This window comes from Candidatus Lernaella stagnicola (assembly GCA_030765525.1).
Classification (GTDB): Bacteria; Lernaellota; Lernaellaia; order Lernaellales; family Lernaellaceae; genus Lernaella; species Lernaella stagnicola.
On sequence record JAVCCK010000010.1, the window covers coordinates 1 to 115,343 of the forward strand.

General features: G+C 61.0%; 94 protein-coding genes (1 of these 94 running past the window's edge). 53 read left to right on the forward strand and 41 right to left on the reverse strand.

Going from position 1 to position 115,343, the window contains the following annotated elements; genetic code table 11:
• A partial coding sequence (locus tag P9L99_04400; GenBank protein MDP8222577.1) for a phosphoenolpyruvate carboxykinase (ATP) occupies positions 1–357 on the forward strand: 357 nt, incomplete at its 5' end.
• 511 nt (positions 358–868) lie between these two features.
• The gene (locus P9L99_04405) at positions 869–1,579 is read left to right on the forward strand and encodes an HNH endonuclease (protein MDP8222578.1); all 711 of its coding nucleotides are present in this window, start codon (positions 869–871) and stop codon (positions 1,577–1,579) included.
• Positions 1,580–1,729: 150 nt separating this feature from the next.
• Here the strand turns inward: P9L99_04405 and P9L99_04410 are convergent, their stop codons facing one another.
• Positions 1,730–2,638, reverse strand: coding sequence for an SDR family oxidoreductase (locus P9L99_04410; GenBank protein MDP8222579.1), 909 nt, complete (start codon positions 2,636–2,638; stop codon positions 1,730–1,732).
• 416 nt (positions 2,639–3,054) lie between these two features.
• Here P9L99_04410 and fusA point away from each other — a divergent pair, with 416 nt between their 5' ends.
• Positions 3,055–5,115 (forward strand): elongation factor G, encoded by a 2,061-nt coding sequence (gene fusA / locus P9L99_04415; protein ID MDP8222580.1) that lies wholly within the window; start codon positions 3,055–3,057, stop codon positions 5,113–5,115.
• Between the two features lie 79 nt (positions 5,116–5,194).
• On the opposite strand, the gene P9L99_04420 is transcribed toward fusA, so the two are convergent.
• The 4 genes from P9L99_04420 to P9L99_04435 form a co-directional block, all read right to left on the reverse strand.
• The gene (locus P9L99_04420) at positions 5,195–7,021 is read right to left on the reverse strand and encodes a formylglycine-generating enzyme family protein (GenBank protein ID MDP8222581.1); all 1,827 of its coding nucleotides are present in this window, start codon (positions 7,019–7,021) and stop codon (positions 5,195–5,197) included.
• 76 nt (positions 7,022–7,097) lie between these two features.
• The gene (locus tag P9L99_04425) at positions 7,098–7,520 is read right to left on the reverse strand and encodes a gamma-glutamylcyclotransferase family protein (protein ID MDP8222582.1); all 423 of its coding nucleotides are present in this window, start codon (positions 7,518–7,520) and stop codon (positions 7,098–7,100) included.
• Positions 7,521–7,522: 2 nt separating this feature from the next.
• Complete coding sequence (locus P9L99_04430) at positions 7,523–8,830, reverse strand: hypothetical protein (GenBank protein ID MDP8222583.1); 1,308 nt, start codon at positions 8,828–8,830, stop codon at positions 7,523–7,525.
• Positions 8,817–9,914 carry a Gfo/Idh/MocA family oxidoreductase gene (locus P9L99_04435; protein MDP8222584.1) on the reverse strand — a complete coding sequence of 366 codons (1,098 nt, stop codon included), beginning with the start codon at positions 9,912–9,914 and terminating at the stop codon, positions 8,817–8,819. The genes P9L99_04430 and P9L99_04435 overlap by 14 nt, the downstream gene beginning before the upstream one ends.
• 32 nt (positions 9,915–9,946) lie before the next feature.
• On the opposite strand from P9L99_04435, the gene P9L99_04440 reads away from it, so the two are divergent.
• Positions 9,947–10,141, forward strand: coding sequence for a hypothetical protein (locus P9L99_04440; GenBank protein ID MDP8222585.1), 195 nt, complete (start codon positions 9,947–9,949; stop codon positions 10,139–10,141).
• On the opposite strand, the gene P9L99_04445 is transcribed toward P9L99_04440, so the two are convergent.
• On the reverse strand, positions 10,138–11,457 hold the full coding sequence (locus P9L99_04445; protein MDP8222586.1) for a HAMP domain-containing sensor histidine kinase: 1,320 nt from the start codon (positions 11,455–11,457) through the stop codon (positions 10,138–10,140). The two genes, P9L99_04440 and P9L99_04445, sit on opposite strands and share 4 nt — an antisense overlap.
• Before the next feature lie 270 nt (positions 11,458–11,727).
• Between P9L99_04445 and P9L99_04450 the strand changes: the two genes are divergently transcribed.
• The 6 genes from P9L99_04450 to P9L99_04475 all read left to right on the forward strand — a co-directional run bounded on the left by P9L99_04450 (position 11,728) and on the right by P9L99_04475 (position 18,492).
• Complete coding sequence (locus P9L99_04450; protein MDP8222587.1) at positions 11,728–12,141, forward strand: response regulator; 414 nt, start codon at positions 11,728–11,730, stop codon at positions 12,139–12,141.
• Positions 12,142–12,156: 15 nt separating this feature from the next.
• The gene (gltA, locus tag P9L99_04455) at positions 12,157–14,481 is read left to right on the forward strand and encodes an NADPH-dependent glutamate synthase (GenBank protein ID MDP8222588.1); all 2,325 of its coding nucleotides are present in this window, start codon (positions 12,157–12,159) and stop codon (positions 14,479–14,481) included.
• A gap of 4 nt (positions 14,482–14,485) precedes the next feature.
• Positions 14,486–15,319, forward strand: coding sequence for an N-acetylmuramoyl-L-alanine amidase (locus P9L99_04460; GenBank protein ID MDP8222589.1), 834 nt, complete (start codon positions 14,486–14,488; stop codon positions 15,317–15,319).
• 146 nt (positions 15,320–15,465) lie between these two features.
• Positions 15,466–16,356 (forward strand): CxxxxCH/CxxCH domain-containing protein, encoded by an 891-nt coding sequence (locus P9L99_04465; protein ID MDP8222590.1) that lies wholly within the window; start codon positions 15,466–15,468, stop codon positions 16,354–16,356.
• Positions 16,353–16,967, forward strand: a complete 615-nt coding sequence (locus P9L99_04470) for a hypothetical protein (GenBank protein ID MDP8222591.1) — start codon at positions 16,353–16,355, stop codon at positions 16,965–16,967. Before P9L99_04465 ends, P9L99_04470 begins: the two co-directional genes overlap by 4 nt.
• Positions 16,960–18,492, forward strand: coding sequence for a GMC family oxidoreductase (locus P9L99_04475; protein ID MDP8222592.1), 1,533 nt, complete (start codon positions 16,960–16,962; stop codon positions 18,490–18,492). Before P9L99_04470 ends, P9L99_04475 begins: the two co-directional genes overlap by 8 nt.
• 638 nt (positions 18,493–19,130) lie before the next feature.
• Here the strand turns inward: P9L99_04475 and P9L99_04480 are convergent.
• On the reverse strand, positions 19,131–19,625 hold the full coding sequence (locus P9L99_04480) for a hypothetical protein (protein ID MDP8222593.1): 495 nt from the start codon (positions 19,623–19,625) through the stop codon (positions 19,131–19,133).
• 351 nt (positions 19,626–19,976) lie between these two features.
• On the opposite strand from P9L99_04480, the gene P9L99_04485 reads away from it, so the two are divergent.
• The 3 genes from P9L99_04485 to P9L99_04495 all read left to right on the forward strand — a co-directional run bounded on the left by P9L99_04485 (position 19,977) and on the right by P9L99_04495 (position 26,177).
• Positions 19,977–22,295 (forward strand): TonB-dependent receptor plug domain-containing protein, encoded by a 2,319-nt coding sequence (locus P9L99_04485; protein MDP8222594.1) that lies wholly within the window; start codon positions 19,977–19,979, stop codon positions 22,293–22,295.
• Positions 22,296–22,307: 12 nt separating this feature from the next.
• Positions 22,308–23,123: a hypothetical protein gene (locus tag P9L99_04490; GenBank protein MDP8222595.1), complete on the forward strand. Its 816-nt coding sequence runs from the start codon at positions 22,308–22,310 to the stop codon at positions 23,121–23,123.
• A 129-nt stretch (positions 23,124–23,252) separates the two neighbouring features.
• The gene (locus P9L99_04495) at positions 23,253–26,177 is read left to right on the forward strand and encodes a hypothetical protein (protein MDP8222596.1); all 2,925 of its coding nucleotides are present in this window, start codon (positions 23,253–23,255) and stop codon (positions 26,175–26,177) included.
• A 274-nt stretch (positions 26,178–26,451) separates the two neighbouring features.
• Here the strand turns inward: P9L99_04495 and P9L99_04500 are convergent, their stop codons facing one another.
• Genes P9L99_04500 through P9L99_04510 form a run of 3 tightly spaced genes read right to left on the reverse strand, consistent with a single transcriptional unit; the run spans position 26,452 to position 28,791 of the window.
• The gene (locus P9L99_04500; protein ID MDP8222597.1) at positions 26,452–26,574 is read right to left on the reverse strand and encodes a hypothetical protein; all 123 of its coding nucleotides are present in this window, start codon (positions 26,572–26,574) and stop codon (positions 26,452–26,454) included.
• 1 nt (position 26,575) lies between these two features.
• Positions 26,576–27,691: an MBOAT family O-acyltransferase gene (locus P9L99_04505; protein ID MDP8222598.1), complete on the reverse strand. Its 1,116-nt coding sequence runs from the start codon at positions 27,689–27,691 to the stop codon at positions 26,576–26,578.
• Complete coding sequence (locus P9L99_04510) at positions 27,688–28,791, reverse strand: hypothetical protein (GenBank protein ID MDP8222599.1); 1,104 nt, start codon at positions 28,789–28,791, stop codon at positions 27,688–27,690. Before P9L99_04510 ends, P9L99_04505 begins: the two co-directional genes overlap by 4 nt.
• A 72-nt stretch (positions 28,792–28,863) precedes the next feature.
• On the opposite strand from P9L99_04510, the gene P9L99_04515 reads away from it, so the two are divergent.
• The 4 genes from P9L99_04515 to P9L99_04530 all read left to right on the forward strand — a co-directional run bounded on the left by P9L99_04515 (position 28,864) and on the right by P9L99_04530 (position 33,232).
• Positions 28,864–31,620, forward strand: a complete 2,757-nt coding sequence (locus tag P9L99_04515; protein ID MDP8222600.1) for a PKD domain-containing protein — start codon at positions 28,864–28,866, stop codon at positions 31,618–31,620.
• A 14-nt stretch (positions 31,621–31,634) separates the two neighbouring features.
• The gene (locus P9L99_04520; protein ID MDP8222601.1) at positions 31,635–31,973 is read left to right on the forward strand and encodes a hypothetical protein; all 339 of its coding nucleotides are present in this window, start codon (positions 31,635–31,637) and stop codon (positions 31,971–31,973) included.
• Between the two features lie 95 nt (positions 31,974–32,068).
• A complete protein-coding gene (locus P9L99_04525; protein MDP8222602.1) occupies positions 32,069–32,329 on the forward strand; it encodes a hypothetical protein in 261 nt (86 codons plus the stop codon).
• Between the two features lie 156 nt (positions 32,330–32,485).
• Entirely contained in the window at positions 32,486–33,232 is a 747-nt protein-coding gene (locus tag P9L99_04530) for a PilZ domain-containing protein (protein MDP8222603.1), read from the forward strand.
• A 21-nt stretch (positions 33,233–33,253) separates the two neighbouring features.
• Here P9L99_04530 and P9L99_04535 read toward each other — a convergent pair whose 3' ends face one another.
• Entirely contained in the window at positions 33,254–33,907 is a 654-nt protein-coding gene (locus tag P9L99_04535) for an HAD-IA family hydrolase (GenBank protein ID MDP8222604.1), read from the reverse strand.
• 165 nt (positions 33,908–34,072) lie between these two features.
• Between P9L99_04535 and P9L99_04540 the strand changes: the two genes are divergently transcribed.
• From P9L99_04540 to P9L99_04550, 3 genes are all read left to right on the forward strand, one after another.
• Complete coding sequence (locus tag P9L99_04540) at positions 34,073–35,461, forward strand: sigma-54 dependent transcriptional regulator (GenBank protein ID MDP8222605.1); 1,389 nt, start codon at positions 34,073–34,075, stop codon at positions 35,459–35,461.
• Between the two features lie 17 nt (positions 35,462–35,478).
• A complete protein-coding gene (locus tag P9L99_04545; protein MDP8222606.1) occupies positions 35,479–35,802 on the forward strand; it encodes a histidine kinase dimerization/phospho-acceptor domain-containing protein in 324 nt (107 codons plus the stop codon).
• A 94-nt stretch (positions 35,803–35,896) separates the two neighbouring features.
• Positions 35,897–37,492: an aryl-sulfate sulfotransferase gene (locus tag P9L99_04550; protein MDP8222607.1), complete on the forward strand. Its 1,596-nt coding sequence runs from the start codon at positions 35,897–35,899 to the stop codon at positions 37,490–37,492.
• Here P9L99_04550 and P9L99_04555 read toward each other — a convergent pair.
• Together P9L99_04555 and P9L99_04560 are read right to left on the reverse strand one after the other, a co-directional pair.
• Positions 37,449–39,083, reverse strand: a complete 1,635-nt coding sequence (locus P9L99_04555) for a DUF2723 domain-containing protein (protein MDP8222608.1) — start codon at positions 39,081–39,083, stop codon at positions 37,449–37,451. The genes P9L99_04550 and P9L99_04555 overlap by 44 nt on opposite strands.
• Complete coding sequence (locus P9L99_04560) at positions 39,080–40,570, reverse strand: hypothetical protein (protein MDP8222609.1); 1,491 nt, start codon at positions 40,568–40,570, stop codon at positions 39,080–39,082. The genes P9L99_04555 and P9L99_04560 overlap by 4 nt, the downstream gene beginning before the upstream one ends.
• Before the next feature lie 91 nt (positions 40,571–40,661).
• Between P9L99_04560 and P9L99_04565 the strand changes: the two genes are divergently transcribed.
• The 7 genes from P9L99_04565 (at position 40,662) to P9L99_04595 (ending at position 47,673) form a co-directional block, all read left to right on the forward strand.
• Entirely contained in the window at positions 40,662–41,324 is a 663-nt protein-coding gene (locus P9L99_04565) for a hypothetical protein (GenBank protein MDP8222610.1), read from the forward strand.
• The gene (locus tag P9L99_04570; protein MDP8222611.1) at positions 41,314–41,967 is read left to right on the forward strand and encodes a hypothetical protein; all 654 of its coding nucleotides are present in this window, start codon (positions 41,314–41,316) and stop codon (positions 41,965–41,967) included. The genes P9L99_04565 and P9L99_04570 overlap by 11 nt, the downstream gene beginning before the upstream one ends.
• Before the next feature lie 51 nt (positions 41,968–42,018).
• Positions 42,019–43,038 (forward strand): zinc-binding dehydrogenase, encoded by a 1,020-nt coding sequence (locus P9L99_04575; protein MDP8222612.1) that lies wholly within the window; start codon positions 42,019–42,021, stop codon positions 43,036–43,038.
• Positions 43,035–44,069 (forward strand): alcohol dehydrogenase catalytic domain-containing protein, encoded by a 1,035-nt coding sequence (locus P9L99_04580; protein MDP8222613.1) that lies wholly within the window; start codon positions 43,035–43,037, stop codon positions 44,067–44,069. Before P9L99_04575 ends, P9L99_04580 begins: the two co-directional genes overlap by 4 nt.
• Positions 44,070–44,154: 85 nt before the next feature.
• On the forward strand, positions 44,155–45,081 hold the full coding sequence (locus tag P9L99_04585; protein ID MDP8222614.1) for a radical SAM protein: 927 nt from the start codon (positions 44,155–44,157) through the stop codon (positions 45,079–45,081).
• A 69-nt stretch (positions 45,082–45,150) separates the two neighbouring features.
• The gene (locus P9L99_04590) at positions 45,151–46,977 is read left to right on the forward strand and encodes a response regulator (protein MDP8222615.1); all 1,827 of its coding nucleotides are present in this window, start codon (positions 45,151–45,153) and stop codon (positions 46,975–46,977) included.
• Positions 46,978–46,980: 3 nt separating this feature from the next.
• The gene (locus tag P9L99_04595) at positions 46,981–47,673 is read left to right on the forward strand and encodes a hypothetical protein (GenBank protein ID MDP8222616.1); all 693 of its coding nucleotides are present in this window, start codon (positions 46,981–46,983) and stop codon (positions 47,671–47,673) included.
• Positions 47,674–47,693: 20 nt separating this feature from the next.
• Here the strand turns inward: P9L99_04595 and P9L99_04600 are convergent, their stop codons facing one another.
• The 3 genes from P9L99_04600 to P9L99_04610 all read right to left on the reverse strand — a co-directional run bounded on the left by P9L99_04600 (position 47,694) and on the right by P9L99_04610 (position 51,356).
• Positions 47,694–49,847 (reverse strand): TonB-dependent receptor, encoded by a 2,154-nt coding sequence (locus tag P9L99_04600; protein ID MDP8222617.1) that lies wholly within the window; start codon positions 49,845–49,847, stop codon positions 47,694–47,696.
• An 86-nt stretch (positions 49,848–49,933) separates the two neighbouring features.
• On the reverse strand, positions 49,934–50,809 hold the full coding sequence (locus tag P9L99_04605; GenBank protein MDP8222618.1) for a hypothetical protein: 876 nt from the start codon (positions 50,807–50,809) through the stop codon (positions 49,934–49,936).
• Between the two features lie 31 nt (positions 50,810–50,840).
• Complete coding sequence (locus P9L99_04610) at positions 50,841–51,356, reverse strand: hypothetical protein (protein MDP8222619.1); 516 nt, start codon at positions 51,354–51,356, stop codon at positions 50,841–50,843.
• A 150-nt stretch (positions 51,357–51,506) separates the two neighbouring features.
• Between P9L99_04610 and P9L99_04615 the strand changes: the two genes are divergently transcribed.
• Positions 51,507–52,397, forward strand: coding sequence for a class I SAM-dependent methyltransferase (locus P9L99_04615; protein ID MDP8222620.1), 891 nt, complete (start codon positions 51,507–51,509; stop codon positions 52,395–52,397).
• Positions 52,398–52,439: 42 nt separating this feature from the next.
• Positions 52,440–53,774, forward strand: a complete 1,335-nt coding sequence (locus tag P9L99_04620; GenBank protein ID MDP8222621.1) for a hypothetical protein — start codon at positions 52,440–52,442, stop codon at positions 53,772–53,774.
• A gap of 227 nt (positions 53,775–54,001) precedes the next feature.
• On the opposite strand, the gene P9L99_04625 is transcribed toward P9L99_04620, so the two are convergent.
• From P9L99_04625 to rsxA, 6 genes are read right to left on the reverse strand one after another with little or no spacing between them, the layout of a single operon-like run.
• Positions 54,002–54,634 (reverse strand): electron transport complex subunit E, encoded by a 633-nt coding sequence (locus P9L99_04625; GenBank protein MDP8222622.1) that lies wholly within the window; start codon positions 54,632–54,634, stop codon positions 54,002–54,004.
• Between the two features lie 4 nt (positions 54,635–54,638).
• Positions 54,639–55,394, reverse strand: coding sequence for an RnfABCDGE type electron transport complex subunit G (locus tag P9L99_04630; protein ID MDP8222623.1), 756 nt, complete (start codon positions 55,392–55,394; stop codon positions 54,639–54,641).
• On the reverse strand, positions 55,391–56,413 hold the full coding sequence (locus P9L99_04635) for an RnfABCDGE type electron transport complex subunit D (protein MDP8222624.1): 1,023 nt from the start codon (positions 56,411–56,413) through the stop codon (positions 55,391–55,393). Before P9L99_04635 ends, P9L99_04630 begins: the two co-directional genes overlap by 4 nt.
• Positions 56,410–57,729, reverse strand: a complete 1,320-nt coding sequence (rsxC, locus tag P9L99_04640; GenBank protein MDP8222625.1) for an electron transport complex subunit RsxC — start codon at positions 57,727–57,729, stop codon at positions 56,410–56,412. Before rsxC ends, P9L99_04635 begins: the two co-directional genes overlap by 4 nt.
• Positions 57,726–58,754, reverse strand: coding sequence for an RnfABCDGE type electron transport complex subunit B (locus tag P9L99_04645; protein MDP8222626.1), 1,029 nt, complete (start codon positions 58,752–58,754; stop codon positions 57,726–57,728). Before P9L99_04645 ends, rsxC begins: the two co-directional genes overlap by 4 nt.
• Positions 58,755–58,763: 9 nt before the next feature.
• Complete coding sequence (rsxA, locus tag P9L99_04650) at positions 58,764–59,339, reverse strand: electron transport complex subunit RsxA (protein MDP8222627.1); 576 nt, start codon at positions 59,337–59,339, stop codon at positions 58,764–58,766.
• Positions 59,340–59,788: 449 nt separating this feature from the next.
• Here rsxA and P9L99_04655 point away from each other — a divergent pair, with 449 nt between their 5' ends.
• Complete coding sequence (locus P9L99_04655; GenBank protein ID MDP8222628.1) at positions 59,789–60,889, forward strand: BamA/TamA family outer membrane protein; 1,101 nt, start codon at positions 59,789–59,791, stop codon at positions 60,887–60,889.
• On the opposite strand, the gene P9L99_04660 is transcribed toward P9L99_04655, so the two are convergent.
• Positions 60,886–62,307 (reverse strand): radical SAM protein, encoded by a 1,422-nt coding sequence (locus tag P9L99_04660; protein ID MDP8222629.1) that lies wholly within the window; start codon positions 62,305–62,307, stop codon positions 60,886–60,888. The genes P9L99_04655 and P9L99_04660 overlap by 4 nt on opposite strands.
• Entirely contained in the window at positions 62,304–63,317 is a 1,014-nt protein-coding gene (locus P9L99_04665) for a BtrH N-terminal domain-containing protein (GenBank protein MDP8222630.1), read from the reverse strand. The genes P9L99_04660 and P9L99_04665 overlap by 4 nt, the downstream gene beginning before the upstream one ends.
• Positions 63,318–63,433: 116 nt before the next feature.
• On the opposite strand from P9L99_04665, the gene P9L99_04670 reads away from it, so the two are divergent.
• Positions 63,434–64,888, forward strand: coding sequence for a radical SAM protein (locus tag P9L99_04670; protein ID MDP8222631.1), 1,455 nt, complete (start codon positions 63,434–63,436; stop codon positions 64,886–64,888).
• Positions 64,889–65,290: 402 nt separating this feature from the next.
• Positions 65,291–66,121, forward strand: a complete 831-nt coding sequence (locus tag P9L99_04675) for a DNA-processing protein DprA (GenBank protein MDP8222632.1) — start codon at positions 65,291–65,293, stop codon at positions 66,119–66,121.
• Position 66,122: 1 nt separating this feature from the next.
• Here the strand turns inward: P9L99_04675 and P9L99_04680 are convergent, their stop codons facing one another.
• Positions 66,123–66,335, reverse strand: coding sequence for a hypothetical protein (locus tag P9L99_04680; protein MDP8222633.1), 213 nt, complete (start codon positions 66,333–66,335; stop codon positions 66,123–66,125).
• Positions 66,336–66,538: 203 nt separating this feature from the next.
• Here P9L99_04680 and P9L99_04685 point away from each other — a divergent pair, with 203 nt between their 5' ends.
• The 12 genes from P9L99_04685 (at position 66,539) to P9L99_04740 (ending at position 82,532) form a co-directional block, all read left to right on the forward strand.
• Complete coding sequence (locus P9L99_04685) at positions 66,539–69,970, forward strand: lamin tail domain-containing protein (GenBank protein MDP8222634.1); 3,432 nt, start codon at positions 66,539–66,541, stop codon at positions 69,968–69,970.
• Between the two features lie 251 nt (positions 69,971–70,221).
• A complete protein-coding gene (locus P9L99_04690; protein ID MDP8222635.1) occupies positions 70,222–70,932 on the forward strand; it encodes an HAD family hydrolase in 711 nt (236 codons plus the stop codon).
• Between the two features lie 45 nt (positions 70,933–70,977).
• Positions 70,978–72,798, forward strand: coding sequence for a 5'-nucleotidase C-terminal domain-containing protein (locus tag P9L99_04695; GenBank protein ID MDP8222636.1), 1,821 nt, complete (start codon positions 70,978–70,980; stop codon positions 72,796–72,798).
• A 2-nt stretch (positions 72,799–72,800) separates the two neighbouring features.
• Entirely contained in the window at positions 72,801–73,874 is a 1,074-nt protein-coding gene (locus tag P9L99_04700; GenBank protein ID MDP8222637.1) for a hypothetical protein, read from the forward strand.
• Between the two features lie 11 nt (positions 73,875–73,885).
• A complete protein-coding gene (locus P9L99_04705) occupies positions 73,886–75,241 on the forward strand; it encodes a hypothetical protein (GenBank protein ID MDP8222638.1) in 1,356 nt (451 codons plus the stop codon).
• 11 nt (positions 75,242–75,252) lie between these two features.
• A complete protein-coding gene (locus P9L99_04710) occupies positions 75,253–76,002 on the forward strand; it encodes a hypothetical protein (protein MDP8222639.1) in 750 nt (249 codons plus the stop codon).
• A gap of 11 nt (positions 76,003–76,013) precedes the next feature.
• On the forward strand, positions 76,014–77,363 hold the full coding sequence (locus P9L99_04715) for a lamin tail domain-containing protein (GenBank protein MDP8222640.1): 1,350 nt from the start codon (positions 76,014–76,016) through the stop codon (positions 77,361–77,363).
• Between the two features lie 70 nt (positions 77,364–77,433).
• Positions 77,434–78,969, forward strand: coding sequence for a hypothetical protein (locus P9L99_04720; GenBank protein ID MDP8222641.1), 1,536 nt, complete (start codon positions 77,434–77,436; stop codon positions 78,967–78,969).
• A gap of 147 nt (positions 78,970–79,116) precedes the next feature.
• Positions 79,117–79,827 (forward strand): hypothetical protein, encoded by a 711-nt coding sequence (locus P9L99_04725; protein ID MDP8222642.1) that lies wholly within the window; start codon positions 79,117–79,119, stop codon positions 79,825–79,827.
• Between the two features lie 86 nt (positions 79,828–79,913).
• Positions 79,914–81,362 carry an aminotransferase class V-fold PLP-dependent enzyme gene (locus tag P9L99_04730; protein MDP8222643.1) on the forward strand — a complete coding sequence of 483 codons (1,449 nt, stop codon included), beginning with the start codon at positions 79,914–79,916 and terminating at the stop codon, positions 81,360–81,362.
• Between the two features lie 120 nt (positions 81,363–81,482).
• Entirely contained in the window at positions 81,483–81,947 is a 465-nt protein-coding gene (locus P9L99_04735) for a PaaI family thioesterase (protein MDP8222644.1), read from the forward strand.
• A 102-nt stretch (positions 81,948–82,049) separates the two neighbouring features.
• A complete protein-coding gene (locus tag P9L99_04740) occupies positions 82,050–82,532 on the forward strand; it encodes a hypothetical protein (GenBank protein ID MDP8222645.1) in 483 nt (160 codons plus the stop codon).
• Between the two features lie 57 nt (positions 82,533–82,589).
• On the opposite strand, the gene P9L99_04745 is transcribed toward P9L99_04740, so the two are convergent.
• The 5 genes from P9L99_04745 to tig all read right to left on the reverse strand — a co-directional run bounded on the left by P9L99_04745 (position 82,590) and on the right by tig (position 89,933).
• Positions 82,590–84,056, reverse strand: a complete 1,467-nt coding sequence (locus tag P9L99_04745; GenBank protein MDP8222646.1) for a VCBS repeat-containing protein — start codon at positions 84,054–84,056, stop codon at positions 82,590–82,592.
• 59 nt (positions 84,057–84,115) lie between these two features.
• Entirely contained in the window at positions 84,116–86,578 is a 2,463-nt protein-coding gene (gene lon, locus P9L99_04750) for an endopeptidase La (protein ID MDP8222647.1), read from the reverse strand.
• Positions 86,579–86,609: 31 nt separating this feature from the next.
• Positions 86,610–87,866, reverse strand: coding sequence for an ATP-dependent Clp protease ATP-binding subunit ClpX (clpX, locus tag P9L99_04755; GenBank protein MDP8222648.1), 1,257 nt, complete (start codon positions 87,864–87,866; stop codon positions 86,610–86,612).
• Positions 87,867–87,870: 4 nt separating this feature from the next.
• Positions 87,871–88,479 (reverse strand): ATP-dependent Clp protease proteolytic subunit, encoded by a 609-nt coding sequence (locus tag P9L99_04760; GenBank protein ID MDP8222649.1) that lies wholly within the window; start codon positions 88,477–88,479, stop codon positions 87,871–87,873.
• A 77-nt stretch (positions 88,480–88,556) separates the two neighbouring features.
• A complete protein-coding gene (tig, locus tag P9L99_04765) occupies positions 88,557–89,933 on the reverse strand; it encodes a trigger factor (GenBank protein MDP8222650.1) in 1,377 nt (458 codons plus the stop codon).
• Between the two features lie 191 nt (positions 89,934–90,124).
• On the opposite strand from tig, the gene P9L99_04770 reads away from it, so the two are divergent.
• Positions 90,125–91,033 (forward strand): glycosyltransferase family 2 protein, encoded by a 909-nt coding sequence (locus P9L99_04770; GenBank protein ID MDP8222651.1) that lies wholly within the window; start codon positions 90,125–90,127, stop codon positions 91,031–91,033.
• 177 nt (positions 91,034–91,210) lie between these two features.
• Positions 91,211–91,765 (forward strand): hypothetical protein, encoded by a 555-nt coding sequence (locus P9L99_04775; GenBank protein ID MDP8222652.1) that lies wholly within the window; start codon positions 91,211–91,213, stop codon positions 91,763–91,765.
• On the opposite strand, the gene P9L99_04780 is transcribed toward P9L99_04775, so the two are convergent.
• The 3 genes from P9L99_04780 to P9L99_04790 all read right to left on the reverse strand — a co-directional run bounded on the left by P9L99_04780 (position 91,762) and on the right by P9L99_04790 (position 95,029).
• A complete protein-coding gene (locus P9L99_04780) occupies positions 91,762–92,724 on the reverse strand; it encodes an SGNH/GDSL hydrolase family protein (GenBank protein MDP8222653.1) in 963 nt (320 codons plus the stop codon). The genes P9L99_04775 and P9L99_04780 overlap by 4 nt on opposite strands.
• A gap of 43 nt (positions 92,725–92,767) precedes the next feature.
• Positions 92,768–94,105 (reverse strand): hypothetical protein, encoded by a 1,338-nt coding sequence (locus P9L99_04785; GenBank protein ID MDP8222654.1) that lies wholly within the window; start codon positions 94,103–94,105, stop codon positions 92,768–92,770.
• Between the two features lie 102 nt (positions 94,106–94,207).
• On the reverse strand, positions 94,208–95,029 hold the full coding sequence (locus P9L99_04790) for a hypothetical protein (protein MDP8222655.1): 822 nt from the start codon (positions 95,027–95,029) through the stop codon (positions 94,208–94,210).
• Positions 95,030–95,138: 109 nt separating this feature from the next.
• Here P9L99_04790 and P9L99_04795 point away from each other — a divergent pair, with 109 nt between their 5' ends.
• Positions 95,139–95,993: a pirin family protein gene (locus tag P9L99_04795; GenBank protein ID MDP8222656.1), complete on the forward strand. Its 855-nt coding sequence runs from the start codon at positions 95,139–95,141 to the stop codon at positions 95,991–95,993.
• A gap of 12 nt (positions 95,994–96,005) precedes the next feature.
• Here P9L99_04795 and trxC read toward each other — a convergent pair whose 3' ends face one another.
• From trxC to P9L99_04810, 3 genes are all read right to left on the reverse strand, one after another.
• Complete coding sequence (gene trxC, locus P9L99_04800) at positions 96,006–96,440, reverse strand: thioredoxin TrxC (GenBank protein ID MDP8222657.1); 435 nt, start codon at positions 96,438–96,440, stop codon at positions 96,006–96,008.
• A 25-nt stretch (positions 96,441–96,465) separates the two neighbouring features.
• The gene (gene glgA / locus P9L99_04805; protein ID MDP8222658.1) at positions 96,466–97,986 is read right to left on the reverse strand and encodes a glycogen synthase GlgA; all 1,521 of its coding nucleotides are present in this window, start codon (positions 97,984–97,986) and stop codon (positions 96,466–96,468) included.
• A 110-nt stretch (positions 97,987–98,096) separates the two neighbouring features.
• The gene (locus P9L99_04810; protein ID MDP8222659.1) at positions 98,097–99,752 is read right to left on the reverse strand and encodes an acetyl-CoA hydrolase/transferase C-terminal domain-containing protein; all 1,656 of its coding nucleotides are present in this window, start codon (positions 99,750–99,752) and stop codon (positions 98,097–98,099) included.
• A gap of 401 nt (positions 99,753–100,153) precedes the next feature.
• Between P9L99_04810 and P9L99_04815 the strand changes: the two genes are divergently transcribed.
• Positions 100,154–101,479, forward strand: coding sequence for a sorbosone dehydrogenase family protein (locus P9L99_04815; protein ID MDP8222660.1), 1,326 nt, complete (start codon positions 100,154–100,156; stop codon positions 101,477–101,479).
• Between the two features lie 17 nt (positions 101,480–101,496).
• Here P9L99_04815 and P9L99_04820 read toward each other — a convergent pair whose 3' ends face one another.
• The 5 genes from P9L99_04820 to P9L99_04840 form a co-directional block, all read right to left on the reverse strand.
• Positions 101,497–103,572: a DUF4388 domain-containing protein gene (locus P9L99_04820; GenBank protein MDP8222661.1), complete on the reverse strand. Its 2,076-nt coding sequence runs from the start codon at positions 103,570–103,572 to the stop codon at positions 101,497–101,499.
• On the reverse strand, positions 103,569–105,647 hold the full coding sequence (locus P9L99_04825) for a response regulator (protein MDP8222662.1): 2,079 nt from the start codon (positions 105,645–105,647) through the stop codon (positions 103,569–103,571). The genes P9L99_04820 and P9L99_04825 overlap by 4 nt, the downstream gene beginning before the upstream one ends.
• On the reverse strand, positions 105,647–107,962 hold the full coding sequence (locus P9L99_04830; protein ID MDP8222663.1) for a DnaJ domain-containing protein: 2,316 nt from the start codon (positions 107,960–107,962) through the stop codon (positions 105,647–105,649). Before P9L99_04830 ends, P9L99_04825 begins: the two co-directional genes overlap by 1 nt.
• Positions 107,959–108,924 (reverse strand): hypothetical protein, encoded by a 966-nt coding sequence (locus tag P9L99_04835; protein ID MDP8222664.1) that lies wholly within the window; start codon positions 108,922–108,924, stop codon positions 107,959–107,961. The genes P9L99_04830 and P9L99_04835 overlap by 4 nt, the downstream gene beginning before the upstream one ends.
• Positions 108,925–109,081: 157 nt before the next feature.
• Complete coding sequence (locus P9L99_04840) at positions 109,082–109,822, reverse strand: hypothetical protein (GenBank protein ID MDP8222665.1); 741 nt, start codon at positions 109,820–109,822, stop codon at positions 109,082–109,084.
• A gap of 210 nt (positions 109,823–110,032) precedes the next feature.
• On the opposite strand from P9L99_04840, the gene P9L99_04845 reads away from it, so the two are divergent.
• From P9L99_04845 to P9L99_04865, 5 genes are all read left to right on the forward strand, one after another.
• Positions 110,033–110,839, forward strand: a complete 807-nt coding sequence (locus P9L99_04845; protein ID MDP8222666.1) for a uracil-DNA glycosylase — start codon at positions 110,033–110,035, stop codon at positions 110,837–110,839.
• Position 110,840: 1 nt separating this feature from the next.
• Positions 110,841–112,187, forward strand: coding sequence for a nodulation protein NfeD (locus P9L99_04850; GenBank protein MDP8222667.1), 1,347 nt, complete (start codon positions 110,841–110,843; stop codon positions 112,185–112,187).
• Between the two features lies 1 nt (position 112,188).
• Positions 112,189–112,962 carry a slipin family protein gene (locus P9L99_04855; protein MDP8222668.1) on the forward strand — a complete coding sequence of 258 codons (774 nt, stop codon included), beginning with the start codon at positions 112,189–112,191 and terminating at the stop codon, positions 112,960–112,962.
• 11 nt (positions 112,963–112,973) lie between these two features.
• Entirely contained in the window at positions 112,974–114,167 is a 1,194-nt protein-coding gene (locus P9L99_04860; protein MDP8222669.1) for a sensor domain-containing diguanylate cyclase, read from the forward strand.
• 251 nt (positions 114,168–114,418) lie between these two features.
• A protein-coding gene (locus P9L99_04865) for an FAD-dependent oxidoreductase (protein ID MDP8222670.1) crosses the window boundary here: on the forward strand, positions 114,419–115,343 show its 5' portion. It continues 425 nt past the right edge of the window; 925 of the gene's 1,350 nt are visible here — the first part of the coding sequence; it begins with the start codon at positions 114,419–114,421; its stop codon lies off the right edge, out of view.

Consider the following 115,343-nt stretch of genomic DNA (forward strand, 5'->3'; position numbering starts at 1 on the left):
CGACGCATCGCCAAACACAAAGTCGACTGCTGGCTGATCAACACCGGCTGGACCGGGGGCCCCTTCGGCACCGGTCACCGCATCCCGATCCAACACACCCGCGCCATGATCCACGCCGCACTGGAAGGCAAACTGGACGACGCCACCTTCACACCCGACCCCGTCTTCGGCGTGCTCGTACCAGAAAACGTGCCCGGCGTACCCAGCGACGTGCTGCAACCACGCAACACCTGGAAAGACAAACGCGCCTACGACCGCCAAGCACGCAAACTGGCCCAACTGTTCGCAGATAACTTCACCCAATTCGCCGACGAAGCACGCGACGCCGTCAACGCCGCCGCGCCGCGCGTGAAGTAATCACCGAACAGGTAGGGGGTTTTCCACCCCCTAGAACCCCCGACCAGGAGGCAGCGCCCCCTGGACCCGCGGGGTTATGCGCCGATTTCGCGAACTTCGTTCCGACGAAACCGGCGCGGGCGGGAGCATGACTGCAGCGCCCGAATTCGACGGGGCACCGGTCAACACGAGGTACGTGTTGCTACTTAAGAACGGAATCGCGAGCCGAGCGTTTTGTATTTGCCGGTCCAGGGGATGCTATCCCCTGGCGGGGGATTGTAAGGGGGTAGAACCCCCTTACACCCGCAAGATACCGCGCCGAACAGGTAGGGGGTTTTCCACCCCCTAGAACCCCCCGACCAGGAGGCAGCGCCCCCTGGACCCGCGGGGTTATGCGCCGATTTCGCGAACTTCGTTCCGACGAAACCGGCGCTGGCGGGTAACAGATTCAGCTTTCAAGTCGGTTCGCTTTTGTTCGCTCATCCGTTTCGTGATAAAGAGAATATTTCTTACCAGAATCGGGGAGAATCTCATGCAGGAAGGCGACATTATTTCTCACACCGAAATGTGTTCGGCGGAAAGCCGTAACTTGCAGCAGGGGATGAATTTTCATGTGAGTGATCGACCATACAGCGTCGTTCTGATGAGCATTCGCCGGGGTTCTCCCTATGAAGACGAAGTGACGGATGCCGGTCGAGTTCTTGTCTATGAGGGTCACGACGTCAAGAAGTCCGACACTGTTCCGGTTCCCAAAATGGTTGATCAACCGTTGCGGAATCAATCGGGTTCGTTAACTCAAAACGGTCGCTTCTACGAAGCAGCGAAGTCACATTCTCAAGACAATACGACGCCGCGTCTGGTCAAGGTATATGAGAAAATTAAATCGGGTATCTGGGTCTATAACGGCTTTTTTGCCCTTGTAGACGCTTGGCAAGAAACACAAAACGGAAGAAAAGTGTTCAAGTTTCGGCTCGAAAAAGTCAAAACTGGTCCGGCCGGTTCTTCCGAGTACGAAAATAGTTCTTTGGTTAGCGAGTCAACGGTAAACCGCATGATTCCCTCCCCGGTTAAGCGTGAAGTATGGAAGCGCGATAAGGGCCGTTGCGTAAAGTGCGGTAGCAATCAGAACATCCATTTCGACCATATCATCCCGTTTTCAAAAGGCGGCTCTTCAACTACGGCGAAGAATATTCAAATATTGTGCGCACGCTGCAACCTGGCGAAACACGACAAGATTGAATGAAAGACTTCTATTGTTGAAAACAAAACGCTCGGCAACGGTGCGAAGCAGCGAGCCGAGCGTTTTATATTTGCCGGTCCAGGGGATGCTATCCCCTGGCGGGGGATCGTAAGGGGGCAGCGCCCCCTTACACCCTATCCATTCACCTGCGGTTTACTCTGCCGAAGCGAGGTTTTGCATGGTCATCATGGATGACTCTTGCAGGCTGCTGACGAATTTGCCGTCTGTCATATCGTTGATTTTGTCCCAGTGCGCGGCGACGTCTTCGATGGACACGCCGTCTTTGAGGGGGATGGCTGCACCGGGGGCGCGCATCCATTTGACGCGGCCGATGACGCCGGCACCGACTTCATAGATGCCGCCGGTGCTTTGGTTTTGTTCGCTGCACAGGAAGGCGACCAGTGGCGAGACGTATTCGGGTTTGAGTTTTTCGACCAATTCGGGCGGCAGGACGGTTTCGGTCATGCGGCTGCCGGCGATGGGTGCGATGATGTTGACCAGCACGTTTCGTTTTTGGCCTTCGTGGGCCAGTGTGAGGCCGAGGCCGACGAGGCCCATTTTGGCCATGGAGTAGTTGGCTTGGCCGAAGTTGCCGTAGAGGCCGGCGGCGGAGGTCGTCATGATGATGCGGCCGTATTGTTGGTCGCGCAGGTGCGGCCAGGCGGCTTTGGTGACCATGTAGGAGCCTCTGACGTGCACCTCGTAGACGAGGTTCCAGTCGTCGTCGGTCATTTTGTGGAAGGAAACGTCGCGCAGGATGCCGGCGTTGTTGACGACGATATCGATGCGCCCGAAGGCGTCCATGGCGGTTTCGACGATCTTCGCGCCGTCCAGGACGTTGTCGTAATTGGCGACGGCTTCGCCGCCGGCGGCTTTGATTTCGGCCACGACGTCGTCGGCTGGGGCGCTGGAGCCGTCTTTTTCGCCGCGCCAGCCACCGCCCAGGTCGTTGACGACGACTTTGGCGCCGCGGGATCCCAGCAGCAGGGCGTGCGAGCGACCGAGGCCGCGCCCGGCGCCGGTGATGATGGCAACTTTGCTGTCTAGACGAATTTTACTCATGATTCCCCCTCCCCCTTGGGTGGTTTTGGTTCCGCTTAGTGAGAACCCGCATCATCTCACCGTGCCGCGCGTTCGTCCAGACCCGGCACGGCCGGCTGGGGCCGTTTGGGAAGTTCAAATCGTGATGGGGATCCGGTCGTTCCCAGGATCGACGGCTTCGATCGGAAGTCGCTGTTTTTGTTGCCACAATCCAACGGGCGGTTTGTGATTCCTCTTCTCCTTATCGCCGCGGACGCGTCGCGAATCCACCTGCGCTTTGAGTGTCAACAACGCTCACTATATACGCGCCGCAACGTCTCCCCCCTTGCACTTTCGCGCGATCTGCTTATGTTAGGGTCGCTGAATCCGGGAATCCTTGCCCCCAACGTGAGCTTTTCCCGCAAATGGATATCTTAAGAATGAACCGGAGGGCTCTTATGCCTTTGTCAAAAATTCGCAATATCGGCATCGTGGCGCACATCGATGCCGGCAAAACGACGGTCACCGAACGTGCGCTGTTCTACACCGGCACCACGCGGCGCATGGGTGAAGTGCACGACGGCAAGGCCACCATGGACTTCATGAAGCAGGAGCAGGAGCGGGGCATCACCATCGCCTCGGCTGCGATCACCTGCAAGTGGAACGGCCACACGGTCAACATCATCGACACGCCCGGGCACGTCGACTTCACCCTCGAGGTGGAGCGCAGCCTGCGGGTGCTCGACGGCATCGTAGCGGTGTTTTGCGCCGTGGCGGGTGTCGAGCCGCAGTCGGAAACCGTTTGGAATCAGGCTGAGCACCACCGCGTGCCGCGCATCGCCTTCGTCAACAAGATGGACCGCGAGGGCGCCGATTTCCCCGCCGCGGTGGCCAGCATGGATGAGATTCTCGACGCCAAAGCGTTGCCGTTTCAGATACCGGTCGGCAGCGGCGCAAGCTTCGAAGGGCTGATCGATCTAGTGGCCATGAAGGCGGTGATGTACGAAGAGGAAAAGAAGCTCGTGACCGACATTCCCGAATCCATGTTGGACGAGGCGAACGCGGCGCGGACGAAGCTCATCGAAACCTTGGCCGACTTCGACGACGAACTGGCCGAGATCTACCTCGAAGATCAACCGATCCCCGAGGATTCGATTTGGAACGTGGCGCGCCGCGCCCTGATCGCCGATATGTTCACGCCGGCTTTCTGTGGCTCGGCGTACAAAAACAAGGGCATTACGCCGCTGCTGGACGCGGTGGTCAAGCTGCTGCCCTCCCCGTTGGACGCGGGGGCGGTGATGGGCGACGACGTCGAGGATCCCTCTCGCTCCCACAAGCGCAACCCGACGGTGAATGACCCGTTTTCGGCCCTGGCGTTCAAAATCATCCACGACCCCTACGTGGGCCAGCAAACCTTTATTCGGGTGTATTCCGGCAGCCTGGAAACGGGCGACAAGGTGTTCAACCCGCGGCGTCGCAAGACCGAGCGCGTCGGGCGCATCATGCGCATCCGCGCTCGCGAACGTGAGGACATCAGCCGCGCCGAAGCGGGCGACATCGTGGCGCTGGTCGGCATGAAAAGCACCGTTACGGGCGATACGCTTTGCGACCCGAACAACCCGCTGATGTACGAATCGATTCGCCAGCCGCGGCCGGTGATTTCGATCAGCATCTCGGCGCCGTCCACCAAGGAAGTGGAAAAGCTCGGGGTCGCGCTGAACAAGCTGGCGCTCGAGGACCCCTCGTTCACGGTGACTTTCGATAGCGAGACGAAGGAAACGGTCGTGGCCGGCATGGGCGAACTGCACCTGCAGATCATCGTCGACCGGTTGAAGACCGAATTCAGCGTCGAAGCCGTGGTCGGCGAGCCGAAAGTGGCTTTCCGGCAGACGATCGCTCGCGAGACGCGCCTCAATTACCGCCTGGCCAAGCAATCGGGCGGGCGCGGGCAGTTTGCGCAAATTCTGTTCCGGCTCGAGCCCAACCCCGGCGGTGGATTCGCGTTCGAAGACCACACGAAGGGCGGCGTGATCCCGGTCGAATTCATGCCCGCCATCGAACGCGGTTTCCGCGAAGTGATGGAAAGCGGCCTCGACTTCCCGGTGATCGACATCAAGTGCGTGGTTGTGGACGGCAAGGCGCATGCGGTCGACTCGTCGGATATGGCCTTCAAGATCGCCGCCATGCAGGGCTTCAAGGAAGCGTTCCCGAAAGCGGGGCCGGTGCTGCTCGAGCCGATCATGAAGATCGAGATCGCCACGCCGGACGATCACATCGGCGACGTAACCGGCGATTTATCGCAGCGGCGCGGACAAATCAGCAATATGCGTCGTTTTCGCAAGGGCTCGCAGAAGCTCGTGGGCCGCGTGCCGTTGGCGGCGATGTTCGGTTACGCGACGGACTTGCGTTCGATGTCCAGCGGCCGCGCCAACTACTCGATGGAATTCCTCGAGTACGCCGCGGTGCCCGCCGAAGTGGAAGCCAAAATCCGCAAAGCGGAAGCCGAATCCAAGAAGTAACGGTCGTCTTATCCGAAAAAAAAGCCGGGCTGATCAGCCCGGCTTTTCTCATTTTCTTCGCAGGTAGGACGCTGCTCGACTACTTCACGCACCGGAAGCCGAGGTTGGCGTAGCGGCCTTCCAGGTCACCGGCGAAGCGGTTGGAGACGCGGTTGTTGTCGAAGCCCGAGTACCAACTGCCGCCGCGCTTAACGTTGTAGGTCCCCGAGGCGGGACCGGTCGGGTCGGCGGCCGGGCTGCTCGCGTAGTAGCCGTCATCGTACCAGTCGTTCGTGAGTTCCCACACGTTGCCGTGCATGTCCCGCAAGCCGAAGGCGTTGACGCCCTTTTGCCCCGCCGGGCGCGTGCGGCTGCCCGCGTTGTAGATGTCCCACGCCACGCCATTGAGACAGGCTGCGTCGTCGCCGCAATGGTATTTGGTGGCGGTGCCGGCCCGGGCGGCGTATTCCCACTCGGCTTCGGTCGGCAAGCGCCCGCCCAGTGCGGCGCAGGCGTCTTTGGCTTCCTGCCAAGTGACGAACTCGACGGGGCACTCGAGGCAATCGTTGTACCACGCGGGGTTGTCAGCGGTCAGCTTGTAGTACTGCCGCTGCGTGATTTCGGTGGCGGTCATTTGAAAAGCGCCAATCGAAACCGTGTGGTTCGGCAGTTCGTCGGCGTCGCACAGCGTGTCGCCCGCCGAACAACCCATGCCGAAACTACCGGCCGGGATGTTAACCCACGTGGGGTCTTCCGCGCCCGCGGCGACCGGGCTGAGGGAGATGGCGAACTCGTTGACAACCTCGGTGGATAGGTCGGTCAACTCGAATTGCACCGGGTAAAACTGCGGCCGCGAGGCGCGCAGGTAGTAGAGCGACACGGTCTGTCCCTCGCACAGCACGAGTTCGTCGAAGATGTGCACGCCGTCGAGGTCGGTGAAGCCCACGGCGCCGATGGGCGCGAGTGTCAGCTTGACGCCGGGTACCGGCGCGTCGCCCACGACGTTGGTCACGGTCACGCGCAAGGTCAGCGTTTCCGAGGGCCCGGGCTCATTCAGCGGCGTGGCGAGCAAGAAGGAATAGCTGCTCGGCGCGTTGTCGGCCAGCGGTTCGTCGCGTTGATACAAGGTGAAGCTGTCGCCTTGGTCGTAGCAGCGCGCGGTGTACACGTCGGCGAAGAACTCCGTGAAACCGGGATGGCTGCGGTCGTACACCGCGAGTGAAACGGATACGAGCCCGGTAGCCGTGTCCAGGTCGTCGAGCACGGCAAATTCGACCACCTTTCCGCCGCCGGTCGCGGGCACGAGGGCCCCTACCGTCGCGCTGAGTTGCCCGAGGGTCGCGTCGCCGTACTCTTCAAAGAAGAAGACGAGCATGACGCGCAGTAGGTCGGCGGGGATTTGCGCGCCGATCACCAGCGGGCTGTTGGGGCTGGCCGCATGGGCGCCGGCGAGCGTGACGATATAGGACTGCCCGAACACGCCTTCGCCTTTGGCGGCGGCGCCGTTTGATTCGAGCACGGCCGCGTCGGCCAGTACGGGCAGATAGCGCCCGTCGTCGTCGAGCGCAAAGACCGCGGCCTCACCGTCTTTGGTGATGAGATAGGTTTGCACGCCGGGCAGCGCGGCGTCGGTAAGTTCGTCGCGCAGGAAAAACCCGATGGTGCCGCTGATGTCGACGGTAAAGGAAACGAAACCGTTTTCGTCGGTGGGTTTCCCGCGGATCAGCACGCCGTCCTGTTCATATTCATCGGTGGGCGCGGTGTCGTCATCGTCGTTGTCGTCGTCATCGACATCGGTGTCGTCGTCATCATCGACATCGGTATCGTCGTCGGCTTCTTCTTCGCTATCGTCGGTGGAACAGGCGAATGCCACTACGAACAGCACGGCAAACAGGATGGCTAGGGAGAGCAGCCAATTCGATTTCATTGCGATCCTCCGGTCCTATTATTTTGTCTATTCGGACCGCATGCTCCCCCACGTCGGATCAGTATAGCACAAACAATTATTTTTTTATAAAAGTTGTCGCTTCCAACGAGTGTGAACCGACACGGACCTGCACTTCGACCCGTTTGCGATGACCGTCGCCGAGTTCGACGTCCATGATTTTCCTCAACTCTTTTTCGGTCAAACCGAGATACAAAACCCCCGGCAGCGTGTGTTGGCGGTCGTTTGGTGTCGCCAGCATGAAGGGCACTAAGCGGTCGCCGACGCTCAAGGTGCGATGGGCGAAGCCGGTCACGAAGCACGTTGCGAACGACAGCGGTCGACCGACCACTTCGGCCATGCGCGATGGATTCTGCAGCGAGCCGCATACGAATACGCGGCGTGCCGTACGCAGCATGTCGCGGTCCTCGTCGTTTCGCGTCAAGAACACCAGGGCATTCAAGCGGGCATCGTAGTGCGGTTGATAAAGCGTGCGTTCCATGATCAGAGATTAACCACTTCCGCCGCCGTCGCCGCTTCCGCCGTTTTGGCCAACAGCCCCTGCGCCGAGAGCAGCGCGTCGTTATCGATCAGTTGCCGCGTGCGACCGGAAATCATCTCCCGCAAATGCGCCGCGGCGTTCTGGTAGACCGCTTCCCACTGCTCGTTCATGCCGCTTCCCACGCCGATCGTATAGGCTTGCGCGCCCACGCGCACGGCGACGGCCGCTTGCGGCGTGCGGGCGGCCATTCCCCGCCGCAACCAAATCACGCCGTCGGTGCCGCAAAGTTCGGCTTCGAGGTCGTGGGGGTAGAACGCCGAGCGCAAGTGCATGTGCGGCGCGTACGTACATTCCAGCAACCCCAGGCGTCCGGCGGCGGCGAACTCCACGGCCACGACCGCCTGCCCCCCGCTTTCGCCGTCCATGGGCCGCAAGTACGCGGTGAGGTTGCGACCCGCGCCGCCCCAGAGCGTCAGCAACGCGAAGTGATTGAACGCCGGGTGCAAAAGCGGTTGGTCCCCGAAAGGAGGATCGAGTTGGCGAACGCCGCCCTTCCCGCCCAACGTGGCGCGCACGCGTAGGTTTCCGAGTTCGCCGATCGCGCCCTCGACGATCAATGCCTTCACCCGCTGCACCGGCGGATAAAACAGATACGGATAGAAGACGCGCAGCGGCGTCCCATACCGCTTGGCCTTGGCCATCGCGCCGGCAAGCCATTGCGGCGACGCATCCGCCGCGTGCAACGAAACCGCCACGCCCTTGGCCAGCGCGGCGTCAACCCACTCGAGGGTCTCGGGACCGGCCACGGCGATCTCCACCGCGTCGACGATGCTCAACAACGCCAGCGGACGCGCGTCTTTTTCCACCACCGTCAAGTCGCCGCGCGCCGCGTAGGCCGCCCGCAGAAACGGATACTCGTAGTGCTCGCCCAAAAAGGCGACGCGCGCCTTGTCCGGCGCCAAGTGGCGTTCCTCGACGTTCAGGCCCGCGTAGGCATCCACGGGATCGGACGGCGGTTTGCCGAAATGCTTGATAATGCCGTGGACCATCGAAACGATCTGCGTGTCCCGGCCTTCACAAATCATGCGCCGTAGGGCTTCGCGCCCCTTCGGATCGTCGCGGTAGATTTCCTTGATTTCGACAATCGGCGCGAGGTCCGCCTCGCTCTCCACGGTAAGGCGCATCAATCGTTCGATCACGCTCAAGGCCGCCAAGCCGCAAGGTTTGGGCAGGCGCAGCAGAACGCGCACCAGCCTCAACGTGAAACGAATCCACCACTTGTTCCACGGGTCCTTTTTAGGCGCGGCCATGAACCACCTCCCGGAACCACTCGTCGCTTACCTCTTCGGGCTTCACTTCGCGGCCGATCCGCCCGGCAATAATGATGGCGTACGCGAATTTGAGGATGTTGAGGGCGCGCTCGCCGGTCAGCAGGCATTCACGATTTTCACGGATGGCCGCGGGGAAATCACGGATGCCGTTGATGAAGCTGTACTTCCAATCCAGGTCGAGGTCGTCGAAGCAATAGCGCACGCCGTCGCGGTAAAGGATCAGCCCCGCCTCGTCCATGATCTGGCCGGTGCAGCACGTAAGTTCAATCATCCCTTTGGTGCCGATGATGTTGATGCGTTCGTCGGCCGGGAAATACTTCGACCGGTTGTAGATGTTCGGTTGGAAGGCGATGTCGAAACTGCCCAGCAGCTTCTTGTCGCGGTAGCACCAAATCACCTGCGCGGGCTCATCGATGTAGGCCATCGAGCAATGCGTAAATCCCTTGACCGCCTCGATCGCTCCGCCCAAGAAGATGGCCATCGACAGCTTGTGGTAGCCGTCGTCGAAAATCGCCTGACCGCGGCCGTGTTCGTACTCGAGCAAATGCCACAGTTCGGCGCGGAGCGGCACCCAGCGCGAACCGAATAGGCACGTGCCGAGTTTGAAGCGAATGGTAAGCACCTCGCCGATTTCCCCGGCGTCGATCAATTCCTTCGCCTTTACGTAGGGCGGGTAGAACACGAAGTTCTCGAACACGCGAAAGCGCCCGCTTGCTTTTTCCGCCGCGGCAAGCATGGCCTCGGCGTCGGCAATGGAGATCGAAATCGGCTTCTGGCATGCCACGTGCTTACCGGCCGCCAAGGCGTCGATCACTAGATCTTTGTGCAGGTGATGAGGCGTGTTGACCTCGACCAGATCAATCTCGGGGTCGGCCAACAGTTCCTTGTAATCGGTCGTGATGCGCTCGACGCCCCATTCGGCCCGCCGCGCGGCGAGCATGTCTTCGTCGACGTCGCAAAGCGCCGTGAGATCCGCGAGCGCGAAATCCTGGTAGGCCGGTTGATGCAGCATGGTGATGTCGCCCACGCCGATCATCGCCGCCCGCAAAGGTTGGTGAACCATCCGCCGGTCCTTTCTTCGTAAGGATTGCGCCGATGTTAACCGTGCGCTTTACGCGGGGTCAATCGGGTGGCAGCGCAGTCGGTCGCGGCCTGGGCATCGACTTATGGGATCCATGGGAAAAAGTCTACGAACTTCGCGGACAATCGCAGGACCGAATCTACACCGTGCAAGCCGGGCACGGCATCCCCGACCCGTCGATGATCCTGGCCGCCGATAAGATCGACTAGCCGCCCTGCCCGTCGGGGGGTTGCGGCAGGATGAACGTGAACGTCGTGCCCTTACCGACCTCGCTTTGCATGTGGATGACACCGTGGTTCTGCTCCACGAGCTTTTTCACGATCGCCAGCCCGAGGCCCGTGCCGTGCACAGTGTGCCGCTTGGCGTTCGCGGCACGATAGAATTCGCGAAATAGTTTTTCCTGATCTTCCGGCGAAATGCCGATGCCGGTATCGGCGACTTCCACCGACGTAACCCCTTCGCCCCGCGCCACCACGACGCGCACGCGGCCGCCGTCGCGGCTGTATTTCACGGCGTTGGAAACCAGGTTGTTGATCACCGTCTCGACGTCATCCCGATCGGCCCAGGCCACGGCTTCGGCATCCAACTGCGCATCCAAGTGGATATCGCGGGCGTCCATTTCTTCCCGATAACCGGCCAGGACACGCGCGGCGTAGGAGGCCAGCGGAATCGCTTCCAGCACAAACTCGGCCCGGCTGGAGCGTTCGATCGTCAACATGTCCTGGATCATTTGCTGCATTTGTTCGAGACGTCCCCCGGCCCGCCGCAGCGATTCCCGCTGAGGGTCGTTAAGTTGCCCCATCGCCCCGGACAGCAGCACGTTGAGGAGCGACTGCGCCGCGGCGATCGGACTGCGCATGTCGTGGGTCATCGAGCGGCGATAGAGATCGCGTTGGCGCTGGGCGGCGTTGAGTTCGTCGAGGGTTTGCCGGAAACGCTGTTGCAGGGCGCGCTCGTCGTGTTCGGCCACGCGCACGCGGTCGATGATCATCGTCACGACTCCGATTATTGCGGCCCAGAGGGCCGCGGTGCCGGAGAGCACGGCGAACAGGAGGCCGCGCGAGTGGGCGAGCGACTCGCCGACGGGCCATACGTTGCCGTACACCGGCTGGTGCGGCAACACGCCGAAATGCTCCAGCAACAGCAGCGTCGCCAAGACGACCCACAACGCGAAGGTGGTCCACACGACTTTTCGCATTTTGAAAAAGATGCACGCGAGAATGATGTGAAGGGAATAGAACCACACGAGCGGCGACAGAACCCCACCGGTGAAATACACCAACAACGTGATGCTGAAAAAGTCGAAGAACATGTGCAGATTCGCGGAGCGCAAAAGCTCGGACACCGTGTGGGGGCGCATCTGCCGTTGTCGCCACATTAAGTAGCCGTTGTAGGCGACGATCCACAGCGCGATCTGCGTCAAGGCGATCATCGAAAGTTGAAACCCGAACAGGTGCTTCAACACATAGCCGCCGGAGACGATCACCAGCGGCGGCACCCAACGCACGAGGGTGAATAAACGCACGGCTACCCAGAGCTGCTTTTCGATGGGTAAGTGAGCGGTAAAGGCGTGCATTGTTTAATGAATAACCAGACTCCAGCTGCTTTGCACCGCCAAATTGCGATCCTTCCGCCGGTTGACATATATCTTCTAATATCGTTATATATATACAATGATATTTAGCCCGGCGGAAAATTGCCGCGGCGGCCCGATCCGCCCTTTTTCGATCCACCACTTTGTGGTGAAATGGCGCCCGCCATATTGACGCGACTTGGAATGTCTCGGAAGGAAACAATGAGCGAAAGCCAAGCTGATACAATCTTGATCGTCGACGACGATCCCGATGTCGTCTTCGCCGTAACGGCGATGTTGGAAAGCTCCGGCTTTCAGGTGATCGCCGCGAACACGGGATTGGAAGCCCTCGAAAAAGTTCGCCTGGATAAGCCCGATTTGATTTTGCTCGACTTGATGATCGAAGGCCATGACACGGGCTTTCAGGTCGCCAAGGCCCTCAAGGGCGACCCGGCGACGCGCCACATTCCGATCATCATGGTTTCGGCAGTGCAGCAGAGAACCGGCTTTGGTTTCCAGCAGGACCGCGACGGTCATTGGATGAAAACCGACGCCTTTATGGAAAAGCCTTACGAGCCTAAAACCGTCTTGGCCAAAATTAAAGAATTGCTCTCCTCGACGCCGGCCGAAAGGTAATCCGAGGAACCGACCATGACACACGCGCCCCACGAACGGCCCGCCGGGTCTCAATGCCGGAATGACGGCTTTCGCGATACCCGCATCCTTGAGCGCCGCGACCTGACGCCCTCGACGATTCAGTTTCGGCTGGAAGCGCCGCGGTTGGCCCAGGCCGCACAGCCGGGTCAGTTCATCGTTTTGCGCATGGACGAACGCGCCGAGCGCTTGCCACTGACGATTGTCGATTTCTCGCCCGCCGAGGGTTGGATCACCATCATCTTTCAACCGGTCGGGGCCTCAACACGTCGCCTGGCCGAGTTGGAGGCGGGTGACGTGTTGCTCGATCTGGTCGGTCCGCTCGGCACGCCCTCGCAACTGGCCGACTACGGCACCGTGGTGTGCGTGGGCGGCGGCGTGGGTGTGGCGCCGGTCTATCCGATCGCCCGCGCGCTCAAGGCGCACGGCAACAAGGTGATTTCCATCATCGGCGCGCGCAGCAAGGATTTGGTCATTCTGGAAGACGAGATGGCCGCGTTCAGCGACGAGGTCATCGTCTGTACCGACGACGGTTCCTACGGCCGACCCGGCTTTGTCACCGACGCCTTGCAGGAAGTGATCGACCGCGGCGAAACCATCGATCGCGCTTGGGCCATCGGGCCGGTGGTGATGATGGCCGCCGTCAGCCGCGTCACCGAACCGCACGGCATTCACACCGAGGTCAGCCTCAATTCCATCATGCTCGACGGCTCGGGCATGTGCGGCGCGTGCCGCGTGGAAGTGGGCGGCGGCACGAAATTCGTGTGCGTCGACGGCCCCGAATTCGACGGCCACCAAGTCAACTTCAAGGAACTGATGGCGCGCCAGCAAATGTACGTCTCCGAGGAGCACCGCGCGTTGTGGGACTACATGATGGTCTCGACGGGCAAGGCCGAAACCATGGAGCGGATGAAGCGGCGCATCGAAATGCCGCGGCAGGATCCGCGGGCGCGCGTCGCGAATTTCGACGAGGTCGCGCTGGGCTATTCGCCCAAAATGGCCCGCACCGAGGCGCAACGATGTCTGCAGTGTAAATCGCAACCGTGCACGAAAGGCTGCCCGGTGGACGTGCCGATTCCGGAGTTCATTCACTTGATCACCGAGGGGCGTTTTCGGGAATCGGCCGAGTTGATTTTGAGCGTGAATAGCCTGCCCGCCGTGTGCGGCCGCGTCTGCCCGCAGGAATCGCAGTGCGAGCAATACTGCGTGCTGGCGAAAAAAGGCAACGCCATCGCCATCGGACGACTCGAGCGCTTTGTCGCCGACTACCACGCCGAGCACCAAAGCGATGCCTCGCCGCCACGCGCCGCGTTGACCGGCAAGAAAATCGCCGTCGTAGGCAGCGGCCCGGCGGGCCTGACCGCCGCGGCCGACCTGGCCCGCCTGGGACACGACGTGGAAATCTTCGAAGCCTTCCACAAAGGCGGCGGCGTGCTCGTCTACGGCATCCCGGAGTTTCGCCTGCCGAAGGACGCGGTCGTGCGCCGCGAAATTGAGTACGTCAAATCGTTGGGCGTGCGACTTCACACCAGTTACATCATCGGCCGCGCCGCCACGTTGCAGGACCTGATGGAGAAACAAGGATTCGACGCCGTGTTCCTCGGCACCGGCGCGGGCTTGCCCTACTTCTTGAACATCCCGGGCGAAAACCTGAACGGCGTGTATTCCGCCAACGAGTTTCTGACTCGCGTCAATCTGATGAAGGCGTACAAGTTCCCCGAGTACGACACGCCGGTGCGCATCGGTGAAACGATGGCGGTCGTCGGCGGCGGCAACGTGGCGATGGACTCCGCGCGCGTGGCGTTGCGTCTGGGCGCGAAAAAAGTCTACTGCATCTATCGCCGCACGAAAGACGAGTTGCCGGCGCGTGCCGAGGAAGTGGAAAACGCGATCGAAGAGGGCGTCGATTTTCGCATGCTGACCAATCCGCTGCGTTTTCTCGACAACGGCGACGGTTGGCTCTCGGGCGTGGAATGCATCAAGATGGAATTGGGCGAGCCCGACGATTCGGGCCGGCGGCGTCCAATTCCGATTCCGAACAGCGAACATGTCATTTCCATCGACATCGTCATCATCGCGATCGGCCAGGGCCCGAACCCGCTTCTCACCCGCGCCACGCCGGAACTGAAAACGAACAAGTGGGGCAACATCACTGCCGATCCCGAAACGGGCCTCACGAACATCCCCGGCGTGTACGCCGGCGGCGACATCGTCACCGGCGCAGCCACGGTGATCTTGGCCATGGGCGCAGGTAAAAAAGCCGCCAAGGCGATCGACGCCTTCCTGAGCGGCGAGCCGACGCCGAACCAAGCGACGGAATAGCCGGGTGCGCGGCGCAACGCGACAAGCGTGGTGTTTCGCCGCCGGTCTGCTGGTTCTTACCTTTGTCCTGGCGGGCGGGCTCGCGGGACTGCGGATCCTGCTGCCGCCGCCGACCGTGCGCTTGGCCGACCGCCCCCCACCCCTGCTTATCCCCGCCGCGTACCCTGCGAAATTCAAGCCGCGGCACATCTTGATCGACGTCGGCCATGGTGGGAAAGACACCGGCGCGAAGTCGCGCTGGTCGGCTCCGGAGAAGGACGTCAACCTGCGCGTCGCCAAGGCTCTCGGGCGACACCTGCGGGCGACCGGCAAATACCGCGTGAGCTTCACCCGCCAAACCGACGCGGCCGTTTCCATCAGCGCGCGGCGGCGCATGTCGAACGCCCGCCGGCCGGATGCGTTTTTGTCGATTCACTCGGACTGGGCGTACGAGTTCTACAAGCACGGCACGTGGATGATTTGGTCGTCGCGTCAGCAAAAAGGCGTAGGCGAGAAATCGGCCCGGCTCGCGGCGTACCTCGGCGCCGGGCTGAAGACCGAGCGCCTGCCGCTCTACAACTGGGGTCCGGAACGACGCCACCTGCATGCCATGGGCGGCACGAGCAATTACTTGTGCGCCTGGCCGGAATACAGTTCGTACGTGACCGACGCGCGCCGCCTTGGCGTGTTGGACAAAAACCAACGCCCCGCCGTGTTGATCGAAACGCACTTCCTTTCCAATCCGCTTTCGGTGGCGTTTTTCCAGACCGACGAAACCATCGGGCGCTTCTGCGAGGGCGTCGAGGCCGGGCTTCGCGGGTTTTTCCTGGCGAAAGAACCCTCCGCGGGCGGCAAATAGGCCGCCATCTCGATAATATTCCTGAATTGTCTTCCGCTAAATTATGTGTTAATCGAGAAAGCTATGTATTCAACGGTCCCGGACCTTTGTCTTATCGCCGGCCGGCATCAGAGATGTGCGTCGGTAAGGAGTTAGGAAACACCATCATGAAACACGATTTTACGTTCACCTCCCGCGCCGGCGTGTGTCTCGTTGCGTGCCTGCTTGCCGCGTTGTTCGCGTGGGTTGTCGCGTGCGACAACGGTTCGGGTTCGTCCGGCGACGGCGGCACTCCGGCTGACGACGACGACGGCGGTCTGACGGGTTCGGTGGCCATGCAGGATGTGGACGACTGCGGTTTTCCCGTCGTGCCGATTCCCGAAGGGTGCAGCGACTGTCACAAAGCGCCGCCGCAAACCGCGCGCCACCCGCAAAACCGCCGCTGCTATCGCTGCCACGGTAACGTCGTGGGGCAGGACATGAAGTTCGTGCAGGTCGCGCTGCACAACAACGGCGAAGTAAACGTCGCGGTGGGTTGTTCCTCCTGTCACGGGTGGGACAAAGGCGTATCACCGCCGCAAAACCTTAACGGTAACTGCAGCGACGACCGCAAGGGCGTGGGTTCCCACCAGGCCATGCGGCGCGACGCGATTCCCGCCCATCGCACCAATTGCATCAACTGCCACGACGTACCGCTCGGCGTGTGGGCGGCGGGTCATATCGACGGCGACAACAAAGCCGAGATTCACTTCCAGAAGCTGGCCACGATAGGTGGTGCGACGCCTACTTGGGACGGCACGACATGCTCCAACGTGTATTGCCACGGCGCGACGCTGGAAGGCGGCACGGCCAAGGAGCCGGTCTGGGGCGACAATAGCGGCAAGTACGGCGCGTGCGGCGCCTGCCATCGCCTCACCGACCCGCAGGGCAACGCCGCCGCTGATTGCTATGCGTGCCACGCCGATTCGGTCAATCCCGATCGCACGATCAAGCGACGGGGGACGCACATCAACGGCACGATCGATATGGTGACGCCGACGAAAGGAGGCAGCCAATGAATCGCCGTGACTTTTTAGGTAAGTCCACCGCGATGTTTTTCACGACGCTGCTGACCGGTACCTTCGGCCTGCCGCGCTTCGCCATCCCCGAATACCTCGAGGACTGGCGGCCGCATAGCCCGCTTGGCAAAGACGGCCCGGCGCCGGTTCCGGAAATCACGGCGGTGGTGGACATCATCGTCCCCCCCGACCCTGAAATCCCCAATGACTTCAAGGGTAGCGATTACGGCGGCGACTGGGTGCTGGCGGCAACGTTGGGCGAACTGGGCCAGTACATGGCGGCGATGATGCTCAACAGCTACGCCCGCGGTTTGTACGGCCGGCGCTTCATGAACTGCACGGCCGTCGAACAAATGGAAGCGGTCAAGGAGTGGATCCGCGAACGCGAAGATATCAACCCGCTGCTCAGCGACATGCTCAGCGGCATCCTGACGATCTCGATGATCGGCACCTACGAAGAAAACGATCCCGAGGCCGAGCGCGAATTGTTTGAATCCATGAACTGGTACGACCCCGAGGATCCCACCGGCACCTTCCGGCTTCCCTGCGAAGGCTATCCGGATACCCGACAGTTCCCGGTCACACTGAAGAAAGGTCTGCGCGATGATTGAACATGCTGACGTCGTGATTATCGGCTCCGGAGCGGGCGGCGGTACGGTAGGCGCCGAATTGGCCGAGGCCGGATACAAGGTCGTGTTTTTGGAAGCGGGTAAGGACCTGAATATCGAGTACGGCTCGCCCGACCACTTCGCCAATCGCCAGCGTTTTCTCGACACCGTGAACGACGGATTGTTCTGGCACGAGGAATACACCGGTCGTAACTGGCGGACCGACATGGGCGAATGCGCCGGCGGCGGTACGACCTGCTACGCGGGCGTGTTGGAAGAGTCGACACCCGAAGATTTCAACGCCGGTCTCTGGCCCTTTAGCTGGGAAGAGTTTCAGCCCTACTTCGAGCTGACGAAAAAGCGCTACCACGTGTATCGTTGGCCGCTGGAAGAACTCAGCCACTACGCGCAGGTCGTCAACGAAGCGGCCGGCGACATCTTGGGGCCGATCCAATCGGGCTTTAACCGCGAGCCGTATTTCGAATACGGCGTGTACCACGATCGCTGCCGGCAGTGTCGTTGCTGCCTGCTGGGTTGTCGCTACAACGCCAAGGCGAACGCCACGACGATCGCGCTGCCCAAAGCGAAGTGGTACGGCGCCGAAGTGCGGGAGAACTGTTGGGTCACCCGCCTGAACACCAACCCCGCCGGCACGAAAGTAACCAGCGTCACGTACCTGAAACGCACGACGACGGGCGTAACGTCCGAGCACGTCGAAGAGCACGAAATCATCGCCGACCGCTACATCCTGGCCGCCGGTTCGATGATGACGCCGATGCTGTTGCACTGGTCGGGCCGCAAAGGCGAGACACTGGCCAATTCTTCGGGACAAGTGGGACGCAATTTGCGCGGCCACTTCTTCCGCGCAACCTACGCCGTGATGAAGCGCGACGACGTGCGCACCTACCAAGGCAACCTCGTCGAACTCAACGACCTGTACCAGAATTGGGACAAGGGTTACTTGCTCGAGTTCAACATGGCCGCGCCGCCGACGTACCTGGGCGGCATGGTCGAGGTGATGGAAAAGGAAGACCTGCTCGACATGATCGGGCTCAAGTTCAAACGCATCATGCGCAACTACAGCAAGATGATCGTCTCCGCGCCGCTGACCCGCAGCTTCGACGACGGCTTCACCGAAAACTCGATCATGCCGCACCCGACGCGGGAAAATCGTTACGGCGATCCGCTGCCGGTTGTTGACTTCGAACCGAACGCCCAAGAACTCGCGTGGGTCGACACAGCCACTGCGGCCGCCGATGACATCATCCTGGCGGCGGGCGGCGACCCCGAACAAATGTTCCATGGCGGTATCGACGTCGTCCACAAAGTCGGCACGTGCCGCATGGGCACCGATCCGAAAGACTCGGTCGCCGACGTCAACGGCCAAGTGTGGGATATGGACAACCTCTGGATCGCCGATGGTAGTTTGTTCCCCGCGCCGCTGCTGGCCAACTGCGCGTTCATCATTTACTGCCTGGGTTACAAGGTCGCTGACGGCATTCTCGGCCGCAGCACCCCGACGGTGTAATCCGCACAACACAACGCAAATCAGAACGAAGCGGCCTGGAGACGGGTCGCTTTTTTTTGGACTCGCGGCGCTGTATCCAGCACTTCCGCCGCCAACCGCCGACCGGTGGAATTCCAGCGGTTACCGCAGGTTTTTGAGTGCGCACGGTGCAGGCGCTTCGAGCGTCGCCCGTGAGTTTGTGTGATGCATCAGGCTGCTTCGGCTCGTTTTTCCAAGGTTTTTCGGTGAACGCCGACTCATCTTCCGCGCCGATGATTTCTGGCACATTCCTTGCTCATTTATGTCCATAGCGGATGGGCTGAGAAAGGATGCGGACATGACGCAGATCACAGAAAATACTTCTTCAGCGTTGGCTAATTCGATCATGTTGACGGTGTGCGCACATTGCGGGCGCGCGAAAAACAAACGCGGTCAGTGGGTGCGGATTCCGTCGTTTTGGAGAATCAGAGACATGGTGCATACGACGCACGGCATTTGCCCGCGCTGTGCCGATCGCTATTTCCGTCAATTCCTAAATCGCGGAGATCGATAGATGACCATCGCATGGCGTGGACCGCCACGATGATAAAATAAGGGACAAACGACCATGCGGTTGTTTGTCCCTCAAAATGCAAAAGGCGTCGATTCGAAATCGGCGCCTATTTCTTTTTGGCAGCTTTCTTTTTGGCCGGCTTTTTCGCCGCAGCCTTCTTCGGAGCCGCTTTCTTCGGGGCGGCTTTCTTCGGGGCAGCCTTTTTCTTCGGAGCTGCTTTCTTCGGGGCAGCCTTTTTCTTCGGAGCCGCTTTCTTCGGGGCAGCCTTTTTCTTCGCGGCTGCTTTCTTCGGAGCCGCTTTCTTCGGGGCAGCCTTTTTCTTCGGGGCGGCTTTCTTCGGGGCCGCTTTCTTCTTAGGAGCGGCTTTCTTCGGGGCAGCCTTTTTCTTCGGAGCGGCTTTCTTTTTCGCCGCCAACGCCTTCTGTTCTTCTTTGTAGGCTTTCTTCAGGACGCGGAGATCGGTCATCGTGTAATACTTGCAGTTACGCTCCGTCTTAAAGGGTTTCAAGCCTGCCGCAGCGATCAGTTTCCGCATCTTCCCCGCGGAAACACCCACCTCTTTTGCTAAGGCGGTATTTGAGTACTGCTTTTTAGTCGCCATCTAGCATCCTCCTGTTATTGGATTCGAATAACACCATATCAATTAACAATCACGTCTTTCAAGACGAGAATTTTAAAAACGCCGATTTTTTTGTCGGCGAATGCGACGTCACGCGCTCATCTTTGTTGCGCTGCGTCTTCGTTGCGCGGCACGATTTCAGTTTGCGATCCACGTTACGCATTCCGATTCGCACAACGCGCGGCGCGAATTCATCGCCCACATCGGCAACCTCTCGTTTCGGCGAACCGTCATTACCCGCCCGCGCCGGTTGCGTGAAATGCAGATCCCACCTTGCGCAAGACGCGCCTTTGCCCTACCAAAGAATCTCGACCCTGCAAGGGAGGTCCGTTGATGAATCCGGCTCCGCCAATCGCGCCGTTGACAGCCGCGCCCCGACGAACGCTCCGCGCCCTGCTCACTTTCTGCGCCGCGATCCTGGTGACATGCCTTTTCGCATGGCCGCAATTCGCGCGTGCACAAACCGACGCCGCCGTAGGCCGCGTCACCGGTCGCGTGCTCGTTAAAGGTGTGCGCACCCCGCTGGCGTACGCCGAAGTCTTGTTGGTCGATACCTCCCTAACAGCGTTGACCGACGAAGACGGCGCGTTCGCGATCGACGACGTCCCCGCCGGGACTTACACGATTCGCATCACCGAAGACACGATCGAAGAGATCAACGAAGAGATCGAAGTTCGCACCGGCGAGGAAACCGCGCTGGTCTACTACGTGCATCAAATCGGTTACGCCCTCGACGAGATCGTCGTTGTCGCCAAAAAAGAACCCGAAGCCATGGCCCGGCAAGAATTGCAGCGAGAAGAAATCACCGGCGTGCCCGGCGCCAACAACGACGTGATTCGCGTCGTGGAAACATTGCCCGGCGTCGCCTACACGAGCGTCGCCGGCTTCGGCGGCAACGGTTTGGTGATTCGCGGCACGAGCGCCGAAGACAGCCAGTACTACCTCAACGGTTTCGAGATTCCGCAGTTGTTTCACTTCGGCGGTTTCATCTCCATCATCAACGCCGAACTCGTTGAAGACGTCGCCTACTACCCCGGCGCGTACAAAAGCCAATACGGCAACGCCCTGGGCGGCGTGATCGAAGTCACCACGCGCGACCCGCGCCGCGATCGTTTCGGCGGCGTGGTGGATTTGGCGAGCTACTCATCGTTTCTGCTTTTTGAAGGACCGGCGGGAGACAAGTTCGCGTGGGCCGCGTCGGGGCGGCGCAGCCTGATCGATTTCATCCTGCCCGCCGTCGTCCCGGAAGATCAGGCCGAGTTCACGCTCGCGCCGCGTTTCTACGATTTCACCGGCCTGTTCAATTACGCGCCGAACCTGAGCAATGAATTCGAGTTCCTGCTGCTGGGTTCGGACGACGCGATGAACGTGATCGGCGAGGACGACGTGAGCGATCCCTTTTCCGGCAACTCCTTCGACATGCGCATTGCGTGGCAGCGACTCGACGCCCGTTGGAATTTCCTGCCCAACGAACGGTTTACCAATTCGCTCGCCGGCAGCCTGCTGCGCGTCGAGGCCGACTTCGCGTTCGGGCCGGAATTCAGTTGGACCAGCGTCCTCTACCAGCCGCACGTCCGCGACGACGCCTCGCTAAGCCTTGGCAAGTGGAACGAGTTGCGTTTCGGGGCCGAATCACGCGTGTACGCTTACAACTACGAAGCGGAAATCATCCGGCCGCCCAAGGAAGGCGAACCTTCGCTGAACATCACGTCGGAAGATACCATCACCACCAAGACCGACATCACTGCGTGGCAGTACGGCGCCTACGTGGAAGATTTCATGCACCCGGTGCGCTGGCTGCAATTGGTGCCCGGCGCGCGCGCCGAATTGCTGCCGTACATCGAGCAGTACTTTCTCGAGCCGCGCCTGACGATTAACTTCCTGGCCACCGACGCCGCCAAAATCAAACTGGCCGGCGGGCTGTATCACCAGTGGCCTTCGCCGGACGAAGTGGTCGACGATTTCGGCACGCGCGAATTGGAGCCGGAAGTCGCGTACCTCGCCTCGGGCGGCTTCGAATACGATTTCGGCGAAGGAATTCACATCGACACGCAAGGCTACTACAAGTGGCTGGACAACCTGGTCTCGCCCACCGCCGCCGGCGACGCTGAGCCATATGAAAACAGTGGCGAGGGTTTCGTGTACGGCGCCGAACTGATCGCGCGCAAAAAACTGCTCGACCGTTTGATGGGGTGGGTAAGCTACACCTACACGGTGTCCAAACGGAAGGATGATCCCGACGCCGACTGGCGTTACTTCGACGAAGACCAGCGGCACAATTTCATCATTCTGGCCAGCTACATGCTCGGCCAAAACAAGCAGTGGCGTATCGGCGCGAAATGGCAGTACTCGACGGGCCTGCCCTACACCAAGGTTGATACGGCGGTGTACAACGCCGACGCCGATTCCTACCTGCCCATTTATTCCGATCAAATCAACGGCCGGCGGCGCGGCGATTTCCACAAGCTCGACCTGCGCGCCGACAAGTTCTGGTACTTCAACCGCTGGACGCTCGCCGCGTACGTCGACATCCAGAACGTGTACTGGCAGGACCAACCCGTCGGCTATGCCTATAACTTCGATTACACCGAAGAGAAACCCGTCCAGTTCCCGACCTTCATGCCGTCGCTCGGCGTGCAGGCCCGGTTCTAAAGGAGGGTGAGGATGAAACCGCGTATCGTGTCGCTCCTTGTGCTCCTGGCCGTCGCGCTCGCCGCGCCCGGTTGCGATCTCGAATTCGACCCGGCGAGCGAAATCAAAACGCAACGCTTTCTCGGCATCATCGCCGACCCCATCGAAGCCGCGCCCGGCGAACCGATTACCTTCCGCGCCATCGTGGCCAACGGCGACGGCTCGCTCTACGAAGGGCCGATTGCGTGGGCGATCATCGGCGGCGACGCCGCGCGTCTGACCGGCGACACCGAGAACGTGGACATCAACGACTTCTACCTGCAACCCTCGCCGGATCTGCCCTTTGAGTGGATGGTGCCGGAAATTGACGAATTCGAAACCGCCTTCGGTCCGCTGCAAAGCAACGGGCAGATTCTCACCGTCGGCGCTACCGCCTTCAAAAACGGGGACCTGGAAAGCGAACCGGTCTTCGCCTACAAGCTCTTCATCGTTTCCGAGCGGGCCGAAGACGACCGCCTGCGCAACCCTGAACTCCTTGATGTCGAAGTGAAGGCCGCCGGCAACGTGCTCTCACCGAACGAAGAAGGCAGGTTTGTCACCGGCGCCAAGGAAGTGAAGCTCACGGCGCAGGTCGATCAAAAAGACGCCGACCAAACCTTCCACTGGTTCGCCACGACCGACAAGTTCGAACCCGACTTGGAAGACGAACAAACCTTCGACCCCGACGGCACCGGGCGTTTCAGCGTCTATTGCGTGGTGAGGGAAAGCTTCTTTTTCGTGCACGACGACGGCCGCCGCACGCGGGTGACCGGTCAGGATTTCTGGCGCGGCGACATTCGCTTCCAGTAGCCCGCCGCGTTACAGCGCCTCCAACTTTTTCCGGATCACGATAGGCTGGAAGCCCAGCGTGTTCTCCGGCGTCGTCGCGCGGCTGATCTCTTGTCATGCACCACGCCTTGGTTTTATGGTGATCTTCCGATGAGACACTTTTTGCCCGTTGCTTTGCTGTCCTTGGTTGTGGCGCTTGCCGCCGCGGCGGCGGGCCCGTCCGCCGAATTCGTGGTGCTGCGCGGCGCGCGAGGGCCGGTCGCCGTATCCGCGCCTGCCTCGGTCGAAACCGCTCTCGCCCTGCTCGTCGAAGGCTCGCCTCAACACGCGTCGTATTTTCCGCACGGCACGCAAATCGACGGCGTGATCGCCGCGCCCGGTGGTTACACATTGCGCGTCACCTTTCCGCCCGGCGCATTGGACGACAACGCCGACCCGATGATGCATGCCCTTGGCGTGACGATGCACTCACTGGCTCCCGGCAAGCGATGCGAGGTGATGGCCCGCTTCGCCGGGCAATCCTCATACGTGCCGATCGGGCGCCTGCTGCCGCCGCCCGCGCCGGTGCCCGATAAGCCGTACGAAGACGCCGGCAAATTCGTCGGCCCGCCCGGTTTCGGCCAGCCGCAGCCGACCGGCTTTCTCGCCGGGCGAAGTGTCTTTCTGGCGCCGGGGCACGGCTGGTACTGGAGCGACACGCTCGCCCGCTGGACGACCCAACGCGGCAACACCAACGGCCTCGTCGAAGATTTTTCCAACCCCGAACCCGTGCTGCAATATTTGCAGCCGTATCTTTGGAACGCGGGGGCGCTGGTCTACACCGTGCGCGAACGCGACATGAACACGGCGATGGACATCCTCGACAACGACGACCCGCGCGTCGAAACGACCGGTTCGTGGTTCGCATCCACCTCCGTCGGTAACTACTACGGCGACGACTACCTGGCCGCGCCCGTCGCCGCTGTGCCCGACGCCTTCGCCGCCTTTTCCGCCGACATCCCGGCCGACGGCTTCTACCATGTGTACGTGTGGTACACGGCGGCGGAAAACCGCGCCACGGATTGCCACATCACCGTGCAACACGCCGACGGCGATACGCTGATCGTCCAAAATCTGCGTCGCGATGCCTTCACGTGGAAAGACCTCGGCCGTTACTACTTCCGCACCGCCGACCGGCCCGAACGCCGCCGCGTCGTGATCTCGAACGAGGGCGACGATCCCGCAACCTACGTCGTGGCCGATGCCGTGCGCTTTGGCGGCGGCACCCACGAGGGCTCCGGCAAGCCGCGCTGGGAAATGTCCGGCATGTACTACGCGCCCTTCATGGGCTGCCCCGAGTGCGCGACGAATACCGTGACGACCATGCCGCGGCTCACCAAGTGGGAACACGAGGCGGGCTGGGAAGACGGCATCTACTTAAGCTGGCACACCAACGCCCCGAATCCCGGCACCGGCACCAGTAGTTTCGCCTACGCTTCCGGCGGCTGGGACGCGCCCTTCGACGGCGTGCCGGGCAGCCTGGATTTGCGCGCGGCGATTCACGCGGAAATCGTCGGCGACGTTCGCGCCGGGTGGGACGCGGCGTGGGTCGACCGCGGCGAACACACGAACTGGTACGGCGAGATCAACCCCAACTACAATGACGAAACGCCGGGCATCATTTTCGAGGTCGCTTTCCACGACACGCCCGGCGATGCCGAAGATCTCAAAGAACCCGCGTTTCGCAAACTGGTGGCGCGGGCGGTGTACCAGGGTGTCGTGCGGTACTACGCGGCGCGCGACGGTCTCACGCCGCACTTTTTGCCCGAATCGCCCCAAGCGCCCGCACTCCGTTGGCGCGACGGCGAGGCGTTCGTGTCCTGGAATCCATCGCCCTTCGATTTCGGCGGCCTGGCCGGCGACCCGGCCGACTCGTACCGCATCTACGTCAGCCGCACGGGAAAGGGTGTTTCCTTCGGCGTGACCAGCAATGAAACGCAAGCCGCGTTGGCGCTCGATGCGAAAGCCACGGGGGTCGTTCGTTACGGACGCATCACGGCGGTTAACGAGGGCGGCGAAAGTTTCCCGACCCAAACCCTCGCGCTGTCCACCGGCGACGGCCCGCGGGTGTTGATCGTCGACGCCTACGAGCGCCTGGATCGCCACGCGAACGTGCCCGAGGCCTTCGAAAGCGGCACCATCGAGCGCGGCTATCTCGACCGCATGAACAGCTACGATTACGTCATCGCCCACGCGCAGGCGTTGTGGAAAGCGGGTTTCGATTTCGATTCCGCCGACAGTGACGCCCTAGTCGAGGGTTTCGTCGATCTGGCCGAGTATCCGGCGGTGGTGTGGATTTGCGGGGAGGATTCCATTGCCGACATGGCGCTCTCGCCCGCCGAGCAGGATTTGATTGCCGACTACCTGGACGGCGGCGGGGCGCTGTTTATCTCGGGCTCGGAAATCGGTTGGGACCTGTGGGAATACGGGTCGGCGGCCGATCGCTTGTTCTACACCGACTACCTGCGCGCCACGTATGTCGCCGACTCCAGCGGCGTCGGCGTGGTTGATACCACAGGCATCTTCGCGGGCATCGGGCCGTTCGATTTCGATTACCTCGACTATGAAATCTACGCCGCGAACTACCCCGACGCGCTGGCCGCCTTGCCCGGCGGCTCGACAGCGATGGGTTACGTGGGCACCGATTTCGGCGCCGCCGTCACGGCCAACACCGAGACGTTTCGCGTGGTGTACCTGGGTTTTCCTTTTGAGACGATTTACCACCGGGGCGCGCGCGAACTGATCATGACCGCCGCGATGGATTTCCTGGTGCCCGGCGACGATGATGATGACGATGACGACGATGATAACGATGACGACAATGACGATGACAACGATGATAACAATGACGACACGCCGCCGGTTGATGACGACACGACGCCAATCGATGACGACACAACCGCAATCGATGACGACAACAATGACGATCAAGACACATTGGATGACGATGACACTGCGGATGACACCGATGACGAGGACACAACGGCCGCCGACGACGACGATGACGACAACAATCGCGGGGTCTGCGGCTGCTAGGAATTAAAGTATCTTTAGATTAAATATCAATAGGCTGACCACGCCGAAGAGCAAGAAAATTCTCCCGACGAATTTAAAGCCATACTGGTAGAAACGCCCAGCGTTCTCGCCATAACGCACGCCCCACAATTGATTTAGCGACTCCACCACCCACTTGGCCAACGCCTTGCTCAGCAGCAATAAAACTCAAACCGAAAACGATGATCATGATCGAGACGAAAAGGGGTATCTCCAACAAAAACCTCCCGCCCGAACGCCTGCGTAAAGCGCCCGTTTAGAAACCGCGATAAATCACGCTCGCCCCGCCTTGCCCCCACGCGAGCAGCGCCAAAAGCACGGCAAAAATACCGGTGGCGACCAAGAAGCCGAATAGCGCGTCCTGCAACCAGCTTCGCATCTCACCCTCCCCAACCGACGAGCGCCGCGGCAATACGCATCACGCCGGAGGTGTCGACGAAAAAGAACAGCCAACCGAAGGCCACGTAATGAAAGGTGAACAGCACGGCCAGCGTCCGCCGCAGCGGCCGCGGGTTGTCGTTCGGTTTGCCGCGCGCGCGTCGCCACAAGGTAAAGACCACGAGGCCGACGACGTGATAGATGCCGAACAGCGCGAAGCGCGGCGCGAGGCCGTGCCACAAGGCGATCAGCATCATCGTCGCCGACAGGTTCAACAGTTCGCGCGCAAATCCGCGCCGGTTGCCGCCCAGCGGAATGTAAATGTAGTCGCGCAGAAAACCCGTCAGGGTCATGTGCCAGTGCCGCCAGAAATCGCGGATGTTGGTTCGCAAATACGGCCAGTCGAAATTCTCCGGCACGCGGTAACCAAGCAGCCGCGCGAGCCCGATCGCGATATCCGAATAGCCTGCGAAATCGAAGTACAGCCAAAACGCCCCGGCGTACAAAAGCAGCCACGCATCGAGGGTGCGCAGCTCCGGCTGCCCGGCGAAAATCGTGACGAATTCCTGGCACGGCCACGCCAGCACGAGTACTTTCAGCAGACCCGCACCGATGCGCGGCAAGCCCGCGCGCCACCGCGTGGCGGTGCTTTCGTCGAGGCGGCGAAAATCGCCGTAGCGCTTGATCGGCCCGGCCATGACCGTCGGAAAAAACAGCAGGAAGTGAAAAAAATCAGCCAGGCCGCGCGGTTTGATTGTCCCGCGTCGCGCTTCCACGGCGAAGGAAATCGCCGAGAAGGCCAAGTACGACAGGCCCAGCGGCACCAGTGGATTCGCGATAGCTTCCAACGGCGAGGTGCCTGCCGATGCGGCGTAGGCTTTGAACCCGACCAGCAGGCCCACCGCCAACGCAACTGCCGCGCCGGTCCACCCGCGGCGCACCAAAATGTAGACGCCCAATCCTAGAACGCCAATCGGTATCAGCGCGGTCGGCTGCACCAATAAAAACAACTCGATGCCGAAGAAGAACAGCACCCAACGCCGCGCCTTTTCATAACGCATCATCGACGCGGCTAGAACCGCGGCCCCGGCGAAAGCGGCGAACCACCAGCCGATCATGGTCCGGTCTCCGGCGAAGTGAGGTGCCACGCCGCGAGCTTTTCGCCGAACAGGCGATTACCCTCGGCGCACAGGTGATGCGAATCGACGAAAACCTCGCTGCCGACCCAATCGCGACCATCAAGGAAGACGCCGCCGCTTGCTTCTATTCGGCGGCGCACGAAACGAACGTTGTCCGCGTAGCCCGCCGCATCCCACAGCGCGTAACGATCCAGCATGGCCCGATTGACCGGCGCGTTGATCACGATGAACTCGGCGCCGGCGGCCCGCGCCGTCCGGCCAAGCGCGTCGAGCGTGCGCACCGCCTCGCGCTGCGGCCCCATCTTCGGCAGATTGAACGCCGCGCGTACCCGCCTCAGGGCGTCTTCATTCCACGCGGTATCCGACCACCGGCGGGGTGGTCCGATGCCCAAATCCCGCGCGGCGGCGTCGCGCCATCCCACCAACGAAGCGACGTAGAAAAACCGTGCCACGCCGCGATCGGGCGGGGTGCCCCACAGCGATCCGACGAGCCAGCCGCGGTTGCGAATCAGGCTGACGTGTTGGTCCAAGAAGCCCTGCAGGCGTGCTTCCACGCGCTGGGCGGCGGTTTTGTTTTCGGGGATCGCCAAGCCGAGCCGGCCCGCGTAGGCCTTGTTCCACAAGGGCCGCTGCAACGCAACGTAATTGAGCAGCAGAAACACGGTCTGCAATTTCGCGGCGGAAAGGTCCTCCACGACGCGCCGGTTCAAGTCGAGCGACGAGCCGGCGAGCCCGGCGTTGACGACGCGCACCTGGTCGCGCGTGGCCGCCGGCAGCGCCAGGTGGTAGCCATAGGGAATCGTGCCGCGGTCGCCTTCGGTCGCCCCACCCTGCAGCGCCGAATCGCCGACAAACAACACTTTGGGCCGCGTATCGCGCACGAGGTTTGCTTTCAATTCGGGGTAACCGGCCAGGCTGTGGACGAGAAAACGGAAATCCTGTCGCCCCACGCGCTCGCGCAGCGAATGGTCCAGCCACGCCTGCGCCAACGCCAAGAGGGCGACCAAGCTCACGACGGCGAAAATCGCCCGCCGCATAAATCGGGATTCGGATTGATTCACGGCCTCGAATTGTAACACGATTCCGCTTCCGGATTTGACGGGATCGACCCCGCCTTCTAAGCTGGCGTGTCTTGTTTTTGGGAGTAAATGATGAACCGTTTCTTTCTCGGATGTCTTCTGGTCGCGGCCGTGATCGCCGTCGCCGGTCCTGTTTGGGCCGAGCCGGTGAAAACCGTCGCCGAAATTTACGCGCCCGATTTCGCCACGATCGACCGCCTCGCCACGTTCGATGTCGGTTTTGAAGATCACGACCGTCCCGACTGGGTGCGCATCGTGACCTACCGCGACGAGTTGGCCGAGATCGAAAAGGCCGGCTTCGAGGTCGAAATCCTCATCGACGATTTGGACGCCTGGGTGCAGGCGCGCAACGAATCTCTGCGTTCGCGGCCCGCCGAAGCGCCGCCGGTCGACGTCGTGCTGGACCACTATGTCACCCACGCCGAGATGACAACCTTCCTCACGGAACTGGCGTCGGCACACCCGGATATCATGTCCGTGCGCGTGCTCGGCACGAGCGTCGAGGGGCGCGAACTATTCGAAATCAAGATATCCGACAACGTCGGCACCAACGAGCCGGAGCCCGCGGTTCACTTTGAGTACAACATTCACGGTGACGAAATCGCCGCTTACATGTTCGCTTTGTTCACCATCGAATGGCTCGTTACCGACTACGCCACCGATCCGGATGTGCAGGCCCTCGTGGACGGCCGGGAAATTTTCATCGAGCCGTTGACCAACCCGGACGGCAACGCCGACGATCCGGTTTGGGGCCGCAGTCGTTACAATGCCAACGGTGTAGACATGAATCGTAACTTCGGCTTCATGTGGGATCCTTACGAATGGAATTCGGGCCCGGCCCCACACAGCGAGCCGGAAACCCAAGCCTTGACCGGCTCGTGGGCGGGCGCGCAGCCCTACATGGCGGCGCTTTCCGCGCACAGCGGCACGGTGGTTTTCCTTTACCCGTGGGGATATCGCGGCGGTAACCCGGCCGACGGCGCTGAGTTCGCCTACCTGGCCGGCCAGTACATCTACCCGAATTACTGCACCGACCTCAACATGGACACGGCCGGCACGTGCTTCGGTGTGTTGTATCAAGCGGTAGGGGTGTCCAACGACGAGCAATACGGCGCCCATGGCATGTTGGGTTTTACCCCCGAGGTTAGCTACACGAAGGAATGCTCCTTCGCCACCAGCCAGCAGGTGTTCGTCGATCACCAACCCGCGATTCAGTGGTTGATCGAGCAAATGGACGAAGGCCTGCACGGCTTCGTCAAAGACGCGGGCACGAGCGACCCGATCGGCGCGTTGATCGAAGTCGAAGGCAAGTGGATGACGTTCAGCGACTATGAGGTCGGCGATTACCACAAGTACCTGCGGGCGGGAACCTACGACGTGCGGGTCTCGGCCAACGGTTATGAACCGCAAACCGCGACGATCACCATTACCGACGGCACGCCCTCCCAACGTGACTTCCTGTTGACTGCCGCCGCCGAACCCGAGACCTTTGCCTGGCGGTGGTTGATCAGTGACATGCCGAATTATTACGAATCGACCCACACGGCCAGTGATGCCTTCGGCCCGCCGGACAGCGACTACATCTCCATCGGCTTCGGCGGCGAGGTCGTGCTCGACCTGGGCCCCGACGGCATCAGCGACAGCGCCGGCACCGACCTGATGGTCTACGAAGCGGGTAGCGACGGCGACGAATCTTTCACCCTGGCGGGTTGCATCGACTCGCCGCACGGACCGTGGACCGCGCTCGGTCCGGGCTCCGGCACGACGGCCTTCGACCTTAACGGCACGGGCTTGGCAACGGTGCGCTACGTGAAGATCACCGACGCCGCCGAGTTCGCCGACGGCGCAAAAGCCAGCGACGACGGCTACGATCTCGACGCCATCGGTTCACCCGCTTTCGTCGCTTCGTTCACGGCCACGCCCACGACCGGCGAGCCGCCGTTGACGGTAACTTTCGGCGATCGCTCCACCGGCACCCCCACCGTATGGGAGTGGGATTTCGGCGACGGCGAATCGTCCACGGTGCAAAATCCGGTGCATGAGTACGACGAAATCGGCACCTATGACGTAACGTTGACCGTCACCGGAGCCGAAGGCACGCGCACGTTGACGAAGATGAATTACATCGAAGTCACCTACGCGCCGCCGGTCGCTTCGTTCACGGCCGCGCCGACTGTTGGTCAAGTGCCGTTGACCGTGAACTTCACCAACAGTTCCACCGGCACGATCGCCGAATACGCCTGGACATTCGGGGATGGCGGCACGTCCGCCGAAGAAAACCCGAGCCACGTTTATGAGGCACCCGGACGCTACTCGGTCGAATTGACCATCACCGGTCCGGGCGGGGAAGATTCCCAGTACCGCTGGCGGCTCGTACGGACCACATGCGGCCCGCCGGTCGCCGACTTCGAGGCCGACGTAACAACCGGCCCGACCCCGCTCGACGTGCAGTTCGGCAACCTCACGCAAGCCGCCGACGCCTGCCCCGCCACGTACGCCTGGCAGTTCGGCGATGGCGCCACGTCCACCGAGGAGGAGCCCGCGCATTCATACACGACGCCGGGCAGCTATACGGTGACGCTCACCGCGACCAGCGAAGGCGGCAACGACACCGAGGCCAAAAACGCTTACATCGTGGTGACCGAGCCGGGCGATGATGACGACGATGACGACACCACCCCCGGCGATGACGACACCACGCCCGCCGATGACGACGATGACGACGACAATGACGACAACGATGACGACAACGGCGATGATGACGACGACACCGGGCCCGTCGAAGGTGACGATGATGACGACGACAACGATAGCGGCTGTGGTTGCTGAGAAGGAGAACTCACATGCGCTACGCCGTCTTGTGTAGTGTTTTGTTGCTGATGGCGGTCGTCGCGCTCGTGGCGGCCTGTGCGGACGACGATGACGACGACGTGGTCGCCGATGACGATAGCGATGACAACACGCCCGACGAAGCCGACGCGACCTGCGTTGCGGCCTACGAGCAGATTTATCTTACGTGCGGGATGAGCTTCCCCGACCACACGATGGAAGAGATGATCGACGGCAACTGTTACGGAAGCCTCGACCCGATTTTCGGTGTCGACGGCCTGATCATCCAGTGCTATCAGGCGGATCCGACCTGCGAGGCGCTCATCGCCTGCGTGGCGTCGCTGTTTGACTGACGCCTCCCTCGGCCGATCGGGAGTGTTTACCGGGTGTGTCGGCGTGGCGATCGCCGCTCCGCAAACGGCGCAAACCGGGAAAAAGCGAGGGGACCATGGAAAAGAAGGCGCGCACGGCGTCACCGGACGACGCCGCTCGACTATCTCGAGATTTGGAAACCGCGCTGCAGACCGCCCATTCGGTTGCTCACGATCTCAATTCGCTGTTGGCGGTGATCGAGGGATACGCCGAGATGACGCGAGACGATGTGCCGTCCGATTCGCCTGCCGGGCCGCACATTGAACAAGTGTTGCGCGCCGTTAAGCGGGCCAAAAGCCTGGTGGCTAAGCTTCAGAAAACAGACCAAGACCTGTAGAAAACTGCGGCGAGATGAAAATATTATTATACCTTTTCGATAGGTTGGTCCTCGCCACGCCGTCGAATCACTGAAAAAGACCCTTGTTTCAACTTGCATAAAAATGGTATTTTTTATACATTACCGATGCATCTTTTGGTGGACGACGCAGGTATTATGAATACATCTTTGAAGAAAGAAATTCGCGGCGAGAAATATCGCCAAGTGTTGGCGTTGGCTTGTCGGCAGAAATCGCGTTTGCGCCTCGCGACAATCGAAGACAGTTTTCCCTATTACAGCCACATCTTGGAAACCCGCGAATCCCTCATTCTGATCGACCGTCTCGAACCGCCGCTTTCGAATGAAAACTTGCTCGTCGACATCCCGATCAGCATCGTTTTTCCGCTTACTTCGCGCGGTTACTTTGTCGGGGAGTCGGTTTTCGCGGGCGCCCGCAACGAGCCCGGCTCGCCGGTTCGGTATGCCATCACCCGGCCTTCACATTTGATGTATGTCACCGAACGCCGGGTCAAACGCGTCATTCCGCCCAAGAAGCTACCGGTCGTATGCCTATCGATTGCCGGGCGTAAAACCGCCGGGCTCATCGTGGTGCGCGATCTAAGCACCGAGGGCATTTGTCTATTGTTTCCCCAACAGGAAAACATAAAAGAAGGCGAACTGCTGCGAGATATCAAACTGAAATTGCGCGGCAGCAGCTATTTCCACGGCGACGCCATCGTGCGGCACTCGTTTGCGATGCGGGACGGCGGTTTCGCGCTGGGCATGATGTGGGTGCCGCTTTCCAAGGCCCAGTTTCAGATGATTCGCAGTTACCTGGATTTGGCCGACAAATATCAACTGCCTGAACCGGAGGCGCGGTCGAGCGAATCCCTCGCCTTGGATTTCCGTGAAGACAAAACATAGTTCCACGCCCGACGCTTTCGATCAGGTCACCCGAAAAAAATCCGCCACTTCGACGAAGTCGTCGATGATTCGCGTGGCGCCCACCGCCTTGAGATCCGCGACGGTGTCGATGCCGTAGCTTACCGCCACCGCGACGCCGCCGGCAGCCGAGGCAGCCCGCACGTCCATGGTTGTATCCCCCACGATCAGCGCCGCTTCCGGCGGCACTTCCAGAGCCAGACAAGCGCGGCGGATCACCGTGGGGTCGGGTTTGGCGGGGAAGTTGTCGGTGCCCTGAATGTGGTCGAACCATTCGGCCAGGTCCAACACTTGGCAAACACGGCGCGCCATGAAGGTCATTTTGGTGGTGGCCACGGCGGTGCGCACGCCTCCCCGGCGCAGGCGCGTCAAGGTCTCACGCACGCCGGGAAACACGACCGTGTAGTCGGCGCAATGACGAAAAAAGATGTCCTTGTACGTCGCCACGGCCCGAGCCAGCGCGGCCTCGTCGCTACCGGGGGCCAATTGCCGCATCATGCTGATCAACGGACGGCCGATGAGTGCCGCGGCGTCGCGTTCGGTTGCCGCCACGCCCAATTCAACCTGCATGGCGCGTACGAGGGCCGCAGCGATGTCGCGACGCGAGTCGATCAACGTCATATCCAGGTCACAGATCAGTGCTTGTAGGCCGGCCATTGCGTATTTATCCTTTCGCGGTAACATGCCGAATCTACAGGTGAGCCGCAAGTTGTCGTCTTCGATTTTCTTCACGACTACCAAATGATCTTCCACGCGGTTTCTGTGGTACGGCCGCGAAGGCAAATATGTGATGGGGCTGCGGCACCCCACTCAGGCGGGTGGATGGACAGGACAGGCGACATACTCATCGCGGAAGACGACCGCTCCCTGCGGCGATTGATCAGCTACACTCTCGAGCGGTTGGGGTACAGCGTCACCGGCGTGGACAACGGCGCTCTGGCCGCCGACGCGATGAAAGATCGCCCCTTCGACGTGGTGCTCACCGACGTGCGCATGCCGGAAATGGACGGCATCGAGTTGCTGCGCTTCATCAAGGAATTCGACCCGGCCATCGACGTGCTCGTGCTCACCGGTCATTCCTCGATCACCGACGCTGTCGAAGCCATCAAGCTCGGCGCGTACGACTACCTCGAGAAACCCGTGCACGCGGAAAAGCTCGCCGCCGTCATCGACCGCATATTCGAACGCAAATCGTTACGCCAAAAGGCCGACGCGCTCGAACGCCGGGAACGACGCGACTTCGAATATTTCGGCATGCTCGGCCGCAGCGCCGCGATGAACCGACTCTTTCAAAACATCGGCCGCATCGCTCGCTACAACAACCCGGTGCTGATCAGCGGTGAATCCGGAACGGGCAAGGAATTGGTGGCCGTGGCGCTGCATCACGCAGGCCCGCGCGCCGACCGTCCCTTCGTGGCTTTCAACGGCGCGGGCATCGTGGACAGCCTTTTCGAAAGCCAACTATTCGGCCACCAGCGCGGCGCTTTCACCGGCGCGGTGCGGGACCAAACCGGTCTCATGGAGCAAGCCGACGGCGGCACGTTATTCATCGATGAAGTGGGGGAAATTTCCTCGCCCAACCAAGCCAAGCTGTTACGCGCCTTGGAAACGATGGAGGTTCGGCCGGTCGGGGCCGGCCGCGCGAAGCGTGTCGACATCCGCATCGTGGCGGCGACGAACAAGGACCTAAAACGCGCCATGGAGGAGGGACGCTTCCGCGAAGACCTTTACTACCGTCTACGCGGTTTCACGCTGAACCTTGTGCCGCTCCGCGAGCGACCGGACGACATCGAACTGCTCGCCGATTTCTTCCTGCGGGAAGCGCGTCGCGAAAACAACCTCCAAGTGGAGGGCTTCGCGCCAAAGACCCGTGAATTTTTCGACCGATACCCGTGGCCGGGCAATGTCCGCGAATTGCGCCACGTTGTCGCGACCGCCGCCGCGTTGACCAACGACTCGCTGATCTCTATGAACGACCTGCCGTCGGATATGGTTTCGCGCACTGTCGAAAGCGGTGATGACAGGGCGCCGTCGCCCCTGGACGCGGCGCCGCTCGCCCACAACGCCCAGCCTCCGGCGCTCGAGGAAATGACCCGGCGACATGTGAGGCTCGTGATGGAATTCGCTCACGAAAACAAAAGCGAAGCGGCGCGCATTCTGGGCGTATCGCGCCACGTTCTGTACCGCATGCTGAAAAAGTATTCCCTCTGATCGATGAGGTTGAATCCATGCATACGCTCTTAGAAAAACAGCTCGCCCAATTGCGGATTGCCGCCCAAACACCCCCCGATGCGGAGCAATGGGCCGCGTTGCTCAACGAAATCAGTCGCGCCTACGAGGCGCTGTTGGGCGAAAACCCCCAGCCGCCCGCCGAAGGGTCCGCCGAGCACCTGCGGCACGAACTGAAAACCCCGCTCGCGTCGGTGCGCGGTTTCGCGGACGTCATTCTCAACGATACGGATCTCGACGACGCCACGCGTCGTGAATTCCTGCAGTTGATCGTCAAGGAAACCGACCGCGTGATTACCCTCGTCGATCGCCACATCCGCTAGTTTCCGCCCATCAAAAATTTCATGAAATTCGCGACACGGGTCGCATCGGGCCGCCCGCCGACTTATAATATTTGGCTCAACATGGAGAATGGTGATGCACCAACGATGTCTCATCACGTTGTTGCTCGTCGCGACATTGATTGTCGGCGCATGTTCCGACGCCCAAGACGGCAACCATCTAAATGGTACCACCTTTGGCGATGCGGTCGATGATCATGACAGCGACGATGGCAACAACGACAACAACCTTGACGGCGACACGACGATCGACGACCAGTATGCCCTCCCGGCCGCCACTTGCGCCGTGGAAGTGCAACCGGCTTCCGATCTCAACCCCCTGTATCGGGAATTGAAGATCTCGTGCCCGGGTGACGTGGCCGTCACAGGCTTCGTCACCGCGGGGGGCGAACCCGGCCGTGGCTGGTCCACACCTCGCCGCAGCGAAGCGGCGCGCGAACACCGCCTTCGTTTCTACGGCCTGCTCGGCAACAAGACGTTCCAATACGCTCTTTTCGACGCCGATAGCGGCGACGCAGTTGCGCGGGGCGAATTCACCGTGCCGCCACTGCCGCTATGGATGCCGTGGCTCAACGTCAGCCAATTTGACCCGCGTACGCGCCGAGGCTTGTGGTTCGCCGCCACGATCACTTCGCCCCGCGTCAGCGAACTGGGCGTTTATTTCTTGCGGGCGGTGGCCGTCTTCGACCGTCGCGGTCGCGTTCGCTTCTTCCACGAGGTCGAACACGCACTCGGCGAAGTTTACGAGCCCTTGCAAGGCGTCATTCCGTTCAGCAACGGCGAGATGGTCGTTTCCGACGTACACGATTTGCTGGCCATTCGGCCCGACGGCACCGAATACATCATGTTCGACCTTGAGGTGCTCGACGGCGCATTTCAGGAGGCGCATCACCAATCGTTCGTGGCCGACTGGGATGCCGAAGTCGCCGTCGTTCTGTTCGACGAACTCGGGCCCGGCCTGCTGTGCGATCTCGACACTCCCACTGAAAAAGCGCTTGGCGACGGAATTGCGGTCATCAACCGCAACGGCAACGAACTGTGGCGGTGGTCTGTGTTCGACCATCAGCAAGCGGTCGCGCCCTATCAGATGAATCAATGCATGTGTCGCTCTTCCCACTACGGGAAAGACGTCATCGACTGGACTCACGGCAATGCCGTCTGGCCGATCCCGGAGGAAGACGCGATTTTGCTATCGCTCCGCAACGCCATGCAAATCGTCAAGATCGACGTCAGCACCGGGAACGTGATGTGGCAAATGGGGCCGGGCCTCGACTTCACCTGGATTGGCGAAGACGAGGACGAAGACGTCTGGTTCCGGCTGCAACACGGTCCCATCCGCCTGCCCAACGGCAACCTGTTGTTGTTTGATAACGGCAACGGCCGCTACGGCATGGATTGCCGCCTCGGGTCCTGGAGCCGGGCGCTGGAGCTAGAGGTCGACGAAGACGCTATGACCGTCGAGCCCGTCTGGGAGCATCGGGTCCCCTTCTCGCAGGCGATGGGCAACGTCGAGCGCCTGCCGACCGGCGAAACATTCATCTACAACGGCTGGATGGGCGACGCTGTTGAAGTAACGCCGGATCACGACGAGATTTGGGCCGCGAAATTTCCGCGGATGGTGAAGGCCTTCACGTTGCGCTACATGAAGAGCAACTGGAGCTACGAACTCTAAGCGCCGCGACGGGCGCAACGGACTGGCGGCGGGTCATGATCAGCGCTTTGGCCCCCGTTGTAGGGTCGGCCTTGTACAGCGACAAGTCACTGCCCACCCCCTTGCCGACCCGCTCGAAATCCGCCTGCGACGACCATGGATGGAAGGGGTTGAGTACAAGGTACACTTCATGGCTCGATTCGTGTTCGGCGATGACACTGCGCAGGTAGTCAGCGTCGGTAGAATCCAGGAAACCCAACCAGATCGTGTGACCCACGTTTTCGCTTTGCTGAAAATATCGCAACACCGAATACGACGCCGCGTCGCACAACAACACCGAATTGCGGGGCACCTCGTCGAACACCCGCCGCGCGAACTCGTAGGCCGCGCGATCGCCGCGCCGGCTCGGATTGAACAGCATGCGATAGTACGCCTCGGCGTTTGCCCGCTTGGCCGGTAGTACGTTGGTGTCGGCCAAGATGCGCGGCGTCACGGCATAAGTGAGAATCGGCGTGGCCGCGAGGACGACCAACATCACCGGCACGGCCCAGCGCCGGAAGGGCTTTTCACGAGCCTGCAATCGGCGCAACCACGCGTCGGCCCCCTGCGCCACCCAAACGACGAACACCGCGTAGACCGGCAGGAAGAAAACCCATTGATCCTCGACGTTGTAATCCAGTCCAAACGCCATGTTTACCGCGGCCAAGGAAACAAACAACCACGTCTCGGGCGTGCGTCGCCGCCAGGCCGACACGAAGCCCGCCGCCCCGAAGATCAACGCCGCGCCGACGAAGTTGTAGACAAAAAACAACGCGAACAGCAGCGCGCTCTTGCCGAATTTGGTCGGCGAAACGTCCTGCATCACGGTGCGCCAATTGGGGATTCCGGAAAAAAAGTACGCGTTGAAAAACTCGCCCACCGTGTGGCCGCTCCAGAGGTAGTACGCCGCCCACGACGCGAGCGGCAGCAGGCCGACAAGAAATACCCCGAAGCTCCGCCGCCGCACTCCCGGGGTCAACTCGGCGCGCCGCAGCCACACGTACAAACCCAGCGGCGCCAGAGCGAGCCACATCAAACGATGATGCCCCATACCCAAACCGAGCAAAAACGCCGCGCCGTACAGTGACTGCGGGCGTTCGCGCGACCAGCGCACGACCGCCGCCAGCATACCGAACAACAACAGGGCGAACAGCGTGTACACTTCGGTGATGACGCTTACGTACCACACCGTGTGGGCCACCGTGTATGCCACGCAACCGGCCAGCGCCGCCGGTGCCGATATGCGCAAGCGCGTCAGCAGCTCGAACAACCAGTACACCGCCAGGCAACCGAACGCCGCCGTCAGGGCGTTGAGCCCCCAAGCAGCGTTGACCGGCGAAAGCGCCAGCGTCAACAAGCGCGCCATGAAGATATACAGTGGGTACTGCCGGGCGTCCGGCGACCACTGAAACGCCTCCAAGGCGCGTACCTGCAACTGAGCGCTGTCGAGCCAGAAAGTCGTGGGCGCCAGCGACCAGGAATACAACACCAACGCAAACGCGACCGCCGACCACTGCCACCGGCGCACCCGCTGTATCTGAAAAGGATCTTGCATGTACGCTTCGTCGTTCATGGTCCCACGCCTTCGCGCCGACGATAGAGTTTGAACGCGCCGGCTTCCCGTACCGGCTCGTAACGATCCATCCCTGCATTAGGCGGCGGCACGCCGCGCACGAGCAACCATTCGATATCGGTGTAGCGGCCGTCGTAATTCAGCTCTTCAAGAAAATCCACGTATGCGGGCAACAGCTTTGCGTCACCGCGACGTCTCACCGCGCCGAAGCGGTAATCAACCACGCGGCTCAACGCCAACCCGCGGCGCCATACGGTGAAGTAGCTGGGGAAGTGGTTGTATACCGGGCGTCCTCGATAACGCGCGTCGGTGATAAAGCCCGCCAGGCGCCCCGCATCGGCCGCCGGAAAAAACTCCGGACCGAAATCCGCATTTTCGCGGTCGAAGGCCACGTGATAGTGGGCCCATAACGCGGCGTGTGCCGCAGCCAGCACAACCAATACGGCAACCAGGCTGCGCGGCGCGCGAGAGGCAAAACAACGAGCCGCCGCCAGCAGCAGCGCCAGCAACAGAAACACCGAGAACCGCTGGAAGATCGCCCAGTGTCCCGGCATATACGCAGGCAGCAGAAAAAAGCAAAACGCCGCGAAACCCAGAAATGCCGTCAGGGGCGCACCGAGCGCCGCCACGAGTCGCCGCCGAACCCGAAACATCCCGACAGCCGCCGGCGCCACAATGCCCAGCGCGAACAGCGCCGCGACGATGTATCCCGCAGGCCGGGGGAAGAGCCGGTAATTGTCGAACACCAAGAACCCGAGCCGCTTTTCCGCCGTCCGCCAAAACGGACCGGTGTAGTAATCCGCCAGCGATTGCCCCATTGACGGACCGGGCGCCGTGGGTTGGCCCAGCCACCAAAACGCCAACAACAGCCCCGCGGGGACGACCGCCAACGCCGGGCCCAGCCAAGCGCGAGGCCGACGCGGGTCGCGCAGCAACGTGGCCAGCGCGAAATATCCCAGCGCGAACAGCAGGGCGATCACGTGTACGTAAAAGAGCCACACCAACAGCGCCGCGGCGACGGTTAAGCGGCTGGGGCGCAATCGCTCCTCCTCCGCCGTCACCACGAAAAACAACAACACGAGAGGTACCGCGAGCGTAAAGCCCACGAAACCCCAGGTGACGTTGAAGTTGTACAGCAGCAGGAATCCGCCGATCGCCAGCCAACGGTTGCCGCCGAGCCGCCGAATCGCCGCCAACACGCTCAGGGGCAGCAACAAGGCGTAGAGAATATAGTACCAACGGGCGGCGGCGCTCACGTCTGTGAAACAGGATAGACGGCAAAAATTCCAAAAGTAGCTGTTGGCCTTGCCGCGCAGGTCGACGACGACGGCCTCGGCCAGGGGCGATTGGTCCGCGTGCCGCACGGCGGTGGCGATGGCCAAATGGTTGGGCAGGTCGGTATAGGGAAGCAGGCGGCGTGATCCGATCAAACTCGCGTGGAATACGAGTAAGGTGATGAAAATCAGCCAAAACAGGCGTTTGTTCATGCTTCTCCGGAATGGGCCGTTGTTTGACCCTTTATAGCTTTTCACATAGGGTGAGCCAAGCGTTAGCAATCCCTTTTTACGGTGTGCCTTCATGACCAACACGGAACGTCGCCTCCTAGGCCGCGCCTTGTTCGCCACCAATCTCCTGCTGTTGGTCGCCGGCCTGGCCTCGCAAGTCGTCAAGTACGTGTTCCATCACGATTACGCCCACGGCCTCATCCCGCTCTTTGACCTCAACGCCGAGGCAAACCTGCCGACCTGGTACTCGTCGATGCTGCTGTTCGCCGCCGCGCTGGTCGCCGGTCGCTACGCGGCCCGTATCGGCACGCCGCGCCGCCGCCAATGGGCGATGCTCTCGGCAGTGTTGCTCGCTTTTTCCGTCGAGGAAATCGCCTCGTTGCACGAACAGGGCTCGGAAGCGATGCAAGCGGCGTTGGGATTGTCCGGCGTCTTTTTCTACGCCTGGGTCATCCCCGGGATGGCAGTGGTCGCCTTGCTGGCGGTCGTGTTTTTCACTTTCTTCCGCGACATGGAACCCAAACTGCGCCGCGGATTGATTTTGGGTTCGCTGGTGTTTTTCGGCGGCGCACTCGGCTTGGAAATGGTCGGCGGCGCGCTGGAATCGGCAGCCGGCACGCGCGAAACGCTCACCTATGCGATCTGGGCCGCGGCGGAGGAAAGCTGCGAAATGTTCGGGTCGACGATTTGGCTGCTGACATTGCTCGGTGGAGAAAAGAACAACGATGTCGACTGATTGTGCCGATCGATCCTTGGGCGCCTGGGCCGCGTTTGCCTTGATCACCCTGTACACCGCGCTGATGATCGGCGCGGCGCTCGCCTTACCGGCGGAGAAGGTCCGCTACTTTTTCACCGACATCAACGGCCCCGCGCACCTGTCGCATTGGGTATTCTACGGCATCAACACGACCCTCGCCGTGTTCCTTGAATGGACGACCGCGCTGCTGTTTGCCGTTCGCCTGTTCATGCTCGGCGACGATGACGACACGCGCCGCGCCACGCGTTTCTTTCTCGGCCAAATCGTGCTCTTCGCCTTTCTCGGCGCCGACGACCGCTTCCTGATCCACGAACGGCTCGAGGAGCTGTACGGCATCGACGACTTCCTCACCCTCGGAGCCTTGGGGGCCGTCGAACTGCTGCTGCTGGCCACGTGGGGACGCGAGCAATGGCGACCGCGCCCGGCCCGCAACAGCCTGGTGGCCGCGGGCGGTTTCTTCGCGGTGATGCTGCTGGTCGACAAATTCGGCCCCGACGCCTCGTCGCTACGCTTGGCGATCGAAGACCTGTGCAAGCTTTGGTCGGCCTTCTTCCTGGCCCGCTTCGCTTGGCTGGTTTGCCGCTCGACGCTTTCACACCGTCGTTCGAACGCGCAAACTTGACGCTCTCGCCCGCATCGCCGAAGATGGCGCAACAATATTGGGGGAACCTCCTTGCGTGCCGCTATCCTGGAAGAAATCGGGCGCATCTCGGTGCTCGACAAGCCGAATCCGCAACCTTCGCCGGGCGGCGTCGTCGTTGAAGTGCGCGCCGCGTTAACGTGCGGCACCGACGTGAAGGCTTTCCAGCGCGGTCATCCGAAAATTCCGCTGCCTTCCCCCATGGGCCACGAATACAGCGGCGTGATCGCGGCATGCGGCGACCAGGTGCGCAACTTCCAGGTCGGTGACGCCGTCATGGGCGTACACTCCGCACCCTGCGGCCGGTGTTTCTATTGCGGCAAGGGATTGTTCAATCTGTGCGAAACCATCATGGACACAAAGGTGATGGGCGCGTTCGCCGAGCGCCTGGCGCTGCCTGAGGCGATCGTACGTCAAAACCTCTTCCCGATGCCCGCGGGCCTGTCGCACGAAAGCGCCGCGTTTCTCGAACCGCTGGCCTGTGTCATGCACGGCATGCATGTGAGCCGCGCCGCGGAAACAACCGACGTGGTCATCTTTGGCGCCGGACCCATCGGCCTGCTGTTCCTGCTGGCGCTTCGGCGACACGGCTGCCGCGTGGTGGTCGTCGAACCACAGCCCGGACGCCGCGAAACCGCGCTACGGCTGGGCGCTGAGGCGGCCCTACCCGCCGATGAACACACGCGCGAGGCCGTGATGGAATGCACCGGCGGCCACGGCGTTGATCTGGCCGTGGAATGCACGGGCCGCACCGACGTGTGGGCTGCATCGGTTGATTACGTCCGGCGCGGCGGCGCGGTGTTGCTTTTTGGCGGCACGCCGCCGGATACCCAGGTGTGTTTTGACACCGCGCGCTTACACTACGATCAGATCTCGGTCCTCGGCTGTTTTCACTTCCGGCCCGCCGACGTGCGCGCCGCCGCCGATTTGCTTGCCACCGGCGAACTCGACCCCAGCCCGCTGATCTCCGGCGAAACCGATTTGGACGGACTGCCCGACATCATGGGTCGCCTTGCGGCCGGCGACGGCATCAAGTATGTGGTGCGGCCATGAGTGAAATGCGCGCCGCCGTCGTTCACACCTTCGACGATGTTCGCGTCGAGAGCGTGCCCCGGCCCACCGCGCCGCCGGGCGGCCTGTTGGTCCACACCCACGCCTGCGGCATCTGCTCCGGCGACGTCATGCCCTGGTATATCGAACGCAAAGCGCCGCTGGTGCTCGGTCACGAAATGGCCGGCACCGTTGTCGAAGTGGGTGAAGGCGCGCCCTTTGCCGTCGGCGACCGCGTGTTCGCCCACCATCACGCGCCTTGCATGGAGTGCGCCTACTGCAATCGCGGCCACTACGTGCAGTGCGCCACGTGGAAGGAGCCCGCGGTGGACCCCGGCGGTTGCGCGGAATACTTCGCGGTCACCGCCAACGGCACGGAAAACGATACCTTGCTCGTACCGCCGTCGTTGTCGCTGGAGCATGCCTGTTTGATCGAACCTCTGGCGTGCGCCGTCAAGGCGTTGCGGCGCGTGCCGCCGATCGCGCGGGGGGGGGTTGTGGCCATCTTGGGGTTGGGCGCCATGGGGATTATTCTCACCGCCCTGGCCAAATACTTCGGCGCTTGGCAGGTAATCGGGATCGACCGCATTCCCTACCGTCTGAATTTGGCGGCGGACATCGGCGCGGACCATCTCATCGATTTTTCACGGCAGGACGTCGTGGCCACGGTGCGGCAGATCACCAGCGGCATGGGCGCCGACTTGGTCATCGTCGGCCCGCCAAGCGTGGAGGCGATGCGTACCGGCCTTGAGTGCGCCGGCAAAGCCGCCACGGTGCTTTTTTTCTCCCCGGCCGAGCCGGACCAAACCTTCGCCTACGACCCCAATCGCCCCTATTTCGACGAAATCTCCTTCGTGACCTCCTATTCCTGCGGTCCGCCGGATACCCGCGAGGCCCTTTCCTTACTGGCAGATGGCGTGCTACGCGTCGACAAGATCATTACCCACCGTTTTCCCCTCGACCAAGCGCCCACGGCTTATCGCTTGACCGCAAGCGGCGGCGAGTCTTCCAAGGTGCTGGTTACCCTCGAATAGGCTCATTCGTTTGACATCGCTCACGGCGCCACCTATGTTTTGAGCCCGCGGATTTTGATGGTTTTCGCGGCGCAAGGAGAACAACTTGGGCATCGTTTTTGGTCCCGTGCCCAGCCGCCGGCTGGGTTACAGCTTGGGCATTGATGTGTTGCCGCCGGCTGACAAAATGTGCACGCTCAACTGCGTGTATTGCCAGGTGGGTCACACCAAAGTTCAGACCATCAAGCGCGGCATTCCGCTGGATTCCACCCTGATTAATCAGGCGATCGACGAACATCTGCCGATGGCCGACATCGATGTCGTCACCTTTTCCGGCTCGGGCGAGCCGACGTTGCACCGCTACCTGGGCCAGTTCATCGAACGCGTCAAGAACCGTTGCGACACGCCCGTAGCCGTGCTGACAAATTCCACGCTGATCGACAAACCCGACGTACGCCGCGATCTGGCCCTGGCCGATATCGTCGTGCCCAGCCTCGACGCGGCCACGCAGGAAACCTTCGAACGCATCAATCGACCCCATCGGTCCTTGCGCGTCGATTCCATCATCGAGGGCTTGATCGCTTTCCGAGACGAATTTTCCGGCAAGTTTTTCCTGGAAATCATGCTGGTCAAAGGGTTCAACGACGACCCGTCGGAACTGCTCGCCATCAAAAAAATTGTCGACCGGATTCGTCCCGACCAAGTCCACCTCAACACCGTCACGCGGCCGGGGGCGGAACCCGACGCGCGGCCCCTCGCGCAAAACGAATTGGAGCGGATCGCCGCGATTTTCGGGCCTGACACCTTTCCCATCGGCACCGGCCCCGCGGTGGGCCGAGTGGCCGACGTCCGAGAGTTGGAAGCCGCCGTGCTGGATTTGGTGCAGCGCCGCGGCGTCACCTTAAGCGACCTGGTCAAGAGCTTGGGGCTGGAGCGGGCTCGCGCTCTGGAAGTTCTCAACAACTTGGCGCAGCAAAATAAGGTCAAAAAAGTGGTACACGGGGAAGTAACTTACTACCGTGAGTACTATTGAACCTAACGCTTTGGGGCGTTAGAACAATACGGGCAGGCGATAACCTTCCTGGCGGGTGTGGGAGACAGTATGGTTGTTACCAAAATATTGATTATTGAGTTTAACGCGATGGAGGCCAACACCATCGCCGAGGGACTCTACCAACAAGGTTTCGCCACGGTGATCGCCAACTCCGGTCACGACGGCCTCCGGATGTTTTTCGAAGAGACGCCCGACCTGGTGCTCGTCAATCTGGTCATGCCCGACATCCAGGGCACGGAAATCGTCTCCCGGATCCGTGAAAACGCCGAAGACATTCCCATCATCGCGATCAGCCAATTCAGCGGTTCCCCCTCGTCCATCGGCAAAAAAGTCGGCGCGACGGACGAAATTCACAAACCCATCGACCACAAGCGGCTCCATGCGATGATCACGCGGCACGTCGGCGAACCCAGCCTGCCCCCCGGCGCCCGACCGCCTCGCCCGGCATTGGCCCGCACCCAACAGCGTCATGCTTCGGCGGCGGCACCGGAAGAGGGTATGCCGCCGAAAGGTTCGCTCAAAAACAACCCGTTCCATCAGTTGCTGGCCAAAGCCTTTCGTCACAAGGCAACCGGCGTGCTCAATGTCCGAGATTCGCTCGGCGATATTCGCGTGTCTTTCCAACGCGGCATTCCCGTGTTCGTCCAAACCGAAGGTTTCGCCCGCCGACTAGCCCGCGACCGCCGTGTCGTCGATGTGAAGGCCCGCGAAATCCGCCGCTATGCCGCCAATCACGAAGTGCCCGAGCAAGAGGCTGCCGAAAAGCTCGAGGTGCTGCCCCCCGAGGAACTGGCAGACGCCGTGCGCGGCTTTCATTACAGCATCCTGCGCGACCTGTGCCGGCCCAGCGGTGAACACTTCCTTTGGGAGCAAGGCGATCCGCGAATAGGCGAACCCCTCGACCCCGCCATCATTATCTCCTTGGCGGCCAAGCGGCATTTGGATCCGCAACGTGTTCGCGGTCAACTCGAAGCCAAAGGCCGCATGGAAAAAGAAATGTACCTGGCCACCGATCCCGAACGTCTGCCGGATTTGGCCAGGAATTCCGTAGCGGTGGCGGTCATCGAATCGGCGAAACAGGGTCGCGTGCTGCGCGACGTCCTGCACTCCGGCGAGTTTCCCGTCGAACGCCTCGAGCACATTGTGTACGCCCTGGGCATATTGAAAGTCATCACTTTCAATCCCGACGATAAATGGCAAGCGCCGGCCGCGCCCGAACCGGAGCCCGAACCCGCCCCCGAGCCGACGCCGGAACCCGTTGCCGCCGCGCCCCAACGACAAGCCGTGGCGAAACCCAAGCCCGCCGCCGCGAAAAAAACGCCGACTCGATATATCGAGGAAAAAGGCCCCGCTCACGTACCCATCATCGAACCCAAGCCGCCGCAACAAAAAGCACCGACCGCGAAAGACAACGGCGACGAATCCGTGGCGGAGGCGAGTCACGAACCCATGTCGGATCGCTCGCTGCTGCGAATGGGCCGCAAACTGCTCAAAAGCCGTACGTACAGCAAGGCGCAGCGCTGTTTCAAGGAATTGTTGGTCCGCAACGGCGACGAACCGCAAATCCTAGTCCTCTTCGCCCAAGCTGCCTCGCGCAACCGGTTTATCGATCCGTACGACGGCTTGCTCGACAGCATCGACGCCCTGCGCCGGGCCCTGGAACTGCACCCCCAACACACCGAGGCGCGTTTGGAACTGGCGCGGATCTTCGAAGAACAGGGCGAAATGGAACTCGCCATTGCGGAGTTGGAGGCGGGCCTACTCGCCGACCCGAAACATACCGACTTCCAGCGACAACTCCGCAGTCTGCAACGCCGTCTGGCGCGCCGCGACGAGGAAAACAACGCCAACGAGTCCGAGTCAGACGCGACCTGATTGATGCACCTCCGCTACACGCAAATCGACCGCGAAACGACGCCGCTTGGTGAACTGACGCTGCGACGCTACGAAGCCGAAACCGGCGAAACCGGTTATGAAATCCTTATCGACGGCAACTTCCTCATGGCCACCCACGGTGCTCACAGCGAAAAAGCCATGGCCGATCTGGCACACCGCCGCCTCCAACGCTCCGCCACCCAACTCACCGTACTGGTCGGTGGCCTGGGCGCCGGTCACACGCTGCGCGCCGCGCTTGATCTACCGGGCGTGACGCGCGTGGTAGTCGCAGAAATCGGGGCGAAGGTCGTGGAATGGAATCGCCGCTACTTCGGTGAAGCCAACGGCGCGGCCGTCGAGGATCCCCGCGTGGAAATCCGCATCGCCGACCTCGCTGACGTGCTGCGCGAGGCCGAAGCGGCGTTCGACCTGCTGTTGCTCGATGTGGACAACGGCCCAGGTTGGCTCGCCGCGCCGGGTAATGCCGAGTTGTACGAAACCGCCGGCGTGGAGGCCTGCCGCCGCGCCCTGCTGCCCGGCGGCGTGCTGGCGGTGTGGTCGCCGCAACCCAACCCGCGCTTTCTCGCCGCGCTGAAGCAGGTCTTTTCCGTCATCGAGGAAATCGACACGACAGCTATCGGCAAGCCCATCGCCGAGCCGGGCGATACCGTTTATGTAGCGGTGAAAAAAGATTAGAAAAACGCGCCGCGCTTCGCTTACAGTTCCAGCTTGAACTCGCCGTAGTAGCCGGTGGGCGGCAGGTCGTTGTCGCCGTCGCCTTCCTTGTCCCAGTTGTAGCCCAGCCAGTTCTCGACTCGGAAGCCCAGTTCGACGTGGCGACCGAGGGTCTTGTACAGCCGCGCGTTGGTCAAATAGCGTTCGTCGGCGGTGTACCAAAGCCCGCCCATGCCAATGTAGTCGCGCTGCGATTGAAACACCGCGCCGACCATCCCGCCCAGCCCCCACGGCGTGTAGTCCACGAACAACCGCGTGCCGGCGTTGTGTTCCGGCACAGTGCCCAGCGCTTCGTCCTCGTCCAAATCGAAGGTCTTGGTGTAGGTGTAATCGAGCGACCACCGCACCATGTCGTGAGGCGTGAGAACAACCTGGCCCTCGACGCCCTGAATGCGCGCACGCTTCAGATTGACGTAACTCATCAGCGGGAAGCCGCCCTTGAAGTTGTCGTCGACGATGGCCGGATAAATCATGTCGTACAGCTCGTACTGAAAATAGCCCGCCGTCACCGCGGCGAATTCGACGATTCCCTGCTCCACCTCGCCGTTGAAACCCAGCGCCGTTTCCGGCTCGAGGTCTTCGTCCCCCACGAGGAAGTACCCGCTGTGCCGAAAGATCGGCCGGTACAATTGCGAGAGCGTGGGTTCGCGGAAGGCCCGGCCCACGCTGGCCCGCAACGCGGTATTGGTCGGCAGACGCACAAGCGTGGACAGCTTCGGGTTGACCGTCGTGCCCCACACTTCGTGGTTGTCGACCCGCACACCCGGCACGATCGACCACACGCCGTCAAAGAAGAACAACTCATCCTGCACAAAGGCGGAAAGCACCGTCTGAAAGGCGCTGTACGCTTGGTCCGAATCGGTTAACGAACTTTGCTCGAACGCCTCGTAATCCAGCTTCTCGTGCCGCCACGACACGCCGCCGGTCAGCAGGTTCCAGTTCGCGGCGGCCACGCTGGCCACGAGTTCGGCGTTGAGATCGTCACCGATCGTCGTGTTGCCTTTGTTGACCAGGCCGCGAATCAAGTCGGGCGGCGGCAGGGGATTGATCGTGTACGTGGTGGAAAACTCGCGATACCGGAACGTGCGGTGAAAGTACGACGCCATCGCCGTCATCGACAGGCGGCCGTACTCCAACTCGCCGCGCAGTGTCCCGGAAAGCCGCGTTTTGTCGTCGCTCACGGCCCGGTCATCCTCGTCGGAAAATTGATTGTCTTCCCAGTGATAGCGGGCCTGCGTCGTCCACCGCAAATACGGCCCGGTGCGCACGGTGAACTTTCCGAAAAGGTCGTTGGCTTCATACGGGTGGCCGGCGTCGTTTTCAAATGGAATGGTGTCGACGACGCCCTCCCCGATGCGAATTTTCGACCGGGCGGCGTTCGGGTCGATCCAGCCGCCGGACTGTTTGCGATTGAAATTGACGACCCAACCCACCGGCCCCGCGCCCCACGCATGGAAGGCGTTGCCGCCGAAGGTGGCGAAACTCCCGCCCCACAAATTGAGTTCCGCGCTGGGATCGGCCGTCGGCTCGCGCGTCATGATATTGATCACGCCGCCGATGGCGTCCGAACCGTAAAGCGAACTGCTCGGTCCCTTGATGACTTCAATGCGCCGCACCAACTGCGCGGGAATCAGTTCCAGATCCGGCGCCCGCATGGTCATCGGCACCCGCATGCCGTCGATCAACAGCAACACGCGGTCCGTGGGCAAACCTTGGATATTCACGCCGCTGCCCGGTCCGCCGCGACCCGCCGACTCCCACTCGTCGACAAATACGCCCGCCACATTCTCCAGGGCGTCGCCCACATCGTCCGAGCCGCTCTTGGCCATTTCGTCAGCGGTGACGACCGAGACCGCAATCGGCGCGGTGGACACCGAGTGCTTGGTGCGTGTGCCGGTCACGACGACTTCGTCCCCGGCGTGTATGGGCGCTTCGTCGTCGGCTTCCTTATCGTCTTGGGCATCGGCGGCGACGTCGATTGCGGGCGGCGGATCATCCTTCGGCGGTTCGGGCTCCGGGGTCGGGGTGGAGTCGGTGTCCTCGTCGTCGTCTGGGTCGGCCGCAGCGGCAACCGGCAGGCACAGCACGGCCGTCACGCATAAAAGCAGCAACCCAATCCATAACCTTCGCCGCATTCCCCGCACCACGTACTCCGTGAAAGAAAGGGGCCCGCCGAGGCACAAGAAGACCCCGGCGGACCAATAGGGTAGTTAGAGGATTTTCACTTTGGGTCCTCTAAAGTAATGTCGTATGTCGTCAGCGCGCCGTCCTGGATCGTGATGGGCGACATCGTCAGGGACCAGTTGTTCGGGTCCACCGCGAAATTGATGCTTTCCCCGTCGTTGGGGTCCACATCCAAAAACGCCACGACGCGATAGTCGCCCGTGAAGGATGTTTCCACCACGTAGTCGAAGGGAAATCCGCCCACCGGCACATCGAACTCGGCGCTCTCATCCGGCGGCCCGGCGGGCAGGCCCGTCCAGAAGCCGAACACGACCTTGTCGCCTTCTTTGCTGCCGGCGTAGGTCAACGTTCCGGCGATGCCGGTTTGCGGCGCGGTGTCGTCGTCGCCCGCGGTATCGTTGTCATCGTCGTTATCATCGTCGTCGTCGTCTCCGCCGATGTCCTCAGGATCCACGAGCACGAAGTTGACGCCGTCGTTTTCGCCTTCCTGCAACGTCACCGAGGCCGTCGGCACCGCCAACGGATCGACGTTCACGTTCATGCCGAACAGGTCGTCCGGGTCGACATCTAAGGCCGCCAACGGAAAAAACTCGCCGCTATGTTCAAAGCCGACGCGATATTCCATCGGAAACCCGCTTTCCGGGATGTCGATGTACACGAATTCCGTGGGCGCGCCGCTCATCGGCCAAAAGTCGACGATCGCAACCAGCATTTTGGAATCCGCGAGCAGCTTATCGCCATCATAGGAAATCGTGCCGCTCATGCGCACCGGGTAGTCATCGGGGTTGTGTACGTCGCCTTCATTGTTGTCATCGTCGTCGTCGTCATCGTCGTCGTCGTCGCAAGCGGCGGCGAGCACCACGAGTCCCAACGCGAGCACCAATGCAAAAGTCAAAAAGATTTTCCACTTCATTCGGTCTCTCCTTTTAAAGTCACGCGGCCGCCTACTCGCCGTCCACCCACCACCAGTCGACATCCTCCGGGTCCAACAGCACGAAATCGCGCACGATGATTCCCGGTTCGATCACCAGTGGTTCTTCATCTTCGTCGGGCAGGTCGAGCGGATCGACTTCCGCGTTCATCATCAAATTGACGTCGTTTTCATCCACGTCCAGAAAAGCCGCTAGGTAGTAGGCTTTTCCTTCCAGGTATTCGTCCAAATCGAATTGGTAGGTCACGGGGAAGCTGCCGGTGAATCCGGGAACGTCCCAAAAACGCACCGGTGGTCCCGTCATGGGCCACTGGTTGATCATGCCGACGACCAACCGCGCGCCGGTCCGGTCGCCGCTGTAGTTAATGACGCCGGTCAGCGTGGCGATGATCTCCCCGCCCTCTTCGATTTCGTCCTCTTTCTCCACGTCGTACCCACTGCCGCACGCCGGCCCGAGCACCAACATACAAAGAGCCATCAACCAAACCGCCGACCCGCTGATAACTTTGATGTGTTTGGGCAGTTGCAAAAAAGCGGCTCCCTAAGCTATGGTTCGTTTCGGTTTTGGCGGCCCCGCGAAACCCCGTGAATCGTGGGCGCGATCATCACAGGAGGCGGTATCGGTCGCCTCAAAGAGGACCGATTTTAATTCTAACTATCTTATAAGACAAGGCATTTAATCAATAGGACGCACTTTTTGGAACCTCGCGAAGACCAAATTTGGCAAGATCTTGTTTATAAAGGGAAAGCTGCGCATGTGCGCGGGCCGAAAATCGTCCGCTGGACCACCAAAAGTTACTTTATCAACACTTTCTTGAGATTAGATGCCGGCCATCGCGTCCTGGATATCGGCTGCGGACTGGGTGAATTCACCATACTGGCCGCCCGGCGCGCCCGCGAGGTCGTCGGCGTCGACGCCGCCGAAACCGCGGTGACCGCCGCCCGACTCGCCGCCTCGCGTCTTGGCGTCGACAACGTCGAATTTGCAGTCGGCAATGCCTACGAGTTGGTCGGCGTGGTGGGCGAACCGGAATCCTTCGACCGAGTCCTCTGCCTCGACTTGATCGAACACGTCAGCGAACCGCAAAAAGTCATGGCGCAAATTCATGCGTTGCTGCGCCCCGGCGGACGCGCCCTCGTGTACACCAATTGCTACGGCCGCTTTTCGTGGGTTTATCTAAAAGAGTGTTGGCGCACCCGCGGCCGGCCCGGTCGTCTGTGGGCGTCGGATGCGCGCGACCATCATTTGCATCGCTTTACCCTTCCCGAATTGCGCGAGTTGACCGCCCCGTTTCACACACGCCTGGTCTTCAAAAACCATTTTCTGATTCCTTTCGCTTCATGGCTGACCAGGCGGTTGAACATGCTGTTGGCGCCCACGCCGCCGGCCGGAGAGCCGGCTTCTTCGCCCGAGGCCTCATCGAAAACCGCCGTCACGGTGCAGGAAACGATGCGCGCGCCGCGACGGGTGGCGGAGGTCGTGAAATGGGCGTTGAGCATCGCGGAGATGGAAACGCTCGGACGCTTTTTGCCCTCCGCCGGCGCTTATTTGCTGCTGGAGAAGCGCTAATTCGCTTTTCAAATCGGTCCAGTGTGCTACAAACGAAAGCTCATGGTTAGCGAATCCACCCCGCCGCCGCTTGTTCGGCAACGATGTTTTCTTGCGCTCGCCGCGTTCGTGTTTTTGACGCGCCTGGCGTTTTGGTTGCTGACCGATCACGTTCTGGACGGCGAGGAAAACTTCCGCATCCTTTTCGCGATCGAGCCCGAACCGTGGCGCTATTCGATGATCGGCCCGCTGCATCTCATGCTTCTCAAAATAATGATTAGCCTGTTCGACCATCCGCTGCTGGTGGGGCCGCTGGTGACGTTTCTATGTTCCTTCGGCGTCTTTTGGCTCGGCACGGCGCTGGCGTGGCGACTCTATCACGACGAAAAGGCCGCTGCCGCCACGGCGCTGTTTCTCGGATTCGGACCGATTTTCCTTCGCTATTCAACCCTCGCCAAAGTCGAACCGATTTACACCTTCGCCCTGATGCTTTGCCTGTGGTTTTTGACAAGTCACCCACGACGCGTGGGGCATCTTCTCGCCGCCGCCGGCGCCCTGGCGGCTGCCACGGCGCTTCGCTTTGAGTCCTGGGCGCTGGTGCCGATTTTGACGGCGGTGATTTGGTTGCGTCCGCGGGACATGTCTCGCTGGTTGGCGGCGCTGGTTTTTGGCCTTCCGGCGGTAGTGTTCCCGATTATTTGGTTGGTGTTGCGTTATTTCCTGGATGGGAATCCGCTGGATTCCTATCAATTGATCTCCGAGGCGGGGGTGGCATCGTTTTCCTGGAGCGAGTGGACGCGCACCTTTTTCCCGGCGGCGACCTTCGCGTTTCTGGCGGCGGCCGGTTTGGGCGCGGTGACGCGGCGACCCCGCTGGCCGGTTGCTTTTGGCGTCTTGCTTATGGTGTTGGTGCTGGTGCCGGTGGTTCGCTTCGGCCTGCCGTCTTACGACATGAAGTACATGTTTGCGCCCCTGGCTTTCTTGTCATTGGCGGCTGGCGCCGGCGTTGCCTGGCTGGGCGACCGCGCGCGACCGCGAGTCATCAAGCATGCGGTTGCGGTGTTGATGTTGGTTTTCTTGGTAGAGAGTTTCGCGGGATTTCATCGGGCGATGAACGAGCAACAAGTTCCCGAAAATGCGCCCGCGGTTTTGGATTACGTGAGGCGGGCGCCGGGCGAATGCACTGTGGTGGTGAATTCGATTGCGAACCGGTATCGGTCTTATTTCGAGGTGCTGGCCCGCGGCGGATGCCGGTTTGTTGAGCCGAACACGCCTTCGGCCGCCGCCGCCATGTTTACCCTCGGCTTGGACAAAGGCCTTGGTATGGACTGCCCGGCAAGCACGTCTGCTGTCCCCTTTCTTCCTTGGTATCTATGCGAAAAACCGGCCGCTCCGTGACGAAAACCGGCCTAATCACTTACATTCGGTAACACATAAGAGCAAAAGCTTCCAATACTACCGCAATTGGGGACAGGCACCAACTTCTTACATTCGGTAACACATAAGAGCAAAAGCTTCCAATACTACCGCAATTGGGGACAGGCACCAACTTGTTACAATCGGTAACGAATGGAGGGGAAAGCTTTCGAAAATTCCGGAATCGGGGACAGGCACCGAAGTGTCGATCAGCCAGAGGCGGGGGCCTTGGTCATTCGTTTCGATACCGCGTTGATGATCGAAAGAATCACGCCCAACGCGATAAATGCGCCCGGCGGCAAAATCATTACGATCACCTGCTTGAAGTCCCAGCCGATAGCGCCGATCAACGAGCTGAGTATCGGCACGCCCAACACCGAGCCGCTGCCCAGCAGTTCCCGCGTCGATCCCAATACGAACAGCGCCAGCGTGAAACCAATGCCCATCCCCAGGCCGTCGGCAATCGCCGGCGTCACCTTGTTCTTGCTGGCAAAAGCTTCGGCGCGGCCCAGGATAATGCAATTGACCACAATCAGCGGAATAAACAGCCCCAACGCTTTGTGCAATTGGTGGAAGTACGCGTTCATCGTCAAATCGACGACCGTCACGAACGAAGCGATGATCACAATAAACGCCGGAATGCGCACCTTCGCCGGAATCACGTTGCGCAGCAGCGACACCAGCACGTTCGAACACACGAGCACAAAGGTCGACGCCAGGCCCATGCCGATGCCGTTTTCGGCCGAGGTCGTCACCGCCAGCGTCGGGCACATGCCAAGCACGAGCTTAAACACCGGGTTTTCTCTCAACAGACCCTTGGTGAATTCCTGCACGTGCGACATCGCCTTACTCCGTCAACGTCTTTTCGGTAAAGGGCGGCGGCGTTTTTTCCACCTTCGGCAGCGCGACGGCCGCCGGCAACTTCTGATCGACCACGCCACCTTCCTCCAACTTCGGATTCGGCGTCGGCGGACCCGCATCTTGCGCCTCGACCGGATTCGGCGACACCGTCCCGGTCAGCTCCGCCCGATGCTCGGCAAACCACTCCAGCCCAGCCTTGATGGATCCCGTCACGGCCCGCGGACTGATCGTCGCGCCGGTGAGCGCGTCAATGTCGCCGCCGTCTTTTTTCACCCGCCAATCCGTGTTCTTCGAATCAAGCGTGCGGCGCTCGCCGTCGGGACAAAATACCAGTTGCTTCAACCACGCTTCGTTGGTTTGGATATGCGATCCCAATCCGGGCGTTTCGGAGTGCTGCACGACTTTGTATCCCAGCACCCGACCCTCGGTATCGACCCCGAGCATGCCGCCGATGTCGCCCGCGTAGCCCTTGTGCGACACCACAGGAAACGCGAAGCCCTGCGGCTGCCCGTCCTTGACCGCCACGTACAACGCCGCGCCGTCCGGACCGCCCGCGCGCTTATCGACCGCCGCGCCGTCCGACAACACCGGCCCCAGCACCGTGGCCGCCGCTTCCTTGGCCTCGGCCTCCAGCGCCACCGCAATCGGCTCTTTGGTGACGCGGTACACCTGCGATAACGCCACGGCCGCCACGACGCAGATCAACGTCAACACCAGCGTCATTTTGAGCAGGTCGTTCATCCCACGGCCCCCACTTCTTCCTTTTGCGGCGGCACGTAGCCGAATTTTTTCGGCACCGTGAAGCGATCGATCAGCGGCACCGTGGCGTTCATGATCAAAATCGCAAACGAAACGCCTTCGGGATACGCGCCGAACAAGCGGATCACCACCGTCAACACGCCGCAGCCCAAGCCGAAGATGAGTTGCCCCTTCCCCGTGAGCGGCGAGGTGACCATGTCCGTAGCCATAAATAGCGCGCCGAGCATCAACCCGCCGGCCATTACGTGTACCTGGCCGCTCGGAAAGAGTTCCGGCTTCGTCAGGTGCAGCAAGTGCCCGAGCACAAACACCGTGCCGATGTAACTGACCGGCGTGTGCCACGTGATGTAGCCCCGGTACAGCAAAAACAGCGCCCCAATCATCAGCGCGACCGCCGATATCTCGCCCATGCTGCCCGGGATATTGCCCAAGGCCATATCCGTCCACGACGCCATGCCGTCGAGCATCTCCGGCTTGTCCCTCAAGATCGCTTCGTTGATCCGCCCCAGCGGCGTGGCGCCCGTGAGCGCATCCAACGAACGGAAGCGGCCCGCGCCCATCGGCAGCGGCCAGGAAGTCATCTGCACCGGGAAACTAATCAGCAAAAACACCCGCGCGACCAACGCCGGGTTGAAGATGTTTTGTCCCAGGCCGCCAAACGCCCACTTCGCCAGGCCGACCGCCACCAGGCAGCCAATCAAGGTCATCCACCACGGCGCGTTGGCGGGCAGATTCAACGCCAGCAGCAAGCCGGTCACCGCCGCCGAGCCGTCGGTGATGGTCAGCGGCCGCTTGAGAAGCCGGGCGAATAAGGCCTCGGCCATCACGCAGCCCGCCACGGCCCACAGCACCGTCAGCGCCGCGCCCAACCCGAAGGTATAGATCGACAGCGCGGTGGCCGGCACCAAGGCGGCCACGACCGACCACATGATTTTCGGGACCGAATCGGGCCCGTGCACGTGCGGGCTGGAACTGACAATCAGGCGTCTGGCGTCACTCATGACATCTTCTTCTTTCGCGCCATCACTTCGGCTTTGCCCAAACGAATCCACTGCACCAGCTTGATGCGCGACGGACAACCGAAGGCGCAGGAGCCGCATTCGATGCAGTCCATCACGCCCAATCGGTCGGCTTCGTCGAATTTATTGTTTTCCACCAACCGCACCAGGTCGGTCGGCAGCAACCCGGCCGGGCAGACGCCCACGCACGCGCCGCAACGAATGCACGGGGCCGGCGGGGAGACGTCGACCAGTTCCGGCGGCAGGCACAGCACACCGCTCGAGCCTTTGATGATCGGCACGTTCTGCACGTGTTGCGCCAGCCCCATCATCGGGCCGCCGCTGATGATTTTCGCCGCGTCGCCGTTCAATCCGCCCGCGGCTTCGATCAAGAGCCGCAGCGGCGTGCCCACGCGCACCAGCAGATTCTTCGGTGTGGTCACGGCTTCGCCGGTAACCGTCACGACGCGCTCGAATAAGGGCTTACCCTTGACCACGGCGTCGCGTATCGCCGCCAACGTACTCACGTTTTGCACGACCACGCCCACGGCCATCGGTAACCCGCCCGAGGGCACTTCGCGCCCGGTGCAGGCGTAGATCAACTGTTTCTCGGCCCCTTGCGGGTAGCGCACCTGCAGCGGCACGACTTCGATTTCGTCCACCGTGCGCGCCTTTTGCGTCATCAGTTCAATGGCGTCGGGCTTGTTCATCTCGATGCCGAGGAAACCCCGCTTGACGCCCAGGATGCGCATGACGATCCGCATGCCCTCGAGAATCTTGGCCGGATGTTCGAGCATCATGCGGTGATCGGCGGTGAGGTAGGGTTCGCACTCGACGCCATTGGCAATGACGGTGTCGATGTGAAAATTCGGCGGCGGCTTGAGCTTGACGTGGGTCGGGAAGGTCGCGCCGCCCATGCCGACGATGCCCGCCTTGAATACCGCGTCGAGCAATTCCTCCGGCGCAGTTTCCTCCCAGCGCACCAGCGGCGTGAAATCGACGGTCTCGTCCGCGCCGTCGTTGTCGATGATCACGCACGGCAACGGCCGGCCCAGCGGGTGATCGCGTGGTTCGATCTTGCGCACGGTGCCCGACACCGGGCTGTGGATGTAAGCGCTGACGAAGCCGCCCGGCTCGCCCAGCACCTGCCCGACCTTCACCTCGTCGCCGCCCTGTACCACCGGCTTGGCCGGGGCACCGATGTGCATCGACAGCGGCACGACCATTTCGCCCGGCACCGGCAAAACTTCAATGGCGCGCTCGGCCGAGAATTTCTTCTCAGGTGGATGCACGCCGCCGTAGAAGCGCCGGGGTTTCACGATGTCGCCTCCGCTCTTTTCTTGGTCTTTTTCGGACGGGGTTCCATGCGGATCGCGCCGTCTTCATCGACCATTTCGATCGCCTCGAAGTCGCAAGTCGCGTAACACTTATCGCAGCGAACGCACTTTTTCGGGTCGACTTCGTGCCGACTCTTACGTTCTCCGGCGATTGCGTCGGCGGGGCAGACCGGCGCGCAAAGCGTGCAGCCGGTGCAGTTTTCGTTGATGCGGGCAATCCAGTGCGGCCCGGCCTCGTCGAGAATCGAATGCGTCGGGCACACCCGCGCGCACTGGCCGCACAAGATGCATTTGTCGGCGTCGATCACCGGCAGCAGGTTGTCCATGGTGATCGCTTCGGTCGGACACGCCTTCACGCAGCGGCCGCAACCGATGCATCCGACTTTGCAGTTCACCGACACCGCTTTGCCGCGCCCGTGAGTGCTGCAGTTGACCAACACCTTCTGGTGCGCCGGCTGCAGGTCGATCAGGTCACGCGGACATGCCGCCACACACTGGCCGCACGAAGTGCAGCGCTCCGGCAGGATCCGCGCCACGCCGTCTTCGATCACGATGGCGTCGAATAGGCACACCGCGAGGCAGTCGCCGTAGCCCAGGCAACCGTAGCGACAGCCCAGTGGACCGCCGAGCATGTGCGCCGCTTTGCACGTCTGAATACCGGCGTACTCGAAAATATCCTTGGCATGTTCGCGAGTGCCGCCGCAATGTACGAAGGCCACGTCGCGCACCGTTTCGGAAAATTCCAGATGCAGCAGGTCGGCGATGGCTCGGCGATTATCGGCGCTGCACACCGGGCAATCGTTGACGTCGGCTTTGCCCGCCGCCAACAATTCCGCGTACCCGTGGCAGCCCGGATTCCCGCATGCGCCGCAGTTGACGCCGGGCAGCAGTTCGTTGATCTGCTCGACGACCGGGTCGACCTCCACGGCGAACACGCGGCTGGCCACACCTAAGCCTACGGCCGCCACCAGGGCCACGCTCGCTAATATGAGAATCGCCGTGAGCATCAACTCTCCTTAACCCAGCCCGGCAAAACCCATGAAGGCCAAACTAAGCAAGCCGGCGGCGATCAGCACGATCGCCGTGCCGCGCATGGAATCGGGCACGTCGGCAAATTCCAACCGCTCGCGAATGCCCGCCAGCAGCACCAGCGCCAACGTGAAGCCCACGCCGGCCGCCACCGAAAACACAAGCATCTCGAGGAACGGAGTTTCTTTTTGCACGTTGAGCACTGCCAGGCCGAGAATCGCGCAGTTGGTGGTGATCAGCGGCAGGTAGATGCCCAGCGCCTGATACAACACCGGGCTGACTTTCTGCATCACCATCTCCACGAACTGCACCAGCGCGGCGATCACAAGAATGAATACGATGGTTTGCAGGTACTCAACCGAGAAAGGCTTAAGCACGAGACTATGCAGCGACCACGTGACAACGCCCGCCACCGTCATCACAAAAATCACCGCCATGCCCATGCCCAACGCTGTCTCGATGCGTTTGGATACGCCCAGAAACGGGCAGATGCCAAGGAATCTCGATAACACAAAGTTGTTGACCAACACGGCGGATACGGCGAGCAAAAGCAGGTTGATCATGTGGCGTCATCTCCCTCGGCGTAGCGCGGCCTGCGCAATCCCTGGCCGGGGTCGGCGGCCGCGAGAGGCACGCCGATTGTACACACGTATCGCAGCACGTCAACCGCCGTTTTGCCGCCGGCACAGCCTCGTACTGAACTCCGAACCCATTGGAAATGCTAAATAAATACGATCATCGCCGTACTGAATTATCCCACTTTCCCCGGTCACTGGCCAAACTGGGACTCTCCCGCTTTGGATTTTATCCGCCCGGCTCTTTTCGTGGCAGCCGTTGGCGCGACGCCCGCGCTCTTGACCGGTGACCGCGGCTCAATCTGCGCGGCCGGGAAATCGGCTTTCGCAGCCGGCGAGCCCCGTGACTCATGTCATCGCGGCTTGCCATCGCGTCGACAATCCCTATCCTTTCCGTCAACAAAGGGATCGAGAAGCTCGGTAAAGGAAACGATGTGATGTGGCGCAAAGTATTCATGTTCGCATTACTGATTCTCATCTCGGCGTCGCCCGTGCTTGCCCAAGATGTTCCCGAAACGACAGAGGACGACGACCCATCCAAGGTGACCTTCATCCCCATCCCAGTCGTGTTCTACACGCCCGAAACCAACTTCGGATTCGGCGCCAGCGGCGTGTTGCTCTATCGCCTGCCCGGCGAGCCGGCCGCGTCGCGTACGTCACAATTCAGCGGCGTCGCTTTCTACACGCTCAAGAAGCAGTACTCGGTGATCCTGTCGCCGAAGATGTACTTCGCCAACGAAGATTACTACCTCGACTTGGTCCTCGGGATGTCTCACTACCCCTCGCAGTTCTACGGCATGGGCAACAACACGCGCTTGGCGGACGAGGAAACCTTCACGGCCGATTCCTTCCGCGGCGATCTCGACTTCCTGCGGCGGGTGTACAAAGACTTCTACGCGGGCGTCGCCTATCGCTTCGAACATTTCGACATCACGGATGTAGAAGACGACGGCTTGATCGCCAATCAGGACCTAACCGGTGACGACGCCGGTACGGTTTCTCAACTCGGCGCGGTCCTGCTTTGGGATTCGCGTGACTCGGCGCTGTCCAGCCGCAGCGGATCGCTCTATCAACTCACGGCGCTGCTGGCCGACCCGGGCGTCGGCAGCGACTTCGTTTACAACGATTACCTAATCGAAATTCGCCACTTCATACCGCTGTTCGAGCGCCACGCTTTTGGCGTGCAGTTGTTGTCGCAAATCATGACCGGCGATCCGCCCTTCGACGAAATGGCTACGATCGGCGGCTCCGACCGCTTGCGTGGCGTTGAGCAGGGACGCTTTCGCGACAAGGCTGCGCTGGTGGCGCAAATGGAATACCGCTTTCCGATCTACTGGCGCTTTTCCGGCGCGGCCTTTCTCGGCGGCGGCGCGGTGGAAGAGCGTTTCAACTTTATCAATTTGAATGAAGCCCACGTTTCGGCGGGCGGCGGCTTGCGCTTTCGCTTGACGAAAGACGAGCCTCTTCATCTGCGGCTCGACCTCGGTTTCAGCGAAGACGATACCGGCGTGTATTTCGTATTCGGGGAAGCCTTCTAGCGGCCGAACAGCGCACTCCACAGGAAACCGAAGGCGGCCCGCAGCAGCACGCGGCGTCCGGAAGGTTCGCGCAGCCGTCGCAGGTATTGGCGGATCACGCCGGGGCGCAGATAGAACCGTCGGTACAAGCGGCGGCGAAATCGGCGCAGCGACTTGGCCGTCAGGCCGTTGGGTACGAACGTCACCCGGTGTTCGCTCATCTCCGCGAATGTGCCGATGATCTCGCCGCGCCAGTCGATACCCTTAAGCAGCTCGATGCCCGGGAAGGGCGTGAAAAAGCCGATCATCACATCGTCGATCGGCGCGCTGAGCACCAACTCGCGGGTTTCCTGCAGCGTCTCTTTCGTTTCGCCCGGACAACCCAGCATGATGAACGCCTTCGTGGCGATACCCGCCTCGCGCATAGTCGCCAGCGCCTCGTGGGCTCGGGCGACCGTCGTGCCTTTGCCCAGAATGCGCAGGATCTCATCGCTGCCCGACTCCAACCCGAACGACATCTGCCAGCAGCCTGCCTTGGCCAATTCCCGCAAGGCGAAAGACGACAGTTTCTGATCGACGCGCCCCTGTCCCGAAAACGAGATCGGTAGGCCGCTGCGTTGAATGTAGCGGCACAATTCCACCAGCCGCCCTTCGTGAATCAACAGGCTCTCATCGTGGAAGGCGAAATCAATGATGCCGTAATGGCGATACAGGTGCTCCATCATCTCCCACACGCGCTTGGCGCTGTGCAGGCGCAGCGAGCGACCGAACACGCTGCGATCGCAGAAAGTGCATCCGTAAGGGCAGCCGCGCGCGGTGAACAAAATGGTCGAGGGCAGGCGGTAAATCGACTGCGGGCTCGGCGCATAGGTCGCGGCCAGATCCGGCAGCAAATCCCATGCGGGCAGCGGCAGTTCATCCAGGTCGTCGATGAGATCCCGCGGCCCCGTGCGGCGAATCAAGCCGTCTTCGCGATACACGACGCCTGCGATGGACGCCGCCGACCCACCGCCGGTGATGGCGTCGAACAAGTCCACCGCCGTCAACTCGGCCTCGCCCATCACGCCGAAATCGAAGCCCGGATACTCGGCCAGCGTTTGCTCCGGCCGGCTGGTGACGTGAGCGCCGCCGACGATCATGGCGCAGGCGGGCAGGCGCTCCTTGACCGCCGCCGCGATTTGACCCGCCACGTCCACGGCCAGCGTGGAAGCCGTGACGCCGCACACGCGCGGCGCCAATTCCTGCACGGCCGCCGCGGTCTGGTCGACCGAGTAGTTCATCGCCGCCGCGTCCACGATCGCCGTTTCGATACCCTGGTCGCGCAAAAACGCCGCCAGGTACGCGAGCCCCAGGTTGGGCAGGCGATTGCCCACCGAAGCCAGTGAGCCGTAACGGGCCCGGGCCGACAGCGGCGGATTCACGAGAACGAAATCGCTCATGTCGCTCCCATCGGCGGACTGCACGCGCAAGCGCCGGCCGACAGATAAAATTCTCGTTCCAGTTCGCACAAGCGGCGAAGCTGCTCGCCTGCTTCGTCGAAACCGCCGGGCGTTTCCCGCTCGGAGATTTCACGCAGATCATAAGCGAGTTTTGTCCAGGCCGCGGCGATGTTTTTCATTCGGTCGGCCAGTTCAAGGCGCTCGACATCCCCGCAATACGCCGCCGCCTCACGCAAAAACGCGGCGTAGAGATTCCGAAAATTGCCGCCGCCGGTGCCGCGCTTTTCCAGCACCTGGTAACCGAATCGCGCACACCAGCGCCAATCTTCCGCCGCGCCCCACCCCGGCAACTCCGCCGCCGCCTTCGCCATGCCCGCCATGCCGAAATGCTCCCCGCGATCGCCTTGCATGCGCTCGGCCAGTGCCGCAATCGCTTCGGGGACGATTTCCTCCAGCGGCCGCAGTTGCGAGGGCACTTCGAGTTCGAACCAGTCGTTTTCCAGCATCCACGGCGGCGCCGAGCACGCCCGCGCCTTCGCCAGACCCGCCAGCGGGATTTCCTGCACGTCGGCGAATTCGCTGTCGCTGATCCGCGCCGTTTGCCGCTCGTCGTCATAGCCGACCACGACGATCTTATGCCCGCCGAAATGGGTCTTGGTGTTGTAGTAGTCGAGCCAACGGATATCCACCTGCACCATGGCCGGGCGTCCGGCGTCCAACTCATCCTTGACCCACCGCCACGCCTCGGCTTCGTCCTGGGTTTGCCGCACGCGCACCGTCGCGCCCAGCCGCGTGAAGCCGTCGTACTCCAACAGCGGTTGGCGGCCGCCCCAGAAATGCGACGGGCTCATGTTCGGTGAACTCATGTAGAAAAAGTCGAGACCCGCGGCCAGGCCGATGCACATCGCTTCGGAAAACTCGTGTCCGTAAAAACGAAGCATGCCGCTGACGGAAGTCGTCCCGCAGTGCTTACCCGTCGTGTGCCGGTATCCCTCGATGACCCTGCGCATGCGTCCTCCGCCCGTGTCACGTGTTGCCGCATCGTAGGACGCGGGCGCGCCCCCGGTCAAGGAAAGCGCGTTGCCGCCGCGGCTCGAGGGCGTTATCTTGGGCGGCAGGAGGAAGCATGCGCGTTTTTCTGGGCAACGGACCCTGGAGCAAAACCGGATACTACGGCGTGCGGGCCGGCAGCCGCTGGCCGCATTTCGAGGACCAGAACCTCGAATACATGCCCTTCCCGTTTTTTCTGGCTTACGCCGCCGCGTTGCTCGAGCGCGAGGAGGTGCCGGTCCTGCTCGTCGACGCGCTGGCCGAGAAGATCGACCGACCCGCCTTCTTGGAACGGATCGACGCCTTCACGCCGGATGTGATCGTTCTGGAGGTGAGCACCATCTCCATCGAAACCGACCTGGCCACGGCCCGCGAAATCAAGGAACGCTTTCCCGATGCAAAGCTTGTCTTCGCCGGGCTGCACGCCTACATGTATGAGCCGGGTTGGCTGGACGAACACGCCGACATCGATTTCGTGCTCGTCGGCGAGTACGAAGACACGCTGCTCGAATTGATCAAACGCCTGGACGAGGGCGTTTCACCCGCCGGCTGCCAAGGCCTGTTGTGGCGCGCGGCGGACGGCGTGCACGACGAAGGACGACGGCCGCTGCGCGAAGACCTCGACAGCCTGCCGTGGCCCGCGCGTCATTTTCTGCCGCTGCACGAATACCACGACGAGCCCGGTTCGATTCCGCGCCCCTCGGTGCAAATGTGGGCCAGCCGCGGCTGCCCCTTCGGTTGCGTGTTCTGCGCGTGGCCGCAGATCATGTACAATTCCTCAAAGTACCGCGTGCGTGGCGTGCGCGACACCGTCGACGAAATGGAATGGCTGGTGGGCGAATACGGCTTTCGCTCGGTCTATTTCGACGACGACACTTTCAATGTGAAAAAAGACCGCACTCTTGCCTTGGCCCGCGAGATCAAGGCCCGCAACCTCGGCGTGCCCTGGGCGATCATGGCCCGCGCCGATCTGATGGACCGCGAAACCCTCGAGGAACTCCAGGACGCGGGTTTGTACGCGCTCAAGTACGGGGTGGAGTCGTCCGACGCCGAGCTGCTGGAGCAAATGAACAAGTCGCTGGATATCGACAAAGTGCGCAAGATCATCGCCATCACGCGCGAGCTCGGCATCAAGATGCACCTCACGTTCCTGTTCGGCATGCCCGGCGAAACCCGCGAAACCGCGAGTGCGACGATCGAGATGGCGCTGGCGTCCGGCGCCGAATCGGTACAGTTCACCATCGCCACGCCCTTCCCCGGTAGCCGCTACTACTATGACTTAAGCAAGAAGGGACGCATCATCACCGACGATTTCGAGCGCTACGACGGTTTCCGCAGCGCGGTGATCAAAACCGATCACCTCGAACCCCATGAGTTGGAGGAAATCGTCGCCGAGGCCAACCGCCGTTGGCAGGAACACCGCTGGGGCACGCTGAATCCCGATACGCGCACGGTCGCCAAGAAGGCCGTCGACCTAGCCCGCGATCCCCGCCGCATCCCCGATAGTCTGCGCCGCCTTTTGCGACGCTGAGCCACACCGGCCCGATCGCCTTGCCTTTCGATACCTCAGTTTTTTGATAACGTTCGCGTACTTACGCCGGTTTTTTGAGGCTTGATTCACCGCCGCGAACGTCGCCTGCTTTGCCGCGTGAGGCTGAGACCCTGTCGTTATTGGCTTTGAAGAAGGTTATCGATTGGCGGCCCGATTTGGCACTGCCTTTGCAGAGTTAAGCGAGCAGTTCACGGGATTGTTTAGTTTATCATGGAATGAATAACCTTGCCGAAGACCAGAGGATCTGCCCCTCCTCTGGTCTCCCCTTTTAAGGGCCAATATTCGAGTTTCGCCGACGCTTGTGATATACTTACTGGGCATTTCTTACCTCTGGACAAACGTGTGACGGATACAACATTCGAAACATTTCGGCGGGAGTTCATGGCCGCGATTCGACTCTCGCGTCTGCCGGGTGTCGGGGCGAAACGCTATCGCGAACTGCTCGACCAATGCGGCACACCGGAAAGGGCCTTGGCGCTCATGGGCGGCGACGACCAAGACGTCGCCGACGGGAAAGCCCGCCTGGACCATGCCGTGGCGCGCGTCGTCGCCTATTGTGATCGCGGCGGCCGCGGTACGTACTACGGCGCGAGCGATTATCCGGCACCGCTGCACGAGTTGACCGAACCCCCGCCGTACCTGTTTCGCAGCGGTCCGTTGTGGCCGCTCGACAAGCGTTCCATCGCCATTGTCGGAGCACGCGACCCGAGTCCGGAAGGGCGGCGTTTTGCCTTTGAGTTGGCCGGGGCGATGGCAGCGCGCGGCTACACCATCATCAGCGGCGGGGCACGCGGCGTCGACGCCGCCGCCCACGAAGGCGCTTTGGCCGCGGGCGGTCGCACGGTGTTGGTAACCGCCACGGGTATCGACCGTCACTATCCGCCCGAAAACACGTACTTGTTCGGAAAGATGCGGGAGCGTGGATTGATCTTGACCGAGCTGCTGCCCGGTACGCCGCCGCGGCGTGATTTTTTCCCGACGCGCAACCGCATCATCACCGGTTTGTCCCAGGCATTGCTGGTGGTCTGCGGTCGTCGACGCAGCGGCACGTATTCTTCGTATCGTCACATGTGCAAATTGGCGCGGCCTATTGTGGTGTGGTCGGGCGCGCGGGGTGAAAACGCGGAGATCGTCAGTATGGCCAAGCAAGAAGGTGTTCCGGACCTGGCCGACCCCGACCCAGACGCATTAGAGAAAATGTTGACCGGGTAACTTACGCTCGGTCCATGTCCCGCGACAACGGTTCGTGGGCTTTGCGACCGTAAACCTTCGCGTAGGCCTTGCAGTTGGGGCAGAGCCCGCCCTCGATTGTTTTTACGAACCAAAACGCGAGACCTCGCTGCTTGTCCCGGGCGCGTTGGCACACCGGGCACGCCATACAACGCTTTGCCAATTCGCGGTCTTTGTCGGTGACAACCTCGGCCATTCCCGCCTCCTTTTTCATTGCGCATAAAGTTACCTGAAAACGCTTACGTTTGCACGTGTCGACGAGATCTTCTCAGCCCACACCGGCACGTTCAGACTTGACCTCGCGGCCGAAAAGCGGGCAATATCTCAGTGTTTGAATACTCCCGAAGGGGATATGTATTTGGGTTCCCCCCCACGATCGTGGCGGGTTTGGAGGCGACCATGAAAAAATATTGGCTAATCGTATTCGCCCTCGTTGTGTTTCTGGCTTTGTTCGTCGCGTGCAGTTCCGGCGGCGATGAAGACCAGGGACGCCTTGGAACGGGGGGCGACGATGACTCGGCTATCGCCGACGACGACGCGACCGACGACGACGCGACCGACGACGATCTCGTCGACGACGACGATGACGACTCCGCGGTAGATGACGACTCGTCCGTAGATGACGACTCGTCGGTGGATGACGACTCGTCGGTGGACGACGACTCCTCTGTCGACGATGACGACAACGACGATGACGACGATACCGTCCAGCCCGGCGAAGTCTCCGGCGTTCTCCGCGACGGCCAGAGCAGCAATCCGATCGCTAACGCCACCGTCGAATTGATCGATAACAACTCCGGCACGCCCTTCACGCCGCCGGTGACGACACTGACCAATGTTGACGGCGTGTTCACGATTCCCGTGCCCAATGTGCCGGATAAAGGTGTGCCCGACGAAGTCGGCTTGATATTCAGCAAAACCGATTACGTCGACACCTATTGGTACTACGTGCCCACCGGCGCAACCGGTGTCGAGTTCTACTCGGTTACCGCGGCGATACTGGAAACTTTCGCCGACGACGTGGGCGTAACGCTCGACCCCGGCAAAGCGACGATCACCGGCAACGCGATGTGGGAAGGCAGCACGACCTTCGAGTCGGTCGGCTGCGCCGACGTGTTTGTCTCGCCACCGCCGAGCAGCACGTTCTATTTCGACGACAGCTACAACATCACGACCCAACGCGACACAACCAATCCGAACAACGGCGTGTACCTGCTTTTCAATACTGACCCCGGGCTGCAGATCCTCAACGGCGTCGTGGACGAAACCAAAGACGCTTCCGTGCAATTGACCATTCCCGATCTGCCTGCCGGTGCGTTGGCCTTCGCCAACTTGTTATATCCGTTCAGCCAATTCCCGGCGAATCCCACGCCCGGCGATTGCACCGGTACTCCGGGCGATGACGACGACGACGATGACGACGACGATGACGACGACGATGATGACGACGACGACGATGACGACGACGATGATGACGACGACGACGATGATGACGACGACGATGATGACGATGACGATGATGACGATGATGATGACGACGACGATGACGATGACGACGATGATGATGACGACGACGACGATGACGACGATGACGATGATGACGACGACGACGATGACGATGACGACGACGACGACGATGACGATACCGCGCCAGGCCTGGAGCAAGGCGACTTGCTGATCACCGAAATCATGAAGAACCCCCTTGCCGTCGACGACGCCCTCGGCGAGTGGATTGAAATCTATAACACGACCGCAGCGCCGATCGACTTGCAGGGCTTCGTGCTGAGCGACGCGGGCATTGACTCACACACCATCTCTTTGTCGGTCGTCGTGCCGCCCTCCGATTTTGTTGTGCTGGCCCGTAACACCGCCGCAACCGCCGGTGCGGATTACATTTACGCCGGCTTTATCCTTGCCAACGGCGACGACGAAGTCATTCTCACCGAACCCGTCACCGGCGACGCGGCCGGCAAGGTCATCGCGCAGGTTTACTACAACGACACAGCGTTCCCGGATACCGAGGGCGCATCGTTGAATCTGGCCCCTGACTCTTTCACGTATGAACTCGCCCTAAACGGCGCTAACTGGTGTGACGCGTCGGTCGTTTTCGATACGGGCGACTTGGGTACGCCGGGCGCGGGCAATTCCATTTGCGTCGGCGGCGACGATGATGATGACGACGACGACGATGATGACGACGACGATGATGACGATGATGACGACGACGACGATGACGACGATGATGACGACGACGACGATGATGATGATGACGACGATGATGACGACGACGACGACGATGACGACGATGACGATGACGACGACGACGACGATGACGACGATGATGACGACACCACCGGCGGCGATGTCATCCTGGAAGAAGACTGGTCAACTCACACGCCGGGTTCGGCCCCGAACCCGCCCTGGGAAACCCTTACCTCGGCCAACGCCGGTGTGGAGATCACCACGGTCAAAGGTGGCGCGAGCGGCAACGTCGTTCGCCTTTATGCCGACGATCCGGGCTATGCGTACCTGAGTTGGGATTACGGCTCGGATTTCGCCACGAGCGGCTCGGCGCTTGCGGAATGGGAAGTCATCGTGGACAGCGGCACGTCGTTCCATACCGAAATGGTGGACGATCAAAATAACGTGCAATTCGTCGTTCAGTTCCTGGAAGGCGCTGTGAAACTCGTGCATCAAGGCGGCTCCAGCACCTGCAACATATACACGAACGGCGAGTGGTACCCCATCAATGTCGAGGCCGACCTCGGCGCCGAAACCGTGACAGTGGAAGTCGGCGGCCAAACCGGTGATTGCGTCGACCAGCCTTGGATTCTGCAAGGATCGGGCACCGGCGGCTTGCGCCGTTTCCGCAGCTACGTTGGTATCGGGTTCGTCGCCGACGCCCGCATGGACAACCTCTTGATTGAAGTAATCGGCGGTTCCGGCGACGACGATGATGATGACGACGATAACGATAACGATGACGATAACGATGATGACGATAATGACGATGATACCGCTGGGATCAACGACATCGACTGGTGCGGCATCCACTTCCCCGACGGCCTGACCGCTCCGCTCAGCACCGCCAGCGATCCGATTTATGCGCAGGTCTACATCGAGGGGGAAACAGGGACGGGCGGTGAATTGCTCTACCTCGACGTCGAACTCGGCACCGGCTCGCCCTTGGATGATCCAAGCGGGAATCCCGATCTCTTCACCTGGCAAACGATGGACTTCAACGCCGGGCACACCGGCGACGACAACGACGAGTATTGGAAGACGGTAACTCTGGACATCGCCTTCACCTACGCCTACGCCGCCCGAGTCCGCACCGAAGGCGGCGACTGGGTCTACTGTGACACCGGCGTGGGCTCCACGAACGGCTTCCAGACCGCCGAGATGGGCCGTCTCTATGTCTACAACGACCACATCGATTGGTGCAGTCTCCAGTACCCGGAGACGACTACCTCCGCGGCGGGAGCCGACACCGAACTGATCTATGGCCAGGTCTACATTAACGGCGTTACCGGCACCGGAACCCCGGCCCCCACGTTGGTAGCCACCGTCGGCTTCGGGCCGGTCGGCGTCGATCCGCGGCTTTATCCGGATCAATACATCTGGCTCGGCGCTGATTTCAACGAGCTTCATACCGGCGACCCCAACGACGAGTTCCAACGCGTGATGAGTTCGCCGACCGAGGCCACGTACTCCTACGCGTACCGCTTCTCGTACGACAGCGGTTTCTCGTGGACCTATTGCGATTTCGACCCCGGCCTCTCCGACGGCTTCTCGGTCGACGACCTGGGAACCTGGACCGTGACGCCATAACGCGAAACTGTCGCAACAAAAGCCCGCTACATCCGTGTGGCGGGCTTTTTTTGCGCGTTTTTCGCTTCGCGCCCGCTCGACAGCCCCAACCGCCCTTGTTAGAATTTGCGCCGCAATACAACAGGGGTTTCAGCAGTCGGATTCGCCCCTTCCATCGCGCTCTCCATCCGCGGCCGATCGGTGGCGCGTATCGTATCCGGCGCTGTGCAAAGCGAGACTTCCTTCCCCTGCGGGCCGATGATGTTTGGTGAATGATGGGCGGCAATATTCTGCTTTCGGTTCTCGAACATGTGCGCCGGCGCACCGCCGAGCGGCCCCTCGTGATTTTCGACCTCGACAGCACGTTGTTCAGCACCCGCCATCGCAGCTATCAAATACTTCTCGAGGCCGGGAGATTGCATCCCGCGCTAGCCGAAGCCGTGGCCAAGCTGAGGCCGGACGAGCTGGGCTGGTGGTTTCACGAAGATGTACGGGAAGCCGGCGTCGCCGACGAAAACCTGCTGGACCAATTGCTCGCGTTTTGGCAGGAGCGTTTCTTCACCAACGAATACTTGGCCTACGACCAGCCGATGCCCGGCGCCGTGGACTATGTGCGGCGCGTGTTCGACGCCGGCGCCACGATCTGCTACCTGACCGGCCGCGACTACCCGAACATGAAAGAGGGGACCGTCGCCGGTCTCCTGCGCCATCAGTTCCCCTATGAGGACACCCGTGTCGCGCTGATCATGAAAGAGAAATTCGAAACGCCCGACGAAGAACACAAGCGAAACGCCGTGGAATGCATTCGCGGCCTCGGCGAAGTGGTGGCCGCCTTCGACAACGAACCCGAACTAGTCAACTTAATGGCCGATAGTTTTCCTGAGGCGGTGATCGTGTGGTTCCATTCGATCCACAGCCCCACGGACATCGTTCCCTACCCGTCGGTAAAGCGTATTGCCTCGTTCGAAATGGACGGCACATGATTAACACGCCAAACCGGGGCGTTTTTTCCGCGCCGGTGGATTGCATTGAGGTTCTGGGAAGATGACACTGTATGCATCGAGGACGCGGCCGATGGCGGCACCGACCGCAAAGGATTCGATCTTCCACATACCACGAGAGAAAACGTCATGACGAGTAATCGGCGGAAGTTCACCGGCTTACTGGCGGCGGGGCTGCTGGTAATTGTCGCCTTTATGGCGACTTGCGCGTACATCGGACCCGACGTCGACATCTCCGGCCAAGACGTCCGCCTTACGCTCCTGCACACGTCTGATATCCACAGTCGCATCTTCCCCTACGACTACAAACCCTTGTACACGGAGCGCATGCTCGGCATGTCCGAAGACCGCGCGCCCTTCGGCGGCATCGCCCAAATCGCGACGGTCATCAAACGCGAGCGTCATAAGGCGCAACGCAGCCTGTGGCTCGATTCCGGCGACATTTTCCAGGGAGCGCCCGTGTTCAATTTGTTCAACGGTGAGCCGGAGATCCGCGCGATGTCGGCAGCCGGCGTGGACGCGCAGGCGCTGGGCAACCACGAATTCGACAAGGGTCCGCTCAACGCCGCCCAACAGCTTTCCAACTGGGCGAACTACCCCGTGCTCGCGGCCAACTACCGTTGGGAGATTCCCAAACCGCACACCGAAATGATGAAGAGGACGCTGCAGCCCTTCGTCGTTCGCAATCTCGACGGCCTGCGCGTGGGCATTATCGGCATGGCCAACACCTCCTCGATGTATTCGCTGGGCGAGGCCGACAACTCCCTGGGCGTACAGCCCATCGACCACCTCCAAGTTTCTCAGGAACTGGTCGATACACTGCGCGGCGACGTCGATGTCGTCATTCTGCTGAGCCATTTGGGTTTGACCGACGATTTCGAAGTCGCCCGCAACGTCTGCGGCATCGACGTGATTATGGGCGGCCACCACCATGTGGCGCTCGACCCGCCCTCGGTCGTCCCCTACGACCCGGTGCCCGAAGAGGTCGCGCATCTGGATGGTTTCCGCTACCGCTCCGAATGCAAAAATCACGACACGATCGTCGCCCACCCCCACGCCTTCGCCAAGTTTGTCGGTCGCCTGGACCTCTTGGTGCGCGACGGCAAGGTCAAATCCCACGACTTCGAACTCATTCCAGTCGACTCCACCGTCGCGCCGGACGCCGATGTGTGGGAAGTGCTGGAGCCGTATTACATCGAGCTCAACCGCACGTTGGATCTCGACCGCGTCCTCGGCCGCGCGCTGATCGACCTCAAGCGCTTCGGCACCAGCGGCGGCGATTCCATGCTCGGCAATTTCGTCGCCGAAGCCATGCAGTTTCGGCCGGGCGTCGAAACCGATTTCTGCGTGACCAACTCGCTGGGCATCCGCACCGACATTCAGGAAGGCGACATCCTGCTGGAGCACCTGTTCAACGTCCTGCCCTTCGAAAACACGATCACCACCATGTTCCTCTCCGGGCGTGAGGTGCAGGAAGTGCTCGACTACTCCACGCACCGCAGCGCCGGCCGCGGCTGCTCCACGCAAATCCAGGTGTCGGGCATCACCTTCACGATGAACTGCCGCACGGGCCGCGCCGAGGACATTCTCATCAACGGCTCGCCGCTCAACCCCGGCGGCGTGTACGAAATGGCGACCAACAACTACATGGCCGGCGGCGGCTCCGGCTTTGAAATGCTGGCCCGCAACACGACCCAAACCGACACCGGCATCAGCATGCGCGCCGCGGTGATCGACTACCTGGCCGACCATCCGGAACTGCCCGCGTGTGACAATTCCACCGAAGACCTCGAAAATTGCACGAGCGGTATCGCCATCGCCGATGGCCGCATCAACACGGTGTTTTAGTCATGAGAAAATACGCCCTCACCGCCGGCTTGATCCTGACCCTCGCCCTGGCCGCCTGCGTTACCGAATTCGACAGCGACGGCGGCCTCAGCAGCTTCGCCATTCGCATCGCGGACGGTGAAATCGGCTCACCGGGCAGCCCGCAAGCTTTTCCCGACGAGCCCCTGCGCTACGTCCTGCAAATCCGCGCCTTGGATGAAAACGGCGACTTCCTGTCCACCTACGCCGGTAAGCTCGCCTTCCGCGTCGAACCGGTCGGGCACTTCGCCGCAGGCCAGCAAAGCCGCGTGGAAATCGAAAACGGCACGGCCGACGCTGTGGAACTGTACGTCGAAGCCTGCCACGGCGACGTGACCATTTGGGTCGAAGACGCCGGCGGCCTCGACCAAAGCGGCACCTACGCCGCGGGCGCCACGCCGATGCTTTACTTCGAAGACCCGACGCTCACCCAAGTGCAGCGCACCGACAACTTCGAAAGCTCCGGCCTCTTCGGCGACTTCGTCGAAGTGCGCGTCGCCGACCGCAACGTCGTGGTGACCAACGTGCGACGCGACGGCTTCTATTGCCAAGACCTCGACGAACCCGGCGGCTCCTGGGCCGGCATGTTCGTCTACACCCACAACCGCCCCGAGGTGGAAACCGGCATGCGGCTGACCGCCCTGCGCGGCCAGGTCGACGAGTACTTCGGCTTCACGGAACTGGGTTTCCCCGATTACCTTGCCGAACCTACCGACGAAACGGTTGACCCCTTCACGATCACGCCGTCGCTGATGGCCAACGACATCGCCATGGAAGAGCTGGAGTCCAGCCTCGTGCAAGTCGAGGACATCACCGTCTGCCCCGTCGATGAAACATTCTACGCGTACGACCAGTGGCGGGTCAGCTTCAGCGGCCTGAGCGGCTGCGGCGAGGAAAGCAACACGATTCTCGTGGCCGAAACGGCCGTATTCGACGAAATCGACCCGCCTTCCATGGAAGGCAAAACCTTCGTGCGCGTTACCGGAAACCTTCGCTACCATTACCTGGCAAACCCGGGCTGGATGGTCATCCCCCGGCGAGCCGGCGATTTCGAATGAGGTCCGCATCGATGAAACGAAGCGCCATCTATCTGTTCCTGTTGATTCTTATCGCGGCCCTGGCCTGTCTGCTCGCCTGCGCCACGACCAACAACGCCGACGACGATGACGACGACGACACGACCGGCGATGACGACAACGTCGCGATCGACACCACGATCTACGAAGTCCAACAAGGCGACTTCGATGAAGGCACGCGCGTCCAACTCAGCCACGTCATCGTCACCAGCCAAAAGACGGCCGACGGCGAGGGCTTCTTCGTGCAAGAGCCCGAAGGCGGCCCCTTTAGCGGCGTGTACATCTACATTAACAAGGGCATCGTGGACGAGATCAGCGTCACGATCGGCGACGTCCTCAACCTGGCCGGCGAGTACACCGAGTACTACGACTTCACCGAAATCACGATCGCCAACACGAGCGATCTCGAGATCGTCGATTCCGTCGACCCGCTCGACCCGGAAGTCGTGGACACGGCGGATATCGAGCCGACCAACGAAGACGCCGAACAGTGGGAAGGCGTGCTCGTGGCCATCGAAGACGTCACCGTCGAGGAGGCCATCAACAACTACGGCGAGTTCATCGCCGACGGCGTCAAGGTCGACGATCTTTTCTACGGCTCCGCGCCCAACCCGCCCGCCGACACGGCGTTTAACGTCATCGCCGGCCTGATCAGCTTCAACTTTGACGAATACAAACTCTGCCCGCGCCAAGCCGCCGACTACGACAGCGACGAGTGGGACGCGCTGGATCCCGACACCGGCGGTGGTGGTGGCGAAGACGCTACGATTTACGAAGTGCGGGAGGGCGATTACGGCCCGGGTGACGTTGTTACCGTCACCGGCGTGGTTACTTCACCGCTGGACTTCATCGGCGAAACCTTCTTCCTGCAGGACGCCGACGGCGGCCAGTACAGCGGCGTCGCGGTGTACATGTACAGCGAAGTCGTCGAGGCGTACGCCGCCGATTTGGAGATGGGCTTGGAGTTGCGCGTAACCGCCGAAGTCCAGGATTACTGGGATCTGACCGAGTTGGTCGTCAAAGATCCGGCGGACCTGGAGATCCTCGGCACGACCGACATTCCCGACGCCGAAGTGATCGACGCCGGTGATTTAGGCGAACCGTGGGAAAGCGTTCTCGTGCAAATCGACGACGTCACGGTTTCCGGCGAACTCAACAACCACGGTGAATTTACCGCCGACAGCGGCGGCGACAGTTTTATCGTCGACGATCTCTTTTTCGAGCAGAACCATTTCGAGGGTTTGGGCATCGGTGACGGCGACGAATTCGCATTCATTCGCGGCATCGTGTATTTCGGCTTCGGCGAATTCAAACTCGAGCCGCGTACCGACAACGATTTGAACGATTGAGGGAGAAATCCATGTTGCGCAATCGGCTATTTCTGGCGGCGATGTTTTTGCTTCTTATTGCTTTCATACTAACTGCTGCGTGCGCGACTGGCGGCGGCGATGATGACGACGACGATGACGGCGGCGTCTGGGATGACGATGACGACGCCGGCGATGATGACGACGACGATGACGCGATGAGCGTCGCCGACGCGCGTGATGAATCCGAAGGATCCGTCGTCACCGTCGAAGGCGTGGTGATTTCTCCGCTGAATTGGAGCGGTGATTTGTTCTTCATTCAGGATGAAGACAGCAAAGACGACAGCAGCGGCATCGCCGTGTACATGTGGGACCAGATCGCCGACGGTTACGATGGTGAGATCGGTGATGTCGTCCGCGTCACGGGCCAAATCGCCGTGTTTTACGACCTCATGGAAATCGTCTGCGAAAACGAAGGCGGCAGCGTGGAAGTCGTCGGCAGCGGCGCCGAACCCGACCCCACCACGATCGACATCGACGAGGTTGGCGATGACTACGAGGGCATGCTCGTGGAAATCACCGACGTGGACGTCATCGCTGATCCGGATGAATACGGCGAGTTCACCGTGGAAGATGGCAACAGCGACCAGTTGAACGTTGACGACCTTTTCTTCGAAAAAGACCACTGGGCCGACGAAGGCATCGGCAGCGGCGATTCCTACAGCTCGATCGTCGGCGTCCTGAATTACGACTACGGCGCGTGGAAAATTGAACCGCGCTCGAATTCCGACTTGACCGAATAGGGGGAAGGGATATGAACGCCAAACGCTACTTCTGGCTGATCGGGATACTCCTGATCGCCCTCGCGTTTTTCGTCGCTTGCGCCACGACCAGCGGCGACGATGACGACGACGACGACGATACCGTGCCCTTCGACGATGATGACGACGACGCCACCGACGATGACGATGATGACGATAACAATGACGACGACGATAACGATACCACCGACGACGCTACCACCGGCGACAACACCACAGACGGCGATACCACCGGCGACGACGACACCACCGTCCCCGACGTCAACCAAGGCGATTTGTTGATCACCGAAATCATGATCAACCCCGCCGCGCTGGATGATACGGCCGGCGAATGGGTAGAAATCTACAACACCACCGGCGCTGACATCGATATCCAAGGCCTCGTGTTGAAAGACGCCGCGAAGGAAAGCCACACCATCGAAAGCAGTGTGGTCGTGACCGCCGGCGGTTATGCCGTGCTGGCCCGCTCCGAAACGGCGGTGGGCGCGGGCGTCGACTATGTCTACGCCTCCTTCCAGTTGAGTAACACCGAAGACGAAGTGATCCTCGCCACGCCCGCTGACGACGTCATCGCGCAGGTGGTTTACAACGAAACCGATTTCCCGATCCTGCCCGGTGCGTCGATGAATCTGGACCCCGACGCCTTCGACTTCACCGACGCGCAGAATGCCGCCAACTGGTGCGCCGCCACGATCGCCTACGACACCGGCGACCTGGGCTCGCCCGGCGCGGCCAACGAAGATTGCGCCGGCGGCGACGATGATGACGACGATGATGACAATGACAATGACAATGACGATGATGACAATGACGATGACGATTCCACCCCGAGCGGCGAGATCTACTTCAGCGAATACATCGAGGGCAGCTCGGAAAATAAAGCCATCGAGATCTACAACGACGATACCGGCACCGCGACCCTGACCGGTTGCGCCGTCGTCTTGTATCGCAACGGCAGCGCCACCCCCAGCGCCACGACCGATATCTCCGCAGAGACGATCGCCGCCGGTGACGTGCTGGTCGTTTGCGACCCGGATTCCGACCCCGCGATCCTCGCCGAGTGCGACGTCACCACGAACAACGCCAACTGGAACGGCAACGATGCCATCGAACTTGCGTGCAGTGCCGTGACGCTCGACGTGTTCGGCAAAATCGGCGAAGAACCCGCCGCGGGTTTCTGGGGCACCGGCGATAACATCACCGAAAACCGAACCCTAGTGCGCGACCCGACGATTCGCGCGGGAGACCCGAACGGCGGCGACGCCTTCGATCCCGCTGACGAATGGGACTGGCACGCCCAGGACACGTTCACGTTCCTCGGCGCTCACACGGTTTCCGACTAAGCGAATAAGCCTGGACGGTGCGGCGGTTGCGCCAAGGATCGCCGCACCCTGATAAAATTCGGAGGTTCCATTGAAAGCCACAGTGAGATTATTGGGCGTCGTCTTCTGCCTCTGCCTGCTGGCGGGTACCGCGGTCGCCGGAGACTTTATGGACACCTGGGTGACCTTCGCGTTCTCCGACGACAACTTGTTCGCCGGGGCCGAAGACCGCAGCCCGCGCGCCGGGTTCCACTACACCGGCAACGAAACCTTCTTCGACAACTACAACAGCGCCATGACCGGGTACGAAACCCTCGCCCATCTCGTGCTGTACAAGAAAATGCAAAGCTACTTCGAGCGGCTCGAACTCGAGGCGGCCTTGGTGATCCAACTCGAGAACGTCACCGACGAAGTCACGTGGGAGACCGATACCCAACTGCGCGACGACGGCTCGTACATCAAGTTCAATTACCTGCTCTCGCCCGACGCCAACCGCGACATGGTCGCCTTGACGCTCTTTCCCATCGACTCTGACCGCTTCCGCCTCGGCTATAGCTACGACATCAGTTGGGGCGGCGACGAAACCTGGCCCAGCACCGACAACCCCGCGCCCGGCCTGCGCTTGCAGTGGGATTGGGGCACCGGGTCGAGCGACACCTTCGGCGGCTACCTCTTCGGCGGCGCCAAAGCCATGCGCATGCTCAACGAAGACATCAACGAAGCTGAAACCTTCTACGGCGCGCTCGGCGGCTTCGGCCTCGATTTCGGCAAATCGCTGCTGTGGGAAGTCAACGGCGGCATCTTCGAAAAAGGCGTGTTCCCGCCGCAAAGCTACGACAGCGAAATCGCCGGCGAGACCATCGAAGCCCACGGCGTATCAACCCGTGTGACGTGGCGGCGCGGCCTGTCCATCGGCGACAGTGTGGATTTCCGCCTGTATCGCCGCGATGTGGAGAAAGCCCGCGAGGCCGCCGCGCCCGAGCAATACGGCGAAGGTTTCTCGCACATGCTCTCTTCGGAAGTCACCTACCGCGAGCAACTCATGCTCGACTGGGACGACCCCGAAACCACGCTCTACCAACCGGCCCTGGCCGGCGACGTCAACGCCAAGCTGAAGTTCGGGCACTGGCGCGTGCACACCGACCTCGTGTTCCGGCAACTGGCCTACGTACTGTTCGACGTGCCCGGCCTCGCGCCCTTCTACGCACTGCCGACCGACGCGACGATCACCGACGAATACTTCGTCGCCGCGGGCTTCGACTACCACATTGAGGCCGCCCACCTTACCCTCGGTATCATCGGCGGCTACAAGCACCCGGCCACGTACCAGGGCCCGACCGACGTGCCCGGCATCGCTAACAAGCAGAACATCATCGTCGTGCGCGACGTGGGCGACCTGGAAATCCTCCCGGCCGGGGAAGACGCGATGGACATCATTGCCATCAAGCCGACCTTTAAGCTGGAGCTGGCCGAGGGCTTCGCCGTGCTCGGCGAAGTGCAGTACGTGATCGACGAAAACCTGACGAAGTACGAAGACAACGAAAACGGCATCGCCGAACGCGTCTTCGAGGAAGACAAAATCACGCACATCCTGGGCTTCAACCTTCTAGTGCAGGCCCGTTTCTAAATCGACGCACCTCCGAATCGCACCCACCGGGGTCGCCGCGCGCGGCCCCGTTTTTTTGTCCGCCCGGGCCGGTTGTTGAAAAACCCGCGCGGCACTTTTTCGGCACCCTGCTAGAGTCGCTCCGCGCCCTGCCGTATACTTCCCGTCATGAATCAACCGCGCCGCCGCTACGAGAGCTTCCGCAATCCGCTGTTTCAAATCGCGCTGCTCGTCTGTCTGCTCGCGGCGGTCGCCCTGACGATCAAAGACGGTTTCTCGCCCACTGGCCCGATTCGCTTTTACACGACCGACAACCCCATCCCGCCCGACAACGAGGGCCGCGAGGTTGTGCAGCTCCTGCTTTACATGCTGGCCTTCGCGATCGGTCTGGGCTTGGCCGTCTACCACAAGCAACGACGATGGTTCTTCCTTTTCTACGGCCTGTACTTCTTCGTGTTCGCCATGGAGGAAAGCGACTGGCTGCAGCAAATCCTCCATTACCCCACGCCCGAATTCTTCCGGGAGCACAACACCCGCGAAGCGGTGAACATCCACAACTTCGCCCTCGGCGGCCGACGTATCGTGGGGCAACTGCTCTCGCGCCTGATCCTCGGCGCGCCGGTCGTCGTATTCCTGATCGCCGCCCTCGTACGCGCCGTCAAAAAGCAATTCCTCGGAAAACTGGTCTGGGCCGCGCTGGCGCTGTCGATCTTCCTCGACTTCTTTCCCCGCCACGCCGTGTTCCAACTGTTCTTTGCCGTGTTTGTTGTCGCCTATCCGCTCATCGTCGTGTCGGTCGACTACGAACGCGAGGAACTCGCCGACAGCGAGCGACCACCGCCCGCCGAAGACGAAACGCCGCCCGCCGAGCGCGCTTGACGCATATCAACTACCGTGTTGTCCGCGCGCCGCTCGCGGCGTAAAGTATCGCGGTTGATTTTCCCCTGTACGAAAAGGAGCGCATCATGTCGCAAGGCCGAGTCACCCTGCCGAAAAAAGGCCTGGGCAAAAAGAAGATTCTCGAAACCATGCAATCGTTCCGCGCCGAGGACCCCAACTACAAAGACGGCGAAACATGGAGCCTCGTGTACTACCTCGGTGAGGAGCACACGAAATTCCTGCAACAGGCCCACTCGCTGTACTTCTCCGAAAACGGCCTCAACCCCATGGCCTTTCGCAGCCTGAAACGCTTCGAGACCGAAGTCGTGCAGATGACCGCCGCGATGCTTCACGGCGACGAACAAACCGTCGGCACCATGACCTCCGGCGGCACCGAAAGCTGCCTGCTGGCCGTCAAAACCTATCGCGACATGGCCCGCGACCAACGCCTGCTGTTGGGCACGCCGGAAATGATCGTCCCCGAAACAATCCACGTCGCCTTCGAAAAAGCCGCCGAGTACTTCGGCGTTAAAGCCGTGCACGCGCCGGTCGGCAAGGACTTTCGCGTCAACGTCAAAGCCGTCAAAAAGCTCATCAACCGCAACACGATCCTGCTGGTGGGCAGCGCCCCGGCCTACCCCCACGGCGTGGTCGACCCCATCGAAGAACTCGGCCGCCTCGCCCTGAAAAAGAAACTGCCGCTGCACGTCGACTCCTGCCTCGGCGGCTTCCTGCTGCCGTGGGTGGAAAAGCTCGGCTACAACGTGCCGCCCTTCGACTTCCGCGTGCCCGGCGTCACGTCCATCACCGCCGACGTGCACAAGTACGGCTTCTCCGCCAAGGGCGCCTCGACGATCCTCTACCGCAGCATCGACATCCTCAAATACCAACTGTTCGTGTACGAAAACTGGCCCGGCGGCATCTTCGCCTCGCCCGCCCTGCTGGGCACCCGCCCCGGCGGTTCCATCGCCGCGGCCTGGGCCGCCATGACCGCCCTGGGTGAAGACGGCTACCTGAAGATCGCCAAGGAAATCATGGAAACGACCCAGCGACTGCAAAGCGGCGTCAACGCGATCCCCGGCCTGCGCGTGCTGGGCGACCCGCACGCCAGCGTGTTCGCCTACGGTTCGACCGAGCGCGAGGTGAACATCTTCGCCGTGGCCGACCAGATGGAAAAATGCAGTTGGCACATCGACCGCCTGCAGCGGCCCGACGCCCTGCATGCCATGGTCACCCCGGCCCACAGCGCCGCCGTCGACCGCTACCTGGACGACCTGCGCGAGGCCGTGGCCGTCGTGCGCGCCCACCCCGAACTGGCCCGCCAGGGCGGCGCGGCCACCTACGGCATGATCTCCGCCGTCCCCTTGCGCGGCATGATCAAGAAGAACGTCCTGAAAATGATGATGGACTTCTACGGCCCCGCCGGCGCCGCGCCTCCGCTGGACAACCCGGAAGACGCCGACGACCTGGGCACGAAGCTCGGCCTGCTCTTTTTGGAATGGAAGGACAAGCTGACCAAACGCTTCGGCAACTAGACGACTTTCGCGGCGCGACGCGCTCACGTGGCGGAAAACGGCGGCGGCCGTCCCGCCCGGTCTTTTATTTTGCGTTCCACCGACTTACCATTCCCGAGGCCCCAACCCAAAGGAATGACGATGCCCGTGGATATCCAAACGCGCTGCGCCGAGTTGATCGAGTTGTTCGACCACGCGCCCATCAAGCACCATTTCGGCATGATCTTCAGCTACGACGAGCACGGCAACGCGATCTTCGACCTGCCGTACAATCCGCATTTGAACCATGCCTTCGGCGACGTGCACGGCGGCGCCTTGGCGACGATTTTCGACAACGCCGGCTGGTTCACCGTCGCCACGCGTTACGACATGTGGGTCGCCACTGCCGACCTGCATATGCGCCTGCTGGATCAAGTGCACCGCGCCGACCTGCGGGCCACCGGTCGCTTGGTGCGCGCCGGAAAGAAACTAGCGGTCGCCGAGATGGAAATACGCTCCGCGGACGACCGCCTGATCGCCGTGGGTACCGGCGGTTTCGCGGTTACGAATCAGCCCTTCGATATCGAGAATGTGCGGCGGCGCTGGGCGCAACCAAGCGACACTTAGCATTTTGCGGCGATCAGCGAAACGGACCCTTGTCACCGCGTATCGGGTCACACAGCCTCCCATTTTGCAACGCAAGTCGTCGTTTCGTGGTTATGTTCAGTTATGAAAAATAAAATCGTGTGGTTGGCCGCCCTGTTTATTTCACTGAGCGCTGTTACTGCTTTAGCGGGGGGTGGTATCTTTGGCTTGGGCCTTGTGGCCGGTTCGCCAACGGGTATCACGGCCAAAATTTTTCTTTCTGATTCCAACGCTCTCGATTTCGATGCCGCCTGGGACTTTTACCACGGGGGCTTCGGCGCCACAGGGGACTACTTATTCCATTTCCGCGATGTGGCCGGTGCGAAGGCCTTTGCCCTGAGACCCTATATCGGTGGAGGCGGCGCGTTCGGCTTGCGGCGAGAACACCCACAAGACCATGACGATGACATCCGTACCGGGTTGGCCGCTCGCGCCACCGGGGGACTCGCGATGCGTTTTCGGGAAGTACCGGTGGAGCTTAGCCTCGACCTTTCACCCGGTGTATGGATCATTCCAACCACGGATCTGTACCTGGGCGGGACACTAGGCTGTAAATACTTCTTTTAAGATAACCGCTGAGAATCACGACGCCTTAGAACAACACCAACAAGTTCGTGCGTTGACTTACTGCTCGTTGACGAGCACCACGACCTGTCCGCGTTGGGCCGGGTCGAACGTATCCCACAAAATGCAATCGCTTTTGCCGTCGGCGTTCACATCGGCCAGCAACAAGTGTTCGCGCGGCGACAGGTTGTACTGCATCATCGACGTACCGCCGAATTTCAGCCCGCCCTCGTTGCGATACACGCCGAAGCCGTCGCCGCTTTCCATCAGCAGGTCATTGAGGCCGTCGCCGTCGAAGTCGCCATTGAAGTTGGGCGGGTAGCCGCGAAAATCCATGCCCCGTTCCGTCGTCACGTGGAAGGTCGCCGACCGCGAAAGGGTCGGCTTGTCGGCGTACAGACCGGCCGCGCCCCGATAGATCTGCGCCTTCAACTTCACCTTTTTCGTGGTCAGCATGCGGACCAACTGCGCCAGCCCGAAATCAGCGTAGGGCAGATACATTTCCTTGTTGCCGTCGCCGTCCAAATCGCGGAAATGAACCATGGACGCGAACCCGTCGCTCTCGAAAGAAAACGCCGGCGTCTCGGCGAAACCGGTCGGCGTCCCGGCGTACACGCGCACCGCGCTCCGGAAGGTCGAAAGCCCGCCGCCGATTTTGTTGAGCATCAAGTCCGGATACCCGTCGCCGTTAAGATCGTCCGTGCGGCTGATCACCGACATGTTGCCCGCCTGGCGCTCCTGTTCGGTGAGGAATTCAAAGCGCTGCGTTTTGCCCTGTTTGGCGAACACGCCTTGCTCGGTCAGCGCGTGCCGCGTCACGGCCTCGTCTTTGACCAAGAACAATTCGTGACCCCGGCCGGTGGGTACGGTGAAGATTTGCGGCAGTTCCAGCCCGGCCACGATCCGCTCGCCCGACGCCGCCTGCCCCGGGTCGGATTCCACGCGCATCCAGCCGTCGACCGGCAACGTCACCGTGAACGCCCGCTTGAAGGATGCGCCGTCCGCACGCAGAAACACCAGCGCGCCGTAATCGGGGACGACGATTTCCCACGTCCCGTCGCCGGTCCAATCGCGCGCGAAATCCATCGTTCCCACGGCACCGTCGTCGGGCGGAAACAACACGCCGGTGCCCTGCTTGGCCAGCGTGGTCCAGGTGGCCGCCTCGGTTTTGGCCAGGGGCCGGGAAACGACCGACCACTTGCGCAGCACGATGAGTTCGGCGATGCCGTCCCCGTTCACATCGGCGGTGTCCCACAGGCAGGCGTCGGCCGGCAAGGCGATGTCCAGGCGCGGCGCCGCGAAGCCGTCTCCGGCCATCACCACCGCGATGCGGGCCGCGGCACGCCGACGGTCGTTTTTCGCATAGGCGATCAGCAAATCCTTGGCGTCGTCGCCATTCACGTCCACGGCGACGACTTGGTGGATCTTCCCGTCGACCGTCAGGTCGTGGCGTACGAACCCGCCCGCCCACGCCGTACCGTAAGCCGTCATCAAAACCAAGATCGCAATGCACAACACACGTTTCATCGTCGATACTCCCGGCGCAAACGAAATTTCGAGTGTGTGATTATGACGGATGGGAAATGCTACAACAACCTGGCCGACTGATCTTCGCGCTCGTCGGCCTCGTCGTCTTCCGGGGCGAGCGCGGCTTCCGCATGCTCCTGCGCCTCTTCCAACAAAAGCTCGACGGGCCGCGTGGTCACCAGCGCCTGCGCCAACACTTCGTCCATGTTTTCCACGAGGACGATTTCCAGCTTACGCCTGACCGCAGGGGGAATTTCCTTGAGATCCTTCTCGTTCTCGAGCGGCACCAGCACCTTGCTCACACCGGCGCGCATCGCGGCGATCAACTTCTCTTTGAGCCCGCCGATACCCAGCACGCGCCCGCGCAACGTCACCTCGCCGGTCATCGCCACGCTGCAACGCACCGGGATCTTGATCAGCGCGCTGGCGATCGCGGTCGCCATCACGATCCCCGCCGATGGGCCGTCCTTGGGTACCGCACCTTCCGGTACGTGGACGTGGATATCGAGCTTCTCGTAGAAGTCCGGCTCCAAGCCCAGCATCGGCCCGCGCCGCCGCACGTAGCTCAACGCCGCTTTGGCGCTTTCCTGCATGACCTCGCCCAGTTTGCCGGTAACGATCAAATTGCCCTTGCCGGGCATGACCGCCACTTCCACGGCCAGCAGTTCGCCGCCGCTTTCGGTCCAGGCCAACCCGTTGGCAATGCCGATCATGTCGCGCTCTTCGCGCTGTTGCTCCCGAAAGCGCGGTACGCCCAGATACTTCGGCATCTGTTTCTCGGTGACGCGAATGCGATCGTCCTCGTGTCCTTCGCGCGCAATCTGCCGCGCCGCCTTGCGGCATATCGAGGCAATCTCGCGCTCCAGGTTACGGACGCCCGCCTCGCGGGTGTAACGCCGGATCATCAACAGCAGCGCGCCATCGGTGATGGCGAAATCCTTCATCTTCAAGCCGTTCGCCTCGACCTGCTTGGGCATGAGAAAGCGCTTGGCGATCGCCAGCTTTTCCGGCTCGGTGTAGCCCGGCAGGCGAATGATCTCCATCCGATCCCGCAGGGCCGGTGGGATTTGATGCAGCACGTTGGCGGTGGCGATGAACAACACGTCGGACAAATCGTAATCGACGTCCAGGTAGTGGTCGTTGAACGAGTGGTTTTGTTCGGGGTCGAGCACCTCGAGCAGTGCGCTGGTCGGGTCGCCGCGGAAATCGCTGCTCATCTTGTCGACTTCGTCGAGCAGAAACACCGGATTATTCACCTTCGCGCGCTTGATCTGCGTGATGATCTTGCCCGGCATCGAGCCGATGTACGTGCGCCGGTGCCCGCGAATTTCCGCCTCGTCCCGCACGCCGCCCAGGCTCATGCGAATGAACTCGCGCGCCGACGCCCGCGCCACCGACTTGCCTACCGACGTTTTGCCGACACCCGGAGGGCCGACCAGGCAAAGGATCGGGCCGCGCAACTTGCCCACCAGCTTATGCACGGCGAGGTACTCCAAAATGCGCTCTTTGACCTTCGTCAGGCCGTAGTGATCCTCGTCGAGGATCCGCTCCGCCTCGTCGAGGTCGACCTCGTCCTCGCTCATTTCAAACCACGGCAGCGAAATCATCGTCTCGATGTAGTTGCGCACGACCGCGGCTTCAGCCGAAAGCGGGCTCATCATCCGTAGTTTCTTGAACTCGGTGCGAACCATCTCCGTGGCCTCCCGGCTCATTTTCTTTTTGCGCATCTTCGTTTGCAGTTCACGCAATTCGTTTTTGAACTCGTCGCGCTCGCCGCCGAGCTCCTTCTGAATGGCGCTCATCTGCTCTTTCAGGTAGGCCTCTTTTTGCGACGACGCCACCTGCCGCTTAACCCGCGAACGCAGCTTGCGCTGCACCTGCATGACTTCGATTTCGCCGCTGATCAAGTCAAATATCTTTTCCAGCCGCTCCTTGAGCGACACCATTTCGAGCAAGGCCTGCTTTTGCTGCACCTTCAGCGTCAGATGACTGGCCACGATATCCGACCACCGCCCGCCGTCTTCCACGGCGGCCAACGTGTCGAGCGCGTCTTTCGGAATGCGCCGGTGAACCTTGACCAGCGAATCGAATTCCTTCCGCGCCGCGCGCAGCAAGGCCTCGATTTCCACCGTTTGCTCCTCGTCCTCCGCGACTTCCTCGGCATGCGCCAGAAAAAACGAGGTGTTCGGCAGGCACTCCGTCACCCGCGCCCTCACCTGCCCTTCCACCAGCACCTTCACCGTGCCGTCGGGTAGGCGCAGCAATTGCACGATGCGCGAAATGGTACCCATGCTGTGGATTTCGTCTTCTTCGGGCTCGGTGACCGAGGAATCGATTTGCGCCGCGAGCAAAATGAGCTTGTCCTTACCCATCGCTTCGTCGAGAGCGGCGATCGAACGGGTGCGTCCCACGAAAAGCGGCACGACCATGCCGGGAAAAATCACGACATCGCGTAGAGGAAGCAGCGGCAACAAGCTTCGCCGCCCTTCCTGGGGCTGATCTCCAGAGAAAGACGATTTCATTTTCTATTCCACACCGCGCTCCGGCCCTCAGTTAGGCCGGCTCGGCTTGTTTTTCATAGACGACCAATGGCTGTTCGCGGCTGGTTATCACTTCTTCGTTGATGACCACTTCGCTCACATTCGACTGACTCGGGATTTCGTACATGACGTCGAGCATCACTTCTTCGAGGATCGATCGCAGCCCCCGGGCGCCCGATTTACGGTTGACCGCTTCCCGCGAAATGGCGCGTAGGGCGCCTTCGGAGAAAGACAGTTTGACGTTTTCCATATCAAACAGCTTGGTGTACTGGCGCACCAAGGCGTTTTTCGGTTCTGTGAGCACCCGCACCAAGGCCGCTTCGTCCAATTCGTGCAGGCTGACGACCACCGGCAAGCGGCCGATGAATTCGGGAATCAAGCCGTACTGCAGCAAATCCTGGGGTTGCGCCATGGTGAGAATCTCGCCGATTTTGAGCTCTTTTTGGCTGCGAATATCGGCCCCGAAACCCATCACCGCTTTGCCTACGCGGCGCATGATGACATCTTCCAACCCGTGGAAAGCGCCGCCGCAAATGAACAGGATGTTGGTCGTGTCAATATGCAGGAAATCCTGCTGCGGATGCTTGCGCCCGCCCTTGGGCGGCACGTGGGCGATGGTGCCCTCGATGATTTTGAGCAGCGCCTGCTGCACGCCCTCGCCGGAAACGTCGCGCGTAATCGACGGGCTGTCGGACTTGCGGCTGATTTTGTCGATTTCGTCGATGTAGATGATGCCGCGCTTGGTTTTTTCCAGGTCGAAGTCGGCGTTTTGCAGCAACGCCAAGATGATGTTCTCGACATCCTCCCCGACGTAGCCGGCTTCGGTCAGTGTCGTGGCATCGGCAATGGCGAAGGGAACGTTGAGCACCTTGGCCAAGGTGCGCGCCAACAGCGTTTTGCCGCTACCGGTGGGCCCGACCATCAAGATGTTGCTTTTTTCCAGTTCCACATCGCCGGCGCGGCCGCGGTAGAACATGCGCTTGTAGTGGTTGTGTACCGCCACCGCCAACGCTCTTTTGGCGCGCGGCTGGCCGATCACATAGTCGTCGAGCGCTTCGGCGATTTCCCGGGGTTTGGGAATCTGGGAAGTGTCGGTGCTTTCTTCCTCGATCTGGCTTTCTTCGTCGATGATGTCGTTGCACAGATCGATGCACTCGTCGCAAATGTACACGTTCGGGCCGGCAATCAGTTTGCGCACGTCCTTCTGGCTTTTGCCGCAGAACGAGCAAAACAGATTGTGGGTTCCTTCGCCTTCGCCTCGTTTTCTCATAACTTTATCCGTCTTTCGCCGCCGAGGTCATTCCCGCGCGGCTTTCCATAACCTTATCTATAAGACCGTAATCCTTCGCTTCGGCTGCGGTCAAGTAAAAGTCGCGGTCGGTGTCTTTTGAGACACGTTCCACACTTTGGCCGGTATGCTTGGCGATGATGCCGTTGATCACCTGCCGCAACGCGTCCATTTGCCGCGCATGAATTTCCAAATCCGTCGCCTGACCGCGAAATCCGCCCGCCGGCTGGTGAATCAACATCCGGCTGTGCGGCAGCGCAAAACGCTTGCCCTGCTCTCCGGCCGCCAACAGCAAGCCCGCCATCGAACTGGCCTGCCCGAGGCAAATCGTGCTCACCGGAGACTTGATGAACTGCATCGTGTCGTAAATCGCCAACGCCGCGGTTACGTGGCCGCCCGGGCTGTTGATGTACAATGCGATATCCGTGTCCGGATCTTCCGATTCCAAAAAAAGCAACTGGCTGATGATCAGGTTGGCGATCGTGTCGTCCACGCCCTGCCCAAGAATGATGATGCGATCTTTGAGAAGCCGGCTGTAAATGTCGTAAGAACGCTCGCCGCGACTCGTCTGTTCAATAACCATCGGAACCAGCATGATGGAGCCCAACCTTCCTGCAAAAAGAAGTCAAAACGACACAACAAACAAAGGCCGTCCCTGCGACGACCGAAAGGTTACTCTTCGGTTTCGTTGCCGGCGGGCTCGTCGGTGGATTCGGGCTCGATATCGGCGTCGACAACGTCGTCTTCCGCCGGCTTTTCAGTCGGATCTTCCCACGTGATTTTCGCACGCTCGAGTAAAAAGTCCACCACCTTTTCGTCCAGGATGTCTTCCTTGAGGGATTCCGCGAGGTTGTCCTTCTGATGCTGGGCGGCGACCTCGGCGACTTCCCGTCCCTGTTGCTCGGCCATCTCCTGGAACCGCGCTTCCAGATCCTTTTCCGTGACCTCCAACTCCTCGGCCTCGGCGATGGCGCGGAAAATGAAGTAGGACTGCACTTCCTGCTTCGCCTTCGGAGCCAAGTGCGCCTTGAGCGCTTCATCGGCGGCCGGATCGTCTTGGATCGGCATGCCCGCCATGGCCATCTCGATCTTCTGCGAACGAATCGAGTATTCGAGCTGCCGCTCGATCATCGCTTGCGGCACTTCGATGGGGTGCATTTCAACCAGCTTTTCCACCAAGGCGCGTCGCGCCCCGCGGCGGGTGCGGCCTTCCTCGGCCTTCTCGATCTGGTCGTGAATCGTCTGCCGCAGTTCCTCAATGGTCTCGGCCATCTGCGTATCTTTGGCGAATTCGTCATCCAATTCAGGAATCTCGCGCTGGTTGATGGCCTTGAGGGTGACCTCGAATTCCACCATCTGCCCGGCCAAATCTTCGCGGCTGTCCGCTTCCGGGAAGACGACTTCGATCTTCGTCGCTTCGCCCACTTTCAGGCCGATTACGCCGTCTTCAAAACCGGGAATGAAGGTCTGCGAGCCCAGTTCCAACTGGTAATCTTCGGCGGTGCCGCCCTGAAACGCCTCGCCATTTTTGCGGCCGATGAAATCGATCCGCGCCACGTCGCCGGTTTCGCACACGTCGCGGTCTTCGATCTCGCGCATCGTCCCGTGCTGCCGCTGCATGGCCTCCAAGCGGGCCTCCACCGCCGCATCGAGCACGGTGACCTTTTCACGCGTGATTTCAATGCCCTCGTATTCACCGAGTTGCACTTCAGGCATGGTTTCGACCAGCGTTATAATCGTCAGCGAACCGTCTTCGTTGAACTCGATTTTTTCCAACTCGGGCTGCGCGGCGACTTTGATGTTTTCCTCGTCGATCGCCGCGGCCAGCGTTTCGCCCATCAGGTTTTGCTTGACTTCCTCGTCGATGTACTCGCCGTACTGCTTGCGAATCATCCCCAGCGGCGCTTTGCCCGGACGAAAACCGCGCACCTGCGATTCCTTGCGCACGACGGCAAGAACCTTGTCCCGCTCGGCGGTAACGGTCTCGGCGTCGATCGTGACGGTTAGCCTCTTTTTAATCTCACTGACGTTCTCGACTTGGACAGTCATGGCAATCCCCGACTTTTCGGCGTTTTCATAATGGTATACGGGCCTAAACCCCTAAGAAAGAAGTGAGTTTATAACTCCCCGACCGGCCCGGGTCAAGCCGTAATGTCGCCCCGTATCCGAAAGCAAAGACCCCGCGCTGGACGCCGGGTACGCCAAGCGGATATATAGGAGTCGTGTTCCACGGAGGGCTCATGGCGGAACTGGCCGTGCAAATCGTTACCTACAATAGCGCGTCGGACATCGAAGCGTGCCTGGAGGCGCTTCGCGACGCCGACCTCGACATGGAAATACATGTCTGGGACAACGCCTCACGCGACGCGACCGTCCAGACCGTCCGCAGCCACGCCGAAGTGAGCCTGCACACCTCGGAAATCAACCTCGGCTACTGCACCGCCAACAATCGCCTATTGCGGAAATCAACGGCGGAATTCGTTTTGTTTTTGAACCCGGATGCCCAAATCGGCAGCCGATGCCTACCCCGTTTGCTGCAAACATTGCGCGAATCGCCGCAAAATACCGCCGCTGTTGGTCCGAAGATGCTCAAACCGGGCGGCCGGGTCATCGACTCGGCCGGTATCGACTTGACGACTAGCCGCCTCGCCCCCCGCGACCTCGGCGCGGGCGAAATCGACCGCAACCAATACGACACCCCCGGTCCATCCGCCGGATCCAGCTTCGCCTGTGCGCTTTGGCGGCGCGAGGCCGTGGAAGCGGTGACGCTCAACGACGAGTTCCTGGATGAGGATTTCTTCGCTTATTTCGAGGATGTAGACGTCTGCCGGCGGGCTCACCGTCTCGGCTGGAGCTTCCTATACGAGCCGCGCGCCGTATGCGAGCACCGGCGCGGCCACCCCGCAGACCACGGCCCGACGCTCGAGGCGCGGGCGTTTGTCAACCGCCTTCTGGTCTTCCTTGTGAACGAAAACATACGAAATAACTGGCTTTATTTGCTTTTCGCCCTGCCCCTTGAGTTCGCCCGGCTCGTGTGGCGAAGCGTGCAAACGCCCGGCTTTGGTGTCGCTTGGCGCATGTTGGTCCAATCCTGGCCCAAGGCGAGGCGGAAACACCGCGCATTATCCACCGCAGTCTCAAAAATCTGAGCTTTTTGCTCGCCCCGGTAATCTTTTTTTTCGCTTCTATATCAACATGTTCGGGAAATATGTCGATTTCTTTGAACCAAGGCATGGGCATTGCAAGTCCAAGAACAAACGGGTCGGTAAGCGCGATGGCGCGAACCGGCCCTGCTATTGATAGAGGGGGCGAGAAGGAAAAGAACTATGGGTAAGTGGCTTTTCACCATATATGTGATCGTTATTGCGACGTTTTTCCAGACTCTGGCCAACGAAGCCTGCGCAAAAACAACGTACGGGCAGGCCCTCGACGGTTACCAGACCGCCGATTTCCTCGGTGCGCCGGAAATTACGGAAAAACAAGCACTTATCATTCTTCTGCGCCCGGAAGGCAAGCTGGCCGGCGCTCCCTACCGCGTCAAGATGGAAGGCGAACTCGCCGGATACGTTCAGGGCGGGCGCTTCATCTACGCCTACGTGAACCCGGGGGAGACCCGCATCAACGCCGACGGCGCAATGCTGCAATTCGACGTGTGGGGCGGCCGCGTCTACTACGTGGCGCTCCAAATCAAGCTCGATCACGGCAAGGCCTACACCCACCTGCGGGTTGTGTCGGCTGACGAAGCGTTTTCGCTTTTGGACAAACCGGATTTTCGGGTCATGAACGACCCGCGCCTTTTCGTGCCGCCAACCGCTCGCCGAGCAGCGCGGGCCGGAACCGTGGCTCACCGCCCCACCGCGTTAACCGACCGGTCGCGTTAGAGGTGGCGAGCCAATTCGCGGGCGATGATCGCATGCCCCGCGGCAGTGGGGTGGACATCATCCAAGAAGAGTTCCGCGGGAGATTTACCCGCCGCGAGAAAGGCTTCGCGCAGGGGGACGAATTCCGCCTCCCATGACCGCGTTCGGTTCCACGGCGCGATGCAAACGCCCGGCTCGCCCGGCCCGTCGCAACGCACGAGATACTCGGCCACCAGCAACCGCGCGCCGATGCGTTCACACGCCAGACGAAGCCGCAGCAAATTGGCGCTTTGCCTGCCCGCCACGGCGTCGGGCCGCACGTCGGGCGCGGCGTCTCGCAAGGGCACAATCACCCGCCTCAACAAATGGTATGACCGCAGTGCGAACAGCCCCTCCCGAAGCGTGTTAACCAGCACTGAGCGCGACTCACGCTCGACCCTCTTTGGCAGTTCGTCACCGGTGACGTCCAGTTCGATCGCCTTGTCCGATGTGTCGAAGGCGTTGGCGTAGACGATCAGGACGTCGGGCTCGTAACCCACCAACTCGCTTTCGAAGAAATCGGCGATCTGCAGCAATTGATAACCGTTGACCCCGGCGTTGAGCACTTCAAACTCGTGGATCGGCGCCCGGCTCCGCAATTGCAGGATTCGTTCGAGTTGCGCCGCGTAGGTTTGGTCCGCCGCCACCCCGGCCCCGCGCGTGCAACTGTCGCCCATGCAGATGATGCGCACGGCACTCGGTTGCTTGGTGCGCGACACGTCGCGACGTCCGCGAAACGAGCCCGGGTCGGCCTGGGTCCACCCGCGTGTTTCGTGAAAACGCACGGCCGCCTGCGGATCCACCTGCGGTCGGAAGAAAGCGCGCGAATGCACAAACGCCGCCAGGCCCAAGCGCAGGACAAGCTCCAACACGACTAACAAGGCGAACGCGGTGATCGCGGTGTAGGCAAGCGCGCGGCGGCGGGAGATGCGGCGCGGCATGGCTCAAGCCGTCGGCGGTGGCCGCAACATCACTTGGCCCCGGTCAGGGAAGAAAGAGGTCGGCGATTCGCAGGATCGTCACCAAGGTGTCGCGCAGCGACGTGGGGTCGACGTCCTGGTACGCGGCGCCGAAATCGATGACCAACAAATCGCTGTCCGGAATCAGCCCGGGTATGCCGAAGGCGCGCAAGATCGGGTTGAGATACGCCAGCCGGAAGGGTTCGGGCGTGCCGGGCGTCGAGTCGTACTCGCTGTAATCCAGGAAGCTCGCCGCCATTTGACCGAAGAGCACACGGAAAGCGTCGGCGGCTTGCATTTCGTCTTGGTCGAGTTCGCCCCAGGGCTGTACGACGAGCGACTCGCCGGGCTGCCAGATGCCGTCGTCGTTGAGGTCGGCGAAGCCCAGCACTTCGTTTTCCTGACCGCCCGTTTCGGCCACGAGCAGCGCGAAGACTTCCTCGGCGTGTTGGAACCCGAGGCCGACTTTCGCGCCGGCGTCGACAAAGAGTTGGCCGTCGTCTTTCAACGTGAAGAAATCGGGATAGAAGGGGTTGTCGAACAAGCGCAGGAGGTAGTCGACGATCGTGCCGATGACCTCGATGATGTCGTCATCGAAATTCAGCTCGGTCAGTTCGAACACCAGTCCCAAATCAAAGTCGAGATTCAGGGCCGGAAGATGCCCCAACAAGCCGGGCACAATGCCGGCCCACGCTTCGGCGGCGACCGCATCGGGCAGGTCGAAGTCGCCGTGCGCATCGCACACTTCCTCAAAATTGAGGATGATCGGCATGCGATCCAGCGGGTAGACCACATCGGGCGCGTTCAGGCGCAGCCATTCGACGTTGGCGATGGTTTCGTCCGAGGCGTCTATCAGCAAGCCGTCGAGCAGGCGGTTGAGAAGCTCATCCAAGAAAGCCTGCCCGGTCTGCGGCCAGTCGTCGTCCGCCGCGGCCGGGGGCTGATAGCCGAGGAACATTTCGACATACGCATAAATGATCGAATACGTGTCGAATTGATGAAGAGTGTCGGCCAATACCAGGCCGTAACGGCAGTCCAGCGCGTCTTCGTCGAGTTCGAGGCCCGCACGGAATTGCAGCGCGGCCAGCGGTCCGGCCCCGGCGCGCAACAATTGTTTGCCCTCTTCGCAATACGGGTCGGCGGGCGATGTCGTATCGTCGTCGCCTGTGTCGTCGTCGGTGGTATCGTCGTCATCGGCAGTATCGTCATCGCCGGTCGTATCGTCGTCGGTCGGCGATTGATCGTCGTTGTCGTCATCGTCGTCATCGTCATCGTCGCCGCCGCAGCCGACTACGACGAAAACCAACAACACCAACACCAGCAACCAAGCCAACCGTATCGAAAAAAAGCCGCGTCTGCTCACAAGAAGCCTCCTGGGAAAAACCCGAACCCCCGCAGATTATCACAGTCAAACCCTAAGTGACGAGACCGTCTCGTGCAACCGATTTGCAGCGTCCAAAGCGGCTTAGTCAGGCAGCTTCTGCCGGAGGTCGGCCAAGTCGCGGGTAACGCGCACCAATCGATTTTCCAAGAGTTCCCATGACGCATCCATGCGATCGCTTTCGTCGGTTTCACCCGTCGTGGCGGCCAGGATGGCGTGAAAGCGTCGCTGCAAAACCTCGTCGGCTTTTAACAAGTGGTTGTGCAAGGCGGGATATAGCGTATCGATGCCGGGCTTGGCCAGGCGCGTTTTGTGGCGATTGTCCCAATACAAGCGGTACCAGCGCGCGAGACCTTTGTGGGTCGTCTCTATCTCCCGCAGTTGTCCCGCAAAACGGGCGAGCACGTCACTGGCTTCACCCAATGCCGCCAAGCGATAACGCAGATGTTGCCGCTCTTGTTCCGGCGTGCCGAGACGGTGCGAAACCTGCCGGTAAATCTCCCAGTCGTCTTTGGCTTCGCGCACCCGCAGTTCGGGATCGGCGAACGACGGCGCTGCGGCCGGCAACGCAACGTGCCGGTTGTAGCGCGGTGACACCGCCACCTCGACGCGGTACAGAAGCGGGTCGTACACGCCCACGTCGGCGTAATAGCGACCGGCCACGACCGGTGTCAGGACGGCGGTTTCCAGATGCGCGCCGTAGGCTTCGCCGCCCACCGCATGAACCAGCACTTGCACGCCGTCAGCCAGGGCGCACTCGCCCAAGACCAACAGCGAACCGGCGGGTCCGACGGCGGTTTCGACCGTGAAGGCGTCCAGTTCGGCGGTCTTTTCGCACGCGCCGACGAACGCACCGGTCACGATCAACAAAACGATGAGGATGAAGCGAACATGCATCAAGGGCATTTATAAAGCTTTGCGATAGGCTTGGCCAGGGGCGGCGGATGAAAAGCGACTTGGCAGCCGCGGGCATCGTCACTACGTTGTAATCGATCAACAGAAAACGAGGTTGGCGATGGCTAAAAGCGTTCGCGAAGTCACGCGCGTGATTCGCCCGCAACCGACTCTGGAAGGCGCCGGAGTTCGCTTGCAGCGCACCATTGGGTCGCCCGCGTTGGACTACCTGGATCCCTTCCTGTTACTCGACGAATTCAAATCCGACCTACCCGCGGATTACCTCGCCGGCTTTCCCGAACACCCGCATCGCGGCATCGAAACGGTGACCTACCTCTTGGACGGGCGGGTGGCACACCGGGACAGCATCGGCAATGCGGGCCTCATCAAGCCCGGCGACGCCCAATGGATGACTGCGGGTCGCGGCATTCTCCATTCCGAAATGCCCCAAGGCGTCGACAACCGGTTGTGGGGCTATCAACTCTGGGTGAACCTGCCCGCGAAAGAGAAAATGACCGCGCCCCGCTACCAGGAATTCGCCGCGGCGGGCATCCCGGAGGTCTCGGCCGAATCGGGGGCGCGCGTGCGCGTGCTGACCGGCCGCTTTGGCGACACCGTCGGTCCGGTGCGGGACGTGGCGGCCGACCCGACGTTCCTGGACGTGACCGTGCCGCCGGGTGTGCTCTTCACCTACGAAACGAATCCCGACTACACGGCCTTCGCGCATATCGTCGTCGGCGACGGAGTGTTCGGCGATCAAGCGCGCCCGCCGGCGCCGATATCCCACATGGTCGTGCTGGGTCCCGGCGAAGTCGTGCATGCTCGTTCCGATCGCGACACGCTGCGTTTCCTGCTGGTGGTCGGCCGGCCGTTCCACGAGCCCGTCGCCCGTTGGGGGCCGTTTGTCATGAACACGCGTGAGCAAATCCAACAAACCCTCGCGGAATTGCGGGCGGGCACCTTTATTCGCGATTGAATCGGTCGTTGCTTACAACTGCGGCAGCAGTTCCTGCTCGAGCGCCGCAAGGGGGCGCGCGCCGATCACCTGATGTACGACGCGGCCTTGTTTGAAAAGGAGCATGGCGGGTATCGAGCGTATGTCGTAAGGCGCGGCGGCGCGGGGGTTCTCTTCCGTGTTGAGCTTGACGACCTTGATGCGGCCGGCGTGCTTGGCGGCCAGTTGTCGCAACACCGGCGCCATCATCTTGCAGGGGCCGCACCACGGCGCCCAGAAGTCGACCAACACCGGCAGTTCACTTTCCAGTACGTCGTCGTGGAAACGGCGGTCGTCGGTATCAATGGGTTGGGACGGCATCGCGAGCGCAGTCTTGCACTTGCCGCAGCGCGCTTTCTCGTTTTCCAGCGCGGCCAACGGCGCCCGGTTCATCGTCCCACATTGTTCGCAGCGAATTAATTCGGCCATGAAACACCCCCGAACCCAAGGTTAATCACGACTGCCCGTCAGGCAACGGCGCGGCTTGCGCTTGGCCATCCTCTTTGCGGACGCGTATCGCTTTTCGATAAAGGCGCTCGTACTTCTTGATGATCTTGGGCCAGGAATAGTCAGTCGCCATGGCGGCGTCCACAAGCTTGCGCCAGCGTGTCCCGTCCTCGAAAAGCATCGCGGCGTCGGCCAAGACCTTCAGCAATGCCTCGGGGTTCTTGTCAACGAATTTGAAGCCGTTGGCGCCGCGCGAGCCCTTCCGCCACCCCTTGACGGTGTCGTCGAGGCCGCCGGTGGCGCGCACGACCGGCAGCGTGCCGTACTTTTGGGAGTACATCTGCGAAAGGCCGCAAGGTTCGTACAGGCTGGGCAGCAGCAGTAGGTCGGCGCCGGCTTCGATCTTGTGCGCCAACTCCTCGGAGAAGCCGAGATGCACGCCGACACTTTCGGGAAACAGTTCCTGCAATTGCCGCAAGTTGGTTTCGTATTTCTTCTCGCCTTCGCCAAGAAAAATCAGAATGTAGCCGTGGGCGACGATGTCCTCGACGATCGGCATGATCAGGTCGAGACCCTTTTGTTCCACCAAGCGGCCGATAAACGCGATCACGGGTTTGCGCGCCCATTCCTTGGCGATGCCGAAGGTGGCCAGCAAATCCAACTTGCATTCTTGCTTGCCCTCCAGCTGGGCGGCGCTGTAGGTGGCAACGATGTACGGGTCGCTTTCCGGGTTCCACTCTGTGTAATCGACGCCGTGCGTAATGCCCACGAGCCGGTCGGCGCGCGCGGCGAGCAAATCTTCCATCCCGAAGCCAAGCTCCGGCGTTTGAATCTCGCGGGCGTATTTCTCCGAAACCGTCGAGATGATATCCGCGTGGGCCAGGCCGCCCTTGAGCAAACTCCAGCGACCGTGAAATTCGCATTGATCGGCGTGGAAGGCCTCGGGCGGCAGCCCGAACACGTGCCCCGCCTCGGGTGGGAACAGCCCCATGTAACCCAAATTATGAATCGTGGCGACGGTCGCCGGCGCGGCCCATTTCGCCTCTTGATCGCCGAACAAGCGCAAATAGGAAACGACGAGTCCGCCCTGCCAATCGTGTGCATGCACCACGTCGTACTTGCTTTTCGCGGCTCGCAGATAGGCCAGCACGGCTTTGGCAAAAAACGCGAATCGTTCCGCGTTGTCGGCGTAATCAGCCCCGCGGGCCGGGTCGGTGTACAACCCCTCGCGGTCGAAATACTGGTCGTTCTCGACGGCCAGCGCCCGCCAGGGGCGATCGAGTTCGAGGCGGTGTACGGCACCGGAAACCTTGGCGTCGCCGATGGAGACCGTGAATTTTTTGAGCACGGTTTCAGCCGGGCTCGCCACGCTTTTGACGACGCGGTAGTAGGGCAGAATGACATCGACGTCATGCCCAGCTTCCGCGAGGTATTTCGGGATGGCGTCGCACACATCGGCCATACCGCCGGTTTTTGCCAGGGGCGCGACTTCGCTCGCCACAAAAAGAACTTTGAGCCCTTTGGCCATGGAAGCACTTCCTCCGCGTTGGAATGAGTATTTGAAACGCGCTTAACGTAACAACGGCCCCGCAACACGCAACACGGGGCCGTCCGATTGAGCCACGAGCAAGGCGGCGGTCAAACGCTGACCCGGAATTCCTCCCAGGCGCGTTGCTTGAGCCACCCTCGGAAATCCGGGTCGGCCACGCTGATGATGCTGCGAATGAAATCGCTTTGCGGCTGCGCGTTGACTTGCGCCACACCGTGTTCGGTGGCCAGAAAGACTTTCGCGCCGTCGCGCGTGCCGAAAAAGTCGGGCCCGATCAGGCTCAGCGGCGTGCCCACCGGTTGGAAGGGGAACACCGAGGAGCGGAGCTTGCCTTCCGGCGTGCGGTGCGTCGACTTCATGCACAAATACGCAATGCCGCCCACGATCAGGCCGCGGTTGATCATCGCCGCGCCACCAATGCCGGAGTAGTGGTTTTTGTCGCGGCCGGCGGAATTAAGGTGACCCTGAAAATCGATGCTCAGGCAGTTGTTGATTCCCAACCCGCCGTAGAACGCTTCGGGAATGACGACCCGGGAAGACGGCGCGCAAATCACGTCCCGGTTGTTGTGCATCTTCTCGTAAAAGCCGTCACCGTCGACGCCGATGCTGAAGGTGAACACGAGCTTGCCGTCAAGCTGCGTGCGGGAGCCGTCCCGTTCCACGAAGTGCGAGCCGGCGATTTTGCCCGCTTCCCACAAATCCCACGTGAAGGGCTCCATCATTTCCGTGTAGCTGCGCCCGGTCCACGCGGAGTTGGCCAGCAGCTTAATCGCCAACACGCCGGTGCCGCCGAATCCCACTTGGATCGCCCGGCCGTGGGTGTCTTCGGGGTGCATTTCGATGTGATTGACCACGTTCTCGGCGATCTTCATTTCCACCGCGGCCGGGTTGTCGAAACTGCCTGCGGGCAAGGAGGGAAGCCTCGTTTCGTCCTCGACGACAAAAAGGCGGCCTTCGTTCGCGGCCCGCCGGAATTGGCTGTAATGAAAAGTGTTGGACGCATCGCCGTACCCGTAGGTGAACGGGTACTTCGCGTTCATATAGAGCACGATGTTGATCGAGGGCTTCTCGAGCGCGAACGTCATCGTTTCCCACGTAGCACCGTTGGCGATGCCCAAACTCATTTCACCCTGCGCGTTGGGAGGCGTGACGGCGGCCGCAATGAGGTTGAAGGTCGGCGTGCCGTCGTGCCGGAACGCCATACCGCCGGTGGCGTCGGGAAAGTGCACCGACTGCATATCCACGATTCCCATCCGCGACTTGTTGCGCCCGACGAATTCCGGATACAGCAGACGGGTCATGGCGTTCTTGGGAATGATCATGTTGCTCGCCGCGCCCATGAAACCCGACACGAAAACGATCCGCCGTTCCTGCAACTCACGGAAATGATCGATCAGCTTGCTCAGCCCCTCGACCTTCTTGGTGATCTCATTGGCCCGCCGAGCCAACGCGCCGATCAGCGAAGGCGTCTTCGTTCCCTCCACGATGCCGCGCAGCAATCCACCGGCGGCCAACGCATCGCCGACCAGCAGCCGGTGGGGTGCCATAAACAACGCCTGGCGAATCGTGATGTCCCGAAGGTCGTGCTTCTGGATGTGATCCCACAACCGCTCGTACACCGCGATCGGTTCGGACGTCGCGAAACCCGTAACCAAGCTTGTTCCATTGGTCACCGTAGCTTCCAGAGCCTGCTCATGTGTAACAATGCGATTGCTGAAATACTTTGGCAGTTCGACTCCGGCCATCAATGCATCCTCGCTTTTTCGGGTTAAAGTCCACAGGCCCCGGGCGGCGCCGCGACCCCAACCTCGGAATTGCCCAATATTGAGCAATCGCGCTTTTTTAGCCTGACTACGAGCTTTTGTCAACTCCCCTAACTGTTTGAAAGGATGGATTTTTATTCAAGTATTCCGTGTATTTACGCCGCAGTGCGGCGTAAACCATTCCGGAATTCGTCCAGATTCACAAAAACGCTGCGACCCGAGAATGAAACAAGACGACGACCTAAGTGGCCGATTTCCCGTACAACCCGGCGACTCCGCGCACTAGATACTCCCCGCGTGGCATCGTCGGTGATCCGCATTAACTTGTGTTGATGAGGTTCGATAGCCGGACCTGACGCCGCGGCAGCGTATGGAGGTCGAACATGAGAAAAGTAATTTGGATGTTGGCGCTCTGGTTGGCGATGGGGTTGATCCCCCTCGGTGTCCTTGCCGGCTGCGGCGATCAAAACCGCGACGGGGACCAAGAAGCGCCGGCCGACAACAATGACGGCGACGCCGATGACGACCCCAACGACGATGATGACGACCTCGACGATGACGACAATAATGACGATGACGACACAAATAGTGACGATGACACACCGACGACACTGGACGCACGTATCGAATTGCCGCCCGGATTCTCCATCGACTACTTCGCGCAGGACGTCGACAACGCGCGATCGTTGGCCCGCGGCGATCAGGGCGTCATTTTTGTAGGCAGTCGCTCGACCGGCCGCGTGCTCGCGCTGCTGGACGAAGATAACGATCACTACGTCGACCAAAGTTACGTCATTGCCTCTGGGTTGAACTCGCCTAACGGCGTGGCGTTCCGCAACGGGTCGTTGTACGTGGCCGAGGTGAGTCGTATTTCGCGTTTCGACGACATCGAAAACCGCCTCGCCGACCCGCCCGCGCCGGTCGTACTTAAGGACGACTACCCCACTGACGATCAACACGGTTGGAAGTTCATCGCCTTTGGTCCGGACGACAAACTCTATGTGCCGGTGGGCGCGCCGTGCAATGTGTGCGAAGAAAGCGACCCGATTTACGCGTCGATCACGCGGATCAATCCCGACGGCAGCGGGCTGGAGATTTTCGCGCGCGGCATTCGCAACACGGTCGGCTTCACCTGGCACCCGACGACGGGCGAAATGTGGTTCACCGACAACGGCCGCGACCTGCTCGGCGACGACCTGCCGCCCGACGAACTCAATCGCGCCCCGGCGGCGGGCTTGCACTTCGGCTTCCCCTATTGCCACGGCGGCGACTTGCTCGATCCGGATTTCGGCCCCGGCCGTAGTTGCGACGACTACACGCCGCCGGTTCAGAAACTCGGGCCGCATGTGGCCTCGCTCGGCTTGCGCTTCTACACGGGCACCCAATTTCCCGAGCAATACCACGGGCAGATATTCATCGCCGAACACGGCAGTTGGAATCGCTCGGTGCCCATCGGTTATCGCGTAACGCTCGTGCGTCTCGACACCGAGGGGAACTCGCTAGGGTATGAAACCTTCGCCGAAGGTTGGTTGAACGAAGACGGCTCGCGTTGGGGTCGGCCGGTTGATTTGCTCGTGCTGCCCGACGGTTCGATGCTTGTTTCCGACGATGAAGGCGACGCGATCTACCGCATCCGTTACGTGGGGGATGATTTCAACGGCAAGAACACGTCTGCTTCGGCGAATCGCCGGGCGGGTTGCTGCGGCTGACGGAAAAGACGCCGGGCTTAGCTCTTTCGTGACCCAATGAGTTCAAGCTGCAAGAGGCAGTAAACGACTTCCAGCGCCAGAGCGCGTTTCAGCGGCACCATTTCCAGCAGTGTACGCACGGTTCGGCGGCCGTCGATGAGCGTGACGAGCCGCTGCTCTTTGGGTTCGCTGAAGAAGCAGCAGAGATCCGTATCCGTGCTTTTGCGCACCGCGCGATCGAGATACCGCGCGACCTGTTCGCCCACGCGCTCGGCGGCGACGTTTTGGCGCATGCCCTGAATGATCAGTCGCGTCACGTCGATGCCGGCCGACGGCGCGTCGCCTTCGGCTTCAACGCCCTCTTCGAATTCGTAGCCTCCCTCCGTCCAACCGAACAGAGCCAACAACTTATTCTCGAGCTGCGACAGCAACGATTTGAACAACTCGTGCGGCGAGACGTACTGGTCGGCGACGAGCACTTCCCCGATTTGCCGCCCCTCGCCCAGCGCTTTTTCAAGGGCTTGGTCGCGTTGCCCGGGCGACAATGTGCCGCGCGCGATCAGCAGTTCCCCCAGGGCCAAGGGTCCGGGGTGGCTGGAGGTTACTTTGACCGGCACGCCGCGTTTGAAAAAGACGAGTTCTTCATGCTCGCCGCGGCGTAGCGCGAGTCGCCCGGTGGCCTGGGTTTGCAACAAGTGGAACAAATAACGCCCGAGCGGCGTTTCGGACAAGTTGCCGACATCGGCGTCTCCCTCGTCGTCCAGAATTTGTTCTTTGCCGACTGTTCGATGGCCGCTTTCGGCCTGCGCGCGGTTGGCCACGGCACCGTCGACACGCAAGAAACGGTCGCCGCCCTGGAAACGAATCACGCCGAAGAGCAAAAACAAATAGAGCACTTGAAAGGTGCGCGAGAAATTCAGATCGGCCTTGGCGATCACTTCCCCCAAGGAGGTTTCGCCGTCGACCAGTTCCAAGACCCGCCATTCCCGTTCGGTCAGGTTGAGGTTTTCCCGGGTCAACTCGGGAAAGTCGACCTTTTCCACGATCGCGCCCTTGTTTACGTAAAGCCGTTCTTCCAGCTTGGCCATGTCGTAATGTCGTTCGATGCCCGTCACGATGATCGCGAGCATGTCCTGGTCGATGGGAACAGCGTCATCGATGTGCTGCACACCGCGCGTGAAGGAATAGCTACCCTCCCGCCAACGAAACGCGGAATTGATTTTCCGCCGCGCCTGCGTCCGCAACAACGCCTCCAGATCCGCGTTGGAGAGAAAACCCTTTTCGACCAGCAGCGACCCGATCTTGCGCCCGCTTTCGCGGGCTTCCACCAAGGTTTTCTCCAGCGCCACCGGATCGATCAAACCGCGCGAGACGATGATTTGTCCCAGGGCGTCGTCGGCGATGAAATTCGTGCGAATCGACGCAGGGATGCCGTCGCGCAGTAAAATTTCGCGGCGTTCGTTCATCGCTCGCACATCCAGCAAGCCGTTGGCGTGCGACCGGTAATACTTCAGCAACAATTCGGGCAACAGGATGAGCCCCAGGATTCCTTTTTCATCCGGCTCGCGGTTCGCTTTCGGCTGAGTGACCGCCGCAGGCGCGCGTTCCGGCTTGGGTTCCGGTGCCGGTTCCGGCTCGGCCGGCGGCGCTTCGGGAATCGTCATATGGGTTGGTGTCTCGAGGCCCAATTCGGCGGCGGTGGCGCGCACGGCCTGGTCCGCCTCGCCCTGAGCAAAGGCGGTCCGGTGCATCGCCGCTTCGATGGCCGTTTGCCATTCGTTAGGATGCACGGGCAATTCGAGGTAGCCGTCGAGTCGATATTGCGCTTTGATTTCGTCGCCGTATCCCGCAGCGCGTCGGAACGAGGACAGGGCGATGGTGGTGATGACTGACGTTTCGGGATCTTGCTTAAGTTGCCGGACGAATTCGAGGCCGTTGGCGTCGGGCAGAACGATGCTCACAACCACGACGTGCGGCATGCGCCTTTCGACCAAGTCGGAGAATTCGCGGGCTGATACCAGGTGGTCGAAGACGAAATGTTCCGGCAGGCTGTGTTGCATTTCCGCGCCGACTCGCACGTCTGAAGAGAGCAGCACAACTCGTGTTTGTTTCATGACTTCTTCCCGAAAAGCGACCAGTTTTTGTCACCGCTTTTCTTGAGACGTTGCTGGGTATAATGCACGTCGCGTTTTAGATCCGGGTTGTGCGGATCCAACTCCAACGCTTTCTTGAAATACGACAGCGCTTTCTCATCGTCGCCGACTTTCGCCTTCACTTGGCCAACCAGGCGCAGCATGTCCACACGCTTGGTGTCAGAGGCCAAAACCCGCTTGGCGACGGATTCCACGTCATCCCAGGTAACGCCTGGGTCTTCCAGCAGCTTGAACATGGCCTCGGCCAACTTGGCGCGATATTCGATGTTTTTCGGATCTCCGGCCGCGGCCTTTTTCAGGGCGTCAACCGCCGCCGCGTAACGTCGCTGTTCCAAGGCGATCATGCCGTCCTGATAGTCGAGCATCGCCTGCTTCTTTTTGTCGACGGGGCTTTCCTCGGCCGCTTCGCCGCCGGCCGGTCGTTGCGGCGCCTGCTTCGAGGACGCGGCCTCGCGCTCCAGTCGGTCGGAATAGCGGCGCCGCGTTTCAGGGTCGCGCAGGTTGTGGTAAGCCCGCTGCAACCGGCGGCTGACCGTCACCGACATCTTGCGCACGCGTTTGGGTGCGGCGAGTGTGAAGGTGTCGGGATGAAATTCCTTTTGCTGCTCTAAAAAGGCGCGGTGAATCTCGTCGGCAGACGCCTCGCGCGCCACACCGAGCAAGGCGAAATCATCCAGGTCGTCCATCTGGACGAAAAACGACTTCAACCTTCGCACGCGGTTTTCCTGGCGAGGGTCGACTTCCGGCGGTTCCGGGGTCGGCGGCGGCTGGGACGCGTAAGCCTCCAACTCCGGGTCTTTGGCCACCGCGGCCAGGCGCACGACGCCCAGCAGGTCCAAGGCGCGGATCAAGCGCAGGGCGGACATTAGCCCAAGCGTGCTGTCGCCGACCGCGTCGCCCAGGGTCATCTTGCCGTCGGCCGACGCGACGACTTGCCGTTCGGGCGGTGTCAGATGCTGTCGCGCCTCGGCGACCGCCTCCTGCGAACCGAAAAAAAGGAAGTGGGCTTTGTGCTGTTCGTACCAGCTTTCCAGCGGCGCCGTGTCGATATGGTCGCGGTACCCGTCGAGCACGACGGCGAAGGGTTCGCTTTCAAAGGTCGTGGCTTCCTCGGGGTATTGGGTGTCGCGGTCGATCCGGTATGAGCCGCGAGGCCAGGCGAAGCACCGCCCAATTTTCAGTCGGGTCTGCTGCACGAGGTGATAGTACAGGTCGTCGGAGGAGATGAGCCCCATCGCCGCCACGACGGTGCCGAAGCGTTTGCCGGTTTCGGCCATTTCGACCATCGCGTCTTTGTATTGCTCTTCGTTGATCACCCGGTCGTTGACCAACATGCGGCCCAGCGTTTCTTCGGGGATGTTCGATTTGACGAATACCGGTTTGCCGTCGCGGAAAAAGATGTGTTTGGCCTGATCCTCGCTCTTCACTTCCAGCAGGCAGGACTCGTTGTCGTCGCGAAATTTGACCAGTATGCCGCCGAGGATTTCGGGACTAAGCTCACCCTCCTCGAGCAGCGGATCGGGAAGCCGCGGTTCCGGAGCCGGCGGCTCGGGGGCCGGCGGTTTCGCCGGTTTTTCCGGCTGCGGTTCGCGCGGCGGCGGCGACTTCGGGGGCGGCGATTTCGGGGGCGGCGGCGGCACGATACGGTCGGCGGCCGTCGGTTTGCCGATGAGCCCGGCGATGGCATCGAGCAGTTTCACAACGGGAAACGGCCGCGAGAAATAGGCGTTGGCGTGGTAGCGATTGATGGCGTCGTGTTCCATGGCGCGGCTTTGATACACTTTGGATACGACGATGACCTTGACGTCCCACGTTTCGCCCTGCTCCTTGGCGATCTTGCACACCTGCAACCCGTTGACGCCTGGTATGAGCACCTCGACGACGACCAAATCGTGCCGGCGTTCGGTAAACATGCGCAAGCCTTCGGTGGAATCGCCGGCGCCGTCCACGTCATAACCGATTTTCTGCAGAACGCCGACCAGTTCCTCGCGCTCATGCCGATCGGGCTCGATTAAGAGGATAGTTTTAGGCCGCACTACACGTTCTCCAACTTGGCTAATTCTTGTTTGGCGCGCGCGTTGTCGGGGTTGTAATGCAGGGCTTGCTCGAACGAACGACGGGCCGCGTCGCGGTCGCCTTCCCGCAGGTGGATCATCCCGAGAAAGGTGTAGCCGCTATCCAGGACCGGGTTGATGCTCAGCGCCTGTTCGATCAAATCGCGGCCGCTCAAGCGGGCGTTATTCTCATCGGGTGCGCCCAGAAACGTCGCCCAACCCAAATAGGCGAAGTATTCGGCCTCGTTGGGGTTGAGGTCGCGGGCTTCGGTGAAATGCGCGATGGCCTCGTCGTAGGCCTGGCGGTGCAATGCGTCCTCGCCGCTTTGAAACGCCAACTCGCTCCGGACAAGACTCGCCATGCTCTCGGTGACTTTCCCGGCTTCGGAAACCTTGCGCATGGTTTCGTCATCGCCGCCGAAATCGACCAGTTCCTGTTGCGCGTCGGTCTCGGCGCCCCCGGCCAGATCCTCACCGACATCCCATTCGATGTCCGGCGTGTCGATGTCGTCCTCGACCACCCGCTCTTCCTCGGCGATAAAATCGGCGAAGCCGACATCTTCCGAAACCGCCGCGGCCGGCTTTGCCTCCTCGGCCTCGGCCTCCTGGAAAAGATCGCCCAACCCAAGATCGTCTTCCTCGACCGCCGTCTTGTCGACGACTTCGGCTGCGACCCGTTCGGCCTCGGCCTCGGTTCGCTCCGGCTCGGCAACCGCGGCTGCCGGTGGGGCGGCAAGGTCGGGCTCGGGGATGGGACGTCCCCAAATTTTCCCGTTGTAGGCGCTTCGCCGTTCGGGATCGAACAAGGTTTCGTACGCTTCGGTCAACGCGTTGAAAACTTTGTCGCTCATGTCGCGGAGCTGTGGTTCCGCGTCTTGATACAGATCGAAGGGCCGGTACTGCTTGGCCAACGTGTGGTAAGCGCCGCGGATCTGGTCGGACGTGGCGTCGGCCGCAATCTGGAGCAGTTCGTAGTGGTTGACCGCGCCCAGCAAGTCGTAGGCCCGCGACACGGCCAGGCGGTAACGCCGGCGGCGGTCATCGAGGACCATTCCCTTGTCGTCTTTCAAGTCGCGCAACTCGTCGGTGCGGCGCTTGCGGTCGGCCAGGAACGCCGCTTGCTCTTTGACGCCGCGCTTGGCGAATCCGGGGTCGCCGACGAAGCGGATGACTTCGGCAAGCAGCAGGTAATAAAGCAGTTGGAAGGTTTCGGACAGGCTTAGGTTGCTGTGCGCGACGATCTTGCCGACGCTTCGCTTGCCGTCCACGAGTTTGAAGAACTTCGCTTCGTGCGGCGCCAGGTTCATCTCGCCCGAAGCCAGGGGCGATTTCTTGAGTCGCCGCAGCCGCTGGTTTTTGTACTCGTTGAAGTAGCGCTCCAGCCGCGTCAGGGTGTAAAAGCGCTTGGCCCCGTCCAGGATAAGTTTCAGCGTCGGGATCTCCAACTGCACCGAATCATCGAGTGTGAAACTACCGGGCCGGAACTCGTATTCGCCCTCGTCCCACGCAAAGATGCGCAGGATTTTCTCGCGGATTTGCCCTTGCAGAGCTTGGAAAAGCTCGTGGGACGTGATCACGCCCATTTCCATCAACACCGCGCCTTGCTGGCGGCCGGATTCGAGCATGCGTTGCAGGCTGTTGTTGTATTGCTCGTCGGTGATGATGCCGCGTTGCACCATGAAGCGGCCCAGAGATTCATTGGAGAGGTTGGAAGTGACGAACACGGGCTCGCCGTCGCGGAAGTAAATCACCTTGCTGATTTGTTCGTGCATGACGCGCAGCGCGCCGGTCCGCTGGTACTTGTAGAGATAAAACAACAGCCGCGGGAACGGCGTGTCGCCCAAATGTCCGTGGGTGCCCATCTTGCGCCGCCCGGCCTCGGGCTGCTGCCCGGCTTCGGGCGCGGGTCGCGGCAGCGGCGTTTCCAAATCGCCGATCAAACGATTGATCACCTTGTCCAGGTCGGCCACGTTGACCGGCTTTTCGCTGTAAGCGTCCACGCCCATCGTCCGGCGGGACTCGTATTGCTCTTTGAATTGGCGATACACTTTCGAAAGCAGAATCGTCTTGATCGCCTCGCCGCCGGGCGATTTCTTCACCTTTTGGCAAACCTTCAGCCCGGTCAGGCCGGGAATCAGCGCGTCGAGAATAACCAGGACCGGCTCCAATTGTTCGGCCGCGGTCACGGCGTCCGGGCCGGTCTTGACCCAATGCACCTCGAATCCCTTGCCGCTCAAGTAGTCGTTGAGTACGGCGAATTCGGAGTAGTTACTCTCTCCAACCAGGACTTTTCTCATTCGTCCTCCGCAGGTGACCACAATTGTCGTATCACCGCCGCCGCGATAAGCGGCACCATGATCTCGTGATGTCCGACCAAGTTGATTCCTCGCCCGCTCTGCGCCACCGGGCGGGTCACCACGTTGGTCAGCGGACGATAATGGCGAATGAAATCGAGGTTGGCGCAGGTCATGTCCTCGACCGCCGTTCCCGTATTGCGCACCGCGGTCAGCGCCTTGAGAAACACCTCGGGCATGAGCACCGCGCTGCCGATATTGACGAACACACCACCGCCCAGCCGACTCACCAGCGTGGTGAACACGCCGAAATCATGCATCAACGCCGTGCCGAGGCGGGCGGCGTGCAACGCCGGATGAAGGTGAACGACGTCGGTCCCCACCGCTACGTGAATCGTGACGGGCACTCCGGCGCGATGGCAGGCGGCAAGCACCGAGGCGTCGGCGTGGGGTAAGTCGTTCGTGGCCAGAAACTCGGCCGCGGCGTTCCCCAACCCGGTGGTTGCTTCGGCGGCGCGGTCGACGATATCCGCGAACGCCTGACCCGTTGCCTCGCTGACGCCGAAACGCCCGCTACCGAGCGTGGCGTCGACGTCCTCGCTGGTGAAGCCGACGGCGGCCACTTCGAAATCGTGAATCAAGAAGGCACCGTTGACGCTCACGGCGGTGATCACCTGGCGTTCGATCAAGTCGGCCAATACAGGGCCGAGACCGACTTTCACCACGTGCCCGCCCATCGCCAGGTGCACCGGTCGCCCGACGGTTCGCGCCGCCACGATCGCCTCGACCAACTCGCGCAGTTCGCGACCGGCCAGGATGCGCGGCAACGAAGCCCACCAATCCTCGAAGGTCGCGTCGCCGCGAACGGGCTTGGCAAAGTCGCGCACCGAGACCTTCCCACCACGGTCGGCGAGTTTTTCTCGAGTCAACCTGCTGAAATCAAACGGTACGATGGGCTCGCCCACCCAGCTTCTCCATTCTTCGCATCAACGATATGTCGAGATTTTGTGTTGCCCGGCGGTGGTACGGAACAAAACCCGTACCGCCCCCCCCAACGGTGCCAGACCATACCCCGATCAAGGTACCTTTTTGGCTCATATGTTGTCAAATGAAGTCGCGTAGTTAGCGCTCGACGAGACGACCAATGGCGAAGGTGATGCCCAGGTGAATAATGACCGTGTGCTCCAGCGAGACATCGAAATTGCCCTTGGCGTCGTCGAAGTTCATCTCGGTATCCAGCAAGGGGAAATCGGCCCGCAACTCCGTGCCGATCGCGCCGGTGCGCATCTGGTGTACGAATCCCAGGCCCGTGTTGACTCGCCAATTGGGGAAACTGGCGCTGGAGGACTCGCCGTCGCCGCCTGTTTCACTGGAAAGTTTGCCGGAAGCCCAGGCGTACCCGGCGCCGCCGAGCAAGTAAATGCGATTGGGGCCGCGAAGGAAATAGCGCAAGTAGTTGACCGAAAAACTCGCCAAGCTGAAGGCGAGGGTTGAATCGCCGCCGTAGGTGCCGACGTTGTCGCTGACATCCTGCTTCCATTTGAGCGTCAGGATTTCGTATCCCGTCTCCATGCTGATGCCGTTGTTGCCGAAGACGGGAATCAACGCCAGATGAGCCGAGAACCCGGGAATCATCGCTTGTTCCTGCCGCGTGCGGTAATTCAACCCCTCACTGACAGGCGAGGCGGTGGCGTCGAAGTCCGGCAAGCCGACCAGGCCCAGCTTAATGCTGAGAAAACCCGAGACATTCGAACCGAAGGGACTCTCATACGCATCGGGCTGGGTGACGACCTGCGCGGCCGCGGGCGCGGCAATCAAAACAACAAGAAAGAGAGCCGCCATCGCGGACATAATTCGGTTCACCAGCATTGCTCCTTGCAAAGGGAATAGGAGTGTAGCCCCGGGTTTTCGCCGCGGTCAAGCGATTGTCGCCACATTTCGAGAGGAAAAAGAGCAAAACCGTCAGCCGCCGCGTCACGGGTCCATTTCCCTCCGTGGCTTTTTACGCCGGCTCGTGTATATTCGGAGATAATCAAGTTGGACTGTGGCTTCTTCTGTATCTGAGGTATGGACGTGAATGATAACGACGACCTTTTGTCGGAAAAACTCGCCGCCCTGGCCGAGAGTCTCATGGCCCTCAAAGGCCTCGGGAGGCAACTGACCGCCGACCAGCAAAAACTGGTCGAGTTGGCGCACGCCCAACCGCGCCTGCGTCCCACCATGGCGCCGGCCGAATCCGATGCCGCTGCGCCGGCAACCGCGCCGCCCCCCCGCGAGATATCGGACGCGGCGGCGGCGGAACGGCAATCCGAGCTGGACCGTATCCGCGATCTTCTCGGCGATTGCACCCGCTGCAAGCTGCATGAGGGTCGCCAAAACATCGTGTTCGGCGCCGGCAATCCGGGGGCAGAGCTGATGTTCGTGGGTGAAGGCCCCGGGGCGGAAGAAGATCGTCAGGGCATACCCTTTGTGGGGCGCGCGGGCGACTTGCTGACCAAAATGATCGAAGCCATGGGCAAAAAGCGCGGCGATGTCTACATTGGTAATATCGTGAAATGCCGGCCGCCGGGCAACCGTGACCCGGAAGCCGACGAAGTGCAGGCGTGCATTCCGTTTCTGCACGCTCAAATCGAAGCGATTCAACCTCGGGCGATTGTATGTCTCGGGCGGGTGGCCATGCAAAACTTGTTGAACACCAAGGTGGCGGTCTCCAAATTGCGAGGCCAATGGCAGGATTTCCAGGGAATTCCCGTCATGCCGACCTATCACCCCGCGTATTTGCTGCGCAGCCCGCAAGCGAAGCGTCCCACGTGGGAAGATCTCCAGAAAGTTATCGCCCATCTGAACTGGACGGTCCCGCAACGCACGAAAGGAAAATGACTTGCGCAAAGCACGGACAATTCTATTTACCGCGTTTCTGATCTTAGGCCTGGCCTTGTGGGCGCTGGCTCAAGTTGCGGCGCCCGGTACGCCGGTGGTGCACGTACTGACCGTAGACGGCGCGATCAATCCCGGCAGCGCGGACTACATCATTCGCGCCGTCGAAACCGCGACCGCCGCCGGCGCCGCCGCCCTGCTGATTGAAATCGATACGCCTGGGGGCTTAGTCGACTCCACGCAGGACATCGTCAAGGCCATGCTTGATGCCGACGTGCCCATCATCACCTATGTAACCCCGCCCGGCGCCCACGCCGGCAGCGCGGGCGTTATGATCACCCTGGCCGGTCACGTGGCGGCCATGGCACCTTCCACCCGCATCGGCGCGGCGAGCCCCGTGTCGATGACCGGCGAGATGGACGAAACCATGCGCGCCAAAGCGACCAACGACATCGTCGGCTTCGTCGAGGCGATTGCCAAAAAGCGCGGTCGCAACGTGGAATGGGCCAAGAAAGCCGTCACCGAAGCCGCCGTGGTCACCGACGACGAAGCGCTCAAGCAAAAAGTCGTCGACCTGATCGCCAAGGACGTGGACGAACTGCTTGCCCTCGCCGACGGGATGGAAATCGTGCTCGGCCACGACAAGAAACACACCCTCGCTTTGGCCGGGGCGACGTTGGACCGCCGGTCGATGACCTGGAAGCAGAAACTGGTGTTCTACTTGGCCGATCCGAACCTCGTGTACCTGTTTATGATTATTGGTATGCTCGGTTTGTACGCGGAGTTCTCGAACCCGGGCATGATTCTGCCGGGCGTCGTCGGTGTGATTTCGCTGGTTCTGTTCGCGGTGAGCACGCAGATCCTGCCCATCAATACCGTGGGGCTGCTGCTGATCGTCGCAGGTATCGTCTTGTTTATCCTCGAGTTCAAGTTTACGAGCTTCGGGGCGCTCACCGCGGGAGGAGTCGTGTTGTTGATCGTCGGTTCGCTGTTCCTGTTCGAAAACACGCCGGACAAGGTGTTCCCCGCCGCCGAGTTCCAGTTGCAGGCCTCGCTCGGGGTGATTTTACCCACGGCGATCGCCATGGGGCTGTTCACGCTTTTCGTCGCCTACAAAGTCATTCGGGGACAGGTACAAAAAGGCCGCACGGGCCAGGAAGGCATCGTGGGCGAAACGGGCACCGCCGCTTCCGAGATCGCGCGGAAAGGTAAAGTGCTGGTGCAAGGGGTTTACTGGGAGGCCGAAAACGCCGCCGCCGCCCCCATACCGGCCGGTGCGGAAATTCGGGTCGTCGCTGCCGACGGCCTTCGTCTAAAAGTCGCAATGCTCAACGAAACGAAGGAGTCTTGATATGGCATCGCCGTTTGTAATGGGTTTATTGATCGTTATCGGCATGGCCGCGCTGGTTTTGCTGTCGGGCGTCCGGATTCTCAACGAATACGAACGCGGCGTGATTTTCCGCTTCGGTCGCATCGCGGCATCCAAACAGCCGGGCCTGCGATGGATCATTCCTTTCGTCGACCGCATGGTACGCATCTCCACGCGCATCATCGCCACGGATGTGCCGCCGCAGGACATTATTACCAAAGACAATGTGTCGGTGAAAGTGAACGCGGTGATCTACTTCAAGGTGATGGAACCAATCAAGGCGGTCATCGAAGTGGAAAACTATTTGTACGCCACCAGCCAGTTCAGCCAAACGACGCTGCGTTCGGTGCTGGGTCAAAGCGAACTGGATGAACTGCTTTCCGAACGCGACAAGATCAACATGGAACTGCAAGCCGTCATCGACAAACACACCGATCCCTGGGGCGTCAAAGTCACCGCCGTGGAAGTCAAACACGTCGACCTGCCCCACGAAATGCAGCGCGCCATGGCCCGTCAGGCCGAAGCCGAGCGCGAGCGACGCGCCAAAGTCATCGCCGCCGAAGGCGAATATCAAGCCGCCACGAAGCTCAATGAAGCCGCGCAGATTCTCGGCGAGAATCCGATGTCGCTGCAATTGCGCTACCTGCAAACCCTGCGGGAAGTGGCCACCGAGAACAATTCGACGACCTTGTTCCCGATTCCGATCGATTTGCTCACGCCGTTTATGAAGACCCTGGCAAGCGCGGCCGAGAAATAGTAGCTCCGATCATGGCCGAAAAGACATCTGAGGGTACCCGCATCCGCGAGGCCGAACAGAACGCCCGCATTGCGGAACTGGAAGCGGAAGTCGAGCGCTTACGCCGACTCAACAAGGACCTGTCGGAACGAACGCTCGAACTTTTCAGCCTCTTTGAACTTGCCTACTCGCTGGGCGGCGCGCGTTTTGATCGCCTGCACGACGGAACGCTGGATTTCATCGGCGAATTGATGGGCATCGATCTGTTTAGCCTGATGCTCTACGACAACGAAGAAGGCGTGCTGCGCATCAAAGCCGCCCTGGGCCTTTCCGATGAAGTCCGCGAAAACTTTTCCGTGCGGCCGCCGGAGGGAATCGCCGGGTATGTGTTTGCCAGCGCGCAGGCGATGTATGTGCCCGATGTCGATGTCGAACCGCGATACAAGCAGTTGCAGGACCACGGCGTCGACGAGGGGAGTTTGTTGGCGATTCCCTTGCTCGATGACGATCATTCGCCCTTCGGCGTGCTCAACATTTCCAAGCCGGAAAAAAACGCGTTCTCCGAAAGCGATCAGGGGTTATACAGCACCGTCGCACTGCAAATCGCGACGATGATCCAAAACTACACGACCTACCGCCAACTCAAAGAACTGTCCCTGACCGACGAACTGACCGGCGTGGGCAACCGGAGGCACTTTTTCCAAACCCTGGAAGACGAGCATATGCGGCATAAACGCTCCGCGTTGCCGTATACGCTTCTCCTGATCGACGTCGATTATTTCAAGCAATTCAACGACACCCACGGCCATTTGGAAGGCGACATCGCACTGGTGGAGTTGGCGCAGATATTCCGTTCCCGTTGCCGAAATTCCGACCTTGTGGCGCGCTACGGCGGCGAGGAATTCGCCGTCTGCGCCGTACGCACGTCGAAACAAGACGCCTTCAATCTAGCGCAGGCGCTGCGGCGCGGCGTGGACGAAAACATCTTTCGATTGCGCGATGGATCGTCCGCGTCGCAGCTTTCGATCACCATCGGCGTGGCGAGCTTTCCCGAAGACGGCCGTACCTACCAAGACGTGCTCGAGCACGCCGATCAGGCGCTGTACTTCGGCAAGTCACGTGGCCGCAACACGGTGATCGCCTATCCGGTGCCGCTGCCTGAAGGGTCCCAAGCCCGTGGCGCCAAAGGAGACACGCCCGGCCGCCGCGGCAAGGTTGACGCTTGACCAAACAAGGTCCGGCCCCGCCTCCCATTCAGCCCCACCGGGGCGACATCCTTTTGCCCAGCGCGTGAGCCCTGGGGCCGACTTCGGCCACTTCCGCCTCATTCACACCAAAGTTCAGCTCTTTTGGCATAAGTGGTTGAATGTTTTGACGTCTGAGCGTAGAATATGCCGTCAATCTCGCCAATCTTCATGTGTTTTGGCGTGTTATTTGAGGCTTTTAGGAACTTAAGAACAACGGAAGGAAATGGATCATGGCCGAAAAAGCTTTTGACATCATCGTGATCGGTGGCAGCGCGGCGGGCCTTACCGCAGCGATCACCGCGCACCGCCAGTATCCGGAGAAAAAAGTCTTGTTGATCCGCATGGAGAAACAGGTCCTCATCCCCTGCGGGATTCCGTATGTATTCGGCACCGTCGGCACGCCGCAAAAGAACCTCATTCCCGATACGGCGTTGGACAAAAACAATATCGAATTGCTCCTCGGTGAAGTGGAGACCGTCGATACCGCTGGCCACCTCGTCAAGCTGCTGGACGGCGCGGAAATCAGCTACGAGCGCCTTATCATCGCCACCGGGTCGCTGCCGGCCATGCCGCCGATTCCGGGTTTCGATAAGCAAAACGTCTGGGCCGTGTACAAAGACGTCGCCATGCTCGAAGAACTGCAAGCCAACCTCCAGAGCGTGAAAAACCTGGTGATTGTCGGCGGCGGTTTCATCGGCGTGGAATTCGCCGACGAATGCAAAAAAGCCGGCGTGGAATCGGTCACGATCGTCGAATTGCTTCCGCACTGCCTGATGCTTTCCTTCGACGAAGACTTCGCCATGGCCGCTGAGAAGACGCTCACCGAACGCGGCATCGAATTGCGCACCGGCGTCAAGGTCGAAGAGTTCACCGGCGACGGGGCCGTAGAGGGCGTGCGTTTGTCCACCGGCGAAGAACTCAAGGCCGACGCGGTGATCATGGGTATCGGCGCCGTCGCCAATATCAAGATGGCGAAAGCCTCCGGGTTCAAACTCGGCGCCACCGGCGCCATCGAAGTGAACGACTACATGATAACTTCCGACCCGCACGTGTTCGCCTGCGGCGATTGCGCCGAGAAGGTTTCATTCTTCGGTGGCCGTCCCTCGCCGCTCAAGCTGGCGTCGATCGCTTCCTCCGAAGCGCGCATTGCCGGCG

Excerpts from the sequence above, each read along its gene's own strand:
- P9L99_04635 (MDP8222624.1), bottom strand. The coding sequence starts at position 56,413 with ATGAGTGACGCCAGACGCCTGATTGTCAGTTCCAGCCCGCACGTGCAC.
- P9L99_04410 (MDP8222579.1), bottom strand. The coding sequence starts at position 2,638 with ATGAGTAAAATTCGTCTAGACAGCAAAGTTGCCATCATCACCGGCGCC.
- P9L99_04855 (MDP8222668.1), top strand. The coding sequence starts at position 112,189 with ATGGCATCGCCGTTTGTAATGGGTTTATTGATCGTTATCGGCATGGCC.
- tig (MDP8222650.1), bottom strand. The coding sequence starts at position 89,933 with ATGACTGTCCAAGTCGAGAACGTCAGTGAGATTAAAAAGAGGCTAACC.
- P9L99_04530 (MDP8222603.1), top strand. The coding sequence starts at position 32,486 with ATGAATACATCTTTGAAGAAAGAAATTCGCGGCGAGAAATATCGCCAA.
- P9L99_04630 (MDP8222623.1), bottom strand. The coding sequence starts at position 55,394 with ATGAACGACCTGCTCAAAATGACGCTGGTGTTGACGTTGATCTGCGTC.
- P9L99_04490 (MDP8222595.1), top strand. The coding sequence starts at position 22,308 with ATGAAACCGCGTATCGTGTCGCTCCTTGTGCTCCTGGCCGTCGCGCTC.
- P9L99_04715 (MDP8222640.1), top strand. The coding sequence starts at position 76,014 with ATGAACGCCAAACGCTACTTCTGGCTGATCGGGATACTCCTGATCGCC.
- P9L99_04550 (MDP8222607.1), top strand. The coding sequence starts at position 35,897 with ATGCACCAACGATGTCTCATCACGTTGTTGCTCGTCGCGACATTGATT.
- P9L99_04790 (MDP8222655.1), bottom strand. The coding sequence starts at position 95,029 with ATGCCCTTGATGCATGTTCGCTTCATCCTCATCGTTTTGTTGATCGTG.
- P9L99_04590 (MDP8222615.1), top strand. The coding sequence starts at position 45,151 with ATGGTTGTTACCAAAATATTGATTATTGAGTTTAACGCGATGGAGGCC.
- P9L99_04440 (MDP8222585.1), top strand. The coding sequence starts at position 9,947 with ATGTTAACCGTGCGCTTTACGCGGGGTCAATCGGGTGGCAGCGCAGTC.
- P9L99_04810 (MDP8222659.1), bottom strand. The coding sequence starts at position 99,752 with ATGGCCGGAGTCGAACTGCCAAAGTATTTCAGCAATCGCATTGTTACA.
- P9L99_04525 (MDP8222602.1), top strand. The coding sequence starts at position 32,069 with ATGGAAAAGAAGGCGCGCACGGCGTCACCGGACGACGCCGCTCGACTA.
- P9L99_04620 (MDP8222621.1), top strand. The coding sequence starts at position 52,440 with ATGGTTAGCGAATCCACCCCGCCGCCGCTTGTTCGGCAACGATGTTTT.
- gltA (MDP8222588.1), top strand. The coding sequence starts at position 12,157 with ATGACACACGCGCCCCACGAACGGCCCGCCGGGTCTCAATGCCGGAAT.
- P9L99_04775 (MDP8222652.1), top strand. The coding sequence starts at position 91,211 with ATGGGTAAGTGGCTTTTCACCATATATGTGATCGTTATTGCGACGTTT.
- P9L99_04430 (MDP8222583.1), bottom strand. The coding sequence starts at position 8,830 with ATGGCCGCGCCTAAAAAGGACCCGTGGAACAAGTGGTGGATTCGTTTC.
- P9L99_04700 (MDP8222637.1), top strand. The coding sequence starts at position 72,801 with ATGAGAAAATACGCCCTCACCGCCGGCTTGATCCTGACCCTCGCCCTG.
- P9L99_04665 (MDP8222630.1), bottom strand. The coding sequence starts at position 63,317 with ATGCGCAGGGTCATCGAGGGATACCGGCACACGACGGGTAAGCACTGC.
- P9L99_04740 (MDP8222645.1), top strand. The coding sequence starts at position 82,050 with ATGAAAAATAAAATCGTGTGGTTGGCCGCCCTGTTTATTTCACTGAGC.
- P9L99_04645 (MDP8222626.1), bottom strand. The coding sequence starts at position 58,754 with ATGCTCACGGCGATTCTCATATTAGCGAGCGTGGCCCTGGTGGCGGCC.
- clpX (MDP8222648.1), bottom strand. The coding sequence starts at position 87,866 with ATGAGAAAACGAGGCGAAGGCGAAGGAACCCACAATCTGTTTTGCTCG.
- P9L99_04655 (MDP8222628.1), top strand. The coding sequence starts at position 59,789 with ATGTGGCGCAAAGTATTCATGTTCGCATTACTGATTCTCATCTCGGCG.
- P9L99_04820 (MDP8222661.1), bottom strand. The coding sequence starts at position 103,572 with ATGAAACAAACACGAGTTGTGCTGCTCTCTTCAGACGTGCGAGTCGGC.
- P9L99_04545 (MDP8222606.1), top strand. The coding sequence starts at position 35,479 with ATGCATACGCTCTTAGAAAAACAGCTCGCCCAATTGCGGATTGCCGCC.
- P9L99_04725 (MDP8222642.1), top strand. The coding sequence starts at position 79,117 with ATGAATCAACCGCGCCGCCGCTACGAGAGCTTCCGCAATCCGCTGTTT.
- fusA (MDP8222580.1), top strand. The coding sequence starts at position 3,055 with ATGCCTTTGTCAAAAATTCGCAATATCGGCATCGTGGCGCACATCGAT.
- P9L99_04565 (MDP8222610.1), top strand. The coding sequence starts at position 40,662 with ATGACCAACACGGAACGTCGCCTCCTAGGCCGCGCCTTGTTCGCCACC.
- P9L99_04580 (MDP8222613.1), top strand. The coding sequence starts at position 43,035 with ATGAGTGAAATGCGCGCCGCCGTCGTTCACACCTTCGACGATGTTCGC.
- P9L99_04425 (MDP8222582.1), bottom strand. The coding sequence starts at position 7,520 with ATGGAACGCACGCTTTATCAACCGCACTACGATGCCCGCTTGAATGCC.
- P9L99_04760 (MDP8222649.1), bottom strand. The coding sequence starts at position 88,479 with ATGCTGGTTCCGATGGTTATTGAACAGACGAGTCGCGGCGAGCGTTCT.
- P9L99_04705 (MDP8222638.1), top strand. The coding sequence starts at position 73,886 with ATGAAACGAAGCGCCATCTATCTGTTCCTGTTGATTCTTATCGCGGCC.
- glgA (MDP8222658.1), bottom strand. The coding sequence starts at position 97,986 with ATGGCCAAAGGGCTCAAAGTTCTTTTTGTGGCGAGCGAAGTCGCGCCC.
- P9L99_04485 (MDP8222594.1), top strand. The coding sequence starts at position 19,977 with ATGAATCCGGCTCCGCCAATCGCGCCGTTGACAGCCGCGCCCCGACGA.
- P9L99_04670 (MDP8222631.1), top strand. The coding sequence starts at position 63,434 with ATGCGCGTTTTTCTGGGCAACGGACCCTGGAGCAAAACCGGATACTAC.
- P9L99_04535 (MDP8222604.1), bottom strand. The coding sequence starts at position 33,907 with ATGGCCGGCCTACAAGCACTGATCTGTGACCTGGATATGACGTTGATC.
- P9L99_04605 (MDP8222618.1), bottom strand. The coding sequence starts at position 50,809 with ATGAAGTGGAAAATCTTTTTGACTTTTGCATTGGTGCTCGCGTTGGGA.
- P9L99_04770 (MDP8222651.1), top strand. The coding sequence starts at position 90,125 with ATGGCGGAACTGGCCGTGCAAATCGTTACCTACAATAGCGCGTCGGAC.
- P9L99_04420 (MDP8222581.1), bottom strand. The coding sequence starts at position 7,021 with ATGAAATCGAATTGGCTGCTCTCCCTAGCCATCCTGTTTGCCGTGCTG.
- P9L99_04710 (MDP8222639.1), top strand. The coding sequence starts at position 75,253 with ATGTTGCGCAATCGGCTATTTCTGGCGGCGATGTTTTTGCTTCTTATT.
- P9L99_04690 (MDP8222635.1), top strand. The coding sequence starts at position 70,222 with ATGATGGGCGGCAATATTCTGCTTTCGGTTCTCGAACATGTGCGCCGG.
- P9L99_04600 (MDP8222617.1), bottom strand. The coding sequence starts at position 49,847 with ATGCGGCGAAGGTTATGGATTGGGTTGCTGCTTTTATGCGTGACGGCC.
- P9L99_04780 (MDP8222653.1), bottom strand. The coding sequence starts at position 92,724 with ATGCCGCGCCGCATCTCCCGCCGCCGCGCGCTTGCCTACACCGCGATC.
- P9L99_04795 (MDP8222656.1), top strand. The coding sequence starts at position 95,139 with ATGGCTAAAAGCGTTCGCGAAGTCACGCGCGTGATTCGCCCGCAACCG.
- P9L99_04680 (MDP8222633.1), bottom strand. The coding sequence starts at position 66,335 with ATGGCCGAGGTTGTCACCGACAAAGACCGCGAATTGGCAAAGCGTTGT.
- lon (MDP8222647.1), bottom strand. The coding sequence starts at position 86,578 with ATGAAATCGTCTTTCTCTGGAGATCAGCCCCAGGAAGGGCGGCGAAGC.
- P9L99_04555 (MDP8222608.1), bottom strand. The coding sequence starts at position 39,083 with ATGAACGACGAAGCGTACATGCAAGATCCTTTTCAGATACAGCGGGTG.
- P9L99_04405 (MDP8222578.1), top strand. The coding sequence starts at position 869 with ATGCAGGAAGGCGACATTATTTCTCACACCGAAATGTGTTCGGCGGAA.
- trxC (MDP8222657.1), bottom strand. The coding sequence starts at position 96,440 with ATGGCCGAATTAATTCGCTGCGAACAATGTGGGACGATGAACCGGGCG.
- P9L99_04830 (MDP8222663.1), bottom strand. The coding sequence starts at position 107,962 with ATGAGAAAAGTCCTGGTTGGAGAGAGTAACTACTCCGAATTCGCCGTA.
- P9L99_04660 (MDP8222629.1), bottom strand. The coding sequence starts at position 62,307 with ATGAGCGATTTCGTTCTCGTGAATCCGCCGCTGTCGGCCCGGGCCCGT.
- P9L99_04815 (MDP8222660.1), top strand. The coding sequence starts at position 100,154 with ATGAGAAAAGTAATTTGGATGTTGGCGCTCTGGTTGGCGATGGGGTTG.
- P9L99_04540 (MDP8222605.1), top strand. The coding sequence starts at position 34,073 with ATGGACAGGACAGGCGACATACTCATCGCGGAAGACGACCGCTCCCTG.
- P9L99_04745 (MDP8222646.1), bottom strand. The coding sequence starts at position 84,056 with ATGAAACGTGTGTTGTGCATTGCGATCTTGGTTTTGATGACGGCTTAC.
- P9L99_04500 (MDP8222597.1), bottom strand. The coding sequence starts at position 26,574 with ATGCGAAGCTGGTTGCAGGACGCGCTATTCGGCTTCTTGGTCGCCACC.
- P9L99_04465 (MDP8222590.1), top strand. The coding sequence starts at position 15,466 with ATGAAACACGATTTTACGTTCACCTCCCGCGCCGGCGTGTGTCTCGTT.
- P9L99_04675 (MDP8222632.1), top strand. The coding sequence starts at position 65,291 with ATGGCCGCGATTCGACTCTCGCGTCTGCCGGGTGTCGGGGCGAAACGC.
- P9L99_04495 (MDP8222596.1), top strand. The coding sequence starts at position 23,253 with ATGAGACACTTTTTGCCCGTTGCTTTGCTGTCCTTGGTTGTGGCGCTT.
- P9L99_04475 (MDP8222592.1), top strand. The coding sequence starts at position 16,960 with ATGATTGAACATGCTGACGTCGTGATTATCGGCTCCGGAGCGGGCGGC.
- P9L99_04595 (MDP8222616.1), top strand. The coding sequence starts at position 46,981 with ATGCACCTCCGCTACACGCAAATCGACCGCGAAACGACGCCGCTTGGT.
- P9L99_04860 (MDP8222669.1), top strand. The coding sequence starts at position 112,974 with ATGGCCGAAAAGACATCTGAGGGTACCCGCATCCGCGAGGCCGAACAG.
- P9L99_04625 (MDP8222622.1), bottom strand. The coding sequence starts at position 54,634 with ATGTCGCACGTGCAGGAATTCACCAAGGGTCTGTTGAGAGAAAACCCG.
- P9L99_04480 (MDP8222593.1), bottom strand. The coding sequence starts at position 19,625 with ATGGCGACTAAAAAGCAGTACTCAAATACCGCCTTAGCAAAAGAGGTG.
- P9L99_04685 (MDP8222634.1), top strand. The coding sequence starts at position 66,539 with ATGAAAAAATATTGGCTAATCGTATTCGCCCTCGTTGTGTTTCTGGCT.
- P9L99_04730 (MDP8222643.1), top strand. The coding sequence starts at position 79,914 with ATGTCGCAAGGCCGAGTCACCCTGCCGAAAAAAGGCCTGGGCAAAAAG.
- P9L99_04520 (MDP8222601.1), top strand. The coding sequence starts at position 31,635 with ATGCGCTACGCCGTCTTGTGTAGTGTTTTGTTGCTGATGGCGGTCGTC.
- rsxA (MDP8222627.1), bottom strand. The coding sequence starts at position 59,339 with ATGATCAACCTGCTTTTGCTCGCCGTATCCGCCGTGTTGGTCAACAAC.
- P9L99_04515 (MDP8222600.1), top strand. The coding sequence starts at position 28,864 with ATGAACCGTTTCTTTCTCGGATGTCTTCTGGTCGCGGCCGTGATCGCC.
- P9L99_04435 (MDP8222584.1), bottom strand. The coding sequence starts at position 9,914 with ATGGTTCACCAACCTTTGCGGGCGGCGATGATCGGCGTGGGCGACATC.
- P9L99_04735 (MDP8222644.1), top strand. The coding sequence starts at position 81,483 with ATGCCCGTGGATATCCAAACGCGCTGCGCCGAGTTGATCGAGTTGTTC.
- P9L99_04450 (MDP8222587.1), top strand. The coding sequence starts at position 11,728 with ATGAGCGAAAGCCAAGCTGATACAATCTTGATCGTCGACGACGATCCC.
- P9L99_04505 (MDP8222598.1), bottom strand. The coding sequence starts at position 27,691 with ATGATCGGCTGGTGGTTCGCCGCTTTCGCCGGGGCCGCGGTTCTAGCC.
- P9L99_04470 (MDP8222591.1), top strand. The coding sequence starts at position 16,353 with ATGAATCGCCGTGACTTTTTAGGTAAGTCCACCGCGATGTTTTTCACG.
- P9L99_04570 (MDP8222611.1), top strand. The coding sequence starts at position 41,314 with ATGTCGACTGATTGTGCCGATCGATCCTTGGGCGCCTGGGCCGCGTTT.
- P9L99_04560 (MDP8222609.1), bottom strand. The coding sequence starts at position 40,570 with ATGAACAAACGCCTGTTTTGGCTGATTTTCATCACCTTACTCGTATTC.